117 protein-coding genes, 1 pseudogene and 2 riboswitches (2 of these 120 running past the window's edge) are annotated in these 115,343 nt (G+C 46.8%); of the genes and pseudogenes, 90 read left to right on the forward strand and 28 right to left on the reverse strand.

Annotation, left to right across the window (positions count from 1 at the left end; all coding sequences use genetic code 11):
• Together BW931_RS01175 and BW931_RS01180 are read left to right on the forward strand one after the other, a co-directional pair.
• Nucleotides 1–247: the 3' portion of a hypothetical protein gene (locus BW931_RS01175; RefSeq protein ID WP_076569289.1), read on the forward strand. Its footprint begins 68 nt before the window's first position; only the last 247 of its 315 coding nucleotides appear in the window; its start codon lies beyond the left edge, outside the window; it ends in the stop codon at nt 245–247.
• Between the two features lie 124 nt (nt 248–371).
• The gene (locus BW931_RS01180) at nt 372–809 is read left to right on the forward strand and encodes an OsmC family protein (RefSeq protein WP_008589900.1); all 438 of its coding nucleotides are present in this window, start codon (nt 372–374) and stop codon (nt 807–809) included.
• Between the two features lie 59 nt (nt 810–868).
• On the opposite strand, the gene BW931_RS01185 is transcribed toward BW931_RS01180, so the two are convergent.
• The gene (locus BW931_RS01185; protein ID WP_093105284.1) at nt 869–1,705 is read right to left on the reverse strand and encodes a YitT family protein; all 837 of its coding nucleotides are present in this window, start codon (nt 1,703–1,705) and stop codon (nt 869–871) included.
• Between the two features lie 160 nt (nt 1,706–1,865).
• Between BW931_RS01185 and BW931_RS01190 the strand changes: the two genes are divergently transcribed.
• The 4 genes from BW931_RS01190 (at nt 1,866) to BW931_RS01205 (ending at nt 9,953) form a co-directional block, all read left to right on the forward strand.
• Entirely contained in the window at nt 1,866–3,470 is a 1,605-nt protein-coding gene (locus BW931_RS01190) for a M20/M25/M40 family metallo-hydrolase (protein ID WP_076569294.1), read from the forward strand.
• Nucleotides 3,471–3,648: 178 nt separating this feature from the next.
• Complete coding sequence (locus BW931_RS01195; RefSeq protein WP_076569296.1) at nt 3,649–5,052, forward strand: MFS transporter; 1,404 nt, start codon at nt 3,649–3,651, stop codon at nt 5,050–5,052.
• Nucleotides 5,053–5,353: 301 nt separating this feature from the next.
• Entirely contained in the window at nt 5,354–8,695 is a 3,342-nt protein-coding gene (locus tag BW931_RS01200) for an efflux RND transporter permease subunit (RefSeq protein WP_076569299.1), read from the forward strand.
• Nucleotides 8,696–9,056: 361 nt separating this feature from the next.
• Complete coding sequence (locus tag BW931_RS01205) at nt 9,057–9,953, forward strand: DMT family transporter (RefSeq protein WP_076569302.1); 897 nt, start codon at nt 9,057–9,059, stop codon at nt 9,951–9,953.
• A 48-nt stretch (nt 9,954–10,001) separates the two neighbouring features.
• Here the strand turns inward: BW931_RS01205 and BW931_RS01210 are convergent, their stop codons facing one another.
• Both BW931_RS01210 and zwf read right to left on the reverse strand, forming a co-directional pair.
• On the reverse strand, nt 10,002–10,619 hold the full coding sequence (locus tag BW931_RS01210; RefSeq protein ID WP_076569305.1) for a cyclase family protein: 618 nt from the start codon (nt 10,617–10,619) through the stop codon (nt 10,002–10,004).
• 5 nt (nt 10,620–10,624) lie between these two features.
• Entirely contained in the window at nt 10,625–12,112 is a 1,488-nt protein-coding gene (zwf, locus tag BW931_RS01215; RefSeq protein ID WP_076569307.1) for a glucose-6-phosphate dehydrogenase, read from the reverse strand.
• 90 nt (nt 12,113–12,202) lie between these two features.
• On the opposite strand from zwf, the gene BW931_RS01220 reads away from it, so the two are divergent.
• From BW931_RS01220 to BW931_RS01285, 15 genes are all read left to right on the forward strand, one after another.
• Nucleotides 12,203–12,502: a hypothetical protein gene (locus BW931_RS01220; protein ID WP_008589883.1), complete on the forward strand. Its 300-nt coding sequence runs from the start codon at nt 12,203–12,205 to the stop codon at nt 12,500–12,502.
• A gap of 161 nt (nt 12,503–12,663) precedes the next feature.
• On the forward strand, nt 12,664–12,810 hold the full coding sequence (locus BW931_RS13435; protein ID WP_159435656.1) for a hypothetical protein: 147 nt from the start codon (nt 12,664–12,666) through the stop codon (nt 12,808–12,810).
• Nucleotides 12,811–12,837: 27 nt separating this feature from the next.
• On the forward strand, nt 12,838–13,287 hold the full coding sequence (locus BW931_RS01225; protein ID WP_076569310.1) for a nucleoside deaminase: 450 nt from the start codon (nt 12,838–12,840) through the stop codon (nt 13,285–13,287).
• Between the two features lie 172 nt (nt 13,288–13,459).
• Nucleotides 13,460–13,705, forward strand: coding sequence for a DUF2164 domain-containing protein (locus BW931_RS01230; RefSeq protein WP_008589879.1), 246 nt, complete (start codon nt 13,460–13,462; stop codon nt 13,703–13,705).
• Nucleotides 13,706–13,769: 64 nt separating this feature from the next.
• Nucleotides 13,770–14,018 (forward strand): hypothetical protein, encoded by a 249-nt coding sequence (locus BW931_RS01235; RefSeq protein ID WP_040609337.1) that lies wholly within the window; start codon nt 13,770–13,772, stop codon nt 14,016–14,018.
• A gap of 26 nt (nt 14,019–14,044) precedes the next feature.
• The gene (kynU, locus tag BW931_RS01240; RefSeq protein ID WP_076569313.1) at nt 14,045–15,271 is read left to right on the forward strand and encodes a kynureninase; all 1,227 of its coding nucleotides are present in this window, start codon (nt 14,045–14,047) and stop codon (nt 15,269–15,271) included.
• Nucleotides 15,272–15,282: 11 nt separating this feature from the next.
• Nucleotides 15,283–15,909 carry an arylformamidase gene (gene kynB, locus BW931_RS01245; RefSeq protein ID WP_076569315.1) on the forward strand — a complete coding sequence of 209 codons (627 nt, stop codon included), beginning with the start codon at nt 15,283–15,285 and terminating at the stop codon, nt 15,907–15,909.
• Nucleotides 15,910–16,039: 130 nt separating this feature from the next.
• On the forward strand, nt 16,040–17,257 hold the full coding sequence (locus BW931_RS01250) for an ABC transporter substrate-binding protein (protein ID WP_076569317.1): 1,218 nt from the start codon (nt 16,040–16,042) through the stop codon (nt 17,255–17,257).
• Nucleotides 17,211–18,071, forward strand: a complete 861-nt coding sequence (locus BW931_RS01255) for an ABC transporter permease (protein ID WP_159435657.1) — start codon at nt 17,211–17,213, stop codon at nt 18,069–18,071. The genes BW931_RS01250 and BW931_RS01255 overlap by 47 nt, the downstream gene beginning before the upstream one ends.
• Nucleotides 18,072–18,075: 4 nt before the next feature.
• Nucleotides 18,076–18,858 (forward strand): ABC transporter permease, encoded by a 783-nt coding sequence (locus BW931_RS01260; RefSeq protein ID WP_076569321.1) that lies wholly within the window; start codon nt 18,076–18,078, stop codon nt 18,856–18,858.
• Between the two features lie 5 nt (nt 18,859–18,863).
• Nucleotides 18,864–19,832: an ABC transporter ATP-binding protein gene (locus BW931_RS01265; RefSeq protein WP_234972560.1), complete on the forward strand. Its 969-nt coding sequence runs from the start codon at nt 18,864–18,866 to the stop codon at nt 19,830–19,832.
• Entirely contained in the window at nt 19,829–20,497 is a 669-nt protein-coding gene (locus BW931_RS01270) for a TVP38/TMEM64 family protein (RefSeq protein ID WP_076569324.1), read from the forward strand. The genes BW931_RS01265 and BW931_RS01270 overlap by 4 nt, the downstream gene beginning before the upstream one ends.
• Entirely contained in the window at nt 20,490–21,071 is a 582-nt protein-coding gene (locus BW931_RS01275) for a CDP-alcohol phosphatidyltransferase family protein (RefSeq protein WP_008589860.1), read from the forward strand. Before BW931_RS01270 ends, BW931_RS01275 begins: the two co-directional genes overlap by 8 nt.
• Before the next feature lie 31 nt (nt 21,072–21,102).
• Nucleotides 21,103–22,500, forward strand: coding sequence for a dihydrolipoyl dehydrogenase family protein (locus tag BW931_RS01280; protein WP_076569326.1), 1,398 nt, complete (start codon nt 21,103–21,105; stop codon nt 22,498–22,500).
• Entirely contained in the window at nt 22,497–23,570 is a 1,074-nt protein-coding gene (locus BW931_RS01285; RefSeq protein WP_076569328.1) for an FAD-dependent oxidoreductase, read from the forward strand. Before BW931_RS01280 ends, BW931_RS01285 begins: the two co-directional genes overlap by 4 nt.
• A gap of 44 nt (nt 23,571–23,614) precedes the next feature.
• Here BW931_RS01285 and BW931_RS01290 read toward each other — a convergent pair whose 3' ends face one another.
• The gene (locus tag BW931_RS01290; RefSeq protein ID WP_008589855.1) at nt 23,615–23,851 is read right to left on the reverse strand and encodes a YkvS family protein; all 237 of its coding nucleotides are present in this window, start codon (nt 23,849–23,851) and stop codon (nt 23,615–23,617) included.
• 66 nt (nt 23,852–23,917) lie between these two features.
• A complete protein-coding gene (locus BW931_RS01295) occupies nt 23,918–24,802 on the reverse strand; it encodes an alpha/beta hydrolase (RefSeq protein WP_076569330.1) in 885 nt (294 codons plus the stop codon).
• Between the two features lie 122 nt (nt 24,803–24,924).
• Here BW931_RS01295 and BW931_RS01300 point away from each other — a divergent pair, with 122 nt between their 5' ends.
• The 4 genes from BW931_RS01300 (at nt 24,925) to BW931_RS01310 (ending at nt 28,814) form a co-directional block, all read left to right on the forward strand.
• Nucleotides 24,925–25,968, forward strand: coding sequence for a glycosyltransferase family 2 protein (locus tag BW931_RS01300; RefSeq protein ID WP_076569332.1), 1,044 nt, complete (start codon nt 24,925–24,927; stop codon nt 25,966–25,968).
• A gap of 74 nt (nt 25,969–26,042) precedes the next feature.
• Nucleotides 26,043–26,219, forward strand: coding sequence for a hypothetical protein (locus tag BW931_RS13440; RefSeq protein ID WP_159435658.1), 177 nt, complete (start codon nt 26,043–26,045; stop codon nt 26,217–26,219).
• A 41-nt stretch (nt 26,220–26,260) separates the two neighbouring features.
• Nucleotides 26,261–26,443: a hypothetical protein gene (locus BW931_RS01305; protein ID WP_076569334.1), complete on the forward strand. Its 183-nt coding sequence runs from the start codon at nt 26,261–26,263 to the stop codon at nt 26,441–26,443.
• 250 nt (nt 26,444–26,693) lie between these two features.
• Nucleotides 26,694–28,814: a peptidoglycan D,D-transpeptidase FtsI family protein gene (locus BW931_RS01310; protein WP_076569336.1), complete on the forward strand. Its 2,121-nt coding sequence runs from the start codon at nt 26,694–26,696 to the stop codon at nt 28,812–28,814.
• 194 nt (nt 28,815–29,008) lie between these two features.
• Here BW931_RS01310 and BW931_RS01315 read toward each other — a convergent pair whose 3' ends face one another.
• The 4 genes from BW931_RS01315 to BW931_RS01330 all read right to left on the reverse strand — a co-directional run bounded on the left by BW931_RS01315 (nt 29,009) and on the right by BW931_RS01330 (nt 33,856).
• Nucleotides 29,009–31,591, reverse strand: a complete 2,583-nt coding sequence (locus tag BW931_RS01315; RefSeq protein ID WP_076569338.1) for a YfhO family protein — start codon at nt 31,589–31,591, stop codon at nt 29,009–29,011.
• 13 nt (nt 31,592–31,604) lie between these two features.
• A complete protein-coding gene (locus BW931_RS01320) occupies nt 31,605–31,979 on the reverse strand; it encodes a GtrA family protein (protein ID WP_008592438.1) in 375 nt (124 codons plus the stop codon).
• Complete coding sequence (locus tag BW931_RS01325; protein ID WP_076569340.1) at nt 31,963–32,916, reverse strand: glycosyltransferase family 2 protein; 954 nt, start codon at nt 32,914–32,916, stop codon at nt 31,963–31,965. The genes BW931_RS01320 and BW931_RS01325 overlap by 17 nt, the downstream gene beginning before the upstream one ends.
• A 97-nt stretch (nt 32,917–33,013) precedes the next feature.
• Nucleotides 33,014–33,856, reverse strand: a complete 843-nt coding sequence (locus BW931_RS01330; RefSeq protein WP_234972552.1) for an aldo/keto reductase — start codon at nt 33,854–33,856, stop codon at nt 33,014–33,016.
• Between the two features lie 144 nt (nt 33,857–34,000).
• Here BW931_RS01330 and BW931_RS01335 point away from each other — a divergent pair, with 144 nt between their 5' ends.
• Together BW931_RS01335 and BW931_RS01340 are read left to right on the forward strand one after the other, a co-directional pair.
• A complete protein-coding gene (locus BW931_RS01335) occupies nt 34,001–34,351 on the forward strand; it encodes a hypothetical protein (RefSeq protein WP_008592433.1) in 351 nt (116 codons plus the stop codon).
• 45 nt (nt 34,352–34,396) lie between these two features.
• Nucleotides 34,397–34,915 carry a YfiT family bacillithiol transferase gene (locus tag BW931_RS01340; protein ID WP_076569342.1) on the forward strand — a complete coding sequence of 173 codons (519 nt, stop codon included), beginning with the start codon at nt 34,397–34,399 and terminating at the stop codon, nt 34,913–34,915.
• Between the two features lie 89 nt (nt 34,916–35,004).
• Here the strand turns inward: BW931_RS01340 and BW931_RS01345 are convergent, their stop codons facing one another.
• The 3 genes from BW931_RS01345 to BW931_RS01355 form a co-directional block, all read right to left on the reverse strand.
• A complete protein-coding gene (locus tag BW931_RS01345; RefSeq protein WP_076569344.1) occupies nt 35,005–35,544 on the reverse strand; it encodes a DUF2812 domain-containing protein in 540 nt (179 codons plus the stop codon).
• Nucleotides 35,541–35,879, reverse strand: a complete 339-nt coding sequence (locus BW931_RS01350; RefSeq protein ID WP_008592428.1) for a PadR family transcriptional regulator — start codon at nt 35,877–35,879, stop codon at nt 35,541–35,543. Before BW931_RS01350 ends, BW931_RS01345 begins: the two co-directional genes overlap by 4 nt.
• Before the next feature lie 156 nt (nt 35,880–36,035).
• On the reverse strand, nt 36,036–37,034 hold the full coding sequence (locus tag BW931_RS01355; RefSeq protein ID WP_076569346.1) for an aldo/keto reductase: 999 nt from the start codon (nt 37,032–37,034) through the stop codon (nt 36,036–36,038).
• A gap of 180 nt (nt 37,035–37,214) precedes the next feature.
• Here BW931_RS01355 and BW931_RS01360 point away from each other — a divergent pair, with 180 nt between their 5' ends.
• The 10 genes from BW931_RS01360 (at nt 37,215) to BW931_RS01405 (ending at nt 46,824) form a co-directional block, all read left to right on the forward strand.
• Complete coding sequence (locus BW931_RS01360) at nt 37,215–37,841, forward strand: TetR/AcrR family transcriptional regulator (protein ID WP_076569348.1); 627 nt, start codon at nt 37,215–37,217, stop codon at nt 37,839–37,841.
• A 66-nt stretch (nt 37,842–37,907) separates the two neighbouring features.
• Nucleotides 37,908–39,050, forward strand: a complete 1,143-nt coding sequence (locus BW931_RS01365) for an acyl-CoA dehydrogenase (RefSeq protein ID WP_008592418.1) — start codon at nt 37,908–37,910, stop codon at nt 39,048–39,050.
• Between the two features lie 21 nt (nt 39,051–39,071).
• A complete protein-coding gene (locus tag BW931_RS01370; protein WP_076569351.1) occupies nt 39,072–40,706 on the forward strand; it encodes an AMP-binding protein in 1,635 nt (544 codons plus the stop codon).
• A 19-nt stretch (nt 40,707–40,725) separates the two neighbouring features.
• Nucleotides 40,726–42,072, forward strand: coding sequence for an acetyl-CoA carboxylase biotin carboxylase subunit (locus tag BW931_RS01375; protein ID WP_076569353.1), 1,347 nt, complete (start codon nt 40,726–40,728; stop codon nt 42,070–42,072).
• A 1-nt stretch (nt 42,073) separates the two neighbouring features.
• Entirely contained in the window at nt 42,074–42,283 is a 210-nt protein-coding gene (locus tag BW931_RS01380; RefSeq protein WP_076569355.1) for an acetyl-CoA carboxylase biotin carboxyl carrier protein subunit, read from the forward strand.
• A gap of 10 nt (nt 42,284–42,293) precedes the next feature.
• The gene (locus BW931_RS01385) at nt 42,294–43,214 is read left to right on the forward strand and encodes a hydroxymethylglutaryl-CoA lyase (RefSeq protein ID WP_076569357.1); all 921 of its coding nucleotides are present in this window, start codon (nt 42,294–42,296) and stop codon (nt 43,212–43,214) included.
• Nucleotides 43,207–43,989, forward strand: a complete 783-nt coding sequence (locus BW931_RS01390) for an enoyl-CoA hydratase (protein WP_076569359.1) — start codon at nt 43,207–43,209, stop codon at nt 43,987–43,989. Before BW931_RS01385 ends, BW931_RS01390 begins: the two co-directional genes overlap by 8 nt.
• 12 nt (nt 43,990–44,001) lie before the next feature.
• Nucleotides 44,002–45,531 carry an acyl-CoA carboxylase subunit beta gene (locus tag BW931_RS01395; RefSeq protein ID WP_076569361.1) on the forward strand — a complete coding sequence of 510 codons (1,530 nt, stop codon included), beginning with the start codon at nt 44,002–44,004 and terminating at the stop codon, nt 45,529–45,531.
• Nucleotides 45,532–45,678: 147 nt separating this feature from the next.
• A complete protein-coding gene (locus BW931_RS01400) occupies nt 45,679–46,575 on the forward strand; it encodes a formate/nitrite transporter family protein (RefSeq protein ID WP_008592405.1) in 897 nt (298 codons plus the stop codon).
• Between the two features lie 69 nt (nt 46,576–46,644).
• On the forward strand, nt 46,645–46,824 hold the full coding sequence (locus BW931_RS01405; protein ID WP_008592404.1) for a CsbD family protein: 180 nt from the start codon (nt 46,645–46,647) through the stop codon (nt 46,822–46,824).
• Between the two features lie 77 nt (nt 46,825–46,901).
• Here BW931_RS01405 and BW931_RS01410 read toward each other — a convergent pair whose 3' ends face one another.
• Nucleotides 46,902–48,845, reverse strand: a complete 1,944-nt coding sequence (locus tag BW931_RS01410; protein WP_008592402.1) for an AMP-binding protein — start codon at nt 48,843–48,845, stop codon at nt 46,902–46,904.
• A gap of 152 nt (nt 48,846–48,997) precedes the next feature.
• Here BW931_RS01410 and BW931_RS01415 point away from each other — a divergent pair, with 152 nt between their 5' ends.
• The 11 genes from BW931_RS01415 to BW931_RS01455 all read left to right on the forward strand — a co-directional run bounded on the left by BW931_RS01415 (nt 48,998) and on the right by BW931_RS01455 (nt 56,542).
• A complete protein-coding gene (locus BW931_RS01415; protein WP_040609891.1) occupies nt 48,998–49,240 on the forward strand; it encodes a hypothetical protein in 243 nt (80 codons plus the stop codon).
• A 35-nt stretch (nt 49,241–49,275) separates the two neighbouring features.
• Nucleotides 49,276–49,542, forward strand: coding sequence for a hypothetical protein (locus tag BW931_RS01420; RefSeq protein ID WP_156874362.1), 267 nt, complete (start codon nt 49,276–49,278; stop codon nt 49,540–49,542).
• Between the two features lie 74 nt (nt 49,543–49,616).
• Nucleotides 49,617–51,071, forward strand: coding sequence for a circularly permuted type 2 ATP-grasp protein (locus BW931_RS01425; RefSeq protein WP_076569363.1), 1,455 nt, complete (start codon nt 49,617–49,619; stop codon nt 51,069–51,071).
• The gene (locus tag BW931_RS01430) at nt 51,064–52,029 is read left to right on the forward strand and encodes an alpha-E domain-containing protein (protein WP_076569365.1); all 966 of its coding nucleotides are present in this window, start codon (nt 51,064–51,066) and stop codon (nt 52,027–52,029) included. Before BW931_RS01425 ends, BW931_RS01430 begins: the two co-directional genes overlap by 8 nt.
• 18 nt (nt 52,030–52,047) lie before the next feature.
• Complete coding sequence (locus tag BW931_RS01435; RefSeq protein WP_008592392.1) at nt 52,048–52,899, forward strand: transglutaminase family protein; 852 nt, start codon at nt 52,048–52,050, stop codon at nt 52,897–52,899.
• A gap of 396 nt (nt 52,900–53,295) precedes the next feature.
• A complete protein-coding gene (locus BW931_RS13750; RefSeq protein ID WP_268794154.1) occupies nt 53,296–53,421 on the forward strand; it encodes a hypothetical protein in 126 nt (41 codons plus the stop codon).
• 320 nt (nt 53,422–53,741) lie between these two features.
• Nucleotides 53,742–54,548: a 2OG-Fe dioxygenase family protein gene (locus BW931_RS01440; RefSeq protein ID WP_008592391.1), complete on the forward strand. Its 807-nt coding sequence runs from the start codon at nt 53,742–53,744 to the stop codon at nt 54,546–54,548.
• 156 nt (nt 54,549–54,704) lie between these two features.
• Nucleotides 54,705–55,322 carry an HAD family hydrolase gene (locus tag BW931_RS01445; RefSeq protein ID WP_008592389.1) on the forward strand — a complete coding sequence of 206 codons (618 nt, stop codon included), beginning with the start codon at nt 54,705–54,707 and terminating at the stop codon, nt 55,320–55,322.
• 25 nt (nt 55,323–55,347) lie between these two features.
• Nucleotides 55,348–55,815, forward strand: a complete 468-nt coding sequence (locus BW931_RS01450) for a hypothetical protein (protein ID WP_076569367.1) — start codon at nt 55,348–55,350, stop codon at nt 55,813–55,815.
• Complete coding sequence (locus tag BW931_RS13445; RefSeq protein WP_156330919.1) at nt 55,812–55,988, forward strand: hypothetical protein; 177 nt, start codon at nt 55,812–55,814, stop codon at nt 55,986–55,988. The genes BW931_RS01450 and BW931_RS13445 overlap by 4 nt, the downstream gene beginning before the upstream one ends.
• Nucleotides 55,985–56,542 carry a DUF488 domain-containing protein gene (locus BW931_RS01455; RefSeq protein ID WP_076569369.1) on the forward strand — a complete coding sequence of 186 codons (558 nt, stop codon included), beginning with the start codon at nt 55,985–55,987 and terminating at the stop codon, nt 56,540–56,542. Before BW931_RS13445 ends, BW931_RS01455 begins: the two co-directional genes overlap by 4 nt.
• A 65-nt stretch (nt 56,543–56,607) precedes the next feature.
• Here BW931_RS01455 and BW931_RS01460 read toward each other — a convergent pair whose 3' ends face one another.
• On the reverse strand, nt 56,608–57,417 hold the full coding sequence (locus tag BW931_RS01460) for an ABC transporter permease subunit (protein ID WP_076569371.1): 810 nt from the start codon (nt 57,415–57,417) through the stop codon (nt 56,608–56,610).
• The gene (locus tag BW931_RS01465) at nt 57,414–58,301 is read right to left on the reverse strand and encodes an ABC transporter ATP-binding protein (RefSeq protein ID WP_076569373.1); all 888 of its coding nucleotides are present in this window, start codon (nt 58,299–58,301) and stop codon (nt 57,414–57,416) included. The genes BW931_RS01460 and BW931_RS01465 overlap by 4 nt, the downstream gene beginning before the upstream one ends.
• 170 nt (nt 58,302–58,471) lie before the next feature.
• Nucleotides 58,472–58,580: riboswitch (TPP riboswitch) on the forward strand.
• Between the two features lie 76 nt (nt 58,581–58,656).
• Here BW931_RS01465 and thiW point away from each other — a divergent pair.
• From thiW to thiE, 5 genes are all read left to right on the forward strand, one after another.
• On the forward strand, nt 58,657–59,142 hold the full coding sequence (thiW, locus tag BW931_RS01470; RefSeq protein WP_076569375.1) for an energy coupling factor transporter S component ThiW: 486 nt from the start codon (nt 58,657–58,659) through the stop codon (nt 59,140–59,142).
• 4 nt (nt 59,143–59,146) lie between these two features.
• Nucleotides 59,147–59,249: riboswitch (TPP riboswitch) on the forward strand.
• Nucleotides 59,250–59,283: 34 nt separating this feature from the next.
• On the forward strand, nt 59,284–59,970 hold the full coding sequence (gene tenA, locus BW931_RS01475) for a thiaminase II (protein WP_076569377.1): 687 nt from the start codon (nt 59,284–59,286) through the stop codon (nt 59,968–59,970).
• Nucleotides 59,967–60,767: a bifunctional hydroxymethylpyrimidine kinase/phosphomethylpyrimidine kinase gene (gene thiD / locus BW931_RS01480; protein ID WP_008592373.1), complete on the forward strand. Its 801-nt coding sequence runs from the start codon at nt 59,967–59,969 to the stop codon at nt 60,765–60,767. Before tenA ends, thiD begins: the two co-directional genes overlap by 4 nt.
• Nucleotides 60,764–61,501 (forward strand): hydroxyethylthiazole kinase, encoded by a 738-nt coding sequence (gene thiM, locus BW931_RS01485; protein ID WP_084193821.1) that lies wholly within the window; start codon nt 60,764–60,766, stop codon nt 61,499–61,501. Before thiD ends, thiM begins: the two co-directional genes overlap by 4 nt.
• Nucleotides 61,498–62,106: a thiamine phosphate synthase gene (gene thiE / locus BW931_RS01490; protein ID WP_076569379.1), complete on the forward strand. Its 609-nt coding sequence runs from the start codon at nt 61,498–61,500 to the stop codon at nt 62,104–62,106. Before thiM ends, thiE begins: the two co-directional genes overlap by 4 nt.
• A gap of 373 nt (nt 62,107–62,479) precedes the next feature.
• On the opposite strand, the gene galE is transcribed toward thiE, so the two are convergent.
• Complete coding sequence (gene galE / locus BW931_RS01495; RefSeq protein WP_008592368.1) at nt 62,480–63,496, reverse strand: UDP-glucose 4-epimerase GalE; 1,017 nt, start codon at nt 63,494–63,496, stop codon at nt 62,480–62,482.
• A gap of 161 nt (nt 63,497–63,657) precedes the next feature.
• Nucleotides 63,658–64,509 carry a glycoside hydrolase family 191 protein gene (locus BW931_RS01500; protein ID WP_008592365.1) on the reverse strand — a complete coding sequence of 284 codons (852 nt, stop codon included), beginning with the start codon at nt 64,507–64,509 and terminating at the stop codon, nt 63,658–63,660.
• A gap of 114 nt (nt 64,510–64,623) precedes the next feature.
• Between BW931_RS01500 and BW931_RS01505 the strand changes: the two genes are divergently transcribed.
• The 8 genes from BW931_RS01505 (at nt 64,624) to BW931_RS01540 (ending at nt 74,314) form a co-directional block, all read left to right on the forward strand.
• Nucleotides 64,624–65,859: a hypothetical protein gene (locus BW931_RS01505; protein ID WP_008592363.1), complete on the forward strand. Its 1,236-nt coding sequence runs from the start codon at nt 64,624–64,626 to the stop codon at nt 65,857–65,859.
• The gene (locus BW931_RS01510) at nt 65,849–66,778 is read left to right on the forward strand and encodes a hypothetical protein (RefSeq protein ID WP_076569381.1); all 930 of its coding nucleotides are present in this window, start codon (nt 65,849–65,851) and stop codon (nt 66,776–66,778) included. Before BW931_RS01505 ends, BW931_RS01510 begins: the two co-directional genes overlap by 11 nt.
• Nucleotides 66,775–68,607, forward strand: a complete 1,833-nt coding sequence (locus tag BW931_RS01515; protein ID WP_076569383.1) for a DUF2194 domain-containing protein — start codon at nt 66,775–66,777, stop codon at nt 68,605–68,607. The genes BW931_RS01510 and BW931_RS01515 overlap by 4 nt, the downstream gene beginning before the upstream one ends.
• A complete protein-coding gene (gene pelF / locus BW931_RS01520; RefSeq protein ID WP_076569385.1) occupies nt 68,604–70,025 on the forward strand; it encodes a GT4 family glycosyltransferase PelF in 1,422 nt (473 codons plus the stop codon). The genes BW931_RS01515 and pelF overlap by 4 nt, the downstream gene beginning before the upstream one ends.
• Nucleotides 70,006–71,478: an exopolysaccharide Pel transporter PelG gene (gene pelG, locus BW931_RS01525; protein WP_008592356.1), complete on the forward strand. Its 1,473-nt coding sequence runs from the start codon at nt 70,006–70,008 to the stop codon at nt 71,476–71,478. Before pelF ends, pelG begins: the two co-directional genes overlap by 20 nt.
• 30 nt (nt 71,479–71,508) lie before the next feature.
• Nucleotides 71,509–72,030, forward strand: coding sequence for a GNAT family N-acetyltransferase (locus tag BW931_RS01530; RefSeq protein WP_076569387.1), 522 nt, complete (start codon nt 71,509–71,511; stop codon nt 72,028–72,030).
• A 115-nt stretch (nt 72,031–72,145) separates the two neighbouring features.
• Nucleotides 72,146–72,652 carry an immunoglobulin-like domain-containing protein gene (locus BW931_RS01535; RefSeq protein WP_076569389.1) on the forward strand — a complete coding sequence of 169 codons (507 nt, stop codon included), beginning with the start codon at nt 72,146–72,148 and terminating at the stop codon, nt 72,650–72,652.
• Nucleotides 72,653–72,796: 144 nt separating this feature from the next.
• Complete coding sequence (locus BW931_RS01540) at nt 72,797–74,314, forward strand: potassium/proton antiporter (protein WP_076569391.1); 1,518 nt, start codon at nt 72,797–72,799, stop codon at nt 74,312–74,314.
• A gap of 73 nt (nt 74,315–74,387) precedes the next feature.
• On the opposite strand, the gene BW931_RS01545 is transcribed toward BW931_RS01540, so the two are convergent.
• Nucleotides 74,388–75,110 carry a 3-ketoacyl-ACP reductase gene (locus tag BW931_RS01545; protein ID WP_008592348.1) on the reverse strand — a complete coding sequence of 241 codons (723 nt, stop codon included), beginning with the start codon at nt 75,108–75,110 and terminating at the stop codon, nt 74,388–74,390.
• A gap of 185 nt (nt 75,111–75,295) precedes the next feature.
• Between BW931_RS01545 and BW931_RS01550 the strand changes: the two genes are divergently transcribed.
• The 5 genes from BW931_RS01550 to BW931_RS01570 all read left to right on the forward strand — a co-directional run bounded on the left by BW931_RS01550 (nt 75,296) and on the right by BW931_RS01570 (nt 81,428).
• A complete protein-coding gene (locus tag BW931_RS01550) occupies nt 75,296–75,658 on the forward strand; it encodes a CidA/LrgA family protein (protein ID WP_076569393.1) in 363 nt (120 codons plus the stop codon).
• The gene (locus tag BW931_RS01555) at nt 75,658–76,332 is read left to right on the forward strand and encodes an LrgB family protein (RefSeq protein ID WP_076569395.1); all 675 of its coding nucleotides are present in this window, start codon (nt 75,658–75,660) and stop codon (nt 76,330–76,332) included. Before BW931_RS01550 ends, BW931_RS01555 begins: the two co-directional genes overlap by 1 nt.
• A gap of 49 nt (nt 76,333–76,381) precedes the next feature.
• Nucleotides 76,382–77,311, forward strand: coding sequence for an aldo/keto reductase (locus BW931_RS01560; protein ID WP_076569397.1), 930 nt, complete (start codon nt 76,382–76,384; stop codon nt 77,309–77,311).
• Between the two features lie 150 nt (nt 77,312–77,461).
• Entirely contained in the window at nt 77,462–78,532 is a 1,071-nt protein-coding gene (locus tag BW931_RS01565; RefSeq protein WP_076569399.1) for a nitric oxide synthase oxygenase, read from the forward strand.
• Nucleotides 78,533–78,587: 55 nt separating this feature from the next.
• On the forward strand, nt 78,588–81,428 hold the full coding sequence (locus BW931_RS01570; protein WP_076569401.1) for a UPF0182 family membrane protein: 2,841 nt from the start codon (nt 78,588–78,590) through the stop codon (nt 81,426–81,428).
• 113 nt (nt 81,429–81,541) lie between these two features.
• Here BW931_RS01570 and BW931_RS01575 read toward each other — a convergent pair whose 3' ends face one another.
• Both BW931_RS01575 and BW931_RS01580 read right to left on the reverse strand, forming a co-directional pair.
• On the reverse strand, nt 81,542–82,108 hold the full coding sequence (locus BW931_RS01575) for an NADPH-dependent FMN reductase (RefSeq protein WP_076569403.1): 567 nt from the start codon (nt 82,106–82,108) through the stop codon (nt 81,542–81,544).
• Between the two features lie 12 nt (nt 82,109–82,120).
• On the reverse strand, nt 82,121–83,173 hold the full coding sequence (locus BW931_RS01580) for an LLM class flavin-dependent oxidoreductase (protein WP_407690196.1): 1,053 nt from the start codon (nt 83,171–83,173) through the stop codon (nt 82,121–82,123).
• Between the two features lie 121 nt (nt 83,174–83,294).
• Between BW931_RS01580 and BW931_RS01585 the strand changes: the two genes are divergently transcribed.
• The 3 genes from BW931_RS01585 (at nt 83,295) to BW931_RS01595 (ending at nt 86,881) form a co-directional block, all read left to right on the forward strand.
• Complete coding sequence (locus BW931_RS01585) at nt 83,295–83,633, forward strand: winged helix-turn-helix transcriptional regulator (RefSeq protein ID WP_076569408.1); 339 nt, start codon at nt 83,295–83,297, stop codon at nt 83,631–83,633.
• Nucleotides 83,634–83,900: 267 nt separating this feature from the next.
• Nucleotides 83,901–84,608 carry a metallophosphoesterase family protein gene (locus BW931_RS01590; protein ID WP_076569410.1) on the forward strand — a complete coding sequence of 236 codons (708 nt, stop codon included), beginning with the start codon at nt 83,901–83,903 and terminating at the stop codon, nt 84,606–84,608.
• A 128-nt stretch (nt 84,609–84,736) separates the two neighbouring features.
• The gene (locus BW931_RS01595) at nt 84,737–86,881 is read left to right on the forward strand and encodes a type IA DNA topoisomerase (RefSeq protein ID WP_076569412.1); all 2,145 of its coding nucleotides are present in this window, start codon (nt 84,737–84,739) and stop codon (nt 86,879–86,881) included.
• Between the two features lie 51 nt (nt 86,882–86,932).
• Here the strand turns inward: BW931_RS01595 and BW931_RS01600 are convergent, their stop codons facing one another.
• The 4 genes from BW931_RS01600 to BW931_RS01615 form a co-directional block, all read right to left on the reverse strand.
• Entirely contained in the window at nt 86,933–87,307 is a 375-nt protein-coding gene (locus tag BW931_RS01600; RefSeq protein ID WP_076569414.1) for a hypothetical protein, read from the reverse strand.
• A complete protein-coding gene (locus BW931_RS01605; protein ID WP_008592299.1) occupies nt 87,307–87,837 on the reverse strand; it encodes an acyl-CoA thioesterase in 531 nt (176 codons plus the stop codon). The genes BW931_RS01600 and BW931_RS01605 overlap by 1 nt, the downstream gene beginning before the upstream one ends.
• A gap of 228 nt (nt 87,838–88,065) precedes the next feature.
• Nucleotides 88,066–88,956 (reverse strand): LysR family transcriptional regulator, encoded by an 891-nt coding sequence (locus BW931_RS01610; protein WP_076569416.1) that lies wholly within the window; start codon nt 88,954–88,956, stop codon nt 88,066–88,068.
• Between the two features lie 104 nt (nt 88,957–89,060).
• Nucleotides 89,061–90,575, reverse strand: a complete 1,515-nt coding sequence (locus BW931_RS01615; protein WP_008592293.1) for a BCCT family transporter — start codon at nt 90,573–90,575, stop codon at nt 89,061–89,063.
• A gap of 223 nt (nt 90,576–90,798) precedes the next feature.
• Here BW931_RS01615 and BW931_RS01620 point away from each other — a divergent pair, with 223 nt between their 5' ends.
• Nucleotides 90,799–90,987, forward strand: a complete 189-nt coding sequence (locus tag BW931_RS01620; RefSeq protein WP_008592291.1) for a hypothetical protein — start codon at nt 90,799–90,801, stop codon at nt 90,985–90,987.
• Nucleotides 90,988–91,077: 90 nt separating this feature from the next.
• Here BW931_RS01620 and rlmN read toward each other — a convergent pair whose 3' ends face one another.
• Entirely contained in the window at nt 91,078–92,169 is a 1,092-nt protein-coding gene (gene rlmN, locus BW931_RS01625) for a dual-specificity RNA methyltransferase RlmN (protein ID WP_076569418.1), read from the reverse strand.
• A gap of 197 nt (nt 92,170–92,366) precedes the next feature.
• Between rlmN and BW931_RS01630 the strand changes: the two genes are divergently transcribed.
• The 15 genes from BW931_RS01630 (at nt 92,367) to BW931_RS01700 (ending at nt 107,378) form a co-directional block, all read left to right on the forward strand.
• Complete coding sequence (locus tag BW931_RS01630) at nt 92,367–92,738, forward strand: fluoride efflux transporter FluC (protein ID WP_076569420.1); 372 nt, start codon at nt 92,367–92,369, stop codon at nt 92,736–92,738.
• Nucleotides 92,735–93,094 (forward strand): fluoride efflux transporter FluC, encoded by a 360-nt coding sequence (locus BW931_RS01635; RefSeq protein ID WP_076569423.1) that lies wholly within the window; start codon nt 92,735–92,737, stop codon nt 93,092–93,094. The genes BW931_RS01630 and BW931_RS01635 overlap by 4 nt, the downstream gene beginning before the upstream one ends.
• A 150-nt stretch (nt 93,095–93,244) precedes the next feature.
• Nucleotides 93,245–94,483, forward strand: a complete 1,239-nt coding sequence (locus BW931_RS01640) for a hemolysin family protein (protein ID WP_076569425.1) — start codon at nt 93,245–93,247, stop codon at nt 94,481–94,483.
• Nucleotides 94,484–94,843 (forward strand): hypothetical protein, encoded by a 360-nt coding sequence (locus BW931_RS01645; RefSeq protein ID WP_076569427.1) that lies wholly within the window; start codon nt 94,484–94,486, stop codon nt 94,841–94,843. It begins immediately after the preceding gene.
• Between the two features lie 12 nt (nt 94,844–94,855).
• Nucleotides 94,856–95,041, forward strand: a complete 186-nt coding sequence (locus BW931_RS01650) for a hypothetical protein (protein ID WP_076569430.1) — start codon at nt 94,856–94,858, stop codon at nt 95,039–95,041.
• 229 nt (nt 95,042–95,270) lie between these two features.
• On the forward strand, nt 95,271–95,645 hold the full coding sequence (locus BW931_RS01655) for a MerR family transcriptional regulator (RefSeq protein ID WP_076569638.1): 375 nt from the start codon (nt 95,271–95,273) through the stop codon (nt 95,643–95,645).
• Entirely contained in the window at nt 95,642–97,135 is a 1,494-nt protein-coding gene (locus BW931_RS01660; protein WP_076569433.1) for a class I adenylate-forming enzyme family protein, read from the forward strand. The genes BW931_RS01655 and BW931_RS01660 overlap by 4 nt, the downstream gene beginning before the upstream one ends.
• Complete coding sequence (locus BW931_RS01665; protein WP_076569436.1) at nt 97,132–98,640, forward strand: acyl-CoA dehydrogenase family protein; 1,509 nt, start codon at nt 97,132–97,134, stop codon at nt 98,638–98,640. Before BW931_RS01660 ends, BW931_RS01665 begins: the two co-directional genes overlap by 4 nt.
• Nucleotides 98,641–98,849: 209 nt before the next feature.
• A complete protein-coding gene (locus BW931_RS01670) occupies nt 98,850–99,347 on the forward strand; it encodes an Lrp/AsnC family transcriptional regulator (RefSeq protein WP_008589444.1) in 498 nt (165 codons plus the stop codon).
• The gene (locus BW931_RS01675) at nt 99,344–100,510 is read left to right on the forward strand and encodes an aminotransferase (protein WP_076569439.1); all 1,167 of its coding nucleotides are present in this window, start codon (nt 99,344–99,346) and stop codon (nt 100,508–100,510) included. Before BW931_RS01670 ends, BW931_RS01675 begins: the two co-directional genes overlap by 4 nt.
• 95 nt (nt 100,511–100,605) lie before the next feature.
• On the forward strand, nt 100,606–102,381 hold the full coding sequence (locus BW931_RS01680) for a helix-turn-helix domain-containing protein (RefSeq protein ID WP_076569442.1): 1,776 nt from the start codon (nt 100,606–100,608) through the stop codon (nt 102,379–102,381).
• A gap of 109 nt (nt 102,382–102,490) precedes the next feature.
• A complete protein-coding gene (locus BW931_RS01685) occupies nt 102,491–103,660 on the forward strand; it encodes a hypothetical protein (protein ID WP_076569444.1) in 1,170 nt (389 codons plus the stop codon).
• 31 nt (nt 103,661–103,691) lie between these two features.
• Nucleotides 103,692–104,933: a metal-dependent hydrolase family protein gene (locus tag BW931_RS01690; protein WP_076569446.1), complete on the forward strand. Its 1,242-nt coding sequence runs from the start codon at nt 103,692–103,694 to the stop codon at nt 104,931–104,933.
• Nucleotides 104,934–104,948: 15 nt separating this feature from the next.
• Nucleotides 104,949–106,235, forward strand: coding sequence for a M20 family metallo-hydrolase (locus BW931_RS01695; protein WP_076569448.1), 1,287 nt, complete (start codon nt 104,949–104,951; stop codon nt 106,233–106,235).
• Nucleotides 106,236–106,397: 162 nt separating this feature from the next.
• Nucleotides 106,398–107,378, forward strand: coding sequence for a Gfo/Idh/MocA family protein (locus tag BW931_RS01700; protein WP_076569450.1), 981 nt, complete (start codon nt 106,398–106,400; stop codon nt 107,376–107,378).
• A gap of 7 nt (nt 107,379–107,385) precedes the next feature.
• Here BW931_RS01700 and BW931_RS13830 read toward each other — a convergent pair.
• Nucleotides 107,386–108,247 (reverse strand): annotated as a pseudogene (locus BW931_RS13830) (DMT family transporter).
• Between the two features lie 285 nt (nt 108,248–108,532).
• On the opposite strand from BW931_RS13830, the gene BW931_RS01710 reads away from it, so the two are divergent.
• From BW931_RS01710 to BW931_RS01725, 4 genes are all read left to right on the forward strand, one after another.
• Nucleotides 108,533–109,093, forward strand: coding sequence for an RNA polymerase sigma factor (locus BW931_RS01710; protein ID WP_076569452.1), 561 nt, complete (start codon nt 108,533–108,535; stop codon nt 109,091–109,093).
• A complete protein-coding gene (locus BW931_RS01715) occupies nt 109,090–109,854 on the forward strand; it encodes an anti-sigma factor (protein WP_076569454.1) in 765 nt (254 codons plus the stop codon). The genes BW931_RS01710 and BW931_RS01715 overlap by 4 nt, the downstream gene beginning before the upstream one ends.
• Before the next feature lie 64 nt (nt 109,855–109,918).
• On the forward strand, nt 109,919–110,707 hold the full coding sequence (locus BW931_RS01720) for an ABC transporter ATP-binding protein (protein ID WP_076569456.1): 789 nt from the start codon (nt 109,919–109,921) through the stop codon (nt 110,705–110,707).
• Nucleotides 110,708–110,821: 114 nt separating this feature from the next.
• On the forward strand, nt 110,822–112,165 hold the full coding sequence (locus tag BW931_RS01725) for an LPXTG cell wall anchor domain-containing protein (RefSeq protein ID WP_076569458.1): 1,344 nt from the start codon (nt 110,822–110,824) through the stop codon (nt 112,163–112,165).
• A gap of 95 nt (nt 112,166–112,260) precedes the next feature.
• On the opposite strand, the gene BW931_RS01730 is transcribed toward BW931_RS01725, so the two are convergent.
• Both BW931_RS01730 and BW931_RS01735 read right to left on the reverse strand, forming a co-directional pair.
• Nucleotides 112,261–113,769: an acetyl-CoA hydrolase/transferase family protein gene (locus tag BW931_RS01730; protein WP_200802029.1), complete on the reverse strand. Its 1,509-nt coding sequence runs from the start codon at nt 113,767–113,769 to the stop codon at nt 112,261–112,263.
• 129 nt (nt 113,770–113,898) lie between these two features.
• Nucleotides 113,899–114,540 (reverse strand): LytTR family DNA-binding domain-containing protein, encoded by a 642-nt coding sequence (locus BW931_RS01735; RefSeq protein WP_076569460.1) that lies wholly within the window; start codon nt 114,538–114,540, stop codon nt 113,899–113,901.
• 155 nt (nt 114,541–114,695) lie between these two features.
• Between BW931_RS01735 and BW931_RS01740 the strand changes: the two genes are divergently transcribed.
• Nucleotides 114,696–115,343, forward strand: partial view of an SDR family NAD(P)-dependent oxidoreductase gene (locus BW931_RS01740; protein ID WP_076569462.1) — the 5' portion only. 129 nt of this gene lie beyond the right edge of the window; the window shows 648 of its 777 coding nt (coding positions 1–648); it begins with the start codon at nt 114,696–114,698; the stop codon falls past the right edge of the window.

Raw genomic sequence — 115,343 nt, forward strand, 5'->3', positions numbered from 1 at the left:
AGAGTTACAAACACTCAGAAAAGAATACCGGAGAGAACAGAAACTGAGGGATATACAGATAGAAAGACTGAGAAAGTGGACCGAAGAAGATATGGCAGAAGACGTAAAAACAGATTTGACGGAAAGCCTCGAACTGCTGCAGGAAATCAAAGAAGAAAAAGAAGAAAGGATTTCCTGGCTGGAAACGTCAAAAAAATCGACGGAGTTCATGATCCGTAAGATTGATGAAGAACTTGAGCTTGATTGAATGGGGGATGTAAGCTGGCTTACACCTCCGGAGTGGTCTTTTGTTCACCGGATAGAAGCTGTGATAAAGTCTGATTTATACCAGCGCACCTGGTATGACTACTAAAACAGGAGGATGATTTTTCATGGCCGAGAAGCATGAATTGGTTACGGCAATCTCAAAAGGTATGAATACGAAAGCGGAGTCGGAAGGGCATAACGTAGTTATTGATGAGCCGGCGAACATGGGGGGTACGGACGAAGGTGCCAACCCGCTTGGTACACTACTCGCTTCGCTTGCAGGGTGTGAAAACGCCATTGCCAATTTTGTCGCAAAAGAAATGGAATTCGATCTTCAGGGGATAGATTTCGAAATCGACGGAGAAATGGACCCGCGTGGTATGATGGGACAAGAAGGAATTCGTCCTTATTTCAAAAAGGTTAGCGTTCATGCTAAAGTACACACGAGTGAAACAGAAGAACGCGTAAAGGAGCTTCAGGAGAAAGTGGATCGTCGCTGTCCTGTGTTTACCACTCTGGAAGCGGCTGACGTAGAGATGATCCCTGAATGGGTGAAAGCTTGACAATAAAGATGAAGTCCGGAGATATTTTGCCTCTACGGACTTTTTTAATGTAAGATTCCTCAGGCTTTTCTGCCTTTATATCCACTTCTAAACACTTCCTGCACCCGGTGTACCGTTACGTAGGCATCGGCATCGATGTCTTCCACCAGCTTTCTCAGCTGGACGATTTCCCGCTTGTTGATGACAAGATAAAGGATATCACGGTTCTCCCGGGTATAACCCCCTTCTGCTTCCATTACGGTTACACCCCGGGACATCTGGACAAGAATTGCGTTAAGCAGTTCTATGTTTTTTTCGGAAATAATCATAACGGCACTTCTTTCTTCCGCACCTTCGATAAGCATGTCGATTATTTTAGCACCGATATATACGGAAATAAGAGTATACATAGCTCTTTCCCGGCCGATGACGAATGCGCTTCCCGCAATAACAAGAATATCAAGCCCGAGCATGGCCGATCCTACACTTGTGCCGAGCAGCTTATTCATCATATTTGCAAGAATCGTTGTGCCACCGGTCGTTCCGCCGGCCCGGAAAATCATGCCGATACCGAGACCCACGGCCAGTCCTGCAAACAGAGCCGCGAGGAGGCGGTCATCCATCGCCTCTCCCCACCCTTCAGTGATAATAAGGAATATGGAGTTCAGTATAATTGCGATAATTGTATAAATGATAGTTCTTTTCGTGAAGTATCGGTACCCTATAACGACGAGAGTAGTATTCAGTACGAAGTTCACGATACCGGGTGACCATTCGAACAGATAATAAGTAACGATGGTGATACCGAATACTCCACCTTCGGAAAGCTGGTTCGGTATGACGAAATAGTTGATGCCGATAGAAAGTATAAAACTGCCGGCGATAAGTATTAATAGATCACGTATGTTCCGTTCCACGGCGAACACCTCCTCCATGGTCAATCATATCTTATATATATCCAAATGTTAACGGAGGATTATCGTCTTCTCCTGTTGAAAGACTTCGTTTACAAACCTTTCTCTCTAATTTACACTACATTAGACGATACATATTGGAAAAAAGAGGAGGAATTGCAGTATGGCCCAATGGCAGACACCGGAAGAACTCGAACAGCTTCTTACTGAACTGGTGAGCTGGCAAAGTCGCTCCTGGACGGAAGGGGAAAGGATATTCCCCCATCATCTGATGAATAAACTGACAAACGTTCCTTACTTCCGGGAAAACAGTCAAAATCTGACGTTCTTCAAAACGCCGGACGGTCGTGAAGGGGTCAATGCTTTGTATTTATCAGGGAAATCCCGCCGTACTATCGTCCTTCTCAGCCACTTTGATACGGTGAACACGGAGGATTACGGTCACCTGGAGAATCTGGCTTTTCACCCCCAACGGCTCACGGAGACTCTTCATGATTATAAAGAGGAACTTCCGGAAGAAGCGAGGGGGGATCTTGAATCCGGAGAGTATCTGTTTGGTCGCGGAGTTATGGACATGAAGATGGGGCTCACTCTGCATATGAGTATTATTGCCAGAGCAAGCGAAGAACAATGGCCTGTGAACATTTTGCTCGTGACAGTGCCGGATGAAGAAGTAGACTCTGCAGGTATGAGAGAAGCAGTACCTGCCATCCGCGATATACAACACCGGTATGACCTCGATATAACTCTGTTTCTGAACAGCGAACCTACTTTTCAGGAGCTCGGAGACGAACATTTTTATATGTATTCGGGTTCTATCGGAAAAATCATGCCTGCAGCATTATTGTACGGAAAAGAAACGCACGTCGGGAATCCGATGAGCGGTCTGACTGCTAATTATATGGCGACGTTTTTAACACAGAAAATGGAATGGAATCCCGAATTTCGTGAAACGGAAATGGGAGAGAGCACTCCGTTACCGATATCTTTACGTCAGAAAGATCTGATGGGCACGGGATACTCGACTCAGACACCGTACCGTGCTCAGGTACTGTTCAATGCATTCCTGTTCAAACGTTCGGCGAAGGATATTTTTGAACTATTCCGGAAAACTGCCGAAGAAGCAGCGGAAGCCTGCAACAGCTCATATGAAGAAGTGTGCCGACGGGAAGACGTACAGCCGCTCGGGAAGGTGGAAGTCATGGAGTACCGGGAGCTTCTGCATTATGCCGAAAGAAAACTCGGAAAAGACATGGTCCGGATATACATTAAAGAAGTGATGGAGAAAGAAGAACAGGATGACCGGGAAGTGGCCGTGCGTATTGTAGATAAGCTTATTTTGCACTGCCAGGAACTGGGACCCGTCATAATCCTTCTTTTCGCTACTCCTTATTATCCTGCTGTCAATTCGTCAGAGGACCCGGTGGTGATGGGAGCAGTGGACGTAATTCAGCAGAAGGCAAAAGAGGCCTTTGATCTTACTGTTACTCAGGTACACTATTTTAACGGCATCTCCGACTTGAGCTATGTGAACTACAACGGGGAGACGGAAGGATGGAAAGCATTTGAACGTAACTCACCTGTGTGGGGAGAGCGTTATACCATTCCGTTTGAAGATATGGAGAAGCTGAGGGCGCCGGTAATGAATCTGGGACCTTACGGAAAAGACGCCCATAAACGCACGGAACGACTGCATAAGAAAAATGCTTTTCAAGAAATACCCGTGCTGTTAGAAACGCTTATCGATTACATCAGTGAACGCGACTGATGATACCCGGGGCCCGGGCAGTGCAATCACTTTACTCGAACTCACACATCCTGCAGGCTGCTTTTCTCTAAAAAATAGGGAATAAGTTACCATAGGAGCAAAATTCACGGTTTAAAGAGAAGATATTCGGTTATATTCAATAATATTGTCATCATAAATAGAAAAGGGGGGAGAAATCATGAGTAATAATAAATTCAGAGTCGGGCTGATCACAGCGCCGGGGTATGCCAAACGTATCAGTGAAGGTTTGAGTCACGCCCTTCCTGATCTGCTCAGTTACTACGTGGACGACCGGGTCGAATGGGAAGTGGAATATGAAACTGATGCCCTCACAGGGGCCACCGAGAATTCATCGGAGATTCTTGGCGCTACTTTCGATAAGAAAGAAGAGCATGAATGGGATTACGTTATATCCCTTACGGATTTACCTTTATTCAAAAGAAAGAAAGCGATCGTGGCGGAAGCTTATGTTGAACAGAATACTGCTCTGTTAAGTATACCGGCTCTCGGGGTCACTCCCCTTATTAAACGTATACGTGAATCGACGGTGCAGCTTATCAACGAAATGTACTACGGTACGTCCGACGAGGATAGGGAACAAGCCGAAAAACGTATTCAGCAGAAAGATCAGGAAGATTATGGGGAGCACCAGGAACTTAAAAATAAAGACGCAAAGAGACTTGTCGGAAAACGATTCCTTGACCGTCTCTCTCCCATCCAGAGGGAAACTCCGGATGAAGAAGAGTCGAACATAGATGTCCGGTTCACAGTCAGATCGAAATGGGTCGGAGCACTGAGAATACTGGCCGGAATGATTCGCGCGAACCGGCCCTGGGCGATGTTTCCTTCTTTTATGAAGTTAATTGTCGTAGCTTTTGCTACCGGAGCTTATGCCCTCGTTTTTCCGACATTGTGGATGTTGAGCAGCAATTATGGCATATGGCGCATGGTCATGGTGTCCGTCGTAGCCATTACGGCCATGGTGCTGTGGATAACGCTTGCCCACCAGTTGTGGGAGTCGAAACGTAAGGCGACCAAAAACTATTTGAGGAAGTTATACAACCTGGCTACGATTTCGACCCTGTTTTTAACAGTACTCATGTATTATGGTCTGCTATTTATACTATTTTCTATCGCAGTGGTCGTTCTGATTCCGATGGGTATGCTGGAATCCCAGGTCTCTTCTGAAGTCGGCTACGTCAACTATGTTTACATTGCGTGGACGGCTACAAGTATTGCTACGATCATCGGCGCACTCGGTTCAGCTCTTGAAAATGAAGAAGTCGTTCTTTCTGCAGCTTACGGATACCGTCAGCGTCAGCGTTATAATCAGCTGAAAAGTGCACAGGAAGAAAAGAAAGAGGCACAGGAAGAGAAGAAAGAAGCTCAAGAAGAGAAGAAAGAGGCTGCCCAAGAGAAAAAGGAAAGTCGCTCGGGAGACGGCGAGAGTTCGCAGGATGGAACAAAAGAAGCGGCAGAAGCGAAAAAAGAAGCCGCAGAAGCTAAAAAAGAGAGCCAGGAAGAAGAACAGAAAGCTGCTGAAGAGAAAAAGCAGGCAACCGAAGAGAAAAAAGAAAAGTGATAAAGAATCACAGTTGACTTCACAGTCGATTGTGATTTTTTATGACTAATTGGTCAAATTATTTTTATTGAAAAGTTTTACGGGCGGATAAATCGTTTATGGAACTTTAAAGTGTTATCTTTATCTTAAAGAAACCTGTGTTATTAAAAATTATTCTCTTTTGTGTGAACGTTTCGTGAAGTAAGAGTTATTCCTTGAAAATGACCGGACAGTCATTTATATTTTATGACTGTACAGTCATAAAACCGAGGAATAAATTATCTTCTTTTTAAATGAGAAGATTGAGAGGAGCACGTGCAATATGAAACTTTGGAACTTATCGATAAGGCGACCGAAATTTACTATCGTCATTATGCTCGTACTACTGATACTTGGGGCGGTCTCCCTGTCACGACTGCCAATCAAGCTTTTCCCTGACGTGGAGGCACCTGCAGCGGCAGTTACAGCAAGTTACCCAGGGGCAGGACCTGAGGAGGTGCTGAGTGATGTAACGAAAGAACTTGAAGGAGAACTTTCGGACACCTCGGGGCTTGAAAACTTAACGTCGCAGTCCATGGAAGGGTCTGCCATACTCATTATGGAATTTTCGTCAGGAACAAATCTTGATGATATTGAAACGGAAATCGTCTCCACCATGAATCAGGCAGATCTGCCCGAAGAAGCGGGATCTCCAACATTTCTTAAATTCGATCCGTCCGCACTTCCAAGTATGCAGCTCGCCGTATCTTCAGGAGGAGATAAAGTTATCGATTTTCAGGATTCGGCAGCCGATCTGAATCAGGAACTTTCAAGAGTAAATGGTGTCGCTGATGTTTCCGAAACAGGAACGATAACGGAGAAGTTCCAGGTAAGGCTGGACCAGCAGGCGCTACAGGATAACACGCTGAATCAGGATACTGTTGTGCAGGCTATACAATCTCAACAGGCCACAGTGCCAGGGGGCGTCATTGTAAATGAAGACAACCAGCAGACTATCTCTACAAGAGTGCTGAGTGAACTGACTTCCACCGATGAACTTCGGCAAATAACCGTAGGCCAGAACGGGGACGGTGGAAACGTAATACTTGACGACGTCGCGGATGTATCCTTGAGTCCTGAAGAACAGAATGTCATCACACGGGTTGATGAGAAACCAGCGATTCAGTTCGAAGTTACGCAGGAATCAGATGCCAACACGGCCCAGCTTTCGACTGCCGTCAACGATGAAATTGATACGCTTTTAAAAGAAGATGAATACTCCGATCTTCAGGTCGTCAGCATTTACGACGAGGGAGAGTTTGTACAGGCTTCGATCAATAGTGTAATCACCGCACTTGTAAGTGGTGGTATTCTGGCTATGCTCGTACTGTTCGCTTTTCTCCGTAACTTGAAAACGCCACTGATTATAGGTATCGCCATACCGTTTTCCATTATAGTGACGTTTGCGCTGTTTTTCTTTACGAACATCAGTCTCAACATGATGACGCTCGGGGGTCTTGCTCTCGGTATAGGTATGCTGGTCGATAATGCCATCGTCGTCGTGGAAAATATTTATCGACATCTGGCGATGGGTAAAACACCGAAGGAAGCAGCATCTGAAGGGACACGGGAAGTAGCCGGAGCTATTACTGCTTCGACATTGACTACCGTCTCCATATTCCTGCCGGTAGTGTTCATTTCAGGAATCGCCGGTGACTTGTTTGCACCGCTTTCCATAGCCGTGTCGTTCAGTCTGTTCGCTTCCCTTTTCGTCGCACTGACGGTAGTACCGATGATTGCAAGCCGTATTCTGAAAGCTCCGAGAGTTATAGAAGAAGACAAACGGAAGAACTCCCGCTTTATGAGGGGAATAGAAAAAGCCTCCCGCTGGTCTTTGAAACGAAGAGCTCTCGTTCTGCTTATCACTGCTGCAACTCTTATTGTCGGAGCGCTCGGTCTTACAACTACAGGAGTGGAATTCCTGCCTACTAACGATGAAGGCATGGCCATGATAAAAGTGGAGCATGAAGAAGGAACAAGTCTCAGCCGTACAGAAGAGACGGTTAAGAAAATCGAAGATGAACTGGCCAATGAAGGAATAGTTGCTAACTATATGAGCACGATTGGAGCAACCGCCCAGGGCGCGAGCATGGGAGGCGGTTCGGAAAGTAATATAGCTGAAATATTCGTCTCTTTGAAAGATCAGGAGAAGCGGGATAGGTCCACTGCGGAGTTCATCAGCGAATTCGAAGGAACAGCAGAAGAGACTGATGACTCCGCAGATATTAAGATGACCAATGCCGCATCTTCAGGTTTTGGAGGAGAACCGAATACGTATTCCTTTACTATTGAAGATCCGAACGTAAGCCGTTTGAAAGAAACGAGCAAGGAACTGATTAATGAATTGGAAGATGACAGCATTATCGAAGAAGTTACAAGTTCCGAAGAAGACTCCGTGACGGAACTGCAGGCTACGGTGGATAAAGAAGCAGCAAGAGAGAATGGTATGGCTCCCGCTCAGGTAGCGCAGTCCATTCGTTCCGCTACAAGTGGCACAAATGCAGGATCTATAACGACGGACTCTGATGATACGTATGAAATCAGCGTTCAATATAAAGGGGATATATTGAACAGTCGGGAGAACTTTAAAAACATTACGATCGCTGACGGCCAGGGCGGCTATGTCAAGCTTTCGGATGTGGCAAATATTGAGGAAGGCGGGGCTCCAAGCGTCATAAATCGTGCCGATCAGGTACGGAGCGCCGACTTTACGGTAAGGTTCAACCCGTCGAATGATTTGAGTGATGTCTCAGAAGTAGTCGAATCTACCATCGATGATATTGAATTGGCCGAGGAAGCTGAATTCGTTGTTGGGGGTGACCAGGAACTGGTGAACGATCTGATTGCAGATGTTACCCTGGCATTCGTACTCGGGCTGGTCTTCATCTATCTAGTGATGAGTGCTCAGTTCGAATCATTCAAGCATCCATTTATCATCATGTTTACAGTACCGCTGCTCGTTATCGGGGTTATGCTCTCTCTTACAGTAACCCAGAAACCGATCAGTGCTATGGCTCTCATAGGTGTAGTGGTGCTCGGGGGTATTGTAGTCAATAACGCAATCGTACTTGTTGATTACGTCAATCAACAGAGAGCCAGAGGAATGAATGTCATAGAATCTCTGGTCATCGGCGTAAAAGACCGGACACGTCCGATCCTGATTACCAGTATTACTACGATTCTCGGTGTCTTTCCGCTTGCTCTTGGTATAGGGGAAGGTTCGGCGACGATTCAGCCGATGGGGATCGTCATTATCGGCGGTCTTGTAAGCAGTACTCTGCTCACTCTGTTCGTCATCCCGGTCATTTATACTTTCTTTGATAAATCCACGCGTGATATGAACAAGAAGTATATGACACCGGACGGGGGAGTCGTGTACAAACGTGATCTCCTTGAAGAAAATCATCAGGAACGCAAAGAAAGCACAAATGATCATTTCCTGAATTCAGGAGAAGATAAAGAGGAAGAGGAACGTACTACTGATCAACTTCCTGTATCTGAAGAAAAGAATGACACTGAGGATAATACTTCGGAGAATGGAAAAGAGGAGAAATACTCCAAAAACGAAATTCTTGAAGCACTTGAAGAATTGATGAACAAAGATAAAAATCGCAAAGATAAATAACCGTAAGAGTCTTTTGAATCTTACTTGTACAGATGAGACCGGGTCCTGTGGCCCGGTCTCATTTTTTCTGTAGCTGAAAAAATTTGATATCTCCCTATTTCTTCCGTTCAGGGGAGCAGAGGAGAGTGGAAGAGAAGGGGAACGTTCTTTCCCTGAGGACTGGAGGAAGGTACCGTTTAAGTTTTAATAGTGACCTTCATGTCCCACAGGAATGTGTGAAGGGCTGGTAAGGACTATTCCGTATAGAAGGAATTCCTCTCTCCGAATGAAAGGGGATAGTTTTATTGACAGGGAAGTTTTGCACTTTGAAGAGAGATGCTCTAACATAGGAAGGACTATAGCAAAAAAGGGGGGGAGTCGGATGAGTAGAAAAGTGTGGATACTGGCTTTCACAACTATTCTTCTCTGGGGTTCCACGTTCGCCGCTATCCGGGCATCTTTACTCGGAGGTTACACGCCGGGACACCTTATTCTTGTCCGTTACAGTGTGGCCTCTTTTGCTTTTGTGCTCGTGGCTATGCTTCCCGGCAAAAAAATAAGGATGCCGGACAGGAAGGATATCCCTCTGCTTGCGCTGCTTGGTTTTATTGGTATAAGCGTGTATCATGCCGGTATCACTTTCGGTGAGATGACGGTATCCGCAGGCGCGGTCGGTATGATGATCGGAGCGGCACCGATTGTGACTGCAATCATAGCCGTACTTTTTCTTAAAGAGAAACTGGGAGGTATAGGCTGGACGGGAATGGGAATCGGTTTTGCGGGAATTATACTCATTACTCTCGGTACTGCGGAAGGCTTTTCTATATCTGTCGGAGCCGTTTATGTTCTTATATCCGTCATAGCCACTTCTGTGTTCTTTGCAGGACAAAAGCCGTTTTTGCGTAAGTATAAACCGGTCGAACTTGTAGCTTATTTCAGCTGGGCGGGTACTATTCCTTTCCTGATATTTTCTCCGGGAGTAGTGGATACGGTGACACAAGCAACGACAGAGGCGAACGCTTCTGCCGTTTATGCAGGAATTTTTCCTGCCGCGATTGCTTACGTCACATGGTCTACAGCCTTATCCCTCGGGGACGCCAGTAAAGTGACAAGTATGATGTATCTGGAACCCGCGGTGGCTGTAATTACAGCCTGGATATGGCTCGGGGAATGGCCGAGCGGTCTGTCACTCATAGGAGGGGCAGTGGCACTTGCCGGAGTTATCGTCGTTCAGGTACTTGGAGGCAGGAAAAAAAGGAAATTGTCACGAGCAGCATAGAGAAAGCCGGCCTTCCATTTTTCAGGAAGCGCCGGCTCTCTTTTTTATTTACTCATCCATAAGCAGAATACGGGCAGGGGAGGCATCTGTACCTTCGATCTTTAAAGGAGCGGCCATCATGAAATAGCTCCCTTCAGAAATTTCTTTTAATCGAAGACCTTCAATGATAATAATGCGATGAGTGAACAGTGTCCGGTGGGTAGGATGGTCCGGCTGACTGCGTTCAATGCCGAGACCGTCGACTCCTACACCTTTGATACCTTTTTCTGCCAGCAATTCCGCTGCTTCACCGGTAACGTAGGTGAAATCAAAATCAAAGTCGTTCCCTTCATGGTAGGAATTTTTCGTTTTGAAGAGTATAAAATCCCCTTTATTTATATCAAGCAGTTCAACGTCCGATTTATCTATGCTGTCCCCACAGTCTGAGAGGTCGAAAACTTTAACTGTTCCTACCAGATCCTCTACAGCTATCGTCTCCATCGTTTCCCCGTCGTTGATCATATGGAGCGGGGAATCGACGTGGGTTCCCGTGTGCAGATCCATATCTATCCGTGATTCCGTAACGTGACCGTTCGTGCTGGTCGTAATTTGCGGCTGTTTTTCTTCTTTATCTTTGTAGACTTTCATCCCTTCCCGGATGGTCATAGACACGTCGTATATAGCCAAATTCCTCACTCCTCTTCGTTATTCACCGGCCACCAGTGGAAGCCGTCATTTTTAAGAAGGTTATCCGCTTCTTCCGGTCCCATTGAACCGGCGGCATAATTAGGGAAGTCCGGTTCTTCTTTGGACCACCTGTTTAAAATCCGGTCCACGAATTTCCAGGAAAGGGAAACTTCGTCCCAGTGCGAGAAGTTCGTGGTGTCCCCGATCATACAGTCGTGAAGTAATTTCTCATAGGCTTCGGGGGTGTTCACACTGTTGACGGCTTCGTGTGTGTAAGACAGTTTTATAGGTTCCGAATAGGAGCTAACCCCCGGTTTTTTCGCATTCAGATACAGGGTCACCCCTTCGTTCGGCTGGATATTGATAACCAGCAGATTCGGAGATTTTTCGCTTTGTTCTTCCTGATAAAGATTCAAAGGAATATCTTCGAATTCCACGACTATTTTCGTGCACTTCTCCGCGAGGCGTTTGCCCGTTCTTATATAGAAAGGGACACCTGCCCACCTGTAATTATCGATCATGATTTTACCGGCGACGTACGTTTCAGTATCGGAATTCTGCAATTCTTCCGCTTCCTCCTGATAGCCGCGAAGTTTCCTTCCATGCATTTTGCCAGGACCATACTGCCCACGTACAAAATAGTCATCGATATTCTTCTCGTCGATAGTACGCAGGGCGCGTAAAATTTTGATTTTTTCCGAGCGTATCTCTTCAGGGTTCAGATTGATCGGAGGCTCCATCGCCAGTAGAGTAACCATCTGAAGCATATGGTTCTGGACCATATCTCTCGTAGCTCCGGACAAGTCGTAATAATTCGCCCGATCTTCCACACCAAGCGATTCACTGGATGTGATCTGTACGTTTGCGATAAACCGATTATTCCACAAATGTTCGAAAATGCCGTTGGCGAAGCGGATCACTTCTATATTTTTGACCATTTCTTTTCCGAGATAGTGATCGATCCGATATATCTGGTTCTCGTCAAAAGCCGAAGTGATCTGGTCGTTCAGCTGTTTTGCCGATTCGAAATCGTGACCGAACGGTTTTTCGATAACGAGACGTGACCAGCCCGTTTCACTTTTCAGGTTATGTTTTTTCAGGTTATTTGCAATCGTGCCGAAGAACTGCGGGGCCATCGCAAGATAAAAGATGCGATTCCCTTCCGTACGATACTCGGACTCCAGATTATTAAGCAGTGTGCCGAGATTTTCATAGGAAGACGAATCCGATACATCAAACGGATGGTAGTAAAAATGGGACACGAAGGCTTCCGCTTCTTTCCCGGAAACATCGTCTCCAAGAGAATTTCGTACGTTCGTGTGGAACAGCTCGTTGCTCCAGGAACGGCGTCCGATTCCAACTACAGCGAAGTCTTCACCAATTTTTCCATTCTGATACAGGCGGTAAATAGAAGGGAAAAGTTTCCTTTTGGCCAGGTCCCCGGTAGCTCCGAAGATTACGATAAGTGCTTTAGGTTTTTCTTGATTTTCCATATGCAGTCCCCACTCTTCTTAAGGTTGAGTTGATATGACTAATTGTATAAGGAAACATCTTTAATATCAAATGGAGGAGCCGGGGACGGTGTGGACGCAGCGGGAAAAGGGAGGAATAATTTCCAGACCCCCTCTTCTGCGGACGATGAAACGAATGTTGTGATTGCGGGCATAGGACCGCAGTTAGGAGATGAAAGCCTGATGTATAAAGTTACTTTCACAGAGAACGGAGTCAGAAAAGAACTTACATCTTCTGGACGGACGGATACGAAGAGATTCAGCACGTACGCGGAGGCGGAAATCGTGGTTTCAAGACTGGAGAAGCATTCGACTTATAATAAAGAATGGTCTATTGAAGAAATTAAGGAAGAACGGGCGATAACCGACTGAAAAAACTGAAAAAACTTAAAAAATCGGACTCCTTTTGCGATAATAGCAGAAGGAGTTTTTTTATTGAGAAATGAACGGGAGCATAGGTGAAAGATCAAAAGGGTATATTGATTATAACCCCGCAACGAAATGATAAACAGACAGACACAGGAGGTGTAACAATGGACAGGAAAGAGAAAATATTGGCGGAGCTCGAGAAGCTGGACGAAAACGAAAGGGAGGAAGTCCTTAAAATGATCCGGGAAAAATATATGCAGCCGGAGACATGGTGGGATAAAGGCGGGGGTGAAACGTACGAGGAATGGTAATATATCCGGGAAAGGGAGAGTGGGAATATGAATCAGTACATGGACAGAGCGGTTGAACTGGCTAGAAAAAACGTAGAGGAAGGAGGGCAGCCCTTCGGAGCCGTTATAGAAAGAAACGGGGAAGTGCTTGGTGAAGGAGTGAATGAGCTTCATCTCCAGAACGATGCCAGCGGACATGCCGAAATGATCGCTGTCAGAAAGGTCGAGGAGAAACTTGGCAGACTCGATCTGTCTGACTGTACGATGTATGCAAGCGGAGAGCCGTGCCCTATGTGTTACGCTATGATGAGGTATGCCGGCATACAGGATATCTATTTTGCGGAATCAAAAGAAGAAGCGGAAAAGACAGGACTTTCCAAAGGTGGCGAAATATATGAAGAACTGCAGAAGCCGGAAGAGATGAGGAAGGTCAGAATGAAACATTTACCTCTGGAGAAAGAGGGAGCGATGGCTCTTTTCCGTAGAAAAAACGGATGATCTGAAGAACTGCGCGTTTTGAGGACGGATTTCACCGGCACCCCGGCGTGTTTGGTATTCTTATGATCTGCGGCTGGCCGGGAGAAGATAAGCGAGGTTCGTGTAACCACCGGCCCGGCCTTTCGAAGAATGACCATAATTGTGATTATCTAAATTGAGAGGGGGGGACGAATTGGAAATACCTCGGGACTTTAAACAGGAGATGAAGGAACGGATACAGTACTACATATATCAAGAGCACGGAGAAGAAATCGGGGAGCTCGCTGCAGAGAACTGGCTACATTTCTTTGCCGAAGAACTGGCGGTTCCATTCTATAACCAGGGAGTAGCGGATGCATCCGAGATGATGAACCAGAAGATTATGTCGATTGAAGAAGATCTGGAAGCCCTGAAACGTCCGATTAAGGGAAAACAGTGAGAGCTTCTGATTGATTTGCGAAGCGGAGAATAAAAGAGACTGTATTGGAGAAGAAGGTGTAATAGTGAAAGAAATTCATGAATCGAAGGCTGTAACGTCAATGGTTCTCGGGCTGATTTCTCTCCCTGTGCCGCTTATAGGCTGGCTGCTCGGAATTTTTGCTGTCGCATACGCACGGCCGGCGCTGAAATCCATTTCTTATGATAATCCGAAGCGGTGGTATGCCGTAACGGGAATGGTTTGTGGCATCCTCGGGATAGTCATGGATGTAAGTATTGTGCTGATCGCACTCATCATCTTCTTTTTTTTATGACGTGAAAAAAGCAGGGGGGAAGGAACATGGAAGAAATCACATTTCGCGACGAGTTTTACTTTCCGGAAGGAAAAATTTACATGGACGGGAACTCGCTTGGACTTATGTCCGTGCGGGCCGAAAAAGCGGTGAAAGAAATAATGGACAGCTGGAAAAAGTATGGGATTGACGGTTGGACGGAAGGGGAAGACCCGTGGTTCACGCTCTCGGAAAGACTGGGGAATCGCATGGCACCACTCGTCGGAGCCTTTCCTGAAGAAGTGACGGTGACGGGATCGACGACGTCCAATCTTCATCAGCTGACAGCTACATTCTACCGTCCGGAGAGAGGACGAACGAAAATACTTGCGGATGCTCTTGCTTTTCCGACGGACATTTATGCACTTCAAAGTCAGCTTTCGCTGAAAGGGTATGATGAGTCGCACCTCGTTCTGGCAGAGAGTACGGACGGGCATACGATCGATGAGGATACCATTATTCAGGCGATGACCGGAGATATCTCGCTCGTTATTCTGCCGAGTGTGTTATACCGCAGCGGTCAGGTGCTGGACATGGAAAAGCTGACCGCTGCTGCTCACGAGCGCGGAATTACAATCGGTTTTGATTTAAGCCATTCCATTGGTGCGCTTCCTCACAGACTTTCGGAGTGGGGAGTGGACTTCGCTTTCTGGTGCAACTATAAATATGTTAATGCAGGACCGGGAAGTGTCGGCGGTTTATATATTAACAGGGAACATTTTTCAGAAACTCCAGGCCTTACGGGATGGTTCGGTTCTGATAAAAACAGTCAGTTCGATATGGAGCATACGTATGTCAAAGTGGCAGACAGCGGAGCATATCAACTCGGTACTCCGCATGTTTTAAGTGCGGCTCCGCTGCTCGGCTCCCTCGAAATGTTCGAGGAGGCGGGAATGGAAGCTCTCCGTGGCAGATCACTGAAATTGACCGGGTATCTGATGGAACAGATCGACTCCCGGCTGTCATCCTGGGATTTTGTCATCGCTAATCCGAGAGAAGAAAGCAGGAGGGGAGGTCATGTGTATCTTGAACATCCCGAAGCTGCAAGAATTACGAAAGCTCTTAAAGCAGAAGGTGTTATACCGGACTTCAGAAATCCGAACGGAATCCGTCTAGCCCCGACAGCCCTTTATAATACATTTGAAGACTGCTTTCAGACAGTGACTAAATTGAAAGAGATCATGGAAAAAGAGAAGTACAAAGCGTTCAAAAACGAACGCGATATTATCGCTTAGGAGGTGTCGACATGGGATGGATTGATATCTCACGACCATTGAACGACCGTATTTCCACCTGGCCGGAGGATACTCCGTATTCGTATCGCCGGACGGTGACTAAAAAGGAGAGTGGCTCCGTAAACATCGGAGAGATCACGATGAGTGTTCATACGGGTACGCACATTGATGCCCCCTTCCACTTCGACAATGAAGGGAAGCGGGTGAATGAGCTGGATATTAATGTTTATATCGGCAGAACGAAAGTCGTGGACTGCCGGGGCTTCGAAGCGATAGGTGCAGCAGCTTTTGAAGGTATAGATCTCGAGAATGTTGAACGGGTATTGATAAAGACGGATGCCTTTCCTGATTCCAGGATTTTTCCGGAGGAGATTCCTTATCTGAAGCCGGAAGTGGCTGAGTTCTTTAAAGAAAAAAACATTCGTCTCGTCGGGGTCGATGTTCCATCTGTCGATCCGATGGACAGTGAAACGCTCGACGCTCACCATGCTCTGTTTTCAAGCGGAGTGCATATTCTGGAGAACGCCGATCTTCGGGAGGTGGAATCTGGACTATATGATTTAAGCGCTCTTCCCCTGGCACTTGAGGAAGCGGACGGCAGCCCTGTACGGGCAGTTTTGAAATCTGTCTATGATTGAGAGGGGAATTTTCGTTTACACTTTCCAGGCATTCCCCGGGAAATGTAAGCTTTCTTACATAAGGGGCTTTCAAAGTATTCGTTCCACCGGGGATAGGGTAAAATGGAGGTAATGTGGAAAGGGTGAGAAGATGAGAATAGGGATCATTGCCATAATGATCATCCTGTCCGGGTGTTCCGGTGTTACGGATACGGAGGAGAAAGGTAGCACCATAGCGAATCGGAATTTTGAAGAAATCAAAGATGCGGCCGAAGGTACGGAGGTAAGACTGTTCATGTGGGGTGGCGATGACGGCATCAATACGTACATCGATGAATGGGTCGCCCCACGTCTTCAGGAGAAGTTCGGTATCAGTCTTACGAGAACACCGATGGCCACCGCAGATATTTTACAGAAACTGAGAACGGAACGTGAGGCTGGAAAGAAAGAAGGGACGGTGGATCTTCTGTGGCTGAACGGCGAGAATTTTCGTAACGCCAAAAATAATGAGCTGCTTTACGGAGCATTTACGGAAAAACTGCCCAATTTCAATGAATACTATGACCGGGACGAATATTCCCACGACTTCGGAACAGCTACAGAAGGGATGGAGGCCCCTTGGGGGAGAGTCCAATTCGCTCTGCAGTACGATAGTGCGAAAGTGGATGAACCGCCGAGAACCTATAAAGAGTTGAGCGAATGGGTGAAAGAAAATCCGGGAGAATTTACATACCCTCACCCTTCCGAATTCACCGGCAACGCATTTTTGAGGCAGATGATGCTTTCAGGGACCGAGAACCCCGAAGCTTTAGCGGAAGATTCTTTCAGCCCGAACGCTGCAGAGACAGCCGCAGATGGAATGTGGAAAAAGTTGAGAGAATGGGAGCCTGCTCTGTACAGGAAGGGAGAATATTACCCTGCCTCGTTAAGTGAGCTGGATCGTTTGTATAGCGAAGGGAAAGTATCTATGACGTTAGGGTACAACGAAGCGAGAAGTGAACATCTCATAAATGATGGAGTCTTCCCCGAATCCACCGATACCTACGTGATGGACTCCGGATCGCTTGGCAACACACACTTCCTCTCTATTCCTTATAACAGTACAAATGTGCCGGGAGCTGTAACGGCTATCAATTTCCTCCTCTCCCCGGAGGCGCAGCTGCAGAAAATGAAGCCTTCTTCATGGGGAGATAATACAACCATCGATACGGATAAGCTTCCCGAAGAGACGAAACAGCGATTTGAAGAACTCGACCGGGGGGAAACAGTGCCGGATGCAGAGAAACTGGAGGAAACGTATCTGCCTGAACTGGATACGGAATATGTCGAATGGATTACGGAGACGTGGGAAGATGAAGTTGTCCGCTAGAATAAAACCGTGGTTGCTGCTGACCCCTGCTCTTCTGTTTCTGCTCCTTCCATTGTACGGACTATGGTCTGCCTTCCGGTTGAGTGTTTATCCGGATGGGAAGCTGACCGGTCAAGTTTATGTCCGTCTGTTTTCACACTCCGATTTTCTTCTCTCTTTTTTTTACAGTTTATGGATAGCGGCAGCTTCGACCTTCCTCTCTCTGCTTATCGGATGGTTCTTCACGAGAGCATTCGTTCCGATGCTTGAACGTACCGGAGGCAGACTGACGGTATGGCTGCCGATGGTTTTCCCTCATTTTGTGTGGGCCTACCTGGTTCTTCTTCTTTTTCAGGAAGGGGGTCTCGTCAGCGGTTTACTGCCCGGGAACCGGGCATACGCCAATGACCCGGAAGGTGTCGGAATTATTCTTACGTATATGGGAAAGGAAATTCCGTTCGTCATTTTGATGCTGTTGCCTGTTTACCTGACCAGAAATCGTTTGTATGACGATTTAACGGAAACACTCGGCGGATGCTGGATTTCTAAAATACGCGATGCAGAGCTTCCGTTTGTCACTCCGGTTCTTATTGAAACGGGAATCATCATTTTTGCTTTCACGTTCAGTGCTTATGAAGTCCCCGCGCTTGTGGGAGCTACTTTCCCGGAGATGCTTTCTATTCTTACCTTCGACTGGTTCTACTCTGGCGACTGGAGTGAGCGGCCGCTCGCTTTTGCAGCGATGGTATTTTTGACGACAGTAATAGGGTTGATCTCCTTACTATTGTTTCATTTCATAAACAAAATGCGCCGAAATATTACTGAGGGACTGTGAAAGTATGAAGAAAATCTTATTCTGGGTCATCGCTATGTTATTTATAATTTCCCCTGTAGGGATTTTGGTTCTCCAGAGTTTTACATCACCCGGAAGCTGGACGGAATTTTCCCTGTATGGCTGGAGAGGGCTGTTTGAAACAACAAGGCTCCTGGAAGCTACAGGCACTTCTCTGACAATCGGCTTTTTCGTGACGGTAATTAATATTGCTGTAGGAATGAGCGCCGGTAAGGCACTGGCGTTATATACATTTCACGGAAAAACGGCGGTGGACACCTTGTTCGTGATGCCTCTGCTCGTACCGATCCTTGCCATCACTTTCGGGGTTCACATCGCTATGATACGGATCGGGCTGGCTGACACAGGCCTCGGAGTAATTCTCATTCACCTGGTTCCGACGGTCCCCTATAGCATCAGGATTTTCCGGAATGGCTATGTGAGTCTCGGAAGAAGGATGCAGGAACAGGCGGAAACACTCGGTGCATCTGCCGGAAGAACATTCTTCGATATTGAACTACCGCTCCTAAAACCCTCCGTGCAGAGCGTAATATTTCTCACCTTTGTCATCAGTCTGAGTCAGTATGTTATTACTTCGATTATCGGGGGCGGTACTGTGGTAACTCTTGCGATGGTTTATTTTCCTTTTCTGGATTCTGCCGATACTACGCTGATTGCGGCATTTTCTATCTGGTTCGCCGTCCTCCCCCTTCTTTTTTATATAACTGCAGGCGCAGTTTTTCGATTGTTACCGTACCGTAGAAAACCCGGGAGGAGGGAACTGTTTTGAATAAAATGATAGAAGTACGTGATGCAACGAAACATTTCGGTGTCGGAGAAGTTCTGAAAGACGTTTCGTTTTCAGTGAACGAAGGAGAGATATTCAGTGTCGTAGGACCTTCCGGAGGAGGGAAGACCACTCTACTCCGCTGTCTCGCGGGTCTGGAAACTTTTTCTGCCGGAGAGATGTCCATTGACGGAGACGATATGACTCATAAGAAAGCGAACGAACGGCCGGTCAGTCTCGTTTTTCAGGAGCCTCTTCTTTTTCCTCATATGACAATAAGGGAAAACGTAGGTTACGGACTTAAATTTCTGGATATAAGCAAAAAAGAAAAAAGTAAGCGCATCGATGATTTTCTTAGTATCGCGGGACTTCCCGAATATGAAAATAGATATCCACGTGAGCTCTCCGGAGGTCAGAAGCAGCGGGTCGCCCTGGCCAGAGGTCTTATTCTATCTCCTAAACTGCTACTTCTTGACGAACCGTTTTCGAGTCTCGATCGGAAATTGCGGGAAGAAATGAGGCGATGGGTGAGAAGGTTGTTGAAAGAAAAAAACATTACAGCCGTATTTGTCACACACGACCAGGACGAAGCGATGCAGGTAGGGGACGTCATCGGGGTTTTTCGGGAGGGGACGTTCGAACAGATCGGCTCTCCCGAAAAAGTGTATGAAAACCCGCAAACTTCTGAAGTAGCCAGATTCTTCGGTGATGCATGGGTCATTGACGAAATGAGATTCATCCCGAAGCGGAACCTCAGCATTGAGCGCATAGAAATAGAGGAGAAAGTTCAGTGGAGAGGGGTCATCGAAGGTGTACGCTTTGTAAAAGGGTACCGTTTCATGGAAGTTCTCCTCGATGATGAGGAGGAACATATTATGTTTCCTGCTCCTGAGGATTTCCATACAGGAGAGAACGTATATGTAAGTACAGACGCCTCAAATATCCGAACGTTCCAGCAGAACCGGGAGAAAAGATGAAGCGGAAATTACGCACGGCCGTTGTGGTGTTGCTTTTCGTCTGTTTATTTTTGTGGGTGAACAGTCGCTGGCAAATAGGGCCTTCGGAGATTAAGGAATTCGTTATTTCTTTTGGGTGGGCTGCTCCTTTTTTGTTCATTCTTCTTTATATTTTGACTCCCTTCGTTTTCTTTCCCGCTTCCATACTCTCGCTCAGTGCAGGGATCACTTACGGGGTATGGCCGGGTGTGCTGTTTATCTGGTTGGGGGCAACGGGAGCAGCTGCTGCCGGGTATCTTGTCGGGAAGGTCCTTGGTGAGAGACTGGCCAGTCTCAGATATATTGAATTGACGGCACGTCTTCAGATTATCGTCAGAAAACAGGGGTTTTTATTCGTGCTTGTTCTGAGACTTGTACCTTTGATAGGGTTCGGAATGCTGAGTTATCTGTCGGGGTGGTTCAACATTCGTTTTCGTTCTTATTTGAGTGCGACAATGATAGGAATCATCCCGGGGACGTTTATGTATGTTACAGTCGGCGCAAGTCTTCTGAGCGGGGATCCTGTGCTGCTGGGTATGGTAGCAGGCAGTGCTCTCATTTTAATGATCGTTATATATTTTTTAAGAAACAAAGTACGGCGCTGGGCAGGTTTGCCCGACGGGAAAGAGAGGGACGAAGATGCTTGATACTCACGCAAGGAAGTACGCAGAACCTTTCATTGAGCATTCAGCCGACTGGTTCCTGAGAAAAGGAAGAACGGCTGATCAAATAACCGTCCTTGCCTTCCTTACAGGTATAGGTGCTGCTGTCTGGTACATAGCCGGTGCCCCGTGGGCAGCAGTGCTGTTTTTATGGCTTTCGGGTTTTCTGGATGCCGTCGATGGCACAATGGCACGGCGGACATCGACTTCCCCTTTTGGAACGGTGCTGGATGTAACATTCGACCGTATTGTTGAAATAGGAATCATTCTGGCTATCGCTTATGTGCACCCGGAAGTGCTGTGGCCGCTCCTGCTTCTCAGTGTCTCCATCATTTTTTCCATGACGGTGTTTCTCACAGTCGGGACTGTGTCGGAAAAGCAGGGGATGAAGTCGTTTTATTATCAGGCAGGGGTAGCGGAGCGAACGGAAGGATTCGTGTTGTTCAGCCTTATGATTCTTCTGCCGCAGTGGATTTTATTTATTACACTTCTCTACTTTGCAGTGGAGACCTTTACTGGAATGCAGCGTCTCTTCGAAGCAAAAAGAATATTGCGGTAGCAGAAAAATTTAAAGGAAGGAGGGGATATCTATGTATGACATTATAATTATCGGTGGTGGCGCAGGCGGTCTTACTGTGGCCTCAGGAGCAGCCTCTCTTGGTGCAAAAACGGCTCTTATCGAGAAAAGAGAATCACTCGGCGGTGACTGTCTGCACTATGGCTGTGTGCCCTCCAAAGCTCTGATAGAAGCGGCGAACGAAATTCATATAGCACGTAATAGTTCCTATGCGGGAATTGATGCTTCGGGAGAGGTGGATCTTGGAAAAATAATGGAGAGAGTGAATCGCTCTGTGGAGACGATTCAGGAATCGGACAGCAAAGAACGGTTCGAGACGATGGGGGTGGATGTTTACAAAGGAGCACCCGAATTCCTCGGAGACAGGAAACTAAAAGTGGAGGGTGATATCCTGGAAACGAAAAAAATCGTTATTGCTACAGGTTCCTCAGTCAACAAACCTCCTATAGAAGGCCTGGACGCCGCAGATTACTGGACGAATGAAACAGTATTCCAGCAGACCGAACTACCTCGTTCCCTGACTTTCATAGGTGCCGGTCCCGTCGGTCTTGAAATCGCTCAGGCTTTTGCACGTCTCGGTTGTGACGTTACTGTGCTGGAAGGTGGAAACACCATTTTGAAAAAGGAGGATCCTTCCATAAGAGATAAAGCTATGGAGATTCTTTCCCGGGAAATAACGTTTATTACGGAAGCGCGTGTAGAAAAGGTGAGCGACGGCGGAAAGAAAGTCTATTACACGAAAAACGGAAAAGAACAGTCACTGGAGACAGATAAACTCTTCCTCGCTGCAGGCAGAAAGCCGAATACGGAAGGGATGAATTTGACGGAGACCGGAGTGGTTCTCGACGATAAGGGGTTTGTTCACGTGGATGACACGATGAGGACCGCGAACCCCCACGTGTTTGCTATCGGTGATGTAACCGGCCATATGCCTTTTACACACGTAGCCGGCGAACATGGAAAGCTGGTGGTGCAGAATGCTTTTTATTCTTTGAAAAGGAAAATGTCTTACGAAACGATTCCCTGGAATACGTACACGACCCCGGAAATTTTCCATCTGGGTAAAACCAGGGAAGAAGTGGAGGAAGCATATGTATACGAAACCCGTCTCAATGAAGTGGACCGGTTTGTAGCGGAGCATGCGACCGAAGGGTTCGTAAAAATTATAACTGATCGGAAGGGGAAAATTATCGGAGCCCACGCCATCGGTAAGGGAGCCGGAGACTGGATGCAGCCGGTCGTCGCCGTCATGAACAGAGGGGGACACATCAAAGAGCTCTCCGACATGGTTTACCCGTATCCGAACCACCCGGCCGCTCTGGAGGCCGTCTCTGGTCAATACTGGAGACTAAAGTTATTTTCGGGCATAGCCCCCGTACTGTCCCGCAGGTATCTGAAGTGGTTCCTATGAAGAAGCTGCTGCTTATCGGAGGAGGCCACGCCCACGTATATATTCTAAAGGCACTTCAAAAAGAGAACCCCGGTTTCGAGGTGACGATGATTTCCCCTTCCGAGCATCAATACTACTCGGGAATGTTTTCCGGTTATACGGAAGGGATCTATCCAGCTTCAGAAATCACAATCAACCTCGAGGAATTATCTATCAAAGCCGGTGCTTCCTTTATAAAAGGAAAGGTAGCAGAGGTGGATCCTGTGAAAAAGGAAGTCGTCCTCGACGAGTGCGGCTATCCATTTGATCTCATTTCTTTCGATGTCGGTTCCCGGGTAAAACAGATACCGGAACCTACAGAAAAAGTGTATTCGGTAAAACCGAACTACGTGTTTACTGAAAATATTGATGAACTGAAGGGTTCTCCTGCACCTGTAGTGGTCGGGGGAGGCGCAGCAGGGGTGGAGCTCGCACTCTCCATGCTCGCATGGAGAAAAAATCATCAGCCACATCAGCGGGTCACACTTATCGACTCCGGAAATCTGCTGGAGGAATTCGGTTCGAAAACGTCCCGGCGGACAGAAAAGCTGGCCCGGAGAAAAGGGCTTTCCATCATTACGGGGGAGCGTGTGGAAGGAATAGAAAGAGAGTTTCTCCGGACGGACAGCGGACGTCACGTCCATCATTCGGGTGTGCTGTGGCTTTCAGGGGCAGAAGCACCTCCTTTGTTTGAACAATCGAATTTGAAGGTGGACGCGAAAGGATTTCTCTTCGTGGATAAATATTTAAAAAACCCCGAATACCCTTACATTTACGGAGCCGGGGACTGCGTTACTATAGAAGAGGAAGAAGTTCCGAAAAACGGGGTGTTTGCGATAAAAGAAGCTCCTGTATTGTGGGAGAACCTCAAGCGTCATGCCGGAAACGAAGAACTTCTTGCTTTTCGACCGCCGAAAAAGTACATGGCAATCCTGTCTACTGGAAATCGTCAGGGTCTGCTGACCTATGGCAATGTGATGATACACGGGAAGTGGTGCTTTACACTGAAACATTTCATTGATTCCCGATTTATGAAAAAATACAACATGTAAAAACTCTGCTCCACTTATAACCAAAGTGGAGCAGAGTTTTTTAGTCAGGTCTGATTTTCCCGACTTAGTATTGTATATTTTCTATGGTTGATACAAGTAAGGTGAGAATCCACATCTCTGTCAGGTAGTTCCTCCATGATACTGAGGTCGACGACGACAGAATTTGTACATCCGGAAGGGATTACTTTACCCTTCCAGGTTTCATTGCCCCGTTCAAATGCGACAATATCCCCTGGAACGGCTTTATCTATTTCTTCTATTGGTAAATCCTGTTTCTGCACAAATGTCCCCCTGCCTTCCTACATATGATTACAGTCAGTATACCACGGATTTTGGAATATTAAACGTCAGCGGGTGCCATAAAAGGCGAGGGCAAGCCTGTTTTCAATGAGAGACCAGGCTTCTTCGGCCTTTTGTTCCGGACCGAGATGCGTAAAAGCATGATAGCAATCTTCGAACTCATGCAGATTTACCATAACCCCGGCCTGAGATAAATTGGTGGCGTATCTTTTTCCTTCAGGGTTGAAAGCATCATATTCAGGAATAAGAATAAGCGCCGGAGGGAGGCCTTCAAGATTACGGGCGTACACGGGTGAAGCGAGAGGGTTTCCCATTTCTCCGGGATCCGGAATGTAGGATTCGTTCAGAAAATGAGCAGCCTGCGGAAATTTGGCGCGGTTCTTGTCCGGTTCCGGTTTATCCGCATGGGACGTGACGAAATCGAGCATCGGATAGGCGAGCATCTGCAGCACCGGTTGTTCCTCTTCCTTTTCTTTCAGATAGAGGCATAGAGCTGCTGCGAGGTTACCGCCCGAACTCTGTCCTCCTACCGCAAATCGATCGGCATCCAGAAACAAGGAAGGGGCATATCTCTTTAGCCAGTGCCAGATCTCATAAATTTGTTCGAGTGGTAATGGAAAAGGGTGTTCCGGAGCTTTCGGATAGTTGATGTTCACGACAGCACAGTGGGAATGGTTGGCTATATGCCGGCAATAGGCGTCATCCATGTCTTTGTCGCTCATGATGAATGCACCGCCGTGCAGGTTTATGTACACGGGAAGCGGGTCGTATTCGTGTATGGCCGGATAGTAGATAGAAATCTCCGAGGCTGTTATTTCAGTATCGATGAGAAAATCTTTACGATCACCGACTTCTTCGTAGGGTACCATCGTCTGTTTTCTTTCTTTGTTCGGAAAAAGTCGCATAGTCTTAGCTACGGCTTTCTTCATCATCTTCATCCCGCCTTTTTTGTCTGTATTCTTTTTACCTTACCCTGATTTCTTCAGTCGTAAGCATATATACACCAATTTAAGGGAAGGAGAAAGATAGATTGCATTGAGACAGGAGGGTGTTTATGTTTTGGATGATTGCAGCAATGCTCACGACAGCGGGACTGTTCAGACACCGGGTCTCTTTTCCTGAACGTCAGAAACAGGGGGAGAAGAATTTCACTGTCATAATCCCTGCCCGGGATGAGGAACATAACCTTAAGAGATTATTACCTACTCTGCCGGACCAGGGAGAAGTGATAGTGGTTGATGACGGGTCGACTGATAATACGTCAACGATAGCCGAACAGTCGGGTGCGAAGGTTATCCGCGCTCCTGAACTCCCGGAAGGCTGGATGGGTAAATCATGGGCCTGTCACAATGGTGCAAAGGAAGCTTCAGGTGACATGCTGGTCTTTCTTGATGCTGATACGTGGCTGGAAAAGGGGGGGATGGAAAAAATCACAGGATTTGTGGAAGAGAAGCAGGCGTTGCTTACCGTCCACCCCTATCATGTGATGGAGTCCTTCCCTGAGAAACTATCGGCCGTTTTTCATTCCGTAGTATACGCTTCTACAGGAATCACGAAGATCGGTCGCAGAAAGACAGGAGTACAGGGCGGGTTCGGCCCCTGCCTGGCGCTCCCGACTGCCATGTATCATCAGGTGGGAGGACATAGGACAATAAAAGGAGAGGTTACCGAGCATCTAGCTTTCTCACGCAGAGCTAAGACGCTGGGAGCCCCGGTTTACGCTTATAGCGGAAAAGGGGTTCTGTCGATGCGTATGTATCAGGCAGATATGAAAGAAGTAGCAGCCGGATGGTCCAAAAGCTTCGCTTCAGGAGCTGCTTCCGCTTCTTTACGGATGACAGTGTGGAACGCTGCGTGGATTTCTTCTGTCGTTTCTTTCCTTACAAGAATGAAAAAAACAGGACGTTCTTCTGTAATCGGTTATTCCTTTGTGACGGGATGGATGTACCGTTTTTGGAGGGATATTGGGAACTTCCGTTTTTGGGATGCTCTGATTTTTCCGATTCATTTCCTGTTTTTCATCAGTCTGTTTGTCTACTCGGTCATACGCACGTTTTTCCTTCGCAGTTCCACCTGGAAAGGAAGAGTAATAAATTGAAGCAGAAATAGATGTTGAAACTTTTTAAGTTACTCTTCGTATCTATATCTTAAAGTGGGAAAGAGGGAGTTCATATGACAAATAAAGACGGCCCTGTTGAGAAGATGAGAAAGTTCATTCGTGCTTCCGGCCGTTTCTTCACCGAGCTCGTGTTGTGGGTTCCAGAGCTGATTCTCGTCTTTATCCGGGGGATGGTACTAACAGGGAAATGGCTGATTCAAGGGGTCCGGTACTTATTGGAAGCATTATAAAAAGGTGCGTCTCGAACCGGGAAATGAAGGAGGAAAAAATTATGGAAGGAAAGAAGTTTTATATGTGGATTGGAGTGATCGCCTACATATCCTGGCCACTCTATTTTCTGATGAATCAGTCAGGGCACTATAATCGTGCAGATGTTGTTGAAGCTATGGGTCTTGCGACGTCTATGCTTCTGGTCTATGCAGTGACATTATTCGTATACTTCAGGAAAACGTAGCTTTATTTAACAGGCAGTGGGAAGGAACTGACTATTCCTTGGCACTGCCTGTTTTTTTGTTTGAACAGTGATCGGGACAGAAGAAATAAAGGGAATCGGGAAGAAAAATGTCGGCTTCCGTGATAAAATGAAGGACAGATAGATATGTTGGGAATACTATAGACGACAGAAGCCGGAAAGTGCTTCTGCCGGCTCCTCTGTACTATGCAAGTACGGAAAAAGACTCTCATGGAAAGAAGGAAATATATACGTGAGTAAAAAAGAGAAAAAGCATTTATCATTCCGTCTGAACATTATATTTCTAGTTGTCTTTATACTGTTTGCCGTTCTCATCCTGCAGCTCGGTGTTATACAGATTCTCAGTGGGGAGTCGGCACAGGATCAGATCGATCGCACGGAAAACGTAACCACCAATACCCCGGTGCCACGAGGGGAGATGTACGACAGAAACGGGGAAATTGTAGTCGAGAACGATTCCAAATATTCGATTACATATACTCCGCCAAAAGGGGTTCAGGGAGAGGACAAACTGAAACTGGCAAAAAAATTAAGCGAATATATCGAGCTTGATACTAAAGGAATTCGTCTCAGAGATAAAAAAGAATATTTTTTTCTGAAAAATCCGGACGTGGTTAAAGAGCGGATAGAGGACAAGGATATGGAAAATCTCGACTCGGGTGAGGTATATCAGGCTCAGCTGGCAGCCGTCACGGAAGAGGATGTGGATGGTTATAAGGGGGAAACCCTGCAGGTGATAGCCATCAATAAAGAACTGAATAAAGCGTATGCCCTCGCACCACATGTCGTGAAAGATGAAAACATATCAGAAAAAGAATACTCCCGGGTGGCAGAGCATCTCCCGTCACTCCCGGGTATCAACGTAGCTTCGGACTGGGAACGCCGTTACCCGAACGGGGAAGTGTTCAAAAGCTACCTTGGAAACATTTCCACCCGTGAACAGGGTGTCCCCCGCGAAAAACTGGAAAAATTCCTCGCTCTCGGATACAGCCGTAATGACCGCGTAGGTACAAGGGGACTTGAACAGCAGTATGAAGAAGTACTGCGGGGAGTGAAAGAAAAAGTAAGACATACGACGGACCGGAATAATAATGTCGTAGATACCGAAGTGATCCGCGAAGGAAAGAGCGGGAAAGATCTTGTGCTTTCTATCGATATGGAATACCAGAAGCGTGTAAATGAAATCGTGAAAGAAGAGCTTGCGAAAGCTGTACCAGGTAATTCTTATCTGGAAAATGCCGTAGCTGTAGTATCGAAACCGGACACAGGGGAGATTTTAGCGGTTTCGGGCCAGTCCGTTAACAAAAACCCTTCCGGAGACGAAGAGAAATTCACGGATTCTTCCCATCAGGGCGTCTATAATGCTTATCTTCCCGGTTCAGTAGTGAAGGGAGCCACAGTGCTCACAGGTCTCGAAGAAGGCGTCATCGATCCGGGCACGACGATCCGGGACCGGCCGCTCGAATTCCCTGATTCCGAAGATATGGGCTCGTACTCAAAACTCGGTAACGTGAATGATCTTGAGGCTCTGCAGCGTTCATCCAACGTTTATATGTATAACATCGCTATGCGCCTTGGAGACTATTACTATAAGCCGAACCAGCCGTTAAGGATGGATGAGGAGAAAGCGAACCGGCTGATCCGATACAATTTCCATCAGTTCGGACTCGGTGTTCCTACCGGCATAGATTTTCCTTATGAAGCGACGGGTCTTGAAGGCAGCGATCCTACAGGGTCGGATGTAATGCGTTCAGCGATCGGACAGTACAGCAGTTATACTGCGATGCAGTTGAATCAGTATGTCTCTACAATAGCTAACGGAGGATACCGCATGCAGCCGCGTTTCGTCACTTCCATCCACGAACCGGCAAGCTCCGGTAAAGAACTCGGGGATATCTACAAAGATTTCTCGCCAAATGTAAAAAACAGTCTCCACATGGATGAGGAGTACATTGAAAGAGTCCAGAAAGGGTTCAAAATGGTTACGCAGACTCCCGGAGGTACCGCTTCGAGCGTTTTTAACAGCGACCGTTACAGACAGTATGACATCTCCGGTAAGACGGGTACCGCGGAGACAGACAAATACCTGGAAAAGTCCTCCGGGGACGGCACCCGCCGGGTGGAGCTTACGAACAAAGCATTCGTAGGATACGCTCCCTCCGAGAATCCGGAAATCGCTTTTTCGGTCATCGTACCTAATCTTGATTCCGGGGCAGATGTATCCCCAAACTATCACATCGGTGCCCGCGTGGCCGAAGCGTATTTTCAGCTCAAGGAGGAACGGGCCGAGAAGAAAGAAAAGAAGGAGAAAGAACAGAAAGAAGAGTCCAATGATAATATTGAGAACGAATGAACTATCTCAGGCAACTGTGTCGACACGAAGAAAAACCGGACCTCCAGTCCGGTTTTTTATTTTTAGCGGTGAGCAGGAAGAATTACGTTCCGTTCTACCCGTATCTTTTTTTCCTTCCTTTCAGAGAAGTCGAATCAGATTGAAGGTAAGGAAAGAGTCGAAAAAACTCCCCGCTCAAACTATGCGGGGAGTTCTTATATCTTTCTCCTTCTTATGAGTAACCAGCCTATGCTTATTGCTGCAGAAACGATGGAAAGGATAATCAGCAGATTGAAGTAAGGGGGGCGATAAGTGAATTCAACCATCTCATCTCCCGGTTTGACAGCAGTCCCGGTCATGGCGTAATTGGCCTGGACGGTTTCTCTTTTTTCTCCGTCCACTTTTACGGCCCACCCTTCCTCGTAAGGGACGGGGATGGAAAGATAGCCTTTTTCGTCCACGTCCAGGGAGTCTATAGTAATATGGTTATCATCTATTTCGACATTCCCGACCTTCTCTTTTTCTGCAGCTTTTTCCAGTTTCTGATAATCTTCAGCGTATACTCCTATATCTTTAAGAGTATATTCTCCTTTGCGCATGCGGATCGATATTTCTTTTTCTTTCGGCACACGGATGGTGATATCGTTCACGCCCGTTTTGTAGATGGAATCCTCCGATTTGCGAGAGGTCCGGAAGTCGTTCACATAAAGGGCGAACCACGGCGCTTCTTCATCGTTGTTAAGAAGATAAAAAGAAACGTAAACGTCTTCTGCATCGGAATTCATGACGGAATCCGGTAGAGTTAAATCGATACCGCCTTCTTTTTCCTTAACGTGGAGTGTGTCGTTGCTGTAAGTGGCCCCGGAGGCGGTGATTTCCGTACTCTCGATATAATTGTTACGGACAGGAGGGGAGGAGGCAGTGCTGTCTGCTCCCTCTATTACCATGCCATCGATCATCGCTGCTTCACGCGCAAGAGGGTGACTTTCCTCGAGATCCTCTTCACTGTAAATAGTACCGGAGGTCTGTACGAATGGAAGGCTGTTCGTGTTTTTGTAAATAATGTAGTTGTCGCTCTCGGAAACAGGCTTGAATCCATAAGGAACGTTTTTTACACTATCTTTTTCGTACATAAAATAGTCACCCTGCCACAGACTGTGCAGGTTCGCCCGGTCCCCGAAGCCGGCATAGCGGCTCACGCTTTCTTTTTTCATATCAATTTCCAAATCATGATAATAGTAATTCAGTAAATTCCCGTTCAAAATGCTTGAATATGCACTCGTCCCGTAAAAATCCTGGATAAGCGGTGTGTTGTACCTGCCGTCTGCCATCCAGCTTATTCGGGAGAAACCGGCGTCTTTCATCGTCCGTTCAATCAATTCCCGCTGTTCTTTCCCTCTGTAGTCTTCGCTCGTAATATAATCTTTTGAGCTCTTGTACACTTCTCCGCCTGTGTATAGTTTGTCCCATTGATACATATTCATGGAAAGAAGCTGAAATGTAATCGTACCGATAATGAGAAAAAAGAACCCTTTTTTTCCATATCGGGTCGTTGCGAGAGCTGCAAGTACAGTAAACCCTGCCCACGTCAGGAAAAGAAGCGCCCATTCATCCGACCAGGCAAGCCCGTGATCCGTTAGGAGGAAGAGCACGTATAATACAACTGTAAATGCTCCACCTGTAAGAAGTTTCTTACCTTTGATGTGCCGTAGTTCGGGTAGGCCGCTGGCTATCGCCCCGCCGATTGCAAATGCGGCCAGATATTCATAGCGGTGCTGCGGAGCAGAGAGGCCGTTGAAGAAGCTGGCTGCATACGGAATGTAGTGAAGGACAATTATAATGAGACCCAATACCGCAAAGAACCGGAAATTTTTATTTTTATAAAGGGGCCTTAATACGAGCATTAGAACAAATAACGCAGGCACCATTAAATACAGGCTGTCATACAGAATGTTCGTAGTACTCTCAATCAGCGGTATTTCATCGGTATAGGGAGGACGCACGTTCTGAAGAAAACTCCTCACTGCCGGAACGAAACCTGCAGCGCCTATGCAGAATCCGAGTAACACAGCTATTATGTAGACTTTGATCTGGCTGAATTTCGGCATCTCCTTTTTACGAAGAGGAAGCAGCCATCTGAGAAGAATGTAAATGACTATAAAGAACCCGTTGATATAAGCGAAATAGAAATTGTCGAAAAAGGAGACAGCTGTCGCAGCGATCAGCCAGCCGGGCCGGTTTTCCCTGATGACTTTCTCGGCCCCCAGTATAAGCAGAGGGAGCCAGAGGAAAGCATCGCCGAAAAACTCCCAGTATGTGACGTGCTGAAAATACTTCGCGGCAGTGGCAAAAAAAACAGCTCCCACGAAGGAAGGAACCAGTTTGCTCGTGAAGTAACGAAATACAAAAGTGGTGGATATTATAACGAAGCTCATTCTGATTACACTTAAAAAGACCGCACTCTGAGCCCAGAACAAAACATCCGGTTCACCGATGACGGAAAATGTTTCCAAAAGGAATACAACAGCCACGGTTAAATAGAAGAAAAGATTCACGCTGAAATAATAAGCGAGCTGGCTGTATACATCTCCTCCCAGACCGAATTGATAGGAATAGAAGAAATCCCCGCCGGTGAACTGTTCGTAAAGCATCTGTTTAAAAGGGACCATCTGTGACAGGCCGTCATTCGGTCCTACCATGTAGTGGCCTTCACTCCACTGATATAAAAAGAATCCGTGAGCCAGTGCCGAAATGACAAGACTGAAGGTTACTAACGTGATCAGCTGTTTTTTTGTCATGCTTACCTTTGACCTACCTTTTTAAAATTTTCCCGGTTATTACGAATGTGATCGGCACTGTAAAGAACACAGCAGCCAGAGGTGCGATGTTTCCATTCCAACCGAACAGGTCGACAAATACGAAAACAAGAAGTGAAGAGACCGACATGTTAACGAACTGAGTGAAAGGAAACAGTAAAAACTTTGAAATGGTCGGCTTTACTCCATATGTAAAATACACATTCAAGAAGAACGAAATTACCATACTGATGAAAAAAGCGAGTATGTGGGAGATTAAATAATAAAACTCCAGTACGTTATAGAATAGCAGATAAAATATATAGTAGTTTGCTGTGTTCAGACCGCCCACGAGAACGAAGCGGGTGAATTCATTATTCCATTTCTTCATAGGTCTCCCTTTCTGTGTTACTTTCCTTGATCAGGTAATGGGGGCGTCTCTTCGTTTCCATATAAATTCTTCCGACATATTCCCCAATAACCCCGAGACTTATTAATTGTACTCCCCCGAGAAACAGGATGGAGGAGATAGTGGTGAAGTACCCGGGTACTTCCACCCCCCGTGAAAGGATGAGTCCGAACATGATCAGAATATAAACAAGGCTCAGACCCATGATGAAAAACCCTGCGTAAAACACGAGACGGAGAGGCCGCTGGTTAAAGGACAGCACTCCCTCTATACCGTATTCAAACAGGTCAACGAGGGACCAGGTGGAATTCCCTTCATCGCGCTGTACGTTATCGAATTTCACTACCTTTTTATCAAAACCGATCCAGGAAAACAACCCCTTGGAAAAACGGTTCCCTTCACTGAGGGCGAGAATGGCATCGACTGCCTGTCTGCCAAGCAGACGAAAATCTCCTTCGCCGTCGACCAGGTCCACCTGGGCCAGTTTATTGACCAGTTTATAGTAAAGGGAACTGAGAGAAGAACGTACTTTGGATTCTTTTACCCTGTTCCGCCTGGCGACGACCTGTTGAAAGCCTTCCTCAAATCCTTCCAGAAGTTCGGGGATAAGGGAAGGGGGGTGCTGAAGGTCGGCATCCATAATAATGACCGATCCTCCTTTGGCATGCTGAAGACCGGCAATAAGAGCAGGTTCTTTGCCGAAGTTACGGCTGAAGGAAAGGTATTTCACTTCCGGAAACTCTAATGCGAGCGTACGCACTCTCGTAAGTGTATCATCTTCACTGCCGTCATCGACAAATATTATTTCAAAATCATACCGAAGAGAACTAAATTCTTTTTTTAGTTCTTTGTGGATCGTGTTTATATTAGTTCCTTCATTGTAAGCAGGAATGATAATTGAAACCGTTAATTCTTCCATGGTTACCCTCCGTCTGATGGCCTGATGCTATCCAGCTTCCCTGTCCCGGGAACTGTGAAACCCTGTTGTGAAAGGGAAATGAAGGTTCATAATTGTTTCAAAACTCTTCGTAGGTAGCAGGGTTCTGCCCGTTCAGTCTGCCATCTCTTCTTGTAAGTTCATTCATAATTCTCATTTCCGCTTCCTCCAGCGCAAAATCAAAGATGTTCATATTTTCACGCTGTCTTTCGGGGGAAGAGGATTTTGGTATGGGAAGCGTCCCCAACTGATAATGCCACCTTAGAATAATCTGGGACACACTTTTTTTGTGACGGGATGAAATGGATTGTATCGTCTCATTTCCCAGAATGTTGGTCACACGGGCGAGCGGGCTCCAGGACTGTGTCTGGATGCCTTTTTCTTTATGATAGGCAAGCTGATCCCTCTGATTGAAAAAAGGATGAAGTTCTATCTGGTTGATGGACGGAGTGACGTCCGTTTCCCGCATTAACTGCTCCAGGTGATCCGGAAGAAAATTGCAGACTCCGATGGATCGGACGAGCCCCCACTTCTTAGCGTCAATCAACGCCTGCCATGCTTCGGTAAATCTCCCCTGTTCCGGATTGGGCCAGTGGATCAGGTAGAGATCGTAGTACTCAAGACCGGTCCGGTAAAGAGATTCCTGAATGGAAGCGACAGCTTTATTGTACTCGTGATAACGGCCCGGAAGTTTGGATGTGATTCTGAGTTCGTCTCTTGGAACGCTGCTGCGGCGCACCGCTTCTCCTACCGTTCCTTCGTTTTCGTAATTATATGCAGTATCAATCAGGCGGTACCCCATGTCAATAGCGCTTTGGATGGAGACAGCTCCGTCATTCCCGTTCAGGCGGTATGTGCCGAACCCCAATGCCGGCATTGTCATACCATCCCGCAATGTAAGTTCTGGAATTGAATTATTCAACTAAAACCCCTCCTTGATTATTATATTCCTCCTGAAGAGAAGGCACAAACTACAAGGGAAGAGGAAACTTTCAAAAGCAACGTCGTTTTCCGGAGGCGTTTAAAGGGAAACAGGTAGAATGACTCTAAGATACGGAGGGATAGTGTGGAAAACGAAGCTAAAATGCTGCACCATTTTACAGATGTGAAAGAATTTGAAAATGAAGGATTGCAAAATAATGGTATCGATTTCCCTGAACTGGAACAGATGCTTAATGACTATATACTCACGCAACAGAAAGAGACGTTGTTCTTCAAGGAATGTGTGATACAGTTGAAGCAGCGCAGTGACGGAGATATTCGTACCGTAAAAATAACTTATCAGGATGACGATCTCAACAGTGATATACGATTATGGGGAGCGAAAAAAGAGGAAACGGGCGAAGTGCTTACAATGAGTGTGGATGCGGTGAATCTCGTAAGCGGGGAAGTTGTGTATGAACGGTCACTAATGTAGTGTGCGTTCACACAATGATTTCATTACAAAGGAAGGAGAATGAACATGAATGTAAAATTTCCAATCGGTGAATTGCAGGTGCCGGACCAGGTGACACTTGAAGATATCAGGACTTGGCTGAATGAAATCGAAACCTATACGGACAGATTGAGAGACACAGTGGAGAATCTGAGTGAGGAGGAACTTTCGAAAACGTATCGCGAGGGAAGTTTCACCGTCCGTCAGCTTGTTCATCATATAGCGGATTCTCAGTTGAATATGTACCAGAGATTAAAACTTGCACTGACCGACGATGCTCCGACAGTACCGGGATTCGATCAGGAGAAGTGGCTGGAACTTGCGGACAATTCACTTCCTGTGGAGCCTTCCATAAGAATGCTTGAAGGGATGAACAAGCGAATCGTAGCTCTCGGCCACAGTCTCACGGAAGATCAGCTGCAGCGTTATTTCATACACGAAGATACCGGTAAAATTACGGTAGCTACCAAAGTTGCAAAACTTTCCTGGCACGAAGAGCATCACTTCGCCCATATTAAAATAGCTCTCGGTATGGAAGTGAAGTAACAGACCGTGGAGCCGGCCGATAATACGAGTAGAAACAACCTCCTTCTGCGCAACAATAGCTGCAGAAGGAGGTTGTTTAATGTCGTCAGCTATCCCGAATGCCGTAATTTGAATAACCTGTACGTAAATCCGAACCACGGCAGTCCTGTGAACACGAGCGGCACCGACAGGATGAAAAATAAAACGAGAAACACTTTATTCATAAACGGGGCTATAAAGCTGAAATCGCCAAAAGCCCCCGACAGTAATAAGACTTCTATTATAAGTAACGGAAGGGCAGCTTTTCCGGTGATCCGCTGTTGAGCTTCGTATTTATCGATTTCCGTCGTCTTGTCTGTATACAAAGGGGTTGTACCGGGGGCTGCATTGAATAAATGAATGTAGTTTGACTGACTGGCGACGTGTTTCCAACCGCCTTCCCTGAAGTAAGTGAAATACTCTTCGTCCGGTTTGTTGCAATAGTCTATTGCATAAATTCGTTCCGCGGGGTCGTTTTTTTTCAGTTTATAACCGAGCAGAGAAAAGCTATCGACTTCCCATCCCTCGGCTGCATACCGCTCCAGTTTACGCATATCTTTTTCTTCCTCAAAAGCAAGTCCGCCTGAACTGACGTATTTTGTATTTTTCATTCTGCATTCTCCCTTTCACTTAAATAATCTTTAGCAGTCCGAACAATCTGTTCTCGCCGAACGATATCTTCATTCAGCAGATTTTTTCCTTCTGTTGTAATGAGATACGTTTTCTTTTTTGTTTCGGTACCGGGTGCGGGTCTGATCAGACCTGCTTCTGAAAGTTTCCTTATAGTTGTGTACAGGGAAGCGGGGCCGATACTGACAGCACCTTCTGTCATTTTTTCGATTTCCTGCATAATTAAATATCCATGCTTCGGTTCGGTCAGGGAGAGAAGGATAAAAAAAGAAGTATCCGTTAATTCCCTTTCATTGAGACTATTTCTTCTGGCCATATTCTTCTCCTTTCATATCACCTAATGATATATCATTAAATGAAATATATCATTAGGTGATATGAAAAGCAATATCCATTTTATGGTGAAGCTTTTATTGTTAAACAAAAAACAGGCTGTGCGGATATTTCGCACAGCCTGTCGCATATCTGATTATTATTTTTCGGAACGAAGCGGCGGCCCGTATTCATCCAGGTCTCCATTGTTCAGGTCGCTGACATGGTTATACAGAATGTTATCAATCTCCTGCAAATCTTCACTGGACAGTTCTGCTTCATCCGCTTTTTGCACACCTTCAAGCTGGGAAGGTTTTCTTGCTCCCCAGAGAACGAAATCAGCGCCGGGTTCATGATCCATCAGCCAGCGTACGGCAAGCTGGATCAGGTCAAGATTCCGTTCATCCGCAAAATCCCTCAGTTGTTCTACGGCATCGAGAAACGCAGGGAACCGGTCACCCTGGAACAGTTCGATGTTGCCTCTCAGATCTCCCTCCGGAAATTCGGCATCTTTTGTAAACTTACCGGTAAGCATCCCGTGGGCGAGAGACCCCCAGGATAACGTTGCGATGTCGTGTCGATTACAGTACTCGAACCAGTCGATCAGATATCTTTGCAACATATTCAAATGCATCTGTGACGTATGGATAGGAGCATATTTCTGCCACTCATCCATTTGTTCGGGGCTGAAGTTACTGACCCCGATTGCCCGAATTTTCCCTTCATCGAAAAACTCTTTCATTTTTTTCGCAGTATTTTCAATCGGCTCATCCGTATCCGGCCAGTGAATCTGATAGACGTCGATGTAATCCGTCTGTAGCAGTTGAAGACTTCTGTTCAATTCATTCTCGAGTTTACCGGGCCTTGAATCACGGGAAGCTCCACCTTCGAAGTCGATTCCCGCCTTGGTGGCGATAACGAGGTCTTCCCGGCTTTTTCCGGACTCCTTGACCGCTTTTCCGACCAGTTCTTCAGAAAGACCCTCACCATACGCGGGGGCAGTGTCAATCATCGTTATTCCTTTATCAATAGCTGTTCTGATTGTCCGGATGGACTCCTGTTCATCCGTACCTCCCCAGCCGGAACCTCCGATCGCCCACGTACCCAGGGCAATACGGGTGGCTTCTACATTGCTCTTTCCAAGTTTTCGTTTCTGCATATTTTTCCCTCCTCTAAAAATGCAGCATTCCCTGTATTCGGTAACGGGAAACAAAGAAAGAGATAACATTACTTGCGGGGGAGGCCGTAAAGTACGAAAGAAAATGTTCTTTACACATATTTTGTAATTTTCTAATTATATGATAAGATGAACGTACATTCATTACGAAGGGGATGGTGTATGCAGAAGTTAAGGGAAGAAATCATTCAGACAGCTCTTAAGTTGTTCGATGCTCAAGGCTTCCATCGCGTCAGTGTCAATCAGATTGTAAAAGAGGCGGGAACCAGCAAAGGTGGCTTCTACCACCATTTTCAATCCAAGGATGAGCTGCTGTTCGTTATTCACGACACGTTCATTACATATGTGCTGAAAGAAGCCGAGGCAGCTACTGAAACACACCATTCCCCTGTGGAGCAGATACAGGAAATTATACGTTCGTTTGTGCACGTGTTTGACTTATACCAGTCTCACATCACAGTATTCTACCAGGAAAGTAACTACGTCGACGAAACCTTCGAAGACGAAATCAACAGAAAACGGGACCAGTTCAAGGATAAGGTCATCGCCGTCGTAAAAAGAGGACAGGAAGAAGGCGAATTCCGTCACGAACTCCCTCCGGAAATTACCGGTATGGCTATTCTCGGTATGGTCAACTGGCTGAATAAGTGGTACCGGAGAGAGGGAAGCCATACGATTGAAGAGATAGCTGAAGTGTTCACGGATCTGGTACTTCACTTTCTTTTGCCGGGTCACGGAGGTGTATCCGGAGTGGAGCAGAGCCCCCCTTTTTTTTACGGTAAAAAGTAAGCGATTTCATAAAAGCGCTCTATACAGACCAACCAGTCGGTCTCAAGAGATAAAAGGAGGAAGCTGATGAATTTTGAGTTGACGAAAGAACAGGAAATGACGAGGAAAATGGTTCGTGATTTTGCGGAAGAGAAGATAGCACCCCGGGCAATAGACATAGATAAAAATTCTGAATTTCCGGAGGACTTGTTCAAAGAGATGGGAGAACTGGGGCTGCTCGGCATCCCGTTCCCCGAAGAATACGGGGGGAGCGGCGGCGACACGGTAACGTATGCGCTGGCGGTCGAAGAAATCGGACGCGTGTGCGGCTCCACCGGTCTAAGTTATGCGGCAGCCGTATCTCTTGGTGCCAGTCCCCTGTACTATTTCGGTACGGAAGAGCAGAAACAGGAATTCCTGATACCTCTTGCAAAAGGTGAAGGGCTTGCGTCTTTCGGTCTCACTGAACCGAACGCCGGGTCGGATGCGGGCGGTACACAGACGAAAGCGGTTCTGGAAGGGGATCACTACGTTCTGAACGGAGAGAAGTCCTGGATTACAAACGCTGAATATGCGAGATCGATAACTATTACGGCCCAGGCCGGTAAAAGAGAAGACGGTAAAAATATCATTTCTGCATTCATCGTTCCGAAGGATACTCCCGGAATGACGATTCGAAGTGATTACGACAAAATGGGCGTGCGCGGCTCTAACACCTCAGAGATTGTACTGGAAGATGTAAAAGTTCCGAAAGAGAACATACTCGGAGACCCGAAAAAAGGATTCGGCCAATTCCTTCACACACTGGACGGAGGGCGAATTTCCATAGCGGCTCTTGCTGTCGGTATTGCACAGGCTTCTCTTGATCGTGCTCTTGCTTATGCGAAGGAAAGGAAACAGTTCGGGGAGCCGATTTCAAAATTCCAGGCGATTCAGTTCAAACTGGCTGATATGGCGATGGAAGTGGAACTGGCCCGTAACATGGTGCTGAAAGCGGCGTGGTTGAAAGACGAAGGAAAGCCGTTCACGAAGGAATCCGCTTATGCAAAACTGTTTGCATCGGAGACGGCCTTTCGTTCTGCAAACCAGGCGATTCAGATTCACGGAGGATACGGCTACATGAGAGAGTTTGAAGTGGAACGGTTCTTGCGTGATGCAAAACTTCTCGAAATCGGTGAAGGTACTTCTGAAATACAGCGGATGGTCATAGCTCGCCAGCTCGGTTGCTGAATATAACGAAGGAGGGATTGGATGAGCTTACTGCAAGTGACTATGGGTGAATTGTTGAGAGAGAAAGCGCACAAAATGCCGCAAAAAGAAGCGTTCGTTTTTCCGGAAAGAGGGCTGCGGGGTTCATATAAAGATCTGGATGAGTGGACCGATCAGGTGGCTAAAGGACTGATGGCTCTCGGTATCGGGAAGGGGGATCATTTTGCGGTATGGTCCGACAACAAGCCGGAATGGCTGGCCTCCCAATTTGCTTCCGGTAAGATGGGCGGCGTGCTTGTAACAGTGAACACGAGTTATAAGGCGAAGGAGCTCGAATACCTGCTGAAGCAGTCTGATTCCGAAACACTGATCATGGCTGAGTCGTATAAAGGGACTTCCTATGTCGACATTCTCAGGGAAATCTGCCCGGAACTCGATCATTCGGAGAAAGGTAACCTTCACAGTGAGAAGCTCCCGGCCCTTCGTAACGTAATTGTGCTTGGAGATCAGGAATATCCCGGCTGTTACACGTGGAAGGATCTGACTGCCAAAGGAGAAGAAGTGAAGGATGAGGAGCTCCGGGAACGAGAAGCCACCCTTTCTTATAAAGATGTAATCAATATGCAGTACACTTCCGGAACTACGGGTTTTCCGAAAGGGGTTATGCTGAGCCATTACAATATTGTGAATAACGCCAATCAGGTAGCAGACTGTATGAATATGACGGACGAAGACCGTTTGTGCATCCCGGTGCCGTTTTTCCACTGCTTCGGCTGTGTCATGGGGACGACGGCCACTGTCGCAAAAGGGGCAACGATGGTAGTCATCGAACAGTTCGAGCCGAAACTTGTTCTCCAGGCTGTGAAAGATGAATCGTGTACAGCTCTTCACGGTGTACCGACGATGTTCATCGCCGAGCTGAACCATCCGGAGTTCGAAAATCTTAAACCGGATACGCTGCGCACCGGTATTATGGCCGGGTCGACCTGCCCGATGGAAGTGATGAAGAGTGTCATTAACGAAATGGGCGTCGAAGAGATAACTATTGCATACGGCCAGACGGAGTCTTCCCCGGTCATAACACAGACGAGACCTGACGACCCGATTGATCTGCGGGTGAAAAGTGTGGGAAGAGCACACCCGAACGTGGAAGTGAAAGTCGTTGAACCTGCCACCGGGGAGGAAGCGGAGCGCGGAATGCCCGGAGAGTTATGTACAAGAGGCTATCTCGTGATGGAAGGTTACTACAAAGACGAAGAATCAACGGAAACAGCTATCGATCCGGACGGCTGGCTCCATACTGGTGACATAGCCGAAATGGATGAAAACGGGTACGTCGAAATCACCGGACGTATGAAGGATATGATTATCCGTGGGGGGGAAAACATTTATCCTAGGGAAATCGAAGAGTTCCTTTATCAGCATCCGGATGTGCTCGACGTACAGGTTGTAGGAATACCGGACGCGACATACGGCGAAGAAATTATGGCCTGGATCATTCCGAAAGAGGATTCGGAAGTATCCGAGGAAGATGTAAGGGCTTTCTTTGAAGGGGAAATTTCCAAACATAAAATCCCGGCTTATATTTACTTCACTGACGAATACCCGATGACCGCGAGCGGTAAAATACAGAAATTCAAGCTGAGAGAAGCCGCCGTCGATATGATCGGACGTTAAGGAAGAAAGGAGATTCGAGATGTTCAAAAAAGTACTGGTTGCCAACCGGGGGGAGATCGCCTCGCGCATAATAAGAACCTGTAAACGGCTCGGAATTTCGACAGTGGCCGTTTATTCGGAAGCTGATGCTGATGCAAATTTTGCTGCAGAGGCAGATGAAGCTTATGAGATCGGCAAGCCTCCGGTAAAGGACTCCTACATGAATATGGAGAAGATTATCGAAGTCGCAAAAAGCAGCGGGGCGGAAGCTATCCACCCCGGCTACGGTCTTTTAAGTGAAAATCCTGATTTCGCTCTAAAGACAAAGGAAGCGGGTCTCGTCTTTATCGGCCCCGGTGCTGATGTCATGGGGAAAATGGGAGATAAAATCGCTGCCCGTAAGGAAATGAAGAAAGCGGGTGTTCCCGTTATCCCCGGCACGGAAGAAGCCGTGGAAGACACGGAGGAAGCGAAAAAGACCGCAGGGGAATACGGTTATCCGGTTATGCTGAAAGCTTCCGCAGGTGGAGGAGGTATCGGTATGCAGGCTGCTCATTCCCCGGAAGAACTAGAGAAAGCTTTTGAAGGGAATCAGAAGCGGGCCGCCACATTTTTCGGTAACGGTACCATGTTTATCGAAAAACTGATCGAAGAACCGCGTCACGTGGAAATACAGGTGCTGGCCGATGCCCACGGGAACGCTGTCCACCTGTTTGAACGGGAATGCTCTATTCAGCGTCGGCATCAGAAAGTGGTGGAAGAAGCACCATCTCCGGTCCTATCGGAAAAAACCAGACAGAAGATGGGGGAAGCCGGTCTGAAAGCGGTGCAGGCTCTCGGATATGTAAATGCCGGTACTATAGAATTTCTCGTGGATGAGGAAGAGAATTTCTATTTTCTTGAAATGAATACACGTCTACAGGTCGAGCATCCGGTTACAGAGGAGATAACCGGCCTTGATCTTGTGGAAGCGCAGCTCAGAATTGCAAACGGAGAGAAGCTTGCCGTTTCTCAAAACGACCTGGTTATTTCCGGCCATGCGATAGAAGTACGGATTTATGCAGAAGATCCGGAACGTTTTTTTCCTTCGCCGGGTACTATAACTACGGCCGTCTTTCCGAAAGGGGAAGGTGTCCGACTGGAGACGGCCATTCATGGCTCATTAGAGGTTACACCTTATTATGATCCTCTGATAGCCAAACTGATTACGACAGGCCGTGACCGGGAGCAGGCGATAGAGAGAATGACGGATGCTCTGGATGAATTCCGGATCGAAGGAATCAAAACGAACATACCTATGCTTCAAAAAGTGGTCCGGCATGAAAGATACAGAGCCGGAGATACTACGACCGCATTTGTGGAAAAATATTATAAAGGAGGACAATAACATGGAAATCAAAGCTTCAATGGCAGGAAACGTATGGAAAATGAACGTAGCAGAAGGTGCAGAGGTTAGCGAAGGAGACGATGTCGCAATCCTGGAATCTATGAAAATGGAAATTCCCATTCCGGCTGAAAAAGGCGGGAAAGTAAAAGAAATCAAAGTCGCGGAAGGCGACTTCGTGAATGAAGGCGACGTGCTGGCGGTACTGGAATAGGGGGGATTGGATGTTTGAAATGCCCGAAAAAGTAGCAATCAGGGAAGTTGGGCCGAGAGACGGCCTGCAGAACGAAGGGGAAAATATCGCTACAGAAGACAAAATTGAGTGGATTAACCTTTTATCACAGTCAGGACTCAATTACATCGAATTTTCTTCATTTGTACATCCGAAATGGATCCCTCAGCTGAAGGATGCCCGTGAGGTAGCGGAAGGTATTACCCGCACCCCCGGCATTACCTATGCGTCTCTTGTGCCGAACAGAAAAGGACTTGAGAACGCGATTGGTACGGATGTGGATGAGGTCAGTGTGTTCATGTCTGCCAGTGAAACTCATAATAAAAAGAACATAAATAAAACGATTGAAGAAACGTACCCGGTTCTTGAAGAAGTAGTGAGGGAAGCAAAGGCATCGGGAAAAACGGTGCGGGGCTATGTCTCGACAGTGTTCGGCTGCCCGTATGAAGGAAAGATTGCTCCTTCACGTGTTTTCGAGGTAAGCAACCGGTTATTCCAAATGGGCATTGATGAGTTGTCTCTTGGCGATACGATCGGTGTTGCCAATCCGAAGCAGGTGGATGAATTTCTTGAGCAGATGGAGGGGAATGTTCCTTTTTCAAAGGTAGCGATGCATTTCCATAATACGTCGGGGATGGCGTTAGCCAACGTTCTCGTATCACTCGAACGGGGAATCACGAAATTCGACGCAGCACTGGGAGGCCTTGGCGGCTGTCCTTATGCAGATGGAGCCAGCGGAAATCTCGCAACGGATGACCTTGTCCACATGCTTGAAGATATGGGGATAGAGACCGGAGTTAATCAGGAGAAGCTGGCAGAGGCGGCGACGTTCATCCAGTCCAGATTATCCAAAGAACTGCCAAGCCACCAGATGCAGATCAGAAACAGACAAGGAGGGCGGAACGATGGGTAAAACCGTAACGATAGATCGTATTGAAGAACATATAGCTCTGCTATCACTGAATCGTCCGGATGCTGCGAATTCTCTCTCCCGTGAACTTCTCGATGAACTGCAGCGCGCACTTCGAAAAGTGAACAGAGATGACAATATTCGCGTCGTCCTGTTGACGGGGAACGGTACGAAAGCATTTTGCGCAGGGGCTGATTTAAAAGAAAGAAAAGGGATGAGCGATGAAGAGGTAACCGGAACGGTCAAGAAGATAGGGGAAACGGTACGGATGATCGAGGAACTCCCGGTACCCGTTATAGCAGTACTTAATGGGGCAGCTTTCGGCGGAGGTCTCGAGATGGCTCTTGCCTGTGATCTTCGAATGATCAGTTCGTCGGCCCGGGTCGGTCTGACTGAAACTTCTCTCGCTATTATACCCGGAGCCGGAGGGACTCAGCGTCTTTCCCGTCTGATAGGAAAAGGACAGGCCAAGTCGCTCATATATACTGCAAGGCCCATAGATGCGGAACGGGCTTATGACCTCGGGATTGCTGAATATATTCACGAACCGGACACCCTTTTGGAAGAAGCGAAAGATCTTGCGCGGACGATCGCCGGAAACGGGCCGGTGGCAGTTCGGGAAGCTAAAAAAGCTATCGACCGGGGAATGGAGACGAATCTTGAAGCAGGCTTGTATATAGAACAGAAGAGCTACAGAAAAACGATTCCTACGAAAGATCGTCTGGAAGGACTGACAGCTTTCGCTGAGAAAAGAAAGCCTGTGTATCGAGGAGAATAAGGAGGAATTTGTATGGCGATGGATCAAAGATTAAAAGAAGCGAAAGAAAAAATAGCCTCAGGCGGCCTGGAGAAATATCACGAAAAGAACAAAGAGAAAGGGAAAATGTTCGTACGTGAACGTCTGGAACAACTGTTTGATGACAATATTGACGTGGAAGACGCGTTTTTCGCCAATCATCAGGACGAAGGGCTGCCGGCGGACGGAGTCGTTACCGGTATCGGTCGTATTAACGGTGAAAAAGTGTGCGTCATGGCTAACGATTCCACAGTAAAAGCCGGGTCGTGGGGGGCAAGAACCGTCGAAAAAATTATCCGTATACAGGAAACGGCACTGAAGCTTGAACTGCCGATGCTTTACCTCGTGGACTCAGCAGGGGCGAGGATTACCGATCAGGTAGAAATGTTCCCGAATCGAAGAGGAGCGGGACGTATTTTCCACAATCAGATCAAAATGTCCGGCCGTGTACCGCAAATTTGCCTGCTGTTCGGTCCATCCGCTGCTGGAGGAGCTTACATACCCGCCTTTTGCGATATCGTAGTCATGGTGGATAAAAATGCTTCCATGTACCTCGGTTCTCCGCGGATGGCGGAAAAAGTTATCGGGGAGAAAGTGACGCTCGAGGAAATGGGTGGTGCTAATATGCACTGCTCCGTCTCCGGGTGTGGAGACGTTCTGGCAGAAAGCGAAGAGGAAGCGATCCGGTTCGCACGAAAATACTTGAGCTATTTCCCTTCCAATTTCAGACAGAAACCGGGTGTGAAAGATAGTGTCGACCCGGCTTCTTTCGAAAAGTCGATCAACGAACTGATTCCTGAGAACCAGAATGCACCGTTCGACATGTATCAGCTGGTGGACAGGCTGATTGATGAAGGGTCTTTCCTGGAAATCAAGAAGAAATTCGCACCCGAACTGATCACCGGGCTGGCCCGGATCGGAGGAAGATCCGTCGGCGTAATAGCAAATCAGCCCCGGGCCAAGGGTGGCGTGCTTTTTCCTGATTCCGCCGATAAAGCCGCCAAATTCATGCAGCTGTGTGATGCCTTCAATATCCCGCTCCTGTTCCTTGCCGACATCCCAGGATTTATGATCGGCACACGGGTGGAGCAAGCCGGTATTATCCGTCACGGTGCGAAAATGCTGGCGGCGATGAGTGAAGCTACTGTTCCTAAAATATCAGTCATTGTACGTAAAGCGTACGGCGCAGGTCTGTATGCAATGGCCGGCCCGGCTTTCGAACCTGATGCGTGTCTGGCCCTGCCGAGTGCACAAATAGCGGTAATGGGTCCGGAAGCTGCAGTGAACGCAGTGTATGCCAATAAAATTGCAGAGCTTCCGGAAGAAGAGCGTCCGGCCTATACTAAAGAGAAGCATGAAGAATATAAAGAGAATATCGATATTTATCGTCTTGCATCCGAGATGGTCATTGATGATATTGTGCAGCCGGATAATCTCCGGAACGAGCTCATGACCAGATTCGATATGTATGACTCGAAAAACACGGTCTTTACAGAAAGAAAACATGGGGTATACCCCGTGTAACGAAAAAGATATTCAGCCTCCCTCTGATACCAGTAAGAGGGGGGCTTTTCTATTGGAGAGCAGGGGCTCGACCATCGGTTTTATTTCTCCATGTATGGTTAATAAAAGCAGGAAACGGGAAAAGTCGGGCATCGGAGGTGAAGGAAGATGAAGGATAATGAAAGTATGAAAGAGAAAGAAGAGAATGAGAACAGACATACAGAAGCTTCCGAAGAGAAAATTGACCGTCCGGGACGGCAGTTTTATATACCTTCTCAAATCGTTGATGAATTTGGGGAGAAGGGTAGAGACCACCTGAACAAGAAGCCACGGGCTCAGTTTCTGCTTGCTCTGACGGCCGGGTCATTCATGACGTTCGGAGCTGTGTTTTCTATTCTGCTGGCGATCGATATCCAGGCAGAGGGACTTTTCTATTTAATGTCCGGCTTGGGATTTGCAGCCGGGTATGCGATGGTGTTCATTTCAGGAGCGGTTCTGTTTACAGAAGTGAACGTCCTGTTGCCCTCCTATCTTTTCAACAAAAAAGGTTTAATGAAAGTCAATATTTATAAATTCTGGCTGGCAACTTATCTTGGTAATATGATTGGAGCCTTTGCGGTAGGCCTTCTTATACAGATGTCCGGCTCACTTTCCGACCCTTTTTATTCGGAACTGGCCGTATATGTAGATAAGAAAATGAAGTTTCTCGATTATGGAGTGAAGGGATGGTTTGAAATTCTCGTATCAGGAATACTCGCCAACTGGCTGATCGGTATGGCCGCTTTTCTGACGACCTCAGCCCGTGACATAACCGGTAAAATACTGGGGACCACTTTGCCGGTCATACTATTCGTAGCGGGTAATTTCCAGCACAGCGCGGCCAATATGGGGTATTTCAGTATGGGGATACTTTCTATGGACCAGTACACATGGTATGAATATATTTTCTTCAACCTTGTCCCTGCAAGTATAGGTAACCTTATTGGAGGCGGTATCCTTGTCTCTTTACTGTTCACCTATGCCTATAAAGAAGATATCGAAAATACTTTTGGAATGGGAAAATAAAGCGTCGCAGTTTTACTTCATGACTTAGTGGGAAAAGAATAGTAACAAATCATAATAAGGAGGTGCAGTATGACAGACAAAAAAGGTATGAGTGATAAGGTGAAAGGTGCTGTCAATAAAGTGAAGGGGGAAGCCAAAGATCAGGTAGGCAACGCCAAAGAGGATTCTGAACTTCAACAGGAAGGACAGAAGAATAAAGCTAAAGGAAAAGTTCAGGAAAACATCGGAAAAGCGAAAGACGATGAATAAATAAGAAAGCTGCCGGTTTTAAAACCGGCAGCTTTCTTTGCTTACTCTCGTCATGCTCCCATAGCAAAAGTGCGAAATTAATGGACAGAGGCTCCTATTTTTTTGATTTCTTCCACGGTTTCAGGATTTTCAAGAGCACTGAGGTCTCCCTGATTCCGATTTAAGAAAGCCGATTTTATGGCACGTCTCATCACTTTGGCATTTCTCGTTTTCGGAAGATCACTGACGATATATATTTTTTTCGGTGCAATAGCTTTTCCGAGCTTGTCGGTGAGAAGCTGCTGCAGTTCTTCGAGCAGGGTTTCCGAGTTCTCCGTTTTCGTAACGACAAACGCCACGGGTTCCTCCCCTTTCATATCGTGGGGGGCACCGATGACCCCGGCTTCAATCACTTCTTCATGTTCGACGATTGCAGATTCTATCTCGGAAGGTCCTATGCGCTTTCCGGCTACGTTCAGTACATCGTCAGAGCGTCCTGAAATTAAAAAGTAGCCTCTTTCATCCACAGTCGCCCAGTCACCGTGTACCCATATGTCTTTGAAACGGTTCCAATACGTACGATGGTATCGGTCATCGTCTTTGTAGAAACTTTTCGTCATCCCTACCCAGGGCTGCTTCAGCACGAGTTCGCCTACATCGTTCACGACAGGACGTCCCTCGTCATCAAGCACGTCCACATCCATGCCGGGGAGGGCTGCGTTGAAGGTAACGGGCTGAATCGGTTTTACGAGTACGTTTCCTACCATACCGCCAGAGGTCTCCGTACCGCCCGAATAGTTGAAAATCGGTACTCTTTCTTTGCCGACGTGCTTATATAGCCAATGCCACGGTTCGGGATTCCACGGTTCACCGGTAGAGCCGATCACTTCAAGGGAAGAGAGGTCATGACGGTCAATCCATGATTCCCCGTGCTTCATCATCCCCCTCACAAGCGTCGGCGAAATGCCGAGATGTGTCACTTTATAACGTTCCACAAGTTCCCACAGACGATCCGGCTCAGGATAGTCCGGAGTACCTTCGAACATAACGATGGATGCTCCGTTTACGAGACCTCCATACACGAGGAAAGGCCCCATCATCCAGCCCATATCCGTGAACCAGAACAGAGTGTCGTCTTTCCCGACATCCATACACATTCCGGCATCAAAAGCCGATTTTACAGGAAAACCGGCATGGGTATGTACCGCTCCTTTCGGGGTGCCTGTCGTCCCGGAAGTATAAATGAGCATAAATGGATCATCCGCGTGTTTCTCCATCGTTTCCACAGAAGCATTAGGCTCTTTCATTTCGTTGAACAGGACGTCTTTCGGTTTCTTTTCAAATGAAACGCCAGCGCGTTCCACTACGATAACGTGTTCCAGGGAATCGCAAACTTCCGCAGCTTTATCCGCTTCTTCTTTCATATTGACAGTTTTCCCTCTCCGGAAGAAACCATCAGCGGTGATGATAGCTTTTGCTTCACATGCGTTGACCCTTGTTTTCACTGCATCCGCTTTATAGCCGGAAAAGGCGGGTGAGAAAATGGCACCTATTTTAGAAATGGCAAGCATGCTGATAAGCGTTTCCGGAAGCATGGGGAGGTAGATGGTGATGATATCTCCTTCAGTGATGCCGAGTTTTTTGAGACCTGCGGCGACAGCATTCACCTCTTCGTCGAGTTCAGTGAACGTATACTTCACCCGGTCTCCATTATCCCCTTCCCAGTACAGGGCAATATCATTTTTCTTATCTTCATCTTTTGTCCATTTATCCAGAGCATTCAGCGTGGCGTTGGTCGTTCCGCCCCGGAACCAGTCGGGATGCGGCGCGCCTCTGGAAAGGTCTAGTGTTTTCTGATAACTGTCGAACCATTCGAAGTCGATTTCCTTTACCGCTTCGTCCCAGAACCAGGAAATATCCGAAACAGTGGCCTGGTGGAACTGCTTATAATCTTCATATCCCAGCCGTTTCATCCATTGATAAAGTCTCGTTTGCTTCATTTTTTCTTCTGATGGAATCCATACGTCTTCATATGTAGTCAATTCAATTTCCTCCTTTTAGTAACCGCTTACAAACATTATAACTAAAATGACAGTCATAAGAAACTGCGGCAAAGAAAACGGATGTGATACGATTGGAATATATACTGTAGAATAATAAGGTAATGGAGTATACCTTGAAAGGAGGAGCGGAAGTGGATAAATTGAAAGTCATTAATCTGGTCAGTCTCGGGGTCGGTATTATTTTCCTTGTATATTTCTTTATATCGATGTTTACCGATGTATCGATGTCGCCGTTATTTCTGGTTATTGCGATACCTATTCTGTTCACGCTGAATGCCATACGTGATTTTTCCGAGGGACGAAAGATTCTCGGTACGGTGAATGTAGTGATACTACTCGTTTTTCTATCGCTCGTCGTTGTTGAACTTTTTTAAGATGAAAAAACTTTATTCCAAAAGTCGGGAGGTGGATGGATATGGGAAAGGGCGGAATATTGGAGAAGGTGATCCGGGGAGTGTTTTTTACCGTTACTCCCGGACTTGCTCTTTATGGACTGGTTACAGGGGACTTCAGCTACCAGTACCTGATGCTTCTCGGTCTTTCGGGAGTACTGGCGATTACCGGAATAGATGACTATGAAAAAGGGAGAAAGTATTGGAGTCTGTTTTCTTTTATTGTGGCATTGTTTTCTCTTATCACTGCCGTCCAAATATTTTTCTCGGATGCCGGCTTATAACTTTCGCAGCAGGGTATATACATAATCAGTATTCAGAATATTGGTGAATTTATTCTGCGTCAGGGGGAGAATCGATGCTCAAAAATTATCAGACCGGAGCTTTTTTTGATGAAATGATGAACAGTGATGCTACACCGAAGCCTCACTACGATTGGTTTTATAAACTGGTGGAACGTTTTTCGGCTCGGGAACTGGATGAAAAGCACGAGACCGCGCAACTGAGTTTTCTGCGTCAGGGTATCACGTTTACCGTCTATAATAATGAAGGCCAGACTGAGAGGACGATGCCGTTCGATTTTATTCCGATCATTATTCCGGAGTCGGAATGGGCGATGATCGAAACAGGTATGAAACAGAGAATGACGGCTCTGAATAAGTTTCTGGAAGATATTTATCATGAACGCAGAATTATTGAGGAGGGCGTTATACCGCGGGAACTTGTGGACAATAATCCTTATTATTACCGGAAACAGGTCCAGGGCGTCGATATACCTCTTGATAACCATATCTTTCTCTCCGGCGTGGATCTCATCCGTGACGAACATGGGCAGTATCGTGTGCTGGAAGATAATCTGCGTAACCCTTCCGGAATGTCCTACGTGTTTCAAAATCGCTACGTTATGAGACAAGTGTATCCGGAACTGTTTTTCAATCATTCCATCCGTACCCTTGAGCACGAATTCTCGAAACTGCACCAGGCGGTCTGCGATCACAAACCGTCCGGATGTAAAGGAGAGGCGAATGTGGTACTTCTGACTCCGGGGAGTTACAATTCCGCATATTATGATCACATGTTTCTGACTCAGCAGATGGGTATCGAGCTCGTGGAGGGCAGAGATCTCTTCGTTCAAGGCGGAGTCGTCTACATGAAAACGATACGCGGTCTGAAACGGGTCGATATTATTTATAGGCGTATTGATGATGATTTTCTTGACCCGGAAGCTTTCCGGCCGGATTCGGCTCTCGGAGTGAACGGACTTCTTGATGCATATAAGAAAGGTAACGTAGCTATCCTGAACGGAATAGGGAATGGCGTTGCGGACGATAAAGCGATGTACGTATACGTTCCCGAAATGATCCGTTTTTATCTCGGAGAGGAACCTCTTATTCCAAACGTGGAAACATATTTTCTCAGTGATCCGGAACGTCTTCAATACGTTTTAGAGAATATGGAAGAACTGGTTATTAAAAACGTCGGGGCTTCCGGGGGCTACGATATGCTTATCGGTCCTCAGTCCACGGAAGAAGAAAGAGCGCTTTTCCGTGAGAAAGTGATAGAACAGCCGAATCAGTACATTGCCCAGCCTACTATCAAACTGTCGCGGGCTCCGGCTTTTCAGGGTGGGAATGTTTATCCGTGTCACGTGGATTTACGGGTTTTCGTCATGAACGGAACGGAGATGAATGTGCTTCCCGGAGGGTTGTCGAGGGTTGCCCTGAAAGAAGGGTCACTCGTCGTCAACTCTTCTCAGGGAGGAGGCGGCAAAGATACGTGGATTTTGTCGGGAGGAGGCGAAACAGATGCTTAGTCGGACGGCAGACGCTTTATACTGGATGGCGAGAAACCTGGAGCGTTCCGAAAATAACGCCCGGGTACTGAATGTTCAGCTTATAAATATGCTCGAAGCGGCTGATCAGCAAGTGCTGGACAGGGACTGGGAAGAAGTGCTTGAGATTTGTGCTTCCTACCGGGACTACATCAATCATTATTCGAGAATGGAAAGAGGGACTATGATCGAGTATCTGACAATGAATCCGATTAATCCCAATTCCATCGAGAACTGTATGAAAGTCGCGAGAGAGAACACTAAGAATACGCGTGATATTATCCCGGGCGAGTTGTGGGAGATTCTCAATGAATTCCATCTTGATCATCAGGACAGCGGAGGAAATATAGGGACACTGGCACGGACGAAAGACTATTTGAAAACAGTCACCCGCACCTCTATGACCGCGCAGGGGGTAATAGAATCCTCAATGACCAGAGGGGTACCATATACGTTCATCAAGGTTGGCAAGTGGCTTGAGCGTGCGGAGAAGACAGCCCGTATTCTGAACGTCGTCTGTGAGAAACAAAGGCGGGAACCCCTTCAACATACAACGAACAATTATTACTACTGGCTGGCTGCTCTCAGGTTCCTGAACGGATACGATTCATTCATCAAAGAACATCCGCCGACCATGGACTCTGCGTACGTCCTTGATTTTCTTGTAAAAGAAGAAAAGTTTCCGAGGTCGATAAACTACTGTATGACGCATATTAAAGAAGCGATAATGGATCTTGAAGGCGGGCAGGTGCATCACTATTCGGAAGAGCTGTTTCAGCTTACAGATGTGATTCTTGCAGAAATCAGCGATACCGGGATTAAAGACATGAACATGGAAGAACTTATGAGGTTTCTTGACCATTTTCAGAAGCAGTGCATCGCTTTAAGCAGTCTGTTTATGGAAACCTACTATCTTTCTGTACCAACATCCTCAACATGAGAAGGAGCAAACGATTTTATGAAATACCAAATTGAACACACAAATAAATTCCACTATGAAACATCCGTAGATCAAAGCATGAACCACATTCGGTTAAAACCGCGTTCCGATGAATGCCAGCGGGTATTGGCCTACCGTTCGGAGATCTCGCCTGTCTCTGTAATAAAAGAGCACGTCGATGTGTGGGGGAATCACGTGGAAACATTTTTTATTCCCGAAAAACATAAACATTTGACGGTCAAAACGATTTCAACGGTCAGTATTCAGAAGAGCCCTTTTATCGATATGATCCGCTATTCGGACGAAATGAAGCAGATATTTCATTCCGAGCTTTTTCGCAAACACTATCTGGCCTACCTGAACGAAACACCCTATACATTCATGTACAAAGAACAGATTGATCTGCTTACTAAAAATGTCGGTGATCCGACGGATCCGATTCAGTTTTCTATCGACCTGATGAGATACGTGCACAATACGCTGTTTTACAATACAACCACGACGGATGTGAATACGAAAGCACACGAAGCATGGCCTTTGCAGGGAGGGGTGTGTCAGGACTTTGCTCATATTATGATTGCAGTGTTAAGGGGGAACGGGATACCGGCCCGGTACGCCAGTGGATATTTATATATCGGGGAAGATTCGGCTCTCGTCGGGGACGCTGCCACTCATGCCTGGGTGGAAGTGATGGTTCCTGGTGTCGGCTGGACGGGACTCGATCCGACGAACAACGTAGAAGCGCTGGAGAATCATATACGAATCGGCACGGGGCGTGACTATGCAGATGTAAGTCCGCTGCAGGGGGTATATCGCGGAGGGGGACAGAACCTCGACGTAAGTGTAAGCGTAACGCTTTTGGAAGAGTAAGCGACAAATTTAAAAAGGCGCTCCCCCACCGGCGGGTGGAAGGAGCGCTGTTCGATGTTTCTGAATTAACATGTGCAGATGAGTCTTCCTCCCGGAGGTTGGGAGGTCTTTCTCACATGAATGCTCTTTATAAGAGCATACCCACATTATAGATGGGAAAGATATCCTTGTCTATGCAACAAAAGAATAATTTCTGACAGAGTTTTGAATAAAGAAGGGTATGTTTCTCTTTAGTAAGGTAATGAATAAAGAAAAGTTAAAGAGACCATTCAGCATGCCCAGGGTCTGGAGCTCAGGTGCTTTGATTCTGACCCTGTCACGGGAAAGGCTTGCAGAAGCACGTCCGGGCAAAGCCCTTACGGATCGATCACACGACGATTTTTTTCTAATCATTCGGTGGCTGCGACTGGTGGTTATATTGAAGAAGATGTGCTTCTGCTGCAGGAAGAGATTCAGAAAGATTTCCGGAAAGAAATGGTAACGAAAGGTTTCATTTCGGAAAAGACTCCGCTGCCGGAATGACTCCTGCCTCCCCCTCTGCTTAAGCAGAGGGATTTTTTCTATGATAAAATAATTTCAGACGTGAGAATATGTGTTTGATACTGCTTTACTGTACGGGAAAGGAGGAAGAGGGGATTGGAATTTGTGATTGATATGCTGATCGGCGCCGGTCTTGTATTCTTCTTTCTGATTACGTTTATCATTTTTCACACTATCAATAACAGAAAGTGACGATTCCGGCATTCGTACGTACCGGTTTTTAATTTGAATCAGCCAATATTGACCGGCGGTATTTTACACCATAAGAAAAGTATTATTATGAGCAACAGGAGGAGAAGAAAGTGAGTTATTTGAAACGTTTCGGGTATGAATATTACGATCTGAAAAATATACTGAAGACCCGTCACCTTGAAGAAGAGCTGGAGGAAATCAAACAGGAGTTCGCTACGCTGCCGGCAGACTCGTATGCGCAGGAACTGAACAGATACAGAAGATACGGGAGAGCGGTGATTATACCGGGCACAGGCCATGTCCAGTGGTTGCCTTCCGTTCGGACCGAAGAGGGAGAAATGTACAAGTATTTCCAGGGGAGCTTCAACCCTGAATATACGGACAGCGCCCGTGATTTTCCGGCTATTTCAGAGAAAATGCGGGAGAACCGTCTGCTTGATGACATCATTCTGTTCGATTACAGACAGACGTTCTGGAGAGAGGAAGACCTTCTTCTCCCTATTCACGCCGGGGTTCATTTTGTGAAACTGGAAGTGGATAATGAACAGGAAATTGCAGTGTCTTCTCCGAACCATCTCCATCAGGACGGGGAACCATTCACGTTCGCCCATCTTGTCCATCGTCAGAACGCAGAAGGGGGCGGGAATGCTATAGGCACTCCTCATGTAGCGGGAGAAGTACCGGAAAACGTAAACGAGAAACAGCTGCTGAAGCAGATGACGCTGACTTCCCCTCTCGAATCATATGGAGTGTTCGATCCGATGGTCAGTCATTATGTTGCTCCCGTAACGAAAGGGAAAGAAGAAATGAAGGGGGAACGTTCGATGATACTGATTGATTTCCAGCCCACTGTCTGTCCTGACCCGGAGGAGATTTCAAAACAGTTGAGACAGGGAAACTTAATGTTCGCCGACTGACAAACAAAATGCACAGAGGGAGGCGAAATCGCTCTCTTGCCACGAGTCTTTGTCCATATAGGGTACAGGAAAGATTACGAAAATAACAAATTGCTCATTGCCTGTTCAGGACGGAACGGATGCAAGATTATGGGCCGTAAAAAGGAGTGATGATTCATGGATAGTGTTATCTTTGATTTAGACGGGACTCTATGGGATCCCATTTCCACGGTGAAAGATGCCTGGAATGAAACAATTCAGGCACATCGTCCCGAAGAAAAAGAACTTAGTCGGGAAGATATGGAATCTATAATGGGACTCCAAACAGAAGAAGTAGTTAAGAAGTTATTCCCGCATCTTGATCAGTCTGAGGGTGAAAAGATTATCCACAATTGTTTTGAAGCGGAGATCGAAGTAATTAAAAAACAGGGTGGGGAATTATACGAAGGGGTGGAACGTACTCTGCAGCACCTTTATAACAACTATCCTCTGTTTATCGTAAGTAACTGCCAGGACGGCTATATTGAAGCGTTTCTTCAGGCCCATCAGCTGGAGAAATATTTTAAGGACTTTGAAAATCCTGGACGTACCGGCCTCTCCAAAGCAGAGAATATTCAGCTCGTGGTGAAAAGAAACGATCTTAACAGCCCGATTTATGTGGGGGATACCTCGGGAGATAAAGAAGCCGCTCAAAGTGCAGGCCTTCCTTTCTACTACGCATCCTACGGATTTGGTGAGGTGGACAGGGCCGAGCAGACGATTGAAACATTCGCCGATCTACAGTCTCTGTTATAATCGGTATCTTGATTGGAGGGTATCTATGGAGTATCGTTATAAAAATTCCAAGAAGTGGAAGCGTGAGGGCCTCAAATCTCTGTGGCAGGCAATGGCTGCTGTTGCAGCCAACATTATTACTATGGCCTCGATAGACCCTTCCCCTCTGCTTCTCAGTTTCATCCAAATTGTGACAGGAGTCATCATTATTTCCGGGGTAATAAACACTTTCTACTTTTTTACGAGATCGGGAAAAGAATATATAACAGTCGATGACCAGGCTGTACTCATACGCAATGGCCCGTTTTTCAATAAAAAAGAAGTGCTTCTCGGGGACATGACGGGACTTGTGGAAAGAGAAGAAGAGCTCGTCATTGAATACGGAAAAAAGCGCAGAGAAACACTGGTGGAAAAGGAAAATCTTTCAGAAGAAGACGTTCGGGACTTTAAACAGGAAATAAGGAACAAAGCGGAAAGAAACTCAGAAAGATTTAGAAGGGGAGGAAAAGAATGATATTTTTTTACATACTGATGGCAGCGTTCGTCGGGCTGATCACTCTTGGGTGGAGAGGAGCGATCCTGGGCTTTGTGATAGGGATTGTTTACGCAGTAGTCGAGATCAACGCAAAAAAAATTACCAGACTGGAAGAAGAGGTTCGCCGGTTAAAGCAGGGTTCCCGGGAATGAGGAAACCTTACATATATACGATTGGACACTCTTCCCACTCGAAACAGTTCTTTCTTTCTATGCTGAAAGAGGCGAAAGTGAATGCGGTGGCGGATGTACGGGCGTTTCCGGCGAGTCGTAAGTTTCCCCATTTCAATCAGGAGAACATGAAGAAGTGGCTGGCGGGGGGAGGGTTTTCATACTCCTACCACCCTCTCCTTGCAGGACGACGCAATAAAGCAGGCCACGTGCAGTCGGAGGTGAACGGAGCCTGGGAGAACCAGTCCTTTCACAATTATGCAGACTATACACTGACGGAGGAGTTCAGGGAAGGAATAGTCGGGCTCGAAGCACTGGCCGGTGAGAAGGATGTTGCGTATTTTTGTGCGGAAAGACACCCGTCCCGCTGTCACAGACTGCTTGTCAGTAACTGGCTGGAAGCGAACGGATGGGATGTCTATCATATTTTAGATGAAAAGGATGGAATTTCCCTGGTAAAACACGAGCAGGGCCGGTGGGGAGCGATGCCTATCATCGAGAAAGACGGGGTGGTCGTGTATCCGGAAAACAGGTGAAAGAAACATGCCGGGGGCCTGATTCCTTTTGAACCTGAGTATCGATCTTCCTGTATGGCAGACTTTTACAACGGGAGGTTCCGATGCCTGAACAGAACGATTGCCAGAGTATAAGCAAGGATTCCAATACCCGTAAGTATGAGAGAAGATGTCCATACTTCCGCATCTCCTCCGGCGATTTTTCCGGGTTCATAAAGCGAAAAGGGAGTGATGTTCCGTAACCAGTCGACATCGGTCACAATCTTTCCAATCATATTCATTCCGTAAAAAAGGAAGGTCAACCCGCCTGCTGTCGCTAACGCCGACCTCTCATCGTTCAGCAGGGAAGACACGAGGAAAGAGTACCCCCCTACTGCAAAAAATAACAAAAACCCCACAAAGTTGATCTGAAAAAAATCTTTCATGGCTATCGCATTCTGCTCATCTATCAGCAGTTCGCCGGCAGCCAGTCCCCCGCCGAAATTCAGGACATGTATAATGATAAGACCGCTCAGCAGAACCATCATCTGAGTAAAAGCAATCTGAACCCTGGAGATTCTGGTGGAAAGGAGATAAGCCATGGAACCCCGGTCCACAAGTTTTGCCAGCAACTGCACCGCACTCATTACGCTGAACACACCCAAAATAAGCAGGTAGAATAATCCGTAGTATTCCGCTGAAATAAACTGGCCATAGTTGCCGAAAGCTTCCAGTCCGAGAGCTCTTAATAGAGAATCAGGGAACAGTTCCATCATGCTTTCCATTTCATCGAGATTGTCCGCAAAGAGGGGGAACAGCGACGTCATAAGAACTACATAAATAGCGGAAACGAGACCGAAGCCGAGGAATAATTTAATATTTGATTTCATCATTTGTTTATAAAGCGGAAAATTCATGACCCGGCCTCCTCTGCATCATAGTAATCCATAAATATCTGTTCCAGACTCTGGGTGCCGGCACTGATATTTTTGACGCTGTACTTCGATAATTCGTGGATAAAATTATCAAAGTCCCCCTGGACTTCGACCCGTACGAATAACCCCTCCGTTTTTTTAATGGAAAGCCTGGATTCCTTCATAGCTTCAACATCTTCGGACCGGGTCAGTGTGACATCGAAGACCTTACGCTGCATGGATTGCAGTTCGTGTATATCCTTGACCGTAACAATCTCTCCATTCCGGATGATAGCTGCACGATCGCACGTTCGTTCAATCTCCGAAAAGCTGTGGGAGGACATCAGAAAGGTTTTTCCCTTTTCCTTCTCTTCCAGCACGAGCTCGACGAAAAGCTTTTGCATAAGGGGGTCCAGTCCGGAGGTGGGTTCATCCAGAATATATACATCGGGGTCGTGCATAAATGTCGCAACGATTCCGATCTTCTGTTTCATCCCTTTGGACATCTTCCGGATAGGAGCATCGGGATCAAACTGGAGACGCTGAATCAGGCTGGTCCGTTTGCTCTTGTCCGTGATCCCCTGCATTCCTGCCATCATATCGAGAAAGTCGCTCCCTGTCATTCCTTCGAGAAAAGCGATCTCCCCCGGTAAATAACCGATTCTTCCCCGTGCTTTCGCCTGATTCTTCCACGTATCATAACCGTCAATTACAGCACTCCCCTTTTGAGGTTTCATATACCCGAGGAGATGACGGATAGTCGTGGATTTACCAGATCCGTTAGGTCCGAGAAACCCGAACACTTCCCCTTCCTGTACTTCAAAAGAGACGTTGAAAATCCCTTTGCCATTCGGAAACCGCCGGGTAAGATTGTCGATGCGAATCATTGCTTACACCCCTTACTGTAGCAAAAAGACTGCTTTTTCTAAATTCTATTACTCTCTCCGGGATTGTCAATGCCTCCTTGTGGAAATTACTGATATTTTCGAAAAAACGGTTCAGATGGTGCAAAAGATTCTGGCTTTTGTTATACTGGTATCGTCCAAGTGAATAAGTAATCAACTACTAGGGGTGTCCGTGATACGGACTGAGAGGAAAGAATGACTTTCCGACTCTCTGGACCTGATCTGGCTCATACCAGCGTGGGGAAGTAGTCAACATACCATTGACGAACCGGGTCCTGTAATTCAGGACCCGGTTTTTTTGCTTCTTCTTCTGCCTGGGATAAAAGGGGGGAGAATTATGAATCGCACAAAACTGCTTACGACCATGGCTGTGCTTACTGCACTCGGAACGCTCGGGGCACAGATGCTGTGGTTTCCGGCCGGAATAGCAAAGGCCTATCCGGTCCAGCATGCCGTCAACGTCGTTGCTGCCGTTACGCTTGGACCGCTGCCGGCGGTGACGATAGCTTTCCTGATAGCTGTGTTGCGGAACCTGTTAGGTCTCGGCACTCTGCTAGCATTTCCGGGGGGTATGATCGGGGCTTTTGTGGCGGGAGTGACATATCACTACACGAAGCGTATCGGGGGAGCGGTAACCGGTGAAATCATCGGGACAGGATTATTCGGATCTCTTGCTTCCGTACCGATCGCCAATCTGTTGATGGGTACAGGCGCCGGGGTTTTCGCTTTTGTACCTTCATTCGCTGTAAGTACCGTGACCGGGGCGCTGATAGGCTGGATGGTCGCAGTCCGGCTGAAACAGACAGCTATCGTGACAACTTAATTATTTGAACTGCTGGGGGCGCGGATATCGCTGAGATAAGGTTTTGCCTTAGTCCCTTTGAACCTGATGCGGGTCATGCCGCCGAAGGGAAGCACTCTGCACATGGGGGCTTCCTTTATACTAAACGAGGAGGCTATTTTTATGTCATTTACGAAAGAATTAAGAAGAGAAAATGAAGATGTATTTCAGGCGATTTTCGATCACCCGTTTGTACAGGGTCTTGGCGAAGGTGAACTGCCGAAAGAAGCGGTGGCTCACTACGTAAAAGCGGACTATGAATACTTGAATACCTTCCTTACCCTTTATGGCACGGCCATTTCCCAATCCGACAGTCGGGAGGATATAACATTTTTTCATAATCAGATCGCCTTTGTGCTGGGGGATGAGATGCACCCACACCGCAATTTAAGCGATTACGCAGGCACCCCGTACGAAAATCTTCAGGGTTATCCGATGCCACCGACAGCGGATCATTATCGTGCTCACATGAAGAGTGTGGCCACAGAAGGTCTGCTCGGAAAAACAATTGCGGCTATGCTTCCCTGTCCGTGGACTTACGATGAAATCGGAAAAGAATTGAAACGGCGTTTCTCTCCGGAATCGGACCATCCTTTCTATGAGTGGATTGAATTCTATGCCGATGATTCTATTGCCGAAACCACCGGCTACATGATGAAACGTCTGGATGAGGAAGCGGAGCGGGCATCTCCGGAAGACAGGCGGAAAATGAAAGAAGCTTTCCGGAAAAGCTGTCAGTTGGAACTCGCTTTCTGGGAAATGTCCTATTCACTGGAAGAATGGCCTGCAGGAAAGGAGGCGGCGAGATGAGACCATATACAGCACTGACAATCGCAGGATCCGATTCCGGAGGCGGAGCCGGGATTCAGGCGGATATCAAGACGATGGAAGAATGGCAGGTGTACGGAATGTCTGTGCTGACTTCTTTGACCGCCCAGAACACTATGGGAGTCCGGGAGGTTCATCACGTACCTGTTCCATTCCTTACTGCTCAGCTTAAAAGTATTGAGGAGGATCTGCCTGTGGATGCTATCAAAACCGGAATGATTTCATCGAAAGAAGCTGCACGCACAGTAGGGGAATGGATCGGGGCCCGGCGGAAACCATACGTCTGTGACCCCGTCATGGTAACTGCGAGCGGTCATCCTCTTATGGAAGAGGAGACGAGGGAGGCGCTTTCCGAATATCTTTTTCCTCATGCTGATGTCGTCACTCCGAATATTCCGGAAGCGGAAACGCTGCTTAGGATGACTATTAAGACAGAAGCTGATATGGAAGAAGCGGCAGGACTGTTTGTAGAAAAACTCGGCAGCCGCGGCGCGCTCATTAAAGGCGGACATCTGGATGGAGAAGCTGTCGATGTATTGTATGACGGAGAAATTATGAGGACATACAGAGAAGCGCGCATTAAAACGGATAATACCCATGGCACAGGCTGTACGTATGCTTCGGCTATCGCGGCGAATCTGGCGCGGGGACGGACGCTTCCTGTAGCTGTAGAGAAGGCTAAACATTTTATTACCGAAGCTATCCGTCATTCTTTCGACCTCGGTTCAGGGAGCGGCCCTACGAATCACTGGGCCGGCAGAAGGGGGGAGGTCAAATGATGGAAGAGCGTGTAAGAGAAAAGAGACCGCTGGTTCACCACATTACGAATGAAGTAGTGATGAATTTCTCTGCGAACGGCCTCCTGGCATTCGGAGGGAGCCCGGTCATGGCGAAAGAAAGAGAAGAAGTCGCAGACATAGCAGGGGCGGCCGATGCTCTTGTATTGAATATCGGCACGCTCCGGAGCAGTGACGTGGAAACGATGATAGCAGCAGGAAAAGCAGCTAATGAGAAGGGTATTCCTATACTGCTGGACCCGGTGGGGGCAGGAGCGAGTACCTTCCGGAAAAATGCAGTCAGAAAAATAACAGAAGAGCTGGACGTAGCCGTCGTGAAAGGGAACGCCGGGGAAATCGCTGCTCTCGCAGACATACCACTGAAAGTGAAAGGTGTGGATTCGGAAGAAAGCGGAGATTCCACAGATATCGCCCTGAGGGCTTCGGAGAAACTGAACACCTGCGTAGTAGTGACGGGAGCAATAGATATAGTAGCGGAAAACGGCAATTATACAACGTCTTCCTACGGTTCTCCTCTGCTTACGCAGGTTACAGGGTCGGGGTGTCTCCTCGGGACGCTGATTGCCGCCTGTCTCACGGTTGAGGATGAAAAAGAGAAAGCGGTACTTTTTGCAGTGGAATTTTATAATAAAGCTGCGGAGAGGGCGGAAGCGAACTCCCATGGTCCGGGGTCTTTCGCCGTTTCTCTTCTCGATGAACTGGGGGGAGATGTATGAGTGATTATCTTCATACCTATTTCATTATGGGAAGCCAAAACTGTAAAAAAGACCCTGTGGAAACTCTGCGACGAGCCATCAGGGGAGGGATCACCGCTTTTCAGTTCAGGGAAAAAGGAGAAGGATCATTGATGGGCGCCGAAAAAGTCAAGCTTGGCCACCGTCTGCGGGAAGTATGCCACGAGCATGAAATCCCTTTTTTCGTAAATGATGATATTGAGCTGGCACGTGAATGGAAAGCGGACGGTGTTCACATCGGGCAGGAAGATACGGAAATAGAAAAAGTTAGAGATCGTTTCCCGGATCTTATAATCGGATTATCCGTATCCACCCCGGAAGAACTGGAGCAGAGCCGGTACGAGCTGGCAGATTATCTCGGAGTGGGACCCGTGTTCAAAACTTCGTCGAAGCAGGATGCGAAAGACGTAATAGGAATAGAAGGACTTCGGACGATTCAGAACAGAGCCGGCTTGCCGGTGGTCGCCATAGGGGGTATACACGAAGGTAACGTACAGAAAGTTAGAGAGACCGGTGCCGGGATAAGCGTTATTTCCGCCATCGCAAGTAATGAAGATCCTTTCAGCGGTGTGCAGCGATTATTATAGCAAAACCACTCCGGTCACTTCAGCAGTGACCGGAGTGGTTTTGTGTTTTAAGACCGATATATAAATGCAGAAACAAAAAAATCCTTCTACCTGGGCAGAAGGACAAGACAGCCTAAGAAGCTCGGACGAGTGATAAGTGCGTGCAGATGAGTCGTTCCGCAAAGAGGAATAACTCTCACTTTCACTGAACGATCCTCTATTATGTATCGACTGTATCTGTTCATTATACATAACAAAATTCGATACGTAAATGCATATAATGCTTTTCTGTAAACATCGGGCAAAGGTAATAGGTCAAATTGCTACAGGGGTTTCCTGGAAGCGTTTGTAGCAATCTGACCCGGGTTTCTGCTGCTGATCTGTTTTTTTCGGATTATTTACCTGAAGCATAACCGTAAGGGTTATGGCTGCGCCATCGCCAGGTGTCCTCACACATATCGGTAATGGATTTTTCCGCTTTCCATCCCAGCTTTTCCTCGGCTTTTGAAGGGTTTGCATAGCAGGAGGCTACGTCACCTTCGCGGCGGCCGGTCACTTCATAAGGTACAGAACGACCGGAAGCTGATTCGAAAGCCCGGACGAGCTGAAGTACGCTGTAACCTTCCCCGGTGCCGAGGTTATAGATTTCATGACCCGATCCCTGCATTGCTTTATCCAATGCTTTTACATGGCCGAGAGCAAGGTCTGTTACGTGGATATAGTCACGTACCCCCGTTCCGTCAACGGTCGGATAATCATCGCCGTAAACGGTGAGCTTTTCGTATTGTCCCAGAGCTACTTTTGCAACATAAGGCATGAGATTATTCGGAGTTCCATTCGGTGACTCGCCGATTTTTCCGCTCGGGTGAGCGCCGATCGGGTTGAAATAGCGCAGAATGGAAATGCTCCATTCGGAATCAGCGTTCCAAAGATCTGCCAGAACCTCTTCAATCATCAGTTTCGTTCTTCCATAAGGATTGATGGCAGACACCGGGAAGTCCTCCGTTATCGGGTTGAATGCCGGTTTCCCGTAGACCGTAGCGGAAGAAGAGAATATGATGGTTTTCACATTAAATTCGGTCATGACTTCCAGCAGTACGAAAGTAGCCGTCAAATTATTTTTGTAGTACGTGAGAGGAAGGGAGACCGAATCATTCACCGATTTGAGACCTGCCATGTGTATAACAGCTTCAATCGTGTGCTTCGAGAAAATCTCCTCGAGGGCACTCCGGTCCAGCAGGTCGTTTTCGTAGAATGTTATCGTTCCGCCGGTAATTTCCTCGACTCTCGCCAGGGACTCTTTTCGACTGTTCGACAGGTTGTCGATGACAGCAATGTCATACCCTTCGTTCAAAAGTTCCACGCATATATGATTTCCGATGAAACCTGCGCCTCCTGTAATAAGAATCATAGGCTACCCTCCTGTTTTTATTCTTATCCATAAAATTACATGAAAGAAGAAGTAAAAACAACCGGAATCTGATAATATAGAACTATATAAACTCAATTGAGTTTTTTTCGGAAAGTTCCGGCTTCCCGTAACTGAAGGTAGTCGGGAATGGTGGCATCATTCTACCATTCGTTATAATTTGTCGGTTCATGGTAATGTTTGAAGCGATTTGCAGTAGAAAGTCCTTTGCTTTCCCCGGGCTGCTGATGAGAAACTGTCAGTACTTCAACCCCATCCATTTCACGAACTTTCCGCAATTTATAGACTTGGTCCTGGGCCCACTCATCGTATACGACATCGCTGAAGTGGAAACCTTCCCACATAATACCATCTACGTACGGAGAGGAGGCGGTGGCCAGCGTATCGAATCCCCAGTTCTGTATCAGAGAAAGATCCGGGTGCCTGTCTTTGAGAAGAGTCAGCCAGTCCGTCAATCCTTCCCGCTGTGCGTGAAGAACCTGAGGGTCACCGCCATGCTCATTATCGATGTTTCCTACAGTATCGAGAAAAGCTCCGTCCAGTCCTTTATCGACAATCTGCTTCTGAACTTCGTCTGCCATAACTTTCTGATAGTGAGAGGAAGTTATGTCGGTCAGGTAGGAGTCCCATTCTTCGTAGTAAACTCGTTTACTATTGCGAACGAAGAAGTCTTCTTCTTTTAACTTCTGGAACAGCGGAGTATTCCACTGGTCGGCTTCCATCGTATTAATATACCCGTACACGAGCGTACCGTCTTTTCTTATTTCTTCTATCTGTTGGTTTGTGTAGTAGAAAGGCTCAATAATCATTACATCATACTCGCTCATCTCGTCTATAATCGCAGGAGTCGGAGCATCGTAATAGATTTTATAAGTTTCTATGTGAGCGAGGGGCGACTCTTTTGAAGCGGTGATACGATCCGAGACCAGAAAAGCGGAGAAAGCGAACAGCAGGGAAGTCAGCAGGTAGACGGGTAATCGTTTTTTTCTTTTCAAAGAACATTTCTCCTGTAAAAAAAGTATTTTTTGTAATTACTATTATATACAATTGTGACAATTAAATATACTTATTTCGAAAGTATTCCGAACGAACCAAAAAGGGGTGATGAGATGATTTACAGACAATCAAGCATAATCAGGAAATCCATTGAACTGATTCTGGTCATTGCAGGGTTGGGAATGATAGATCAAATACTCGGGTTAGAGATGAGAGAATGGACATTGAATCCTTTTCTTATAACGGTACTTTTATTTTCTCTCAGGTACGGTTTGACGATCGGTATAAGCAGTTTCCTTCTTGTGCTGGCTTACTATCTGGCGGATATGGTGATTGGAGGAGGGGACGTATTCCTTGTATTCTACAGCTTCGACCGTTTTATTAATGTCGCGCTATTGCTCCTGGTTGCCGTCATCGGAGGGATGTACGGCACAAGTTTCCGGGAAAGATATGAGTCTCTCAGTGACCGTAACTCCGAACTTTACGAAGAGAATGAAAACGTGAAAGAGGTCATCCAGTCCGTGGAAGAGTCAATGAAAGCGATGCAAAACCGCGTTCTGGAAAGCGAGTACACCTTGACCAGAATTTACCAGGTAGGAAAAGCGCTTGATCAGCCGACCCCTTATCTCATACGGAACGAAGCGATTGAGATCATTTCGGATTTATTTCAGTCCCGGGAAGTAGCCATCTATCATGTGGACGCATCATTCAGTGCGATGAGGCTCAGTGTGAAAAGAGGCGGGCCTGATGCGTTTTTGCAGACCATTTTCGTTTCCGGAGAGGATTCGATGCTTCAGAGATTATTTTCGAATAAAACGGTGACGATCCGTTCTGTTGAAGATGATGAAGACGCTCCGGTGCTGGCAGGCCCAATTATTCAAAACGGCAAAGTACAGGAAGTGCTGATCATCAACGATCTCGATTTTGAACGGTTGACGAATTATGAAATACAGATTCTTTCCGTTCTGCTGGATTGGCTTTCGGACCGGATTGAAAAATCCCGGGCATCTATGCAGAAAGAAGAAGAGAAGAAAATGTATCCGGGGACACGTATTTATTTCAAGGAAGCTTTCGAAGAAAAAGTCATCGAGCAGCAGGACCGTAAAGAGAAGTTCGATGTCGATTATAGTGTGATAGAGGTGCCGTACGTCAACGCCGGAACAGTGTCGAAAGTTGAAATGGAAATCATTTTGCGCTCTTACCTCCGGGAAGTGGATATAGTCGGGTTCGAGGAAGGCACCGGAGTGTTTTATTTCCTGCTTCCGGGAACCGGTCCGGAAAATGCCGGCATCGTAAAGGATCGTATACAGAAAGTTATGGATGAGAAGGTTGTGCAGTATGTTCAATAACTTCACACAACCGGTATGGATACTCACATTTTATTTTATTCACGGTGTTCTGGCTTTTCTTTTGCTGCTTTTTCTTCAGAAAAGGGCGGAAGAAGAAGAACAGGGAGTAGTGCTGTGGATTTTTACTGTAAGCTTATTTCTCCCTGTAATCGGAGAAATTTTTGGAGGGATGGTCTGGTATATGGCCAGACGCTTCGGCAGCAATGACATACTGGAATCATACGAGGAGTACGTTACTTATAAGCCGCCGATGCTGGAGCAGATCAGATATGAAGCAAGAGCAAGCTATGATATGCAGCCGTTCTCCGAGACTCTTACGGATTTTGAAGCACGATCTAAACAGGATGCGATTATGAGGCTGATAAATTCGGACGTCTCCAGAAAAGGACATTACGTAAATCTCGGACTAACAAACCAGAACTCGGAAATGGTCCACTACGCTGCTACCACCCGGAACCTGCTGATAGACAACCACGAGAAGGAAATTCAGCTCGCAAAATCGGAATACACTCCAGATGATACGACCAGATTAAAGACGCTGTTATCAGCCTATGAACGATTTCTGAAAAGTGAGCTGCTGGAAGGTCCTTCCCTTTCGAGACTCGAGAAGGAGTACAAAGGTTTCATGGAGGAAGAACTTGCTTCCGGCAATGACCGCCCCTTGCTCCTTGAAAGACTTGGAGAGTTTCATCTGTATCGGGGTGATCCTTCCACCGGAGTGGAAATACTCGAAAGTATGAATGAAAAGCACCCTCTTCAGGCCGAAGGATATCTGGTACTTCTCCGTTATTATTACGGAAGAAAAGATTGGAAAAAGATACGCAGCGTGCTGAGTGCCTTGAAAGAAAACGTCCCGAAGACCAATATACCGGAATCCAGACGTTTCATTGTTGAACATTTGCTGGGGGAAGAATTATGAAAAAACACACAATTCAATTGAGCATAACCTTCGCTGTACTGCTGATAGGCATGGTGACTATTCTGCAGCTCATCAGAATGGAAACGTTCCAGCAGTGGTTTCCTCCCAACTCCTCACCGGAGAATGAGTTCCCGGTAATGACTGCGGAAGAGCCGAAGAAGGGGGAGGAGGAACTCAAGGTATTTCTTCACCAGAATGAGAGTGACCTGTCCGAGGGAGCCATCGGAAATATGAAACAGGCCCTCGAGTATGCAAAAGTGCCATACGAACAGGTAGGCAGGGAGGAGATAAAAAACATTGCCCCTTCCCCTTATTCGATAATAGTTCTTGCCGGAGAACATTCCGAAGAGTGGCCGAGGGACGTTATCACCGAGTTTGTGGAAGAAGGCGGACGGGTGATGATCGCCGGCCGTTTTGTCGATTCGGATTGGAACGATCTTCTTGGTATTAAGAAAGCGGAGGGATACAAAGGCGATCTGCACGGTATTTCTTTCGAACAGGAACTGTTTCCAGGTTACGTGGATCTTGGTGCATCCTCTGAACTTTTTTCCCACAGTATCGCCGATGTTGAACTGAAAGAAGAGGTAGCGGTGCCTCTTACAGTGGAAGAAGAGCCGCTTATGTGGATCTATGAAAAAGGCAAAGGGAAAGTGATGTTCTGGAATTCAACCATCACTGTGGGTAAAACTACGAGGGGAATGCTGCTTCAATCACTCTCCATGCTTCCGCCTGCTTTCGTCAGTGCCCAGGCCTCCATTAAAGTTTTTCATATCGACGACTTTCCGTCCCCTATTCCTTTTGAAACTCCGGAGAAAATAGAGCAGGAGTATGATAAATCAATACGTGATTTTTACACAGACGTATGGTGGGAGGATATGAAAGAGATCGGAGAGAACCATGACTTCACGTACACGGGTTACTTAATAGGTACGTACAGGGATGATACGGAATTGAAAGGGAAAGAGATCCGGGAAAATCTCCGTTATCCTATGCTCTACTTCGGCCGTGATTTATTGAGTGAAGGAGGAGAACTTGGTCTGCACGGGTATAACCACCAGTCCCTGGTTACCCCTTCCGAACCGATAGATGAGACGCTCGGATATGTACCGTGGAAGAATAACCGGCAGATGGTGGAAGTGATTAAGGAAGTGGAAGGTGTTTTCAAATACTATTTTCCTGACGAAGAGATCAAATCCTACGTTCCTCCTTCCAACGTAATCAACACGACCGGAATTAAAGCGCTGGAACAGTCGCTTCCTGAATTAAAGACAATCAGTTCATTATATATCGGGGGAGACAAGGGAAGTCTTGAACAGGAATTCGGTCCGGGCGATGTTAAGAACAACCTTTATTATTTTCCGCGAATGACGAGCGGATATGCAGAAAGTCCGGAAGACCAGTTTCTCCAGACAGACGTTATTGCTAACTTTGGTGTTTTCTCCCACTTCGTCCACCCGGATGACGTACTGGATTCCTACAGGGCACAAGGCAGAAACTGGAGCCAGATGCGTTCCAGGTTACAGGATATGGGAGAGCACGTTAAAGAAAACTACCCTTATCTGGAAGCCATGACCCAGTCGAACGCTACGAAAAAAATGAAAAGTTATCAGGAATCGGAACTGACGGTATCCTATAAGGAAGACCGGATCGTTATTACAGGGGATGAAATCCTGAAACCGAGTGAGTTTCTCATCAGGCTGGAGAATGGCAAGTTTCTCAATGAAGGAAAATATTCTTATGGTAGTGTGGACGAATTAAGTGAAGGATTATACCGGGTGACTGTTAAAGAGCCGGAAGCTGAGATCCTTATTAAGGAGCGGGGCAAATGAAAATAGGTATGATCGTGGAAGGGAGTTATCCTTACGTCAGTGGGGGAGTGGCCAACTGGGTACAAATGATGATTCAGAGAATGCCCGAACATGAATTTGAAATTGTGGCTATCACACCGAAACAGATGACGGAAAAAGACTATCGTTACACTTTGCCGGAGAACGTAACCGGCGTAACCAACCTTCCATTGAACATGAAACAAAAAAAGAAGATGAAAAAACAAAGGCTTTCTGCAGAAGAAGAGGAAGCACTCACCGAATGGATGATGTTCCGGAAGACCAGTGATACGGCGCTGAATATGCTGAGCGGAAGGCTGGGAGATCCTTCCGAGTTCTTCTCGAGCCGGCTGTTCTGGCATATCGTACAAAGCAGCTATGAAGAAGAAAAGCAGACGGCTTCTTTTATTGAATATCTCTTTATGTGGAAAGGAATGTTCTCGCCGGTTATTGAACTGCTGCAGTTCGATTTTCCGGACGTGGATCTGGTCCAGTCCGTTTCCACCGGTTATGCCGGGCTGATAGGAGCCGCCATGAAACAGCAGCAGGACATTCCTTTTATTTTGACAGAGCACGGGATCTATTCCCGGGAGCGCGAGGAAGAAATTCTGCAGGCGGCATGGATCGCCGATTATTACAAAGAGCGCTGGGTGAAATTTTTCCATCACTTGTCCCTGCAGGCGTATACGGAAGCGGATGATGTAATTACGCTGTTTGAGAGAAACAGTGAACTGCAGGAGACGCTTGGGGCACCTGCCGGGAAGTTACATGTTGTACCTAACGGAATCGACTATGAGCGGCTGGGCGCTATCCAAAAATCCGAAAAAGGTAAGGATACGTTGATTATTGGCGCTATCGTACGGGTAGTTCCGATCAAAGATATCAAGACGATGATCCAGGCCGCTAATCTTCTGGCCGAGAAGTCCATTCCATTTGAAATGTACATAATGGGCCCGCTCGACGAAGAAGAAGATTATGCAGAGGAATGCAGGCGTCTTATCAATCAGCTGGAACTCGAGAATTCCGTCTTTCTGACAGGCAAAGTGAATATAAGTGATTATCTGCCGACATTTGATGTGTGCTTACTTACCAGTATTTCCGAAGGCCAGCCGCTCGCAGTTCTGGAAGGAATGGCTGCCGGAGTCCCGTGGGTAGTTACAGACGTGGGGTCCTGTTCCGAACTGATTCTCGGAGGTGAAGGTGATCCGTACGGACCGGCAGGATTTGTCGTGCCACCGGTGAAGCCGCTACAGGTAGCGGAAAAATGTGAGTGGATGTACGCTCATCCGGAGGAGACTGTAAAGTTCGGCTGGAACGGTAAAAAACGTGTGGAGACGTATTATCAATTGAACCAGTTGATTGAACAGTACAGAAAATTGTATCAGAGGAGGGAAGAAGCTTATGGCAGGCATCGGGTTTAGATTACAGAAACTGTTCCAGGAGGATTACTTTTCTTCCCGTTTCAAAGCATATGTCTTCGCAGGACTGGTGACAGCAGGCCCGTGGCTCATCGTTATCGTTACCATTACCCTGATCCAGTGGCTCACCACTCAATTCATCGATATAAGCCGGCAGGAAAATGAACTGTTCACGCTGTCGGTAGCGTACTGTTTCATTTTTTCCCAGGTGATTTTCGGTATTCAGCAGTTGGTCGTTACGCGGTATCTTGCAGACCTGATATTTGAAAACCGTTCGAAAGAAATATTTGCAACATTCATAGGAATGACGAAGCTGACTCTGATGATTGCATCGGTCACCTGGTTGCTGTTCCTCTGGTTCTCCGAGCTTCCTTTTCACTTTAATGTTCTGATATTGGCATTATTTGTTACTATTAACCTGATTTGGGTAATGTTTTTATTCTTAAGTGCGGCTAAGTTTTACCAGGCCGTGGCGTACAGTTTTCTGAGCGGGGCTGTCATTTCCATTATCCTTATTGTCTGGATGGGGTTCAATGTGCAAATGTTCACATTCGCAGAACACAGTCTCAGCTTCTTTCTGCTTCTCGGTTTTACGAGCGGGATGATCGTAACGCTGTTTGGACTCCTGCTTTCTATGCTTATGACTTTTGGAGAGAAAACGGTCGAAGGCCAGTTCAGCTACTTAAGTTATTTTGATAAGTACCCGTCTCTATTCTGGACGGGCTTTCTGTATAACGCAGGGGTGTGGGTCTGTAACTGGGTAATATGGTTCGGGCCGGGGGGCTCTTCCCTCTTTGATACTTTCCTTTATCATAGAATATACGATACGGCCGTTTTCCTTTCTTATCTGACAATCATCCCTGCTCTTATCATTTTCGTGGTTTCCGTGGAAACACGTTTTTATGAAAGGTACCGGATTTTCTACGGGAATGTCAACGAAGGCGGAACTCTCGGTGAAATCAGGAAGGCTAAAGAGAAAATGCAGCGTGTATTGAGACAGGAGCTGGAGGGTCTCTTCCGGAGTCAGGGGGTTTTTTCCCTGTTCGTTATTCTGTTCATCGGTTACCTGACAGCTTTTCTCAGTTTCGAGGACGAAATTATTTCCATCTTCCGATTTACGGCAGTCGGAGCGTTTTCAAACGCTATGGTACTCATAGTTACTCTCATTCTTCTTTACTTTGAGGATCGGCGGGGAGCTATGTACACATCAATCATGTTCTTCAGTCTGAACCTGATTCTGTCTCTGGTGTTTTTGCCTCTTGGATACGATGGATACGGGCTCAGCTTCTCCATAGGCTCCACGGCCTCTTTCCTGTTCGCTATGGTAAGGCTGGCCGTTTTTATCGATCAGGTGGATTACCATGCTTTCTGCCGTCCTCATGACCGGTCAAACAGACAGGGGAGGTTGGTTTTTTCGAAAATGGGAAAATGGCTGAACGAAAGAAGATTCATATAACTGTTTCAGCTACGCGGAAGGAGGAATCATATGGAAATAAGAAGCGCACGCCTGGAAGACGCGCCCGGCGTTGCGAAAGTTCAGGTGGAGACCTGGAAGACGACGTATCGGGGGATTGTACCGGAGGGATACCTGAACCGGATGACCCCGGAGAACAGAAGGGAGAAATGGGAAAAGATTATCGAAAAAGGTATGGTTTACGTGGCGGTGAATGAAGAAGAGGAGATTACGGGATTTGCAAGCGGAGGTCCGAGCCGATCTCCTCAACTTCATCCGCATGAAGCGGAGCTGTACGCCATTTATATAAGAGAAGATGACCAGGGGAAGGGGCTTGGCAGAAAACTGCTCACTCCCGTCGTGAATGAGCTTATGGAAGGCGGACGGTCTTCGATGCTCGTATACGTTCTGGCTGAAAATGAATCCAGATATTTTTACGAAGCGCTGGGCGCAAAACTACTCGATAAAATAAAAATCGGGATAGACGGAAAAACGCTGAATGAGCTGATCTATGGATGGGATGATATCTCCGGTCTCGCCACTCCGGCCGAATAAATACAACTCGCGGCAGATGGAGGGAAGCGGGTTCATGATAAGATTGGTTGATAATTGGAAAATATTCCTCTATCCTTTTAATTGTCAGAATTGTTATAATTATGGCAGGGATGTAATGTGCTGGAAAAGAAACTCAGGTACCGGTGAAGTTTTACTGATTCAGGGGGGAGCGGCTTTGAACAGAGCGGTGATTATGATATGTATGGTTTTGCTTGCAGGCTGTCAATCAGGTTATCCGACGAGTGAGTATGGCCAACTCCCGCATACGGAAAACGAAGTTACCTTTAAAGCGGAATCGGAAGTCGATAATGGGGAAAACGGAGTGCACTTTTACATCATCAATGCGAGTGAGGCCCCCGTTTTTTATGATATGGGGTACAAAATAGAAAAAGAAGTTGACGGAACGTGGAAAGAACTGGCGTTCGATGAAGAAGTTCCATTTCGGGAACGGGCCAAAGAAGTTAAACCGGGGGAGAGTTTCGAATCTGCTGTTGTTCTGGATGAAATAGAATCCGATTTTGAACCGGGAGTATACCGGGTGGTAGTGACGATGACGGAATCCCGTGAAACGGAAGAAGTTTTCAGGCTCGCTTCCGAATTCAGGGTGCTTCCGGTCACTTGAAAGTAAAGCCGGATGGTATCCTCACCTCTCTGAAGGCAGTTGAAGTGAAAAGGTCTTCAATGAAATTTTGATTTTAATATAAAATTCCTATAATCTTAAAGAAAGGATTAATATTAACTTTCAGAAGGAGACTCCAATCTATTTATGTTCCTCAACTCGTTTGGCACAAACGGTTTCTTACTATTAGCGGCGTTTCTATTATTCAGCGGCATCATTGTTGCCAAGTTCTCCAGTCGCTGGGGTATCCCTTCCCTGATTCTGTTTATAATGGTCGGGATGGTAACAGGCAGTGACGGGCTGGGGCTGGTTTACTTCCATGATGCAGGTACTGCGCAGATCATCGGTGTCTTCGCTCTCGTCATCATTTTGTTTGAAGGTGGACTGCACACAAAATGGGCGACCGTTAAATCTGTAGCGCTTCCTTCTCTGTCCCTCGCAACTCTTGGTGTGCTGATCACCTCTTTACTCATCGGGTTCAGTGCTTATTTCCTTTTCAATTTTTCGCTTCTTGAAGGTATGCTGCTCGGAGCGATTGTCGGTTCAACCGATGCGGCTGCTGTCTTTGCCGCTTTAAAAGAAAGGAATATCAAGGCCAAAATGGGAGCGACGCTTGAAGCTGAATCAGGGACGAACGATCCGATGGCGGTGTTTCTCACCCTGTCCCTTATTGAGCTTATCGCCGCTAACGATGGAAGTATATGGACTATGATCCCGACCTTTTTTGTGCAGATGGGACTCGGTCTTCTCTTTGGCCTGGCGGTCGGGAAAATCGGTTCTCTGTCAATCAACAATATAAGGCTGGACTCAAGTGCTCTTTATCCGATTCTTTCCGTGGCATTTGCCCTGATTACATACAGTATCACTGCGTTCGCAGGGGGCAGCGGATTTCTTGCGGTATATGTGGCAGCTCTCGTCATCGGAAACAGTGAGCTGACTTACCGGTATTCGATTTTTCAATTCAATGAAGGGTTTGCATGGATGGCGCAGATTCTGATGTTTATTATTCTCGGACTGCTCGTATATCCCGGACAGTTATTCACCGCAGAGATTATGGGGAACGGGTTCCTTCTTGCCTTCATTCTCATTATCGTTGCGCGGCCCGTTGCCGTATTTCTTTCCCTCATTAAAATGAACTATACAGTGAAAGAGAAAATCTTCATTTCCTGGGCCGGCCTCCGCGGAGCCGTGCCGATTGTACTGGCCACATTCCCGATCGTTGAGGGACTGGAGGCAAGTCGCGATATCTTCAACATCGTCTTCTTTATCGTCCTCTCCTCCGCACTTGTTCAGGGGTCGACGATTTCGAATTTCGCAAACAAACTCGAACTCGTGGGGAAGAAGAAGGATGTACCGCATCATTCCATCGAATTGATTTCAATGGGGAAAGCCCAGGCGGAAATGATACAGTTCCAGACGAACAGGGAGTCAGCTGTCGTCGGGAAGAAACTGCATGAAATCTCTTTTCCCAACCGGGCCAACATAAGCGCGATCATCCGGGAGAACCGGGTCATTACGCCGTACGGGGAAACAGAAATCAAGGAAGGGGATTTCCTCTACATTCTCGTGGAAGCCGCTTATAAAGAACGTCTGAAAAAGGTGCTCGAAGAACGCGTGCCACGTCCGGAAACTGGCGTAGACAGGGATACGGATAAAGATGACTGACCCGCTTCTCAATCCCTGGCATATATATAAAGCCTTTCCCCGTTCAGGAGGAAAGGCTTTTTTGTAATAAATATCAGAAAGGGTTGGTTGCCCACTGGAGAGACTGTTTAATGAAGATGCGCGGGTGAAGCTTCAGCTGCGCCACCATGTATTCAGCCAGATCCTCCGGCTGCATGAATTTCTGTTCATCATTTTTATCAGGGTTATCACCGAATGCGAGTTCAGTTGCTACCAGACTCGGGTTCATGGTAAAGACGCGGATATTATGCGGACGCACTTCCTGCATCAGTGCTTCGGTCATTCCCTGAACGGCAAATTTGGAAGCACTGTAAGAAGTGGAGCCCGCGGTGCCTTTCAGACCGTTACTCGAGGAGATGTTGATCATATCTCCCCCGTTTTTCTCGATCATGTCCGGAAGTACAGCACGGGTCATGTGATACATACCGAACAGGTTGATTTCCACTGTCCGCTTCCAGTCGTCAGGGTCCGTGTCCAGGAAGTTACCGTGCAGGCCGACCCCTGCGTTATTGATAAGAATGTCGGCTTTCCCGAGCTTTTCTTTCAGACCGGAAACCGCTTTCTCCGTCTCTTCAAGATCAGAGATGTCCACGGCAGCGTACTCCGCTTTTACTCCGTATTTCTCTGCCTCTTCTTTCACCTGCTGAAGTTTCGTTTCGGTACGGGCAATGAGCCCGACATGAACGCCTTCCTGCGCGAATTCGATAGCTGTCGCCTTACCGATGCCGCTGCCGGCCCCGGTAATGTATGCAACTTTACCCTTAATGTCTTGTCCCATAAGTAATTCCTCCTTCATTTAAGTACATACTTCCAACTTAAAGAGTAACATGAATAATGGAACTGCTCATTCGTCCTGTTTTTTCATGAGAGTCTTCATAACGACGGAAGTACGGGAAAAAACCACCAATAATATGATAATATAGGGAGAAACGATCGTACCGGAACGAAGAAAGGGGAGTGTGTATGCGACTCGGAGGAAAGATTGTTCTGCAGGTGGCAGGACTATTCGTTTTATACTACATAGGAAGTAAACTCCAGGAGTGGAGCGGGCTCCCGGTGCCAGGAAGTATCCTCGGTCTTCTGCTTCTTCTGACTCTGCTCCTGACCGGTGTGCTCCCGGCCGGGTGGGTCGATCACGGTGCAGGTTTTATGCTGGCGTATCTGCCATTATTCTTTGTGCCGGTTACGGTGGGGATCATCGAGTACCCCGTGTTGCTGAGCGGTACGGGTATCGTTATGATTATAATGACAATTACGGGGACGTGGCTGACGATGTTCGTCGCCGGATTTACGAGTGAAAAACTGTCGAAAAAAGGAGGAGCGTAATGGCTTTTATAATGCTTCTGCTTACGATTCTTACCTTTTTATTGATGGGCAAAATTTATTCTGAATACCGTACGCCCCTGCTTACTCCCGTGCTTACTACAGTAGCGGTGGTTGTTGCTGTGCTTCTTATATCCGGTGTTTCGTATGAGACGTATATGGAAGGAGCAGTCTGGATTGACCGCCTGCTGGGGCCGGCTGTAGTGGCTCTGGCTTATCCGATGTACCGGCAGCGGGCAGTCCTGAAGAAACACTTCTTGCCGATTGTCGTTAGTGTAATCGTCGGCGTTATTACGGCTTTCGGTTCGGGATATACGATGGCGAAAGTTCTCGGACTGGAGCGCGAACTGCTCTTGACCATTTTACCGAAGTCTCTGACTACACCGATTGCGGTGCCGGTAGCTTCCGAAATAGGCGGCATTCCTTCGATGGCAGTAGCGTTCACGATGATTGCAGGATTCACCGCTATATTGACTTCTCCCTTATTTTTCAGATATATTCCGTTCGGTGACACAGGGAAGGGGATAGCCCTCGGCACAGCTGCGCACGGCCTCGGCACTTCAAAAGCTGTGGAATACGGCGAAGAAACCGTATCGATGAGCTCCGTGGCAATGAGTCTGGCTGCTATCATCGGTTCTTTTTTCGGACCCTTTTTCGTATGGCTTCTGGCTATCTGAGGATTAATTTTAAAAGAAATGTGGAAACAGTGGTGCAGGAGGGATAATTATGGTCAAAAAAGTAAATCTCGGCAAAACGGATTTATCCATTAATCCAATCGGACTTGGTACAAATGCAGTCGGAGGGCACAACATATATCCGAATCTTGATGAACAGCAGGGCGTAGATATGGTGAAAGCGGCTATCGATAGAGGTGTGGATTTTCTTGATACGGCCTATGCCTACGGTAACGGACGTTCCGAAGAACTCGTAGGTCAGGCGATTGCGGAATCCGGAAAGCGACAGGAAGTCGTTCTGGCTACGAAAGGTGCTCATACAGATGACGGCGGTAAAAGTAACCGTCCGGAGTTTTTGAAACAGGCGGTTGATAACAGCCTTAAGCGTCTCGGTCTCGATTACATCGACCTTTACTATATTCATTTTCCGGATGAAGATACACCGAAGTATGAAGCAGTCGGTGCGCTTCAGGAATTGAAAGAGGCAGGTAAGATACGGGGTGTGGGTGTTTCCAACTTTTCGATGGATCAGTTGAAAGAAGCGAATCAGGACGGATATGTCGATGTTATACAAGAACACTATAATCTTTTTGAGCGGAAAGCAGAAGAGACGTATTTCCCTTATGTGAAAGAACAGGGGATCGGTTTCGTACCGTTCTTCCCATTTGCCTCCGGACTACTGGCCGGTAAGTATGAGGAGGACACGACTTTTCCTGAAGGGGATCTCCGCCATCAGAAACCCGAGTTCCAGGGGGAGAAGTTTAAAGAGAACGTCCGTAAAGTAAACGAACTGAAACCGATTGCGGATTCATACGGTCTTGATACGGCTCAGCTCGTGCTCGCTTATTACATTCATCAGGAAGCAATCGATGCTGTAATTCCGGGTGCGAAGAGAAAAGACCAGGTGTTTCATAACAACAAAGCAGCAGATGTGACACTGGATCAGGCAACAATCACACGCATCAGTCAGCTTTTCTCTTAAAACAAAAACTCAATTAATAAGGCGAGACCTGGATTCCGGAAACCTTCCGGGGTCCGGTTTTTTTATATAACTATACAGGCTTCACAGCTTCGTCACCGCCTTCGGCATCTCTCTTGTGATAAAATTAACAGGAAAGAGAGGGCGGTCGTCATGATAAAACAGGCTGAACAATTTTTGGAGCAATGCTATAAAGAATTAGGAAAAACGGAAGCGGAGTTACGGGCAAGGACCGAAGCAGTAACCCAAGAAATCGCAGAAACCGGGTCTTATACCCATACATACGAAGAACTGGAATATGGAGCGAAAATGGCATGGCGCAACAGCAATCGATGTATCGGCAGATTATTCTGGAATCGTCTTGAAGTAAAGGATCAAAGGCACCTTTCAACCGAAGAAGAGGTGGCAGGTGCTCTTCAGGAACATATTCGCGAAGCTACCAACGGAGGGAGGATCCAGTCCACCATCAGTATTTTCAAGCCGAAAACTGACGAGGGGGAAGTGAAAATCTGGAACCACCAGCTGCTTCGCTATGCCGGATACGAAACGGACGAGGGCATCATCGGGGATCCGGATTCGGTGGCACTTACGAAGAAGGCACTGGATATGGGTTGGGAAGGGGCTGGGACTCCTTTCGATATTTTGCCCCATATCTTCCACATCGATGACCGCGAGCCCGTGTGGTATGATGTACCTGAAGACATTATTTTAGAGATACCGCTCAGGCATCCGGAATATGAGTGGTTTCGGGAACTGAACCTGCGTTGGTATGCCGTACCGATAATTTCTGATATGCGGCTTGAGATAGGAGGGGTCGATTACACATGTGCCCCGTTTAACGGCTGGTATATGGAAACGGAGATAGGAGCAAGAAACTTTGCGGATGATTTCCGTTACAATCTTCTTCCTGTAGTAGCTGAAAAGATGGGCCTTGATACAAATCGGAATTCTTCTTTGTGGAAGGATCGGGCGCTTCTGGAGTTGAATCAGGCTGTACTATACTCTTTCCAGCAGGACGGGGTCTCTCTCGTTGACCATCATACGGCGGCCTGGCAGTTTCAGGTCTTCCAGAGGAATGAGCATAAACAGAACCGGCAGGTTACAGGGGACTGGACATGGCTGAACCCCCCGGTGTCGCCTGCGACAACGCCCATTTTTCATCAGAGTTTTGAAGACAGAATGGATTCACCGAACTATTTTTATCAGAAGTGCCCTTTTTCGTGAAACTTTTTATACGTAAAGGGCGTAGATATATAGTAGAAGAAAGGAGGAGTTATTATTGGATATTAAACCGAAAAAGACAAAGAATCTGACGGCTGCGCAAAAACAGAAACTGAACAAAGCCGGTGGATGGCTCGGGAAAATCTTCACGGTCCTGTTCATCCTTGCGTTCATTGTACTTATATCTTTTAACTGGATCACCGATTACATATGGATGGGGAGCGTGGGGTACCAGGATTCCTACATGACAATTCTGACGAGCAAGCTCATGCTTGGAGTCGTCGGTTTCATTTTATTTGCTATATTTACTTACATGACGTTGAGCTGGATACGTAACGTCTATGTCGGACATTTCACCGCGGGACAGCTTCCGCCTTTCATCAATAACAAGAAGCAGAGTCGCCTTTTGACGCTTGTAATTGCGATTATCGTCGGTCTGCTCGGAAGTGTGCTTGTACAGGGCGTAGGCTGGGAACCGTGGCTGAAGTTTCTCAACTACGAATCATTCGGAGTGAAAGACCCCCATTTTGACCGGGATGTATCCTTCTATATGTTCGTATTACCATTCATCGAATTTGTTCTTTCTATCGTTCTGGGACTTGCAATCTTTTTCTTCCTTGTGGAGATTGGATTCTATTCTGTCTACAATATGTACCGGATGAACAGGAAAGCGCAGATGCACATGGGTATAACGCTGGCGCTCATCGGAATTCTTCTTGCCGTCCAGCACGTACTCGAACCTTTCCGTTCCCTTCTCACCAACCAGGTGAACGTAGTGCAGGAGAGTGTGGTACACGGACTGAGCTACACAGATGATGTCGTCAACAATCCTGCCTCCTACGTGATGGCGGGAGTCGCGCTCCTCGGAACTATATGGGTCATCATAGCTCTGTTCCGGGGAAGATGGAAGTCGATGATAGCACCGATCATCCTTTATATAGCCGTAGGTGTTCTCGCTCAGGGAACTTCCATGATCGTACAGAACTTTGTCGTTTCACCAAACGAATTTTCAAAAGAAAGCCCTTATCTGGAAGAAAATCTCTCGATGACGAGAACGGCTTATGATCTTGAAAACATGAGCGAAGAGCAGCACCCTGGAGCTGATTCCCTGAATCAGTCCATGGTGGAGAGGAATCAGGACACAATCAATAACGTACGTATCAATGATGCACGGCCGATTTTGAGCGTATATAATCAGCTGCAGACATTCCGTACTTATTACGAGTTCAATGATATTGATATCGACAGGTACAACGTGGACGGGGAGTATGAACAGGTATTCCTCGGAGCGCGGGAACTGAATACGGAGGATCTGCCTTCGCAAGCGAAGACGTGGGTCAACCAGAACTTACGTTACACCCACGGCTACGGCATTTCCATGAGTAACGTCAATGAAATCACGCCTCAGGGTCAGCCCGAGTATATGGTGGAAAACCTCCCGCCTGAAGGTAAACCGGAAGTAAAACGTCCACAGGTGTATTTCGGAGAGGAAGACTATGATTCTGTCATCGTCAACAGTGGCGTCGAGGAGTTCGACTACCCTGCTGGGGATGAGAACATGTCCAGTACATTTGAAGCAGACAGCGGAGTACCGCTCTCCGGCATCAACCGGGCCCTGTTTGCGATTAATGAAGGATCATTCCGGATGTTCGTCTCCGATCAGGTGACAGGAGACTCCAAAATTCTCCAGACACGGAACATTATGGACAGGGTGGAACGTATTGCTCCGTTCCTCACTTATGACGAAGACCCTTATATTTTCATACGCGAAGATGGCACGATGGACTGGATGATTGATGCCTACGTCACAGAAGAGAATTATCCTTATTCGGAACCGTACTCCGGAGATAACAGTTACATCAGGAATTCCGTTAAAGTGACGGTGGATGCTTACACGGGAGAAGTGGACTATTATGCAGTGAATCCCGAGGAGCCTCTCCTCCAGACGTATCAACAGATTTTCCCTGATCTGTTTACTGAGGAGATACCGGAAGATGTGAAAAGCCACTTCCGCTACCCGATCGATCTCTTCAAGACCCAGGCACAAATGTATCAGACCTACCATATGACGAATTTGGAAGTATTTTATAATCGTGAGGACTACTGGGAAATACCTACGGAGAAATACTTCAACGAAGATATAACGATGGAACCTTATTACGTTACGATGCGTCTGCCTGAAGCCGAGGAAGAAGAATTCGTTCTGATGACTCCGTTTACACCGAGAAACCGGCAGAATATGATCGCCTGGATGGGTGTCAGGAATGATGGCGAGCACTACGGGGAGAAAGTCGTGTATGAGTTTCCGAAGCAGGAAAATGTATACGGTCCGCAACAGATCGAAAACCGGATCAATCAGGACAGTAACATTTCCCAGCAGTTGAATCTGTGGTCCCAGGGCGGCTCGGAGGTCATCAGGGGTAACCTGCTTGTACTGCCGATTGAAGATACGGTCCTTTATGCAGAACCTGTATATATCGAGTCCTCCAACGAGACGTCCCTGCCTGAAGTGAAACAGGTTATTGTCGCCTACCAGGATCAGATTGTTATGGAACCTACCTTCGATAAGGCTCTGGAAGTTCTCCTTTCCCGCATCGATCCGGAAGTCGAAGCACCGGAAGAGGGCGGAGAAGACGGTCAGGGAGAAGGTCAGTCCTCCGGGTTGGAGACGAATGAAACGCTGCAGGAAATCTCGGACCTTTTCGGTCAGTATCAGCAGCAGATGTCTGACGGGAATTATGAAGAAGCAGGACGTATCATGGAAGAAATCCAGTCCAAGCTTCAAAGTTCCCAGAACTCCGGCGGAACCGGGCAGCAGAACCCCGAGAATCAGAATGGCGGGGAGAATGACGGATCTTCCGAAGGAGAGAATAGCTCGGACAGTTCAGGTGAAGAATAGTTTAGAGGAGGAACCGTTCCTGTGAAGGGGCGGTTCCTTCTGATTAATGATTGGACTTTCCTCTGAATCAGGATAAAAAACGACCAGGCTAAGCGTCTGGTCGTTTTTCCTATTCAAAAGTCGTATTTTGCATCCTCCGCTTCCCTGATTTGGCGGTATGTTTCTGTGAGCACCATGGTATCTTCGACGAGACGGTCGAGTCGGAAGAAAACATCATCACTGATAATTTTCTTATTGAGAAAATCTTCGTCGTTCAGGAATACGTACGTCTGCACAATCTGCGCTTTCATATAGCCAAGAATCGGCTTCAGCTGCTGTTCCGGAATCAGAAAGTGTTTGTCCGATCCTGCGGTAGCGTATATGCTGACGATTTTCCCTTCTAGTCCGTCCTGAGGAAGAAGGTCGAAAATGTTTTTAAGTGTAGCTGGAATCGACGCCTGAAAGATAGGAGTGCCGATGAGGACAGCGTCCGCTTCCATAATTGTTTGCGCAACGTATCCCGTGTCTCCTTTATAGTCCAGATAGTTTCTCCCGTCACTGAACTCGACATCGTTATCACCGAGATCGATCAGGGTGAACGTATGGTCCGGATACTGACGTTCCACTGATTCTTTCACATAATCCATCGCTGTTCTCGTTTTAGAGCCGACTTTGGAGCCGGCGAGACCTACAATTTGCATCCGAACTCCTCCTCACTTTTTGGTATGTTTCTTCACTTCCGGAAGAATCTTTTCACCGATCATGTCGATGTTTTTCTTCAATTTTTCAAATGGGACGCCACCGAAGTCCATTTGCGCAATGTAACGCTGATGACCGAATGTTTCGTGCTGGTAAAGGATTTTTTCGATGATTTGCTGCGGACTTCCGACGTTCATTACGCTTCTGGGATCTGCACCTTGGGCAAACATCTGCTTCGAGAAACCGTGTCCGTTCGTTTTCTTCATGCCTTCGTTGAAAAATGGATACGATTCGCGTAACGCTTCCTGCGTCGTTTCGCCAGGATAGAAAAACCCTGCCATAGAGACCGGGAGTTCATCCGGGTTGTGGCCGCCCTGAGCCGCTGCCTGTCGGAAGGTGTCCACGGTATTTTTGAAAGTGGAGACAGGACCTCCAAGCGCGGCAAAGAACATCGGCACGCCTTCGTACCCGGCTTTCATCGCACTTGCCGGGTGTCCGCCGACGGCACGCCAGATTGGAAGTTCCCCGTGCATCGGGCGTGGGAGAATGTGTGCATCTCTAAGTGGGGCACGGAAATTCCCGCTCCAGTTAAGCACTTCCTGTTCATTGATTTGACGCAGAAGATTGAATTTTTCTTCGTAAAGTTCCTCATAATCTTTCAGGCTGTAACCGAGGAGCTCGAAGTTTCCGGTGCGGGAGGCTCTCCCCGCAATCAGTTCGGTACGTCCACCTGAAATCAAGTCGATCGTTGCGAAATCTTCGAAGACACGCACCGGATCGAGGGTACTTATAATCGTGGAGGAACTGGCTATTTTTATTTTTTCCGTTGCCTGAGCGATGGCGCCGAGCACTACGGAGTGTGCCTGGGTCGTGAAATAGTCCTGGTGACTCTCTCCGACACTGAAAAAGTCGATACCCGCCTGTTCGGCAAGCTGTGATAATTCAATGATTTCGTTGAGTCGTTGGGACGCCGGGATACGCTCGCCGGTCGACGGGTTCGGCAAATGATCACCGAGAGTATATAATCCGAATTCTAATCCATTCGAAGGGTCCAATCCATATTTCATCAAAAACTCACCTTTCTCTTTTCATGTTTCTAATGTTAGTATGAGGGATAACAGAATGAATGAGAAGTACGTACTTTCAAGTAAGATAGTATCATTGATGATACCTATGGAGGGCACAGCGATGAACGAACATATTAAACCGGATCAATGTCAGGTCCAGGAAGCTATCGGGATATTGGTGGGGAAATGGAAACCGATTATTCTGCTCCATCTGATGAAAGAAGGAACACAGAGGTTCAGTGAATTGAAGCGGGAAATCCCCGAAATTACTCAGAAGATGCTGACGAAGCAATTGAGAGAATTGGAAGCGGAAGGGATTGTGGACAGGAAAGTCTATCCGGAGGTTCCGCCGAAAGTGGAGTATTCGATTACCGAGTATGGTAAAGAGTTGCAGCCGATTCTGGAGGCGATGCATGAGTGGGGGGAGAAACATGCTCAAATGAAGAAGGAGAGAGCGTGAATTATTGTGCTAAAGTAAGGAATGATTTAGCCGTCAGTATTGAAAGAAATTGAAACACAGTGTTGCACGACGTTGGGCGGGCCCAAAGTGATAGTACAGTTTCGCAATAGTATTATACGAAAAATGAAAACAGAGTCGCTTCAGTATTCCCTCATCTCTCAAAGGTTTTCTGCAATTTAATTAAACTTTTATTGCGAACGAAGGGGACTATGATAGTACCTGTTCTTTCATAAAATAAGTGGCGAAGAAGAGAGAAAGGAGTTTCTTATGAAAACGGCATTCATTGCAGACATTCACGGAAACGCTACAGCACTGCAAGCGGTACTGGAAGATATAAAACGTCAGGAGGCAGACCGTGTGGTAGTCCTCGGAGATCTCTGTTACCGGGGCCCGGAACCGAAGAAGTCGCTGGATCTTATACGAAATCTCGATGCTCCGGTCATCAAAGGTAATGCAGACGCCTGGATTACCCGCGGCGTGCGGGACGGAGAAGTGCCGGAGAAGAATATTAAAATGATGAGGGAAGAAAGAGAATGGGTGGCGGATAAGCTTACGGAAGATGATATCTCCTATCTTAAAAACTTGCCGGAAAGTGTAACGGAAACAATCGGTGAGAAGGACGTATACTGCGTTCATGCGACGCCGGACAGCCTGTTTGATGTAGTGAAACCCGATACTCCCGAAGAGCAGGTGAAAGAAGAATATTTCGATAAGAAAGAAGCCGATGTTTATCTGTATGGCCATATTCACTTGCCTTATGTACGTCCTCTCGAGGGAAAAGTGATTGCGAATACCGGCAGTGTCGGCTTACCGTTCGATAACGATCCACGTGCTTCTTATCTGATAGTGAGCGAAAACAGTATGGAACTCCGCAAAGTTTCTTATGACGTTGAAGAAGCAGTGAATAAATTGTATGAGAACGACTATCCCCAGGCCGATCTGGTCGCGGATGTATATAGAAGCGGGTCACTATAATGAGCTTGCCGGATCTTTCCGGCAGCTTTTTTATTTCGACCCGTCCAACCAATATTCCTGCAAACGTACGTTCTTGATTTTTTAACGGAAAGAAGATATCTTTAGAAAAGAAAGGACGTGACCGGCCGATGACTAAAGTCGTCATTTTAGCGGAAAAACCTTCCCAGGCGAAAGCGTACGCGGAAGCTTTTTCTGTTCAAACCAAAACGAAAACACATATTCAGCTTAAACCGGATCCCATTTTTCCGGAGGGTGCCACCATTACGTGGGGAGTGGGCCATCTTGTGGAACTTAAAGAACCGCAGGATTACAGGAAAGAATGGAAGAAATGGAAGCTTGAGGAGCTGCCGATAGTACCGGAAATATTCCAGGAGAAAGTGGCGAAAGGAAAGTGGGAACAGTTCCAGGCGGTGAAACAGCTGTTTAAGCAGGCGGATGTCATTGTGAATGCTGCCGATGTGGACCGGGAAGGATCGAATATTTTTTACAGTATCTACACACTGATAGGTGTGAAAAAGCCTGTGAAACGTCTGTGGATCAACTCCCTCGAGAAAGACGAAGTGAGGGAAGGGTTCCGTCAGTTGCAGAATAATGAGAAAGACAGACGTATGTTTGAAGAAGCGAAAGCGAGACAGATCAGTGACTGGCTCGTCGGAATGAATGCAAGCCGGCTTTTTACGCTGCATCTCCAGAAAAAAGGGTTCGGCAGTCACTTATCCATCGGCCGGGTCCAGTCTCCGACCGTCTATCTTATTTACCAGCGGCACAAAGAAATCGAAGAATTCGTTCCGGAACCTTTCTACCAGATAGAAGGCTCGTTTAAGGCAAAGAAGGGGACATACAAAGGTCTTGCCAAAATAAAGGAGAAAGACAAAGCGAAAGTGCAGGCGCTCATGGAGGAGCACAGTCTTAAAGAAGAAGATACGTACAGAGGTACAGTACGGAAAGTGGACAAGAAGGAAAAGCGTATCAGATCGCCTAAGCTACATTCTTTATCCACTCTTCAAAGCGTGGCGAATCGTATGTGGAAATACCCTCCTGCCAAAGTCCTAAAAATCGCCCAGCAGCTTTACGAGAAGAAACTGTTGTCCTATCCGAGAACGGACTGTAATTTCATCACACAGGGCGAGTTCAATTACTTAGTGAAGAAGGTGGATGATTATCAACAAGTACTTGGAAGCAGCTTCACACCGGCTACATTAAGGCCTGATAAACGATACGTGAACGGGGCGAAAGTAGAAGAACACTATGCGATCATACCGACTAAAACAACCCCGACGGCGAAGAAACTGGAAGGACTCAGCCGGGAAGAAAAGAACATTTACAACGAAGTGCTCGCTGTGACACTCGGTATGTTTCATAGAAATCATGTATATGAAGAAACGAAAATTCATACAGATGTTCATGGCCTCGTGTTCTTTTCCACAGGCAAAAGGGAAGTGGATGCAGGCTGGAAAGAGCTGTTTCCGAAACAGAAGAGAAAAGAAGAAATGCTGCCGGAGGTAAAAGAAGGGGAAGAACCGGAAGCCGAGGTCCATATAAAAGAAAGTATGACTCAGCCGCCAAAACCTTATACCGAAGGACAGCTGATCACGATGATGAAAACTGCCGGAAAGACGGTGGAAGATGAGGAAGATGTAGAAATACTGAAAGAAGTGGAAGGACTAGGTACAGAAGCGACCAGGTCGGGTATCATCGAGACGATCAAGAAACAGAATTATATTTCCGTTACGAAAAACAACGTGGCCATTACTGATAAAGGAATTATGCTGTGTGAGGCCATCGAAGGGACGCTTCTATCCAGTCCGTCCATGACTGCAAAATGGGAAGCGTACTTACGGAAAATCGGTGAGGGGGAAGGTTCGAAACAGACCTTCATAGATAATACGGAAAAGTTCATCAGAAAGCTGATGAAAGAAGCTCCTTCCTCCCTTGAAAAAGTCCAGCTGAGAGATATCGGAGAAACGAAGAAGAAATGGAACGAACCCATCGTCACCTGCCCGTCCTGTAAGACCGGGGCAATCGTGGACCGTTATAAGTTTTATGCCTGTTCCGGTTATAAAGATGGATGCAAAGTAACCTTCCCGAAACGTCTTGCTGGAAAAACGCTTACGGAAAACATGATAAAAACATTGTGTGAAAAGAAAAAAACGAAAGTGCTGAAAGGGTTCAAAAGCAAAAATAAGAAAACGTTCAGTACAGCACTGACGCTGGATGAGGATTACAATATCAAATTCGATTTCGGCGTCCCTGCCAAAGATAAAACAAAATGAGTTGCGAAAAGCCCGGGTCTCAAAGAGAGATCCGGGCTTTTCGGATGGAGATCAATTCATAATGACGGAGCCCTGCAGCAGTTCAGGTTTGGCACCGAGAATCATAAGGAAGACAGTGGAATCACTGATGTTTTCGTATTTTTTCAGCAGCTGTTTCAGTTCGTCGATGTCAGGATGCTCCTTCAGTTTCTGCACTTCCTCCTGATACAGACTCAGTATGGAAGTACGGAGAAATTTAGGGGCATATTTCGGCAGTTCTTCATTCTTTATGAGAGATGCCATATAACCGTATTTCAACTGCAGTTGTCTTGTCAGGCTGACTACGTGTACGAGCTGTTCACCAAGGTCGGGATAGGCCCGCTGGAGGTCGTCAACATCTCTTTTCACTTTATATAACTGGTTCAATCCTGCCACCATGTGTGTCATTATACGTGCACCCCTTTTTCCCATGGTTTCTCGAGACCGATTATTTCAGTAAGTTCCTTACTGTGCTGTTTTCTTATACGGCGGCGTTCCGCTCTTTCTTTCCCGGATTCATAAAGAAACTTTTCTTCTTCGGTTTCCGGAACGAGACGAGGCACGGTTATCGGCTTTTTGTTGTCGTCGAGGGCAACGAAAGTAAGGAATGCCGTTGCCGCCATGCGACGCTCTCCGGTAATCATATCTTCCGCAATGACTTTACAGAAAATTTCCATCGACTTGTTGCCTGTATAAGAAACGTATGATTCGACACAGACAGAGTCCGACTGATGTATCGGGTGAAGAAAGTCGATAGAATCCGTCGAGGCAGTGACACATTCTTTAGCCCGGGCATATCTGCGGGCGGAGAGTGTTGCGTTATTGTCCAATTTTTTCATAAGAGTCCCGCCGAAAAGTGTATTATAATTATTCAGGTCATTGATCATCACCTGATCGGTATTTACGATTAAACTTTCTTTTGGATGTTTCGTTTCCATATGATTCATTCCTTCTTTCCTGTTTGGTCAAATTGTTGATAAACCAAGTGTACGCCCGTTTCCGGGGGAAAGTGAAATAGAAATATATCATCTGTCACATAGATGCTGTCTATGAAAATGTTTTCATCCATGCGTGTCAGGAATGAAAGCCATGAATTAGAGCACGAAAAAACGGACAGGAGAGAAATCAATTCGATGTCTTTCCTATCCGTCAGATGTACCGTATGTTCAGGAGGAGTTTTCGATAAGTCTTTCCTGAGTGAAACGGAGCCACTCTCTGGTAGCGTAAGATAAATAGTGGTTCTTTCTCCATATAAGACCGACGTTCCACTCGAGGGAAGGGTTGCGGATCTTGACGAGCCGGAGGTCTTCTTTCAGTAAATTAGCGACACTATAGGGCAATATGGAAATACCGAGACCTGAAGTGATCATTTTACCGATGAAATCCCATTGGGACGTCTCCGAAATAGTTTTCGGAACAAACCCTGCCGACAGGCATGCATCGTGGATACGCTCATACAGGGCGAAATCTCTGTTGAAAGTGATGAAATCGTCATTTTCCAGTTCCTTCAGGTCTATTCTTCTCCTTCCGGCCAGAGGGTGGGAGGCGGGAAGGACCGCTCTCAACTCTTCTTTGATAAAAGAGAAGGTGTCGAATTCCTCTTCCTCCGGGGGAAGGACGGCTATACCTGCATCGAGGTGCTCATTAAGGATATCCTCTTCGATTTTTTTCGTGCCATTTTCAATCAGCTCGAAAGTGATGCGCGGATGCACCTGATGGAACTCTCCGAGGATTCCGATGAATAACTCTGCATCAAGAATCGGAGGGAGCCCGATTCTTATGTGCCCTTTCTGCAGACCTATCAGGTCATCGAGTTCCGTCTGCAGGTTTTCGGAAGCTTTTACTATCGTTTTCGCTTTGTCATAAATGGCCCGTCCGGCATCAGTAAGTACCAGCTGTTTACGGGACCGGTCAAACAGTTCTACGCCCAGCTCCGTTTCGAGGTTTTTGATCATTTTGCTGATGGTGGGTTGAGTCACGTACAAATGCTCCGCAGCGCGTGTGAAGCTTTCGAACCGGGTGACTTCAATAAAGTACGTAAGATGTCTGATATCCATAGATTCACCTGTTTTCTCCAAGTTTTATGTAAAATTGTATCACAGTAGGCATAAAACATGCCTGACCTCGCTTTTGCGGCGGGAGATCAGGCATGGTTTCCTTATCATACAGCTTTATTTTCTTTCTTTCTCTTTCTTTTCGGGGAAACTTCCCGACTGGCAGCTTTATAGAAGGAATATCCCATCATAAGTACAACGATGGAAAAAGGGAAGGCAGCTATTATGAGAACGTTCTGCAGGCCCTGGGTCCCTCCGAAGTAAGTGATAATCGCTGCCATGGCAGAAAGAGTGAGACCCCATATAATTTTTACACGTCCGCCGGGTTCAAGGGAGCCTTCGGATGAAAGCATGCCGAGAACGAACGTAGCCGAGTCTGCCGACGTAATGAAAAAGATGGCGATAACGACCAGTGTAATAAGCGACATGAAGAATCCGAGCGGATACTCAGCGAGTGTGGCGAACGTAGCAGTTTCCATCGGATAGTCCGAAATAGTCGCAAGACCGCTCTGCTCTACTTCGAGTGCAGAGACGCCGAAAACCGTGAAGAATACGAAGCAGATGATAGACGGGACGAACAGAACTCCGAGCATAAATTCTTTAATAGTACGGCCGCGCGAGATCCGGGCTATGAAAATTCCTACAAACGGTGACCAGGAGATCCACCACGCCCAGTAGAAAATCGTCCAGCTGTCGATCCACGTTCTGTTTTCTTCATTCATTGGGGCAATGCGGAAACTCATGTCGAAGAAGTTGGCCACGTAGCCCCCGATGGAAGCGGTGAACATATTCATAATGTAAAGGGTCGGTCCTATAATCAACAGGAGAACCATAAGGGCAATACCCAGAATCATGTTGATATTACTCAAGTATTTAATACCCTTACTCACGCCGGACCAGGCAGAGAATATGAAAAGTACTGTAGCGACTACAAGGATGATCAGCTGTACCCAGTAATTACCGGGAGCGTCAAAAAGAAAAGCGAGCCCCTGGTTTATCTGTGCCGTACCGAAACCGAGAGTCGCAGCCACGCCTGTGACGGTAGCCACAATAGCCAGCGTGTCGATGATTTTCCCAAGAGTTCCTTTCATTCGGTCCTCACCGAAAATTGGTGTCAGAGTAGCACTGACTAAGCCCGGATAATCTTTATGGAACTTGAAATAGGCAAGTACGAGTGCCACGAGCGCATAAATTGCCCAGGCGTGCAGCCCCCAGTGGAAAAATGAAAAGCGGAGGGAATCCATAATCGCCTGCTCACTTCCGGGCTCTGCGGTCGGACTGTTATTGAAGGCGTGGGAAATCGGTTCGGCCGTTGTCCAGAACACAAGTCCCATTCCCATACCGGCACTGAAAAGCATGGCGAACCAGGAGGCCAGCCCGAATTCCGGTTTTTCATCCTGTTTGCCGAGTTTTATGTGGGAAAAACGTGAGAAAATGAGGTAGACGCAGAAAGCAAGCATTACCATGACAATAAGCAGATAATACCAGCCGAATCTGGTCGAGATGAATGAAGTGGTTGCAGCAGTGACCGTCTTCAGGTTTTCAGGACCGATTACACCCCAGAGAACAAATATAAAACATACGATAATACCATACCAGAATACCGAAGATACCTTTTTCATAAAACCGCTCCTTATGTAATTTAGTATAAAAACTTACCGGGATTAAGAACAGTTACTTATACTAAATAAAAATTGACATTTTTGCAAATTAATATAAAACCTAACGCTCAGTGCCGGTGTTTTACGTTACCCTTATGTCAATTATGTCAAACCGGTTACATCTGTGTTTTTTGGGTTAGTCCCGTTCATAAAAGGGAACAATAGTAGTAAGAAGGAGGTGGGAATGGTGTGGTGGTTTACTATTGGGATGTCGGTGCTTGGAGGACTGATTACACTTACTGCTGTTTTCGATAAAAAGAACAAAAATGATTCCTACAGTCGTTATGATAACGAAGAGACAGTGGAAGAATTTTACCGCGAGCATGGGGCAGTCAGTAAGGCGGAGGATCCGGAATATACCAAATACTTCTGACGGAGGCACCGGCATACGTAAAACGTATGCCGGCTTATTTTTTCAATAAAAAATCGCCTCCTCTGTATAGAGTGAGACGATTTCTTCCGTTTAGACTCCCGCTTTTTCTTTCTTTCCTTTTTTACGGGCTTTTTCTTTTTCGATCTGTTTACTTCTGAGCTGGCCGCAGGCGGCGTCGATATCGGTGCCGTGTTCAGTACGGACCCCGCACTTGATACCTCTGTCCATCAGAGTCTGGTAGAAGTTCAATATGGCTTCTTTGTCGCTCCGCTCATAAGGGTTATCGGCGACAGGATTATAAGGGATAAGGTTGACGTAAGACAGATGTTTCTTATCCATAAGCAGGTCCGCCAGCTGATGCGCTTCTTTCACGTGGTCGTTGACATCTTTCAGCAGTATATACTCGAACGTAATACGTCGATTCGTTTTCTCTAAATAGTAATCGATTGCCGGCATCAGTTTCTCGAGAGGATAGGCCCGGTTAATCTTCATAATCTGGGTCCTCAGTTCGTTGTTCGGAGCATGGATGGAGAGGGCCAGGTTGATCTGGATGCCTTCATCTGCAAACTCATACATTTTCGGTGCAATTCCACTTGTGGAAACCGTTATGTGGCGGGCACCGATAGAGAGACCTTTTTTATCGTTGACGACGTTAAGGAAGTCGATCAGGTTGTCGTAGTTATCGAACGGTTCCCCGATTCCCATCACTACGATATGACTGACGCGCTCGCCTTTTTGTTTTCCGTCAAGGTCATGCTGGACTTTCATGATCTGTTCGGTAATTTCGCCTCCTGTAAGGTCGCGGTTTTTCCTGAGAACACCGCTGGCACAGAAGGAGCAGCCGATATTGCAGCCGACTTGCGTCGTCACACATACGGAAAGTCCGTAGTTAAAACGCATCATTACCGTTTCAATGATGTTTCCATCGTGAAGTTTAAACAGGTACTTGACAGTGCCGTCTTCGGATTCCTGTTTGATTTCTTCGGACAGTGTTTCGATGGTGAAGTTTTCCTTAAGTACGTCTATGCAGGACTGGTTCACGTTTTTCATATCGTCGAAGTCCGTGACCCTTTTCTGATAGAGCCATTCCCACACCTGTTTCGAACGGAACTTTTTCTCGCCATGGTCTACGAGCCAGTCCGTCAGCTGTTCGAACGTCAGTCCGTAAATAGATGTTTTCATAAATACGCTCCTCGTTGTCTAAAATTCGCTATTCCTATAGTAAGGGATAGGAGAAACAGATACAAGATATATGTTTCATAAAGTCAAGTGGAAAGCTTAGAAGGACGCAGGGATGATTTGTGATAGTATGGGTGATGAAGAAATAGCGGAGGAGAGCATCGACTGGAAACGGAATTTTAAGCGGGTGGAGAGATGACATGATATACATATTTATAGCAGTTGCAGGGTTTATCGGAGCAGTGCTCCGTTACATCACAGGGGAAGTTTTATTCAGGCCGGACACGATATTTCCTTTCGCGACACTCTTTATCAATATAGTGGGCAGTTTCCTGCTTTCGTGGTTGACGTTTCATACTCTTCCCATGTCTGCCCAGTTGAAAAAAGCGATTGGCACCGGTGTGCTCGGGTCTTTCACCACTTTTTCCACTCTGAGCGCGGAAACAGTATCGCTGCTGGAGAGAGAGTTCTACGCTGTCGCTTTTTTATACATATCTCTTAGCTTCGCAGGTGGCACTATAGCTGCCATCGCAGGCAGTAAAGCGGGACCGGGGAAGGGGGGAGAAGTGTGACGATTCTTTCAATTATTCTCGTCGGTCTTGGTGGAAGTATCGGCGCCCTGCTGCGTTTTTCTTTCAGTGAAAAATGGAACAGTGGATCATTCCCTACAGGCACGCTGGCCGTCAACTGGTTCGGAAGCTTTTTTTTAGGAGCACTTATCGGAGCCAGGTTTTCCGGACATCCGTTCTTATTTGCGGGCACTGGAATGGCAGGAGCGTTGACCACCTTCTCTACCATGCAGCTGGAAGGAATCACTCTTTATAAAAGGATTGAAAGGAAGAGATTTCTTCTATATCAATTTATAAGCTACACGGGCGGAATCGCTCTTGCCTGGGCAGGAATGTGGGCAGGGAGATTATTCCATTAGCGGGTAGATATTCTTTCTTTTCACTGCTCTTTATTTAGGGTATAGTGAAAGAAATGTAATTCCGGCCGGATGTGAACATAAGCAGCCTTAAGAAACAGAGGCATCAGGTCAGCTATATTTTTTATGGAGTTTTTTAAGGAGGAAGCTGTTTTGATCATAGCGATAATCGTACTGATTTTTGTTTCCCTGTTCTTCTCGGGCAGTGAAACAGCACTGACGGCGACAAACAAAATGCGCCTGCAGTCTCAAGTCGATAAAGGGAACAAAAAGGCTGATAAACTACTTCGTCTCGTTTCCAGACCGGGCGAATTTATTACGACGATACTGATAGGTAACAATATAGCAAATATCCTGCTGCCGACCCTGGTCACCACTCTGGCTATTAAATACGGGTTCAGTGTAGGGATGGCCTCTGCGATTCTGACAGTCGTCATCATCCTTTTTGCAGAAGTCATACCGAAATCAGTGGCCGCCACGTTTCCAGACCGTATCGCGATGATTGTATACCCGGTGATCTGGTTTTTCGTCATTTTGTTCAAACCGCTGACCACTGTGCTGAACTGGTTCACGGACAATCTGAACAAACTCCTCTCCAAAGGACAGCCGAAGGACGTACAGGTATCCAAGGAGGAACTTCGTACGATGGTCGACGTAGCGGACTCCGAGGGACAGTTTAACGAAGAGGAATCATACCGGATCAAGGGCGTGCTTGATTTTTACAATTTGAACGTAAAAGATGTCATGAAGACGCCACGTGTGGATCTGGTGGCTCTGGATAAAGACGCGACTTTCGAAGAAGTGCGGGATGTAGTCGTCAACAATTCCTATACACGCTACCCGGTGTACGACGAAGAAATAGACAACATCGTAGCTGTGTTCCACTCCAAGTTCTTATTCGCATGGTACGAGCATCCGGAGGATCACTTCTCTTCCTATTATGATGCAGAACCCCTCCTCGTATATGAATTCCAGTCGATGGAGTCGGCTTTCAAGAAGATGATGATCAACAAAAAACACCTGGCTGTCGTTCTTGATGAGTACGGTGGTACAGAAGGTATTCTGACACATGAAGATGCGATAGAAGCGATGATCGGCATGGAAATTGAAGATGAATGGGACGACGACAGCGACCCGCTCATTGAACACCTCGGCGAAGACGAAATCATCTGTGACGGGAAAATAACGCTCAGCCGTCTGAACAGTATTTTCGATACGGATATACCTGAAGAAGAGGACGTCCTGGCCGGGTATATTCTACGGGAATGCAACGATTTCCCTGAACTGGGAGAAGTGATTGAACGCGAGCGTCTCCAATTTCAGGTGCTGGAAATCGAAGGCCGTATGATACGCCGGGTTCATATTAAAAAATTGCCTGAGGAGGAAGAATAAATGACGGCGGTTATAGGTGTCGTGCTGGTCGTTATTTTTCACATTACGGTCAGCGAAGTTGTACTGAAAAGGAAATGGGGAATTGAACCGGACAGAACAGGGATGACCTGGGCCGGACGGGACAAACGTTTCGTTGTTCTTGAAGTATTTCTTCTTATTGCGGCTTTTACCTTCCTGTTCCTGACGGGCGGAGCGGATGGTATGTTTTTCGTCGTCCCTCTGCTGCTGGCGGCTTATTTTCTTTCCCAGGTGATAGAAGCCAGGAGAGGGGACGATGGGGACCGCAGCTACTATTATGACGGTCTGGCTGTCCTGTCCCTGTTACTGATGACCCTGTTTTCATTCCTGGGCACCGTCTAAGGAGGTCGCGGTGTGAATAAAGAGGAAGAAATTCTTGAGGAACTTAAGAAAACGAACCATCTGCTGGAAGCGCAGAAGGATGAAGTCACGCCTTTTCAGGCGGTAATGGATATGGTGAGATCGTTACTGATCGGAATTTTTATAGTAGGGCCGGTTCTGGCACTTATCCTTGCGTTCGTCAACATCATCGGAGATTAATAACGGCAGATTTGTGGAGACAGAGGATTTTTCCTTTGTCTTTTTTATTTTTTTATTTGGACAAAATAAGCACGTTTCCTATCGAACCGTTACGTTCACAGCACTATTTTATACACAGGAGAAGAAAAGATTTTTTAAAAAGAAATAAGAAATCTGAAAAATTAAAAAATATGTTGAAGTTAACGTTAACGTCAATGATAAAATGAAACTACAAAGGAGGGGAGCTGTGGTGAAATCGATTCGGGAAACGGCTGTATCTTTCGGAGTAACTCCACGGACGCTGCGCTACTATGAAGAAATCGGGTTGCTTACACCCGGGCGCTCCTCCGGTAATCAGCGTGTATATGCCAGTCAGGATGCGGCCCGGTTGAAACTGATTCTGCGGGGGAAAAAATACGGATTCTCGCTGGAAGAGATCAGGGAGATGATCCTTCTTTTTGATGAAGACCGGTCAGGACGAAAACAACTGGAGCGTTCGATCGAATACGGGGAAAAACGAATTCGGGAAATAGAAACTGTTATTTCGGAATTCCAACTGTTAAAAGAAGAAATGGAAGAATGGCTTATGCACTTCGAACAAAAATTGAAGGAGGAAGAGTCATGAATACGTCTGAACTGCTTGCCCGCAATGCCCGTAAATATCCCGCTCAGGATGCAATAGTCTTCCAGAGTAACCGGCTCACCTATGCCGAGCTCGATACTCTCGTTAATAAGTTCGGCAGTGCTTTAAGAAAAAAAGAAATACACACAGAGGATAAAGTCGCCCTGTTTCTGCCGAATACCCCCGAGTTTGCCATAGCCTATCTGGCTGTCCAGCGTATTGGAGCTATTGTTGTGCCGGTGAATGTAAAGCTTACAGAGGAAGAGGTGCTTTATATCCTTCAGGACAGCGGAGCGAAAATGCTGATTGCCCACGAAATGGTCGTCGCTCCAGTCAAGAATATTTCTGCCCCGGTGCTGAAAGTGAAGACCGGAGAAAGGACAGAGGAATGGGACTCATTTTGGGCACTGCTTGAGGAGCAGGAAGATACTCCGATTAGATGTTACTTGAGGGAAGATGATTTATCGACTGTTTTATACACTTCCGGTACAACCGGTAAACCGAAAGGTGTACTGTTTCCGTATCGCAGTATTTTAAATGTGGCTACGATGATCAATATCGAAATGGAAGTGAAACCGGAAAGCCGTATTTTACTCAGTATGCCTCTCAGTCACTCGGCTCCTCTGCACTTGTTTTTCATGGCGGGCCTGATGACGGGTTCCACCCTGGTGTTGACTCCTACATTCACCCCTGAGCTATTTCTGGATACAATAGAAAGGGAAAAGACCACCCATTTCTTCGGTGCCCCTGTCGCTTATCTTACGACGATGCAGATGGCAGATCCCCGGGAACGGGACCTTTCTTCGATGAAATGGTGGGTCTATGGCGGAGCTCCTTTATCACCGAAAGAAGTGCACGCCATAAAGCAGGCTTTCCCTTCCGGCAGCCTTACTTGTGTTTACGGTCTTACGGAAGCGGGACCGAGTGGCACACTGCTTTTCGATGAGGAACATGAAAAGAAAGCCGGGAGTATCGGCAAACGGGCTCCCTGGGGCACGGAAATATGTCTGATCGATGAAGCGGGAGAAAACGTCCCTCAGGGCGAAGTAGGAGAAATTGCTCTTCGCGGGGAAGGAAACATGCGTGAATACTTCCGTAAAACTCACGAGACGGAAGCGGTATTTGCAGGTGAATGGCTTCGGACCGGAGACCTCGCGATGCAGGATGAGGACGGTTATTACTGGGTAATTGATCGTAAAAAAGACATGATCATCTCCGGGGGAGTGAATATTTATCCGAAAGAGATAGAAAATGTAATGCTTGAAATCGAAGGCGTAAATGAAGCAGCCGTTATCGGTATCCCACATCCGGAGTGGGGAGAGACGGTGAAAGCCGTTTATGCAGGTACTGCGGAGGAAGAGAAAGTGAGAAACGTCCTTGAGAAACGGATAGCTTCTTACAAAGTACCAAGAATATATGAACAAGTGGCAGAACTGCCAAGAAACGCTTCGGGTAAAATCTTGAAACAGGCCCTCAAAGGAGGGGAATTATGAAAGTACTGACAGAAGAATACGAACAGCATAACTTTTATGAAGAAGATAAGTTTTTGCAGAAGATATTAAAAAAGTATATGACATCCGATATGTTCAGCTATGCAGATAAGAATCTGAGAGAATTCGGACAACGTGCGGCAGGACCTATAGATGAACGTGCCGTCCACACGGACAGAGAAGGCCAGCCGAGACTCGAACGGTACGACAAGTATGGAGAAGAGGTTTCCCGGGTATGGGTGAACGAAGGGTATAAACAGACGGTAAAAGAAACGTATGAAACGGGAATCGTCGGTTACGTACACAAGAACATCCCTGAGCTGGGTGAAAAAGGAACCTACACGTATAGTTTTGCTCAAGGATACCTTCTCTCCCAGGCTGAACCAGGCTTCTATTGCCCTGTCACTCTGACGATGGCGACGGCATATCTGCTCGACCATTATGGTGGTGAGGAACTGAAAGAAACGTATCTTCCTCACGTCCTTGCTACCGGAGACATGGAGCTGTATGAAGGAGCCACTTTTCTGACCGAGAGGCAAGGAGGCTCGGATGTGGGGGCGAACGTGGTCGAAGCCGTGTCTATAGGGGAAGACTACTACTTGTACGGGGAAAAGTATTTCGCCTCGAATGCAGGTATGTGCGGGGTGGCAATGGTTCTGGCCCGTATGGAAGACGCAAAGGAAGGCTCGCGGGGGCTCTCCCTGTTCCTCGTCCCCTGGGAAGGAGGCAACATAAGGATCCGCCGGCTGAAAGATAAACTCGGAGTTCGCGCGGTACCTTCTGCCGAGGTGGAATTCACCGGAGCGAAAGCTTATCTCGTCGGGGAAGCGGACCGCGGTTTCTACTATATGATGGAGGCTCTCAATCTATCACGGATCTGTAACGCAGTCGCTTCACTCGGAATCATGAGACGAAGTTATACGGAAGCCCTTCTCTATGCCGACGGGAGAAATGCTTTCGGACGCCGACTGGCCGGTTTTCCGATGATTCAGCAGACTCTCCAGGAGCTTCGGATGAAACTCGAAAAAGAAACGGCAGCAGTTTTTGAAATGGTACAGCTCTATGAAAAAGTGACGAACGGAACTGCTTCTTTTGAAGAGGAAGCTCTGAATCGTCTTTTGATTGCTATCATGAAAAAAGAAACGGCAGAGAAATCGATTGAGTTTGCTCATGAAGCGATAGAAATGCATGGGGGGAATGGATACATCGAAGATTTTGTTACACCACGGCTCCTGCGCGATGCCCAGGTGCTGACTGTGTGGGAAGGAACGGCGAACATACTGGCGCTCGAACTTCTTCGACTTATAAATAAATATGAAGCCCACACATTATTTATCAAAATGCTGAGGGAGAAATCCACTGATGGAATGGAGAAAAGAATTGATGGAATGGAGGAACGGCTGCTGCGATTTGCAGGTTTAGAAGAGACGGAAAAGGAGCTGGAGGCGAAGTCGCTGATGAAAGACATGGCTATTCTATTTGAAGACGTCATCTATGAGCAGTTATAAGTAACAGGAAAAAAGACAGGGGCTCCTGTCTTTTTTTCTGTGGTAACATGTCAGACAGATCATTCTTCAATTATGATTCTGAAATTCCATAAAAAATTTAATTATTTAAAAAACTATCATTATAACCGTTCTCAAACGAAAGAAATGAGTTATAATGGATAAATCAAACCTTTAATACACAACAGGAATCTTGAAAAGCAGGTGAGAGTATGCAGGAACAGGAAATAGAACTGTTACAATTGATTGAAAAAAATGCCAATCTGGAACCCTCCAAAATTGCGAAGCTGATGGCTGTATCGGAAGAAGAAGTGCGCGAACTTCTCCGTAGTCTCGAGGAGAAAAAAGCGATTCTCGGTTATTCGACTCTGATTGACTGGGCAAAGGTGGTCCAGAAAGAAGAAGTGACCGCAATGGTGGATGTGAAAGTGCAGCCGGCGAGAGGCAGCGGTTTCGATAAAGTCGCAGAACGGATTTACCGTTTTCCGGAAGTGAAAGCCGTATATTTGATGTCCGGAGCTTACGATCTTTCTGTTTCCGTCGAAGGAAAAACAATGATGGAAATAGGACGGTTTATCTCCGAGAAACTTTCGGCTCTTGATTCTGTTCTTTCGACGACGACACATTTCGTACTGAAACGTTATAAGCATGACGGAATTATTCTGGATGACGAGGATGATAACGATAAAAGAATGGTGGTGACACCATGAAAAAAACGTCTTTTTTGTCGAAGCAGGCCGACAGTCTGCAACCTTCCGGCATCCGCCGTTTCTTCGACCTGGCAGCACAGATGGAGGACGTCATTTCTCTCGGCGTAGGGGAACCGGATTTCGTCACTCCGTGGAGCTTCATCGAGCACAGCTTCCATGCTCTTGAACAGGGGTACACTTCCTACACGGAAAATGCGGGGATGCTCGATCTGCGCGAAGAAATCAGTAACTATCTGCTCGGAAGTTTCGGGGTGAATTACGATGCCGAAAAAGAAATCATCGTCACGGTCGGGGCCAGTCAGGCTATTGATCTGGCATTGAGAGCTACAGTGAACCCGGGGGAGGAAGTGCTCGTCGTAGAACCGGGATTTGTTGCCTACGTGCCGACAGTGAGTCTTGCCGGGGGTACGCCCGTTACGATTCAGACAAGACCGGAGGATGATTTCAAACTTACGCCGGAACTTCTGGAAGCTGCAATCACCCCGAGAACGAAAGCGATTATACTCTGCAACCCGAATAATCCGACAGGTGCTGCGTTAACGAGGAATGAACTGGAGAAAGTGGCGGAAGTCGTCGAAAAGCACGACCTGCTCGTACTTTCAGATGAAATTTATGCAGAGCTTACGTATGAAGACGTACATACGAGTTTTCCTGCCATTGAAAACATGAAGGAAAGGACTGTTCTGATCAGCGGTTTCTCGAAAGCGTTCGCTATGACCGGCTGGCGGCTCGGTTATGCAACAGGACCGGAGGAAATTATCCAGACTATGGTGAAAATCCATCAGTTTACAATGATGTGTGCACCGACCATCGCCCAGCATGCAGCGCTTGAAGCTATGAAGAACGGGAAATCGAGCGTCGATTACATGATCAAAAGCTACAAACAGAGACGTAACTTCATCGTGAGCAGTCTGAACGAAATGGGCCTTTCCTGTCCGAATCCGGGCGGTGCCTTCTATGCGTTTCCCTCCATAAGGGAGACGGGATTAAGTTCGGCTGACTTTGCGGAAGAATTACTTCAGGAAGAACAGGTAGCCGTAGTACCCGGAAACGTATTCGGAGAGAGCGGGGAGGGGTTTGTGCGCTGTTCCTACGCCACTTCTCTCAAACAGCTCGACGAAGCGATGAGACGGATCAGGCGTTTCGTAGACCGGAGAATTTAAAAAATATACGGACAGCTCAAAAAAGGGGGGCGGCCCCTCGGTTGAGCTGTTTTTTTATGGAGTGCAGTGAAAGTCGTCCAGAAAGGAGAAACTCAATGGATAATGAAAAGAAACTGATGAGCCTGATCAATTCCGTGAACGTATTAAACTCTACACGGGACTTGCCGGAAGTGCTCGAGCAATTGATTCAGGAAGTATTGAATGTTGTTGGAGGAGCGAATAAGAGCGTACTGTTTCTGTATGATGATAGGGCAGACATACTGTACGCGAAAACAGCGGTTGGATTTGATATGACGTACATGAAGGAGATACGCCTAAAGCCCGGGGAAGGGATGAGTGGAAAAACATTTCTCGATGAAAAAGGTCGCATATTTTCTTCTTTAGAAGACACGGTGGAGGGCATGGCCGACATTTCGGATAATATCAGAAATATTTATTCTCATTCGCTCGGACGGATGGAGTATCCGGTAAGTGCTATTTGTGTACCTCTCATTTCTGACGGAAAGTGTATCGGTGTTCTGACCGTCGATGTGTATGAAGATGATGTGCAATTCGAGCAGGAAGATCTTCGACTGCTGGAAACATTTGCGAATCAGGCGTCTATTGCGATTGAGAATGCAACATTATTTTCACAGAACGAAAGGAACAAAAGAATTCATGAGGAACTTTCTAAAGTTTCACTGGCGAAAGGAGGACTGGCAGATATCACCTCCACCCTGTCGAAACTTATTGATGAACCGGTGATTGTTTATAATGAAATGATGGATATAATAGCAACGTCCGAGAAAGAATTGTATTCAATATCCCTCGAGCTGAAGGAGGAGACCATACAGGGGGCGGAGCGTCCTGTTTTTGAAACGGAAACGCTCTCTGAACAGGTCTCACTCGCCGGGGAGGAACGACTCGTCTATTTTTTCCCAATAGCTGCTGACACACGTTTTTTCGGATTGCTCGCTGTCCCCATAATGAATGGTACGGATGTGGATCCACTGGATCAATTTGCCGTAGAACAGGCGGTGACTGTATTTGCCATGGAAATCGATCGCCAGGAAAGACTCGTGGAGGAGCACTTTAATTATTCCGGGTCTATTCTCGAGAGGATCATCCATCACCCTTACGAAGATCTATCCTCGCTGAATTTAACAGAGATGAATTTCCCGGAGCATGATTACCACAATTATTGTATAGCTCAGTTGTACTTTAGGGACCCATTGCTGTCTTTTGAAAAAATGACTGAAAAGAAGCAGAAAATAATGAGGATGTTTTACCGTGAATTTTCAAGACTACCATACAGGACTCTCGTTTACGACCGGAATCTGGAAGTCAACGTCATGTTTACAGTTCCGGGGTATCTCTCGGAGACGGCTGTATACGAAAAACTCGGCCGTATTTTCAATAAAATAATGAGTTATTCTTCTTCATACGCCGGGATATCCGGGAGTATAGGGCTCGGAAGAACAGTCACAAAACTGAACGAAGTACACTATTCCTACTACGACGCTAAGAGATGTGTGGAATTTCTGCAATCCACTTATCAGGAAAGGTATATAATGAATTACCGGCAACTGGGACCGTATCGGCTTTTTTTGAAAATGGAACGGGACGAGTTGCGTAACTACAGAAGCGAAATTCTTCTTCCGGTAATCGAACATGACGAAAAATACGGGTCGGAGCTTTTGAATACGCTGAAGATGTATCTGGATACTAATCAAAATATGGCGGAGAGTGGACGACGGCTGTTTCTTCACGTGAATACTATTAAATATCGCTTGGCAACAGTTTATAAAATTCTCGATATCAAAAGTCTTTCAGGGAAAAAAACCTTTGAATTGCAGCTGGCTTTTCGAATAAATGACTATTTGAATGAATAAAGTTATAGGTAACCGACAAAAATTTCGTTTTGTTTTTATCGGTTACCTATATTTTTTGTTATTTGAAATTATCTTATAATTTTGACAATAACTAAAGAGAGGTGAATATATGGAAGCTATCTATATTATGGGGATACTGACGGCCATCATTGCCCTCGGTGAAATTTTGTCCATTACTTCAAAAGCGAAAATACCTACTTTGCTCGTAGTTATAGGTACAGTATTCATACTTCTTCAGACAGGAGTATTACCGGAGTCATATATTGAGGCGTCCACCTTTGTAGCTGCCGGAAGTGTACTCGTACCGGTGCTGATTGTGCATTTAGGGACACTTATTCCCCTTTCTGTGCTGAAAAAACAGTACAAAGCCGTACTTATTACACTTATTGGTCTTGTTATTTCGGTAGTTACCATGCTAACGCTTATTACGTTGATCTTCGATTACAATACAGCGGTAGCGGGAGCGGGCCCGCTCACAGGTGGAATCATAGCATACATTGTTACCGCTGAAGGACTGACGGAGGCCGGGTTCACTACACTGGCGGCTATTCCTGTAGTGGTTTTCGCTCTTCAGAACCTTGTCGGCATGCCTCTGACTTCAATTCTGCTGAGTAAATACGCTGTAACTATTCGCGATGATCCGTCTCAAAACGGATCGGAAGAAAGTGGAGAGTCTTCCGATCCGATGGTTAGTACTAAAACGAAAAAACTGATTTTTCCTGACCGGATCATGCAAAGTGACTTTTTTATTTTATTTTTGCTGTTTATCGGAGGAGCGGCTGCAACGTGGCTCGGAGATGCAACCGGGATCAATTACAGTTTGTGGTCTCTTGCAATCGGGGTTACCGGTTCAGCACTGCGATTCTATCCGGACCGGGCTTTAGATAAAGCCAACAGTACCGGTCTTGCGATGGTAGCTTTAATTGTCGTCGTTATCAGTTCGCTCGTGGGAATTACGTGGGACCAGGTAGTCTCTTCCTTACTGGCCGTAATCGTAACTATAATTATCGGAACGGCGGGGTTGATGCTCGGCGGACTTATTGGAGGAAAAATATTCAACTGGAAACCGACCAAGTCCATTCCAGTAGTATTGACAGCACTTTATGGGTTTCCGGGAGATTATCTTATCGTCGAAGAGGTAAGCAGAAGTGTCGGAAGAAACGAAGAAGAACGGAAGCGGATCATGGATGAACTCGTGGCGCCCATGCTGATTGGGGGATTCACTTCCGTTACGGTAGGTTCGATAGTTGTTGCCAGTATTTTAGTAGGAACTTTATAACTTTTTTAAATAAAAGAAGGAGGAGAGGAATATGAGTATTACGGTGATAAAAAACGGTGTGTTAATCGACGGAAAGGGTAAAGAACCGCAAAAAGGAATGTCGGTAGTTATAGAAGGCAATAAAATTAAACAGGTGACCGCTTTAAATGATCTGGTAATACCGGAGGATGCTGATATTATTGATGCAGAAGGGAAGTACATTCTTCCCGGTTTTATAGATACTCACGTTCATATGGCTATGGAAATGGGCGGCCTGGAAGAAACCATTTTAACTCCATTCTCCTATCGTTTCTACAAAAGTATCCATTACATGAGAAGAACACTGAACGCTGGTATCACTTCAGTGAGAGATGCCGGTTTTTCCGATCTGGGAATGAAGAAAGCGGTGGAAGACGGTCTTGCAGCCGGCCCCCGTATGCAGCTGAGTATTAATCCTCTTACCATTACCGGGGGCCATGGGGATAATTGGAATCGTTCAGGGGTTGATACTACTCTGCAGACATACACCGGCATGCCGGATGCCATATGCGATGGAGTGGAAGAAGTAAGAAAGACTGTCAGGAAAATGCTGAGGGCCGGGGCTGAAGTGATAAAAGTACATGCCACCGGCGGGGTATCAAGCCCGACGGATCATCCTGAATACACTCAGTTTTCTCAGGAAGAGCTGGAAGTGATGGTGGAGGAAGCGGCTTATCGCAAAGGCATCAGAGTAATGGCCCACGCCCAGGGGGCCGAAGGAATCAAAAACGCTGTTCGTGCAGGAATACATTCGATTGAACACGGTATTTATATCGATGATGAAGCGATTGAACTGATGCGTGAAAACGATACATTTCTTGTGCCGACACTTCTTGCCCCGGTATCTGTGCTTGAATCGGCAGAAGGTGAAAATTCCATGGCTTCCTATGCTATCGAGAAATCGAAAGAAGTGATTGAAGTTCATAAAGAAAGCATCGCAAAAGCCCACCGGGCGGGAGTGAAAATTGCGATGGGGACAGATGCAGGAGTTTTCGCGCATGGCACTAACCTGAGGGAACTCGGCTTGTTGTGCGATGCGGGTATGACACCTATGGAAGTGCTGACAGCCACAACGAAGACTGCCGCCGAATGCCTCGGGTGGGAAAAGGAAGTAGGTACGATTGAAGAAGGTAAACTGGCGGACGTTATTATGACGGATGTTGATCCTCTGGCTGAAATCCGTGAACTGGAAGAAAGTGAGAGGATCGTAATGGTCATGAAAGACGGAAAGATTCAAAAGAACCTGATCCGATAGAAAGGAAGTGGACATATGCAAGAGAACGAATTATATTCGAATCTGATGAATGATTATAATTCCGAATTTGATCGAAATGGAGTGAGCGGTCAAAGGGTAGCTACCCGTCTTCATAAACTTTCTGAAATAGGAAGAACCGGGGACGGAGGAAGTTTCCGTCTCGGTTTTTCGGGAGAAGAGCAGGAAGCAAAAAAACTTTTGAAAAGCTGGATGAGGGAAGCGGGGCTCACGGTGTCCGAAGATGAAGCGGGGAATGTGTTCGGCAGAATGAGAGGCAGAAATGAGCCATCTTCCGTTTTGATGAGCGGGTCTCATCTCGACAGTGTGCCGAATGGAGGGCATTTCGACGGACCTGTCGGAGTAATCTCTTCACTTGAGATAGTCGAAGCATGGAACGCGAGCGGTTTTCTCCCTGATTTCGATTATGAAGTGGTCGTTTTTTCCGATGAAGAAGGCTCCCGATTTCAAAGCGGTTTAACAGGAAGCAGAGCGATGACGGGGAAAGTCGATATGGACATCCAAAAAGGTTTGAAAGACAGTGAGGGTGCTGCTTTTTCGGAAGTTATCCATGAGGTCGGTTTATCTGCTTCGACGTTTGCCGAAGCTGCAAACCATAACAAAAATATAAAAGAATATGTGGAAATACATATTGAACAGGGAAAGGTACTCGAAAAAGAAAACCTTCCCGTAGGGATCGTTTCTGGGATTGCAGGACCGTGCTGGCTCAGCGTTACATTTACCGGACACGCCGGACACGCCGGTAATACCCCTATGCCGGATAGAAGAGATCCCCTCGTAGCTGCAGGGGCTTTTGTAAGCTCCGTGCCGGATATGCCGGGAGAGGTCAGTGAATCCGCTGTAGCTACAGTAGGGAAACTGGAGGTCCGTCCGAATGGAGCGAACGTTATCCCCGGGACAGTGGAACTGATTGTGGATATACGTGATATTCGTAAAGAAGACAGAGATGTGCTCACGGATCGTATAATAGAAGAAGCTGAAACGCTGGCCAAAAAACATGATGTGGACGTGGAGTATCAACAGAATTTCGAAGTATCTCCCGTCCCCGTCCCTGCAGAAACGAAGGAATTTTTACGCAGCGCTGTGAATGATGAAGGTATAAGAGCGGTGGAAATACCGAGCGGTGCCGGGCACGATGCACTGGTGATCGGTCACCGGTACCCGGTAGCTATGCTCTTCATAAGAAACAAAGACGGTATCAGCCATACTCCGGAAGAATGGGCAGGGCTGAATGACATCGTCCAGGGAATTCACGTGTTGAAGACGTACCTCGAAAAAAAATGAACAGAATATATACACAGCCTGGAGAGATTGGGAACATACCTCTTCAGGCTGTGATTTTTTATGAAGGTTGTGCTTCAATTGGAAGAAAGCTGTTAAAATGTATTACACTACGTATAAAGCTACCAGGAAGAAACATGAAGGAAATCATTTAGGAGGTGCCGGATGAAAACAATCCGATGGGGAATCATAGGCTGTGGAACAGTGACGGAGCATAAAAGCGGTCCTGCCTTTCAACAGGTGAATCAGAGTTCACTTACGGCTGTAATGAGAAGGGACGGGGAGAAAGCGAAAGATTACGCCGAGCGCCACGGGGTGCCCAGGTGGTATGATCGTGCCGAGGGTCTTATTCTGGATGAGGAAGTCGATGCTGTCTATATTGCTACACCTCCCTCATCACATATGAAATATACGAAGATGGCAGCCGAAGCCGGAAAGCCGGTATATGTAGAGAAACCGATGGCAAGAAATGCAGAAGAGTGCAGAACGATGATAGAAGCTTGCGAAAAAAATGACGTGCCGCTGTTCGTCGCTTATTACAGAAGGTCTCTGCCACGATTTCTGAAAGTGAAAGAGCTGATTGAAAAGGGGAGAATCGGGGACATACGTTTCTTAACGATCCAGCACACGAAGAAACCTGTACAGAAACAGGAAGACGGCACATGGCCATGGAGGGTCCTTCCGGAGGAGAGCGGGGGAGGTCTGTTGTACGATGTAGGATCCCATACCCTTGATTTGTTCGACTTTTTGTTAGGGCCCCTGATTGAAATAAAGGGAGCTGCCGATAATCTTGCCGGCACCCATCCGGCGGAAGATACTGTGAGCGCAAGCTGGAAATTCGAAAACGGGGCAGTCGGCAATGGAGTATGGAATTTCTCTTCCTACAGAAACGGGGATACCAACCGTATCGTAGGCTCGAGAGGAGAGATAACATTTTCGACTTTCGGCGATGAGTCTGTGAAGCTCATGACCGAATCCGGGGAAGAGTCTTTTTATATTGAGCACCCGACCCACATCCAGTATTATCATATCCAGTCCATCGTTAATGAACTGCTTGGTAAAGGAAGCTGCCCGAGCACGGGAAAGAGCGCAATCCGCACAAACGAGCTGATGGGGAAAATGGTAAAGAATTATTACTTTTCCTGAAAGCCTTCTAACTGCCCGATTGTTTTACACTGAGGATGGTGATAGTGAACAGAATGACGGCCATGCCGGCAAGCTGAATAATGGTGAGGGTGTCTCCCAGTAACAGAACTCCAAACAGGGAAGCTGTTACGGGTTCTGCCATGGCTACCATGGAAGCGGTGGAGGGGGCAGTCCCACGCATCCCGATAACGTAAATGATGAAAGATATACCCGCACCGACAAGACCGAGCAGAATAAACCATCCGGCATCTCCCGAAGTTACAGCATACGTTACTTCGGTCATGTCATTAAAAGGAAGAAGGATTAAACAGAAGGTGAGAAAAGCGACACTCAGAATCGTTTTCGGATCGCCGATTGCTGTCGCTTTTTTAAAACCGAAAATAAACAGTGCGTAAGATACACCTGCCGCCAGTCCGGCTGTAATACCGAAGACACCACCCGAAAGGTTGTCGGTGTTATAGGCACCCGTAAGCAGAACGATACCGAGAAGGACGCCGATAATACATCCCCATTTGAACCAGGTCGAGTCCTCTATTCTCAGTAAGAAGAACAAATACCGGAGCCGTATACATAAGCGTTGCTGCGACAGCGATACTGGAAGCTTCAATAGCGAAAAAGTAAAAGGTGAAGTTCCCTGCTACTCCTGCTCCTGCAAGTACAGAAAATAATATAATAGGGGGAGTGAATACCGGCTTCTCTTTTTTGCCGACCAGCCACCACCCCGCGAATAATATCAATCCTACTCCTCCGCGATAAAAAGAAATGACGAGAGGGCTCCAGCCTTTACCCATAAGTATATCCCCTATTCCACCAGAAATCCCCCAGAATACAGCTGCAAGCACTACCAGAACTATTCCTCTCATCTTCATTACGTCCCTCCTGATCGTTACCCTTTTTTTCCAAAAATATATCTGTAACCATTTCCTTCATGAGACATAACGTAAACCTATAATTCATAAATCGTTCGCAAAAGGGGAGGGGCGTCCACTGGTGTGGGCCACCAATGGGGATTGGCTTTCACTATCGGCAGTATAGACGAAACTTTTAAAATTCAAAGATCCAAAACGGATTTTCATACGTATACTTAGTGAGAAACATTGTAATCCAGTATTCTATTTTCTATAATAGGTTTACTACAATTAAAGGAGAATCAGATGAGTAATCCGGATGAAGAACTCTACCGGCGTCTGCTGCATAAAGATAAAGATGCCCTCGAGCAGTTATATGATAAATATGAGAAACTAGTCTTTTCTTTTAGTTACAAGATGACGAACAATCACGGATTGTCGGAAGAAGTCGTCCAGGATGTATTCATGAAATTATGGACTCAAAAAGGTACGTATGATGAATCGAAGGGAAAATTTTCGAGCTGGCTGCTCACGATTGTGAGGAATGCAGCGATTGATCTGATGAGGAAGAAGAAGGACACCCCTTATGAACTCGATGAAAGAGATGCGCTTCAGACTAATGAACCTTCGATCGAGGAGATGTATGAGTCGAAAGAAGAAGCGACGGCCGTGCGCCAGTCGATGAAAGTATTGAAAGAAGACCAACAGAAGGTAATCCGGCTGTTTTATTTTGATGCAAAATCCCACAGAGAGATAGCAGAACAGCTGGACGTGCCCCTGGGAACAGTAAAGGGACGAATACGAATGGCGTTGAAACATTTACAGACTGAAATGACGGAAAGAGGAAGGGGGGGAGATACGACATGAGTGATAAACAATGTGATAATCTGATAGATTATTTTAATGGACAGTTGTCCGAGCAAGAAGAAGCTCAATTTGAAAATCACTTGGCAAGCTGTGAGTCGTGCCGGGAGGAACTGGCTGAATTGCGTGAGCTGACCGAGTCTCTCCCTTATCTTTCCGAACCGGTTGAACCGGATAGCGGTATGAAAAACCGCGTACTCTCTTCCGTTTTTGAAGAAGAGGAAAAAGAAGAAGGTTATGACAATGTAATTCCTATTGAAGAGAAGAAGGAAAAGGAAAAACCCGCGCTCTCCCGAACAAGGAAAAGAAACTGGGCGGTCTGGGGGCTTGCGGCCGCACTAGCTGCATCACTTGTCGGAAATGCGGCATTCCTGAATCAGTGGCCCGGCACTTCCACCACTCAACCGGAGGAGGAAGTTGTGATCGATAACCTTAGGCAGGACCTTACTCTTCAGAACCCTGAAGGAGGAGAAGCCAAAGGTCAGGCTTCCATGGTCGCAAATGACGGAGAGTCGCAGCTCGTGGTCCAGGCAGAACAGCTCGCTCCTCTCTCGGGTAACGAGGCTTACCAGGTCTGGCTTCTTGAGGAAGGGGATCCGGTAAGAGCCGGAACATTTGTAACGAACGAACAAGGTTCCGGTGCAGTGACCTATCCTATGGATGAGCTTAAAGACGGTAACTGGGATACCCTTGCCATCACTAAAGAACCGGGGCCTGACAGTGAAACACCTCAGGGGGAAATTGTACTGGCCGCAGAGATATAAAAATTACGAAAGTCGTCCTCTTTACAGGGGGCGGCTTTTTAAAAATAATAAGGAGGATTTGAGAATGATCATCGATATGCAGGAGGTTTCCTTAAAGAGAGAGGGCCGTTTCATTTTAAACAATATCACCTGGCAGGTGGAGAACGGAGAGCACTGGGCAATCCTTGGACTGAACGGTTCAGGAAAGACGTTTCTTTTGAATCTGATCAATGCCTATACATTTCCATCCTCCGGTACGATAAAAGTTCTTGGTCTTGAATTCGGAAAGACGTATCTGGCAGAAAAGCTGCGAAAACAGATAGGTTTTGTCTCCGCTTCGTTACAGAACCGTCTGCATAAAGGGGACAATGCCTTTGAGGTCGTATTGAGCGGCGCTTTTGCTTCCATAGGGCTGTATGATACTCCTACGGATGAAATAAGAGAAAGAGCGATCGGTCTACTGAGGGAACTTGACTGCTACGATTATGCAAACCGTTTGTACGACACTCTTTCTTCCGGAGAAAAACAGCGGGTGCTTATTGCGAGAGCCCTGATGGCAGAGCCGGAGCTCCTTATTCTGGATGAACCGACGAACGGGCTTGATTTTCTTGCAAAGGAACAGCTGCTGGAGTCGGTGGAACGAATAGCCGGGGGTACAGACGGGCCGACCATTCTTTATGTCACTCATCATGTAGATGAAATACTTCCCGTTTTTGAGCATACTCTTCTTTTAAAAGACGGCGGGATATATGATGCCGGGAATACAGAAAGGCTTCTCGAATCAGATGTAATGTCTTCCTTTTTCGGGGTATCTGTAGAGATTTCCTGGAAGGGTCAGAGACCTGAACTTAGCAAGCGTTCACATCTTTCATAAAAGCTTTTCACAAGAAAATTCAAAAAAAGTTCACTTTTTTTAGAAAATAATGATCCACTTCTATATCCGCTCCGTATGCTTGGTGTAATTAATTAAAAAAGGAGAGGATTATTAATGAACTGGAAAAAAGGACTTGTAACAATTCCACTTGCTGCCACCATCGCTATACCGAGTTTAGGATTGAACGTTTATGCGGAGGATCATATGCCGACCCCTTCCGTGGATACAGAAGCTGTAGAATTGCGTTCGTCTCTTGACCACCTGTTAAGTGAACACGTATACCTCGCAGTAGAAACGATGAGAAAAGGAGCGGAAGGAGCTTCCGATTTTGATCAGGCTGCAGGAGCTTTAAGCCAGAACACAGATGATTTGTCGAAAGCCATCGGTTCTGTATACGGGGAAGAAGCCGGCAAACAGTTTAACGACATGTGGTCCGAGCACATCGGCTATTTTGTGGATTACGTGAAGGCTACTGATGCAGGGGACGAAGAGGCTAAACAGGAAGCGCTCGATAACCTCGGGGAATACAAGGAAGAATTCTCCCAGTTCCTTGAAGATGCTACTGGTGAGCGACTGGAAGCAGGAGCTCTCGCGGAAGGACTTCAAATGCACGTGAACCAGCTGATCGGAGCTTTTGATGCTTTCGTCGCAGGTGACTATGAAGCTGCTTACGAATATGAACGGGAAGCTATGAGTCACATGTATATGGTAAGTAAAGGCCTGTCTGACGCTATGTCCAACCAATTCCCTGAGAAATTCAATGATACATCCGCAGTTACACCTGCAGCAGATCTTCGTTCTGACTTGAGCTACCTGTTAAGTGAGCACGCTGGACTTGCAGTGACAGCTATGCAGAATGGCATCGACGGAAGCGAAGACTTCGAAGCCTCTGCAGAAGCATTGAGCAATAACACAGAAGAACTTTCTGATACTATCGGATCTGTATACGGAGAAGAAGCAGGGGAACAGTTCCAGCAAATGTGGTCCGATCACATCGGTAACTTCGTCTCTTATGTAGAAGCGACAGGTGCAGAAGATGAAGCAGCAAAAGAGAAAGCACTATCCGCTCTTGAAGATTATCGTGCTGACTTCTCTTCCTTTATTGAAACCGCTACGGAAGGAAAAGTAAGTGCAGACGTTATGTCAGAAGGACTTCAAACACACGTGAATCAATTGATTGGAGCTTTTGACAGCTATACGATGGAAGACTATGATAAAGCTTACTCGGATATCCGTGACGCTTACGCTCATATGTTCAACCCTGGTAAAGCACTGTCCGGAGCTATTTCTGCACAATTCCCTGATAAATTCAGCCAGGAAATGCCTTCTGAAATGCCTGAAACCGGACTGTCTCCACAGGACACCGGCATGAACAGTACAATGTGGCTTGCCGTTGCCGGAATGTTTGCGCTGATTACAGCACTTACATTGCACTTCAGAAAACAGAACCAGCAGTAAAATGAAAACAATCCGCTATTAACTAAAACCCCGGGTGAAGGAAGCTTTGAACTAAAGCTTTCTTCCTCGGGGTTTTATAGTCCTTACATATGATTTCAGGATTTCACCAATTTTTTCATCGTACCATTTGTTTCGAACTCTCTGTGCCAGGCGAGTGCTTCTTCCAGCATGTGAGGAGTCTGGCCGCCCCGCTCCAGGGCCGCTTCAAAGTAATCGTGAAGTTGTTCCCTGTAACTCGGATGTGCACAGCGCTCAATGATCAGCCTGGCACGTTCCCGGGGTGCGAGACCGCGTAAATCTGCATATCCCTGATCCGTCACGATAACATCTACATCGTGTTCGGTATGATCGACGTGTGGAACGAATGGAACGATACTTGAGATGTCTCCGTCCTTGGCTATTGATTTAGTAACGAACATACCCAGTCTTGAATTTCGGGCAAAGTCGCCCGATCCTCCGATTCCGTTCATCATTTTAGTACCGCCTACGTGAGTAGAGTTCACGTTTCCGTATATGTCCATTTCCACGGCCGTATTGATAGAAATAAGACCAAGCCGGCGGATGATTTCCGGATGGTTCGAGATTTCCTGTGGTCTCAGTACCACACGGTCACGATAGTCTTCAAAGTTTGAGAATACTTGTTTCATTTTATCTTCGGACAACGTAAATGAGCATCCTGATGCAAAGTCCACTTTTCCGGCATCAAGAAGGTCTATCACTGAATCCTGAAGCACTTCCGAATAGACTTGCAAATGTTCGAAATCGGAATCCAGCAGGCCGCGGAATACAGCGTTTGCTACTGAACCGATACCCGATTGCAAAGGTACAAGATTTTCGGGCAGTCTTCCTAATCTGACTTCCTCTTTGAGAAAATCGATCAGGTGACCGGCTATGTCACGCGTTTCCGCATCCGGCGGTGTGACTGTAGAAGGGGAATCCAGCTGGTTCGTAAAGATGATCCCCTTGATTTTTGCAGGATCCACCTGGATACCTTCAGCTCCTATCCTTTCTTCCGGGCTGACGAGAGGAATAGGTTCACGCTGTCCCTGGGGAGCAGGAGCATAGAGATCGTGGACACCTTCGAGGGCCTCGGGCTGAGCTTCGTTGATTTCCACAATAATGTGTTCTGCATGCATGGCGAAGGCCAGGGAATTCCCCACGGAAGTTGTCGGAATAATAGTTCCATCTTCTTTGATAGAAACCGCTTCCAAAATAGCGTAATCCACTTCAGGTAAAACCCCTTGACGCAACATTTCCGAAGTATGGGAAAGATGCTGGTCCACGAAGTGAAACGACCCGTCATTTATCCCCTGACGCATTCTGGGATCGGCCTGGAAAGGAAGGCGCTTATTGATAATATCAGCTTCCGCGAACATTCTGTCTATGTCCGACCCGAGTGACGCTCCTGTAAATACATTTACTTTGAATGGATCTGTCTCTGCTCTCTTAACCAGTGCGTCTGGTATCGCTTTCAAATCTCCGGCTCTTGTAAATCCGCTTAATCCAAGCGTCATACCGTCCCTGATCCAGGAAGCTGCAGTTTCGGCTGTAACAATGCGTTCTATCAGGTCTTCATTTAAAATTCGGCTATTTTCTATACCCATATAGTTCCACCTCTTTTTATAAGACTGTTGTGAATATTTTATCTTATAAAAAGGGAAGAATTGGAGATTTCCGACGGAATGGTCATTTTTCTTTACGAATAAGAATATCAGATGATGAGAAAGAGTAAATCAGAACCCGAGGAGCTTCCTCAAATAACCTGAATGTGTCTGACTTACCGGGATCATGGAATCATCACTCATTTTAAGCAGGAACGTGGAATGAGTGTCCGGATAGATTTCCTGAATATGATTGACGTTTACAATGAAGGAGCGATGACAGCGGATAAAGGAACTTCCCGGCAGAAAGAAGTCGAATTCATTCAAAGAGTATTTATGTACTCCCGTGTGCCCTTCTCCTACGACGAACGTCTTTTTCGCTTTCGCTTCTATGTAAAGCACCTGTTCGAACTTCAACGGAATCCACCTGTCATTCTCTTTGACGGTGACCACGGACAGGGCACTGGTCAGCGTAGGGAAAATGGCAGTTACGCACCCGGCCAGTTCTCCTTCTATTTCATAGGGAACTGCCATGCCGTAATAAGGCACACCGAAAACGTCCCGGTCTATATATTCCGAGACTTTCTGCTTCGTGCTCAGGGCTTTGTAGGTAATCGTCCCTCTGGTGACCGGATCTCCGGCGCTGATTTTTAAATCAATCCGTTTACTGGGACGATAATAAACGTAATTCTCCGTATCCGATAAAGCGAGAGAAGTCTCTCCAGAGAACAGGTCTCCGATGACATCTACTAAAGTATGGGCGTTGACATTGATTTCAGATCATCCTTTTCCTTATACTTTTCTTTTATTGTAACATTGAAGAATATAAAAATCCCCGGGGCAGGCCGGCATTTCCATGTTAAAAGAGCAAGGAAAAGGGAACAGGTTTATAAATAGTGAACGAGTCAGTCACAGACAGGAGGAGTACGATGAAAATTCTGATTACAGGAACTACGGACGGAATCGGATTAGCAACGGCACGCATGCTGGCAGAAGAAGGCCACACTCTTCTGCTGCACGGGCGTAATGAAGAAAAGCTGAAAATGGTGGAAGAGGAACTGGGGAAAGAGAACGCTGAAACTTACGTAGCCGACCTTTCTGTACTTAAAGAGGTGAAAGCATTTGCCGACAGGGTTACGGATCATCATGATCGTCTCGATGTTCTCATTAATAATGCCGGAATATACAAAACGCCTGTGAAAACTACCGGGGACGGCCTGGATATCCGCTTTGCGGTCAACACGGTCGCTCCTTATTTACTCACAAGGCGTCTTCTTCCTCTCATGGACGGGTCAGGGCGTATCATCAATCTGTCCTCCGCAGCACAGCAGCCTGTCGACCTCGATAAGATGATGAAGCAAAAGGGAATCGGGGACGACGCAGCCTATGGTCAAAGTAAGCTGGCACTAACGATGTGGACAATCGGTATGGCAAAAAAGAGTGAACCGGTGATAGTAGCTGTTAATCCGATGTCTTTACTTGGGAGCAAAATGGTGAAAGAGGCGTTCGGAACAGATGGGCACGATATCAGTATCGGAGCCCGGGTTTTATATCAGGCTGCTGTATCCGATTCGTTT

This window comes from Salimicrobium salexigens, assembly GCF_900156705.1.
In the GTDB taxonomy this organism is placed as follows: domain Bacteria; phylum Bacillota; class Bacilli; order Bacillales; family Halobacillaceae; genus Salimicrobium; species Salimicrobium album.

Coding starts and splice junctions, on each gene's coding strand:
- BW931_RS01610 (WP_076569416.1), bottom strand. CDS start 88,956: ATGGATATCAGACATCTTACGTACTTTATTGAAGTCACCCGGTTCGAA.
- BW931_RS01270 (WP_076569324.1), top strand. CDS start 19,829: ATGAAGCGGAAATTACGCACGGCCGTTGTGGTGTTGCTTTTCGTCTGT.
- BW931_RS01355 (WP_076569346.1), bottom strand. CDS start 37,034: ATGCAGAAACGAAAACTTGGAAAGAGCAATGTAGAAGCCACCCGTATT.
- BW931_RS01660 (WP_076569433.1), top strand. CDS start 95,642: ATGAATACGTCTGAACTGCTTGCCCGCAATGCCCGTAAATATCCCGCT.
- BW931_RS01250 (WP_076569317.1), top strand. CDS start 16,040: ATGAGAATAGGGATCATTGCCATAATGATCATCCTGTCCGGGTGTTCC.
- BW931_RS01700 (WP_076569450.1), top strand. CDS start 106,398: ATGAAAACAATCCGATGGGGAATCATAGGCTGTGGAACAGTGACGGAG.
- BW931_RS01370 (WP_076569351.1), top strand. CDS start 39,072: ATGAGCTTACTGCAAGTGACTATGGGTGAATTGTTGAGAGAGAAAGCG.
- BW931_RS01260 (WP_076569321.1), top strand. CDS start 18,076: ATGAAGAAAATCTTATTCTGGGTCATCGCTATGTTATTTATAATTTCC.
- kynB (WP_076569315.1), top strand. CDS start 15,283: ATGGGATGGATTGATATCTCACGACCATTGAACGACCGTATTTCCACC.
- BW931_RS01695 (WP_076569448.1), top strand. CDS start 104,949: ATGCAAGAGAACGAATTATATTCGAATCTGATGAATGATTATAATTCC.
- BW931_RS01445 (WP_008592389.1), top strand. CDS start 54,705: ATGGATAGTGTTATCTTTGATTTAGACGGGACTCTATGGGATCCCATT.
- BW931_RS01425 (WP_076569363.1), top strand. CDS start 49,617: ATGCTCAAAAATTATCAGACCGGAGCTTTTTTTGATGAAATGATGAAC.
- BW931_RS01300 (WP_076569332.1), top strand. CDS start 24,925: ATGTTTTGGATGATTGCAGCAATGCTCACGACAGCGGGACTGTTCAGA.
- BW931_RS01450 (WP_076569367.1), top strand. CDS start 55,348: ATGGAGTATCGTTATAAAAATTCCAAGAAGTGGAAGCGTGAGGGCCTC.
- BW931_RS01605 (WP_008592299.1), bottom strand. CDS start 87,837: ATGGAAACGAAACATCCAAAAGAAAGTTTAATCGTAAATACCGATCAG.
- kynU (WP_076569313.1), top strand. CDS start 14,045: ATGGAAGAAATCACATTTCGCGACGAGTTTTACTTTCCGGAAGGAAAA.
- BW931_RS01305 (WP_076569334.1), top strand. CDS start 26,261: ATGGAAGGAAAGAAGTTTTATATGTGGATTGGAGTGATCGCCTACATA.
- BW931_RS01595 (WP_076569412.1), top strand. CDS start 84,737: ATGACTAAAGTCGTCATTTTAGCGGAAAAACCTTCCCAGGCGAAAGCG.
- BW931_RS01725 (WP_076569458.1), top strand. CDS start 110,822: ATGAACTGGAAAAAAGGACTTGTAACAATTCCACTTGCTGCCACCATC.
- BW931_RS01670 (WP_008589444.1), top strand. CDS start 98,850: ATGCAGGAACAGGAAATAGAACTGTTACAATTGATTGAAAAAAATGCC.
- BW931_RS01430 (WP_076569365.1), top strand. CDS start 51,064: ATGCTTAGTCGGACGGCAGACGCTTTATACTGGATGGCGAGAAACCTG.
- BW931_RS01360 (WP_076569348.1), top strand. CDS start 37,215: ATGCAGAAGTTAAGGGAAGAAATCATTCAGACAGCTCTTAAGTTGTTC.
- BW931_RS01565 (WP_076569399.1), top strand. CDS start 77,462: ATGATAAAACAGGCTGAACAATTTTTGGAGCAATGCTATAAAGAATTA.
- thiD (WP_008592373.1), top strand. CDS start 59,967: ATGAGACCATATACAGCACTGACAATCGCAGGATCCGATTCCGGAGGC.
- BW931_RS01590 (WP_076569410.1), top strand. CDS start 83,901: ATGAAAACGGCATTCATTGCAGACATTCACGGAAACGCTACAGCACTG.
- BW931_RS01295 (WP_076569330.1), bottom strand. CDS start 24,802: ATGATGAAGAAAGCCGTAGCTAAGACTATGCGACTTTTTCCGAACAAA.
- BW931_RS01540 (WP_076569391.1), top strand. CDS start 72,797: ATGTTCCTCAACTCGTTTGGCACAAACGGTTTCTTACTATTAGCGGCG.
- pelF (WP_076569385.1), top strand. CDS start 68,604: ATGAAAATAGGTATGATCGTGGAAGGGAGTTATCCTTACGTCAGTGGG.
- BW931_RS01275 (WP_008589860.1), top strand. CDS start 20,490: ATGCTTGATACTCACGCAAGGAAGTACGCAGAACCTTTCATTGAGCAT.
- BW931_RS01530 (WP_076569387.1), top strand. CDS start 71,509: ATGGAAATAAGAAGCGCACGCCTGGAAGACGCGCCCGGCGTTGCGAAA.
- rlmN (WP_076569418.1), bottom strand. CDS start 92,169: ATGAAAACATCTATTTACGGACTGACGTTCGAACAGCTGACGGACTGG.
- BW931_RS01390 (WP_076569359.1), top strand. CDS start 43,207: ATGGGTAAAACCGTAACGATAGATCGTATTGAAGAACATATAGCTCTG.
- BW931_RS01690 (WP_076569446.1), top strand. CDS start 103,692: ATGAGTATTACGGTGATAAAAAACGGTGTGTTAATCGACGGAAAGGGT.
- BW931_RS01435 (WP_008592392.1), top strand. CDS start 52,048: ATGAAATACCAAATTGAACACACAAATAAATTCCACTATGAAACATCC.
- BW931_RS01665 (WP_076569436.1), top strand. CDS start 97,132: ATGAAAGTACTGACAGAAGAATACGAACAGCATAACTTTTATGAAGAA.
- BW931_RS13440 (WP_159435658.1), top strand. CDS start 26,043: ATGACAAATAAAGACGGCCCTGTTGAGAAGATGAGAAAGTTCATTCGT.
- BW931_RS01630 (WP_076569420.1), top strand. CDS start 92,367: ATGATATACATATTTATAGCAGTTGCAGGGTTTATCGGAGCAGTGCTC.
- BW931_RS01315 (WP_076569338.1), bottom strand. CDS start 31,591: ATGACAAAAAAACAGCTGATCACGTTAGTAACCTTCAGTCTTGTCATT.
- BW931_RS01365 (WP_008592418.1), top strand. CDS start 37,908: ATGAATTTTGAGTTGACGAAAGAACAGGAAATGACGAGGAAAATGGTT.
- BW931_RS01195 (WP_076569296.1), top strand. CDS start 3,649: ATGAGTAATAATAAATTCAGAGTCGGGCTGATCACAGCGCCGGGGTAT.
- BW931_RS01515 (WP_076569383.1), top strand. CDS start 66,775: ATGAAAAAACACACAATTCAATTGAGCATAACCTTCGCTGTACTGCTG.
- BW931_RS13445 (WP_156330919.1), top strand. CDS start 55,812: ATGATATTTTTTTACATACTGATGGCAGCGTTCGTCGGGCTGATCACT.
- zwf (WP_076569307.1), bottom strand. CDS start 12,112: ATGGAAAATCAAGAAAAACCTAAAGCACTTATCGTAATCTTCGGAGCT.
- BW931_RS01255 (WP_159435657.1), top strand. CDS start 17,211: ATGTCGAATGGATTACGGAGACGTGGGAAGATGAAGTTGTCCGCTAGA.
- BW931_RS01685 (WP_076569444.1), top strand. CDS start 102,491: ATGGAAGCTATCTATATTATGGGGATACTGACGGCCATCATTGCCCTC.
- BW931_RS01190 (WP_076569294.1), top strand. CDS start 1,866: ATGGCCCAATGGCAGACACCGGAAGAACTCGAACAGCTTCTTACTGAA.
- BW931_RS01550 (WP_076569393.1), top strand. CDS start 75,296: ATGCGACTCGGAGGAAAGATTGTTCTGCAGGTGGCAGGACTATTCGTT.
- pelG (WP_008592356.1), top strand. CDS start 70,006: ATGGCAGGCATCGGGTTTAGATTACAGAAACTGTTCCAGGAGGATTAC.
- BW931_RS01545 (WP_008592348.1), bottom strand. CDS start 75,110: ATGGGACAAGACATTAAGGGTAAAGTTGCATACATTACCGGGGCCGGC.
- BW931_RS01345 (WP_076569344.1), bottom strand. CDS start 35,544: ATGAAAAATACAAAATACGTCAGTTCAGGCGGACTTGCTTTTGAGGAA.
- BW931_RS01615 (WP_008592293.1), bottom strand. CDS start 90,575: ATGAAAAAGGTATCTTCGGTATTCTGGTATGGTATTATCGTATGTTTT.
- BW931_RS01645 (WP_076569427.1), top strand. CDS start 94,484: ATGACGGCGGTTATAGGTGTCGTGCTGGTCGTTATTTTTCACATTACG.
- BW931_RS01420 (WP_156874362.1), top strand. CDS start 49,276: ATGGATATGGGAAAGGGCGGAATATTGGAGAAGGTGATCCGGGGAGTG.
- BW931_RS01405 (WP_008592404.1), top strand. CDS start 46,645: ATGACAGACAAAAAAGGTATGAGTGATAAGGTGAAAGGTGCTGTCAAT.
- BW931_RS01575 (WP_076569403.1), bottom strand. CDS start 82,108: ATGCAAATTGTAGGTCTCGCCGGCTCCAAAGTCGGCTCTAAAACGAGA.
- BW931_RS01380 (WP_076569355.1), top strand. CDS start 42,074: ATGGAAATCAAAGCTTCAATGGCAGGAAACGTATGGAAAATGAACGTA.
- BW931_RS01730 (WP_200802029.1), bottom strand. CDS start 113,769: ATGGGTATAGAAAATAGCCGAATTTTAAATGAAGACCTGATAGAACGC.
- BW931_RS01560 (WP_076569397.1), top strand. CDS start 76,382: ATGGTCAAAAAAGTAAATCTCGGCAAAACGGATTTATCCATTAATCCA.
- BW931_RS01535 (WP_076569389.1), top strand. CDS start 72,146: ATGTGCTGGAAAAGAAACTCAGGTACCGGTGAAGTTTTACTGATTCAG.
- BW931_RS01280 (WP_076569326.1), top strand. CDS start 21,103: ATGTATGACATTATAATTATCGGTGGTGGCGCAGGCGGTCTTACTGTG.
- BW931_RS13435 (WP_159435656.1), top strand. CDS start 12,664: ATGGACAGGAAAGAGAAAATATTGGCGGAGCTCGAGAAGCTGGACGAA.
- BW931_RS01715 (WP_076569454.1), top strand. CDS start 109,090: ATGAGTGATAAACAATGTGATAATCTGATAGATTATTTTAATGGACAG.
- thiE (WP_076569379.1), top strand. CDS start 61,498: ATGAGTGATTATCTTCATACCTATTTCATTATGGGAAGCCAAAACTGT.
- BW931_RS01585 (WP_076569408.1), top strand. CDS start 83,295: ATGAACGAACATATTAAACCGGATCAATGTCAGGTCCAGGAAGCTATC.
- BW931_RS01675 (WP_076569439.1), top strand. CDS start 99,344: ATGAAAAAAACGTCTTTTTTGTCGAAGCAGGCCGACAGTCTGCAACCT.
- BW931_RS01265 (WP_234972560.1), top strand. CDS start 18,864: ATGATAGAAGTACGTGATGCAACGAAACATTTCGGTGTCGGAGAAGTT.
- BW931_RS01680 (WP_076569442.1), top strand. CDS start 100,606: ATGGATAATGAAAAGAAACTGATGAGCCTGATCAATTCCGTGAACGTA.
- BW931_RS01555 (WP_076569395.1), top strand. CDS start 75,658: ATGGCTTTTATAATGCTTCTGCTTACGATTCTTACCTTTTTATTGATG.
- BW931_RS01350 (WP_008592428.1), bottom strand. CDS start 35,879: ATGGCCAGAAGAAATAGTCTCAATGAAAGGGAATTAACGGATACTTCT.
- BW931_RS01395 (WP_076569361.1), top strand. CDS start 44,002: ATGGCGATGGATCAAAGATTAAAAGAAGCGAAAGAAAAAATAGCCTCA.
- BW931_RS01465 (WP_076569373.1), bottom strand. CDS start 58,301: ATGATTCGCATCGACAATCTTACCCGGCGGTTTCCGAATGGCAAAGGG.
- thiW (WP_076569375.1), top strand. CDS start 58,657: ATGAATCGCACAAAACTGCTTACGACCATGGCTGTGCTTACTGCACTC.
- BW931_RS01620 (WP_008592291.1), top strand. CDS start 90,799: ATGGTGTGGTGGTTTACTATTGGGATGTCGGTGCTTGGAGGACTGATT.
- tenA (WP_076569377.1), top strand. CDS start 59,284: ATGTCATTTACGAAAGAATTAAGAAGAGAAAATGAAGATGTATTTCAG.
- BW931_RS01400 (WP_008592405.1), top strand. CDS start 45,679: ATGAAGGATAATGAAAGTATGAAAGAGAAAGAAGAGAATGAGAACAGA.
- BW931_RS01455 (WP_076569369.1), top strand. CDS start 55,985: ATGAGGAAACCTTACATATATACGATTGGACACTCTTCCCACTCGAAA.
- BW931_RS01600 (WP_076569414.1), bottom strand. CDS start 87,307: ATGACACACATGGTGGCAGGATTGAACCAGTTATATAAAGTGAAAAGA.
- BW931_RS01325 (WP_076569340.1), bottom strand. CDS start 32,916: ATGGAAGAATTAACGGTTTCAATTATCATTCCTGCTTACAATGAAGGA.
- BW931_RS01460 (WP_076569371.1), bottom strand. CDS start 57,417: ATGAATTTTCCGCTTTATAAACAAATGATGAAATCAAATATTAAATTA.
- BW931_RS01580 (WP_407690196.1), bottom strand. CDS start 83,173: ATGAAATATGGATTGGACCCTTCGAATGGATTAGAATTCGGATTATAT.
- BW931_RS01205 (WP_076569302.1), top strand. CDS start 9,057: ATGAGTAGAAAAGTGTGGATACTGGCTTTCACAACTATTCTTCTCTGG.
- BW931_RS01200 (WP_076569299.1), top strand. CDS start 5,354: ATGAAACTTTGGAACTTATCGATAAGGCGACCGAAATTTACTATCGTC.
- BW931_RS01505 (WP_008592363.1), top strand. CDS start 64,624: ATGATTTACAGACAATCAAGCATAATCAGGAAATCCATTGAACTGATT.
- BW931_RS01710 (WP_076569452.1), top strand. CDS start 108,533: ATGAGTAATCCGGATGAAGAACTCTACCGGCGTCTGCTGCATAAAGAT.
- BW931_RS01320 (WP_008592438.1), bottom strand. CDS start 31,979: ATGAAGAAATGGAATAATGAATTCACCCGCTTCGTTCTCGTGGGCGGT.
- BW931_RS01180 (WP_008589900.1), top strand. CDS start 372: ATGGCCGAGAAGCATGAATTGGTTACGGCAATCTCAAAAGGTATGAAT.
- BW931_RS01375 (WP_076569353.1), top strand. CDS start 40,726: ATGTTCAAAAAAGTACTGGTTGCCAACCGGGGGGAGATCGCCTCGCGC.
- BW931_RS01510 (WP_076569381.1), top strand. CDS start 65,849: ATGTTCAATAACTTCACACAACCGGTATGGATACTCACATTTTATTTT.
- BW931_RS01285 (WP_076569328.1), top strand. CDS start 22,497: ATGAAGAAGCTGCTGCTTATCGGAGGAGGCCACGCCCACGTATATATT.
- BW931_RS01225 (WP_076569310.1), top strand. CDS start 12,838: ATGAATCAGTACATGGACAGAGCGGTTGAACTGGCTAGAAAAAACGTA.
- galE (WP_008592368.1), bottom strand. CDS start 63,496: ATGATTCTTATTACAGGAGGCGCAGGTTTCATCGGAAATCATATATGC.
- BW931_RS01385 (WP_076569357.1), top strand. CDS start 42,294: ATGTTTGAAATGCCCGAAAAAGTAGCAATCAGGGAAGTTGGGCCGAGA.
- BW931_RS01720 (WP_076569456.1), top strand. CDS start 109,919: ATGATCATCGATATGCAGGAGGTTTCCTTAAAGAGAGAGGGCCGTTTC.
- BW931_RS01340 (WP_076569342.1), top strand. CDS start 34,397: ATGAATGTAAAATTTCCAATCGGTGAATTGCAGGTGCCGGACCAGGTG.
- thiM (WP_084193821.1), top strand. CDS start 60,764: ATGATGGAAGAGCGTGTAAGAGAAAAGAGACCGCTGGTTCACCACATT.